Annotated in this window: 81 protein-coding genes and 3 tRNA genes (1 of these 84 only partly in view); 38 read left to right on the forward strand and 46 right to left on the reverse strand. The window is 61.6% G+C overall.

Going from position 1 to position 89,416, the window contains the following annotated elements:
• The 3 genes in view from HNQ65_RS07615 to HNQ65_RS07625 are tightly spaced (at most 60 nt apart) and all read left to right on the forward strand, a layout consistent with a single transcriptional unit that may run on beyond the window.
• Positions 1–489, forward strand: partial view of a glutamine amidotransferase-related protein gene (locus HNQ65_RS07615; protein ID WP_184338901.1) — the 3' portion only. It extends 81 nt beyond the left edge of the window; only the last 489 of its 570 coding nucleotides appear in the window; the start codon falls outside the window, past its left edge; it ends in the stop codon at positions 487–489.
• Positions 490–515: 26 nt separating this feature from the next.
• Positions 516–935: a hypothetical protein gene (locus HNQ65_RS07620; protein WP_184338902.1), complete on the forward strand. Its 420-nt coding sequence runs from the start codon at positions 516–518 to the stop codon at positions 933–935.
• A gap of 60 nt (positions 936–995) precedes the next feature.
• Positions 996–1,637 carry a GDSL-type esterase/lipase family protein gene (locus HNQ65_RS07625; protein ID WP_184338903.1) on the forward strand — a complete coding sequence of 214 codons (642 nt, stop codon included), beginning with the start codon at positions 996–998 and terminating at the stop codon, positions 1,635–1,637.
• 214 nt (positions 1,638–1,851) lie between these two features.
• Here HNQ65_RS07625 and HNQ65_RS07630 read toward each other — a convergent pair whose 3' ends face one another.
• From HNQ65_RS07630 to HNQ65_RS07645, 4 genes are all read right to left on the reverse strand, one after another.
• Positions 1,852–2,097 (reverse strand): hypothetical protein, encoded by a 246-nt coding sequence (locus tag HNQ65_RS07630; protein ID WP_184338904.1) that lies wholly within the window; start codon positions 2,095–2,097, stop codon positions 1,852–1,854.
• On the reverse strand, positions 2,094–2,834 hold the full coding sequence (locus HNQ65_RS07635) for a hypothetical protein (protein WP_184338905.1): 741 nt from the start codon (positions 2,832–2,834) through the stop codon (positions 2,094–2,096). The genes HNQ65_RS07630 and HNQ65_RS07635 overlap by 4 nt, the downstream gene beginning before the upstream one ends.
• Positions 2,835–2,859: 25 nt before the next feature.
• Positions 2,860–3,264, reverse strand: coding sequence for an ExbD/TolR family protein (locus HNQ65_RS07640; RefSeq protein WP_184338906.1), 405 nt, complete (start codon positions 3,262–3,264; stop codon positions 2,860–2,862).
• 69 nt (positions 3,265–3,333) lie between these two features.
• The gene (locus HNQ65_RS07645) at positions 3,334–4,023 is read right to left on the reverse strand and encodes a MotA/TolQ/ExbB proton channel family protein (RefSeq protein WP_184338907.1); all 690 of its coding nucleotides are present in this window, start codon (positions 4,021–4,023) and stop codon (positions 3,334–3,336) included.
• A gap of 291 nt (positions 4,024–4,314) precedes the next feature.
• On the opposite strand from HNQ65_RS07645, the gene HNQ65_RS07650 reads away from it, so the two are divergent.
• Positions 4,315–5,223, forward strand: a complete 909-nt coding sequence (locus HNQ65_RS07650) for an N-acetylglucosamine-6-phosphate deacetylase (protein ID WP_184338908.1) — start codon at positions 4,315–4,317, stop codon at positions 5,221–5,223.
• Positions 5,224–5,249: 26 nt separating this feature from the next.
• On the forward strand, positions 5,250–5,618 hold the full coding sequence (locus HNQ65_RS07655) for a hypothetical protein (protein WP_184338909.1): 369 nt from the start codon (positions 5,250–5,252) through the stop codon (positions 5,616–5,618).
• A gap of 120 nt (positions 5,619–5,738) precedes the next feature.
• Here HNQ65_RS07655 and HNQ65_RS07660 read toward each other — a convergent pair whose 3' ends face one another.
• The 5 genes from HNQ65_RS07660 to HNQ65_RS07680 all read right to left on the reverse strand — a co-directional run bounded on the left by HNQ65_RS07660 (position 5,739) and on the right by HNQ65_RS07680 (position 13,365).
• Complete coding sequence (locus HNQ65_RS07660) at positions 5,739–7,139, reverse strand: efflux transporter outer membrane subunit (protein WP_184338910.1); 1,401 nt, start codon at positions 7,137–7,139, stop codon at positions 5,739–5,741.
• 12 nt (positions 7,140–7,151) lie between these two features.
• Positions 7,152–10,322, reverse strand: coding sequence for an efflux RND transporter permease subunit (locus tag HNQ65_RS07665; protein WP_184338911.1), 3,171 nt, complete (start codon positions 10,320–10,322; stop codon positions 7,152–7,154).
• Between the two features lie 29 nt (positions 10,323–10,351).
• The gene (locus HNQ65_RS07670) at positions 10,352–11,500 is read right to left on the reverse strand and encodes an efflux RND transporter periplasmic adaptor subunit (RefSeq protein WP_184338912.1); all 1,149 of its coding nucleotides are present in this window, start codon (positions 11,498–11,500) and stop codon (positions 10,352–10,354) included.
• A 129-nt stretch (positions 11,501–11,629) separates the two neighbouring features.
• Positions 11,630–12,292, reverse strand: a complete 663-nt coding sequence (locus HNQ65_RS07675; RefSeq protein ID WP_184338913.1) for a response regulator — start codon at positions 12,290–12,292, stop codon at positions 11,630–11,632.
• 8 nt (positions 12,293–12,300) lie between these two features.
• On the reverse strand, positions 12,301–13,365 hold the full coding sequence (locus HNQ65_RS07680; protein WP_184338914.1) for a sensor histidine kinase: 1,065 nt from the start codon (positions 13,363–13,365) through the stop codon (positions 12,301–12,303).
• A gap of 213 nt (positions 13,366–13,578) precedes the next feature.
• On the opposite strand from HNQ65_RS07680, the gene HNQ65_RS07685 reads away from it, so the two are divergent.
• From HNQ65_RS07685 to HNQ65_RS07750, 16 genes are all read left to right on the forward strand, one after another.
• Positions 13,579–15,129 (forward strand): lipase maturation factor family protein, encoded by a 1,551-nt coding sequence (locus HNQ65_RS07685; RefSeq protein ID WP_184338915.1) that lies wholly within the window; start codon positions 13,579–13,581, stop codon positions 15,127–15,129.
• 111 nt (positions 15,130–15,240) lie between these two features.
• Positions 15,241–15,468, forward strand: a complete 228-nt coding sequence (locus tag HNQ65_RS07690; protein ID WP_184338916.1) for a hypothetical protein — start codon at positions 15,241–15,243, stop codon at positions 15,466–15,468.
• 3 nt (positions 15,469–15,471) lie between these two features.
• Entirely contained in the window at positions 15,472–15,765 is a 294-nt protein-coding gene (locus tag HNQ65_RS26530; RefSeq protein WP_221306073.1) for a hypothetical protein, read from the forward strand.
• The gene (locus HNQ65_RS26535; RefSeq protein ID WP_221306074.1) at positions 15,762–15,920 is read left to right on the forward strand and encodes a zeta toxin family protein; all 159 of its coding nucleotides are present in this window, start codon (positions 15,762–15,764) and stop codon (positions 15,918–15,920) included. The genes HNQ65_RS26530 and HNQ65_RS26535 overlap by 4 nt, the downstream gene beginning before the upstream one ends.
• 27 nt (positions 15,921–15,947) lie before the next feature.
• Entirely contained in the window at positions 15,948–16,214 is a 267-nt protein-coding gene (locus HNQ65_RS26540; protein ID WP_221306075.1) for a hypothetical protein, read from the forward strand.
• A gap of 170 nt (positions 16,215–16,384) precedes the next feature.
• A tRNA-Pro gene (locus HNQ65_RS07700) sits at positions 16,385–16,461 on the forward strand.
• A 36-nt stretch (positions 16,462–16,497) separates the two neighbouring features.
• Positions 16,498–16,992, forward strand: coding sequence for a YbjN domain-containing protein (locus HNQ65_RS07705; protein ID WP_184338917.1), 495 nt, complete (start codon positions 16,498–16,500; stop codon positions 16,990–16,992).
• A gap of 58 nt (positions 16,993–17,050) precedes the next feature.
• Positions 17,051–17,851, forward strand: coding sequence for a PH domain-containing protein (locus HNQ65_RS07710; protein WP_184338918.1), 801 nt, complete (start codon positions 17,051–17,053; stop codon positions 17,849–17,851).
• Positions 17,852–17,898: 47 nt separating this feature from the next.
• Positions 17,899–20,025, forward strand: a complete 2,127-nt coding sequence (locus tag HNQ65_RS07715) for a sensor histidine kinase (protein ID WP_184338919.1) — start codon at positions 17,899–17,901, stop codon at positions 20,023–20,025.
• Positions 20,026–20,054: 29 nt separating this feature from the next.
• Positions 20,055–20,669 (forward strand): response regulator, encoded by a 615-nt coding sequence (locus tag HNQ65_RS07720; RefSeq protein WP_184338920.1) that lies wholly within the window; start codon positions 20,055–20,057, stop codon positions 20,667–20,669.
• 69 nt (positions 20,670–20,738) lie between these two features.
• A complete protein-coding gene (locus HNQ65_RS07725; protein WP_184338921.1) occupies positions 20,739–23,342 on the forward strand; it encodes a DUF1800 domain-containing protein in 2,604 nt (867 codons plus the stop codon).
• Positions 23,343–23,370: 28 nt separating this feature from the next.
• Entirely contained in the window at positions 23,371–24,801 is a 1,431-nt protein-coding gene (locus tag HNQ65_RS07730; RefSeq protein WP_184338922.1) for a DUF1501 domain-containing protein, read from the forward strand.
• Between the two features lie 96 nt (positions 24,802–24,897).
• A complete protein-coding gene (locus tag HNQ65_RS07735) occupies positions 24,898–28,506 on the forward strand; it encodes a DUF1553 domain-containing protein (protein WP_184338923.1) in 3,609 nt (1,202 codons plus the stop codon).
• A gap of 57 nt (positions 28,507–28,563) precedes the next feature.
• Complete coding sequence (locus HNQ65_RS07740; protein WP_184338924.1) at positions 28,564–29,829, forward strand: DUF1501 domain-containing protein; 1,266 nt, start codon at positions 28,564–28,566, stop codon at positions 29,827–29,829.
• A 175-nt stretch (positions 29,830–30,004) separates the two neighbouring features.
• Entirely contained in the window at positions 30,005–31,201 is a 1,197-nt protein-coding gene (locus HNQ65_RS07745; RefSeq protein WP_184338925.1) for a hypothetical protein, read from the forward strand.
• Positions 31,202–31,286: 85 nt separating this feature from the next.
• On the forward strand, positions 31,287–32,483 hold the full coding sequence (locus tag HNQ65_RS07750; RefSeq protein ID WP_184338926.1) for a 3-keto-disaccharide hydrolase: 1,197 nt from the start codon (positions 31,287–31,289) through the stop codon (positions 32,481–32,483).
• A gap of 31 nt (positions 32,484–32,514) precedes the next feature.
• Here the strand turns inward: HNQ65_RS07750 and HNQ65_RS07755 are convergent, their stop codons facing one another.
• Positions 32,515–34,590, reverse strand: a complete 2,076-nt coding sequence (locus HNQ65_RS07755) for a prolyl oligopeptidase family serine peptidase (RefSeq protein WP_246437793.1) — start codon at positions 34,588–34,590, stop codon at positions 32,515–32,517.
• A 96-nt stretch (positions 34,591–34,686) separates the two neighbouring features.
• Here HNQ65_RS07755 and HNQ65_RS07760 point away from each other — a divergent pair, with 96 nt between their 5' ends.
• Entirely contained in the window at positions 34,687–37,104 is a 2,418-nt protein-coding gene (locus HNQ65_RS07760; RefSeq protein WP_184338927.1) for an ATP-binding protein, read from the forward strand.
• A 19-nt stretch (positions 37,105–37,123) separates the two neighbouring features.
• Positions 37,124–37,453: a hypothetical protein gene (locus tag HNQ65_RS07765; protein WP_184338928.1), complete on the forward strand. Its 330-nt coding sequence runs from the start codon at positions 37,124–37,126 to the stop codon at positions 37,451–37,453.
• Between the two features lie 24 nt (positions 37,454–37,477).
• Here the strand turns inward: HNQ65_RS07765 and HNQ65_RS07770 are convergent, their stop codons facing one another.
• The 12 genes from HNQ65_RS07770 to HNQ65_RS07825 form a co-directional block, all read right to left on the reverse strand.
• The gene (locus tag HNQ65_RS07770) at positions 37,478–38,641 is read right to left on the reverse strand and encodes a diflavin oxidoreductase (RefSeq protein ID WP_184338929.1); all 1,164 of its coding nucleotides are present in this window, start codon (positions 38,639–38,641) and stop codon (positions 37,478–37,480) included.
• Positions 38,642–38,687: 46 nt separating this feature from the next.
• On the reverse strand, positions 38,688–40,115 hold the full coding sequence (creC, locus tag HNQ65_RS07775) for a two-component system sensor histidine kinase CreC (RefSeq protein WP_184338930.1): 1,428 nt from the start codon (positions 40,113–40,115) through the stop codon (positions 38,688–38,690).
• A 3-nt stretch (positions 40,116–40,118) separates the two neighbouring features.
• Complete coding sequence (creB, locus tag HNQ65_RS07780) at positions 40,119–40,814, reverse strand: two-component system response regulator CreB (protein ID WP_184338931.1); 696 nt, start codon at positions 40,812–40,814, stop codon at positions 40,119–40,121.
• Positions 40,815–40,919: 105 nt separating this feature from the next.
• Positions 40,920–42,104: an inner membrane CreD family protein gene (locus HNQ65_RS07785; RefSeq protein ID WP_184338932.1), complete on the reverse strand. Its 1,185-nt coding sequence runs from the start codon at positions 42,102–42,104 to the stop codon at positions 40,920–40,922.
• A gap of 33 nt (positions 42,105–42,137) precedes the next feature.
• A complete protein-coding gene (locus tag HNQ65_RS07790; protein WP_184338933.1) occupies positions 42,138–43,289 on the reverse strand; it encodes a hypothetical protein in 1,152 nt (383 codons plus the stop codon).
• A gap of 83 nt (positions 43,290–43,372) precedes the next feature.
• The gene (locus HNQ65_RS07795; protein ID WP_184338934.1) at positions 43,373–44,071 is read right to left on the reverse strand and encodes a sulfite exporter TauE/SafE family protein; all 699 of its coding nucleotides are present in this window, start codon (positions 44,069–44,071) and stop codon (positions 43,373–43,375) included.
• Entirely contained in the window at positions 44,058–44,213 is a 156-nt protein-coding gene (locus HNQ65_RS07800; protein ID WP_184338935.1) for a hypothetical protein, read from the reverse strand. Before HNQ65_RS07800 ends, HNQ65_RS07795 begins: the two co-directional genes overlap by 14 nt.
• Positions 44,214–44,227: 14 nt before the next feature.
• On the reverse strand, positions 44,228–45,661 hold the full coding sequence (ccoG, locus tag HNQ65_RS07805; protein ID WP_184338936.1) for a cytochrome c oxidase accessory protein CcoG: 1,434 nt from the start codon (positions 45,659–45,661) through the stop codon (positions 44,228–44,230).
• Position 45,662: 1 nt separating this feature from the next.
• Positions 45,663–46,328 carry a cbb3-type cytochrome c oxidase N-terminal domain-containing protein gene (locus HNQ65_RS07810; RefSeq protein WP_184338937.1) on the reverse strand — a complete coding sequence of 222 codons (666 nt, stop codon included), beginning with the start codon at positions 46,326–46,328 and terminating at the stop codon, positions 45,663–45,665.
• Between the two features lie 33 nt (positions 46,329–46,361).
• Complete coding sequence (locus tag HNQ65_RS07815; RefSeq protein ID WP_184338938.1) at positions 46,362–46,517, reverse strand: hypothetical protein; 156 nt, start codon at positions 46,515–46,517, stop codon at positions 46,362–46,364.
• Between the two features lie 22 nt (positions 46,518–46,539).
• On the reverse strand, positions 46,540–48,927 hold the full coding sequence (ccoN, locus tag HNQ65_RS07820) for a cytochrome-c oxidase, cbb3-type subunit I (protein ID WP_184338939.1): 2,388 nt from the start codon (positions 48,925–48,927) through the stop codon (positions 46,540–46,542).
• Positions 48,928–48,948: 21 nt separating this feature from the next.
• A complete protein-coding gene (locus tag HNQ65_RS07825; protein ID WP_184338940.1) occupies positions 48,949–49,095 on the reverse strand; it encodes a hypothetical protein in 147 nt (48 codons plus the stop codon).
• Between the two features lie 187 nt (positions 49,096–49,282).
• Here HNQ65_RS07825 and HNQ65_RS07830 point away from each other — a divergent pair, with 187 nt between their 5' ends.
• Positions 49,283–51,760, forward strand: coding sequence for a PVC-type heme-binding CxxCH protein (locus HNQ65_RS07830; protein ID WP_184338941.1), 2,478 nt, complete (start codon positions 49,283–49,285; stop codon positions 51,758–51,760).
• Positions 51,761–51,793: 33 nt separating this feature from the next.
• On the opposite strand, the gene HNQ65_RS07835 is transcribed toward HNQ65_RS07830, so the two are convergent.
• Positions 51,794–51,867 (reverse strand) — tRNA-Gln (locus HNQ65_RS07835).
• Between the two features lie 419 nt (positions 51,868–52,286).
• Here HNQ65_RS07835 and HNQ65_RS07840 point away from each other — a divergent pair.
• Positions 52,287–53,039 (forward strand): hypothetical protein, encoded by a 753-nt coding sequence (locus HNQ65_RS07840; protein WP_184338942.1) that lies wholly within the window; start codon positions 52,287–52,289, stop codon positions 53,037–53,039.
• 77 nt (positions 53,040–53,116) lie between these two features.
• Here HNQ65_RS07840 and ptsP read toward each other — a convergent pair whose 3' ends face one another.
• The 3 genes from ptsP to HNQ65_RS07855 all read right to left on the reverse strand — a co-directional run bounded on the left by ptsP (position 53,117) and on the right by HNQ65_RS07855 (position 57,582).
• Positions 53,117–54,877, reverse strand: coding sequence for a phosphoenolpyruvate--protein phosphotransferase (gene ptsP / locus HNQ65_RS07845; RefSeq protein ID WP_184338943.1), 1,761 nt, complete (start codon positions 54,875–54,877; stop codon positions 53,117–53,119).
• A gap of 53 nt (positions 54,878–54,930) precedes the next feature.
• The gene (locus HNQ65_RS07850) at positions 54,931–55,779 is read right to left on the reverse strand and encodes a tetratricopeptide repeat protein (protein ID WP_184338944.1); all 849 of its coding nucleotides are present in this window, start codon (positions 55,777–55,779) and stop codon (positions 54,931–54,933) included.
• Positions 55,780–56,499: 720 nt separating this feature from the next.
• Complete coding sequence (locus tag HNQ65_RS07855; RefSeq protein ID WP_184338945.1) at positions 56,500–57,582, reverse strand: dienelactone hydrolase family protein; 1,083 nt, start codon at positions 57,580–57,582, stop codon at positions 56,500–56,502.
• Between the two features lie 136 nt (positions 57,583–57,718).
• Here HNQ65_RS07855 and HNQ65_RS07860 point away from each other — a divergent pair, with 136 nt between their 5' ends.
• Complete coding sequence (locus HNQ65_RS07860) at positions 57,719–58,987, forward strand: hypothetical protein (RefSeq protein ID WP_184338946.1); 1,269 nt, start codon at positions 57,719–57,721, stop codon at positions 58,985–58,987.
• Positions 58,988–59,036: 49 nt separating this feature from the next.
• Here HNQ65_RS07860 and HNQ65_RS07865 read toward each other — a convergent pair whose 3' ends face one another.
• Together HNQ65_RS07865 and HNQ65_RS07870 are read right to left on the reverse strand one after the other, a co-directional pair.
• Positions 59,037–60,692 (reverse strand): esterase/lipase family protein, encoded by a 1,656-nt coding sequence (locus HNQ65_RS07865; protein WP_184338947.1) that lies wholly within the window; start codon positions 60,690–60,692, stop codon positions 59,037–59,039.
• Between the two features lie 6 nt (positions 60,693–60,698).
• A complete protein-coding gene (locus tag HNQ65_RS07870) occupies positions 60,699–61,367 on the reverse strand; it encodes a family 16 glycoside hydrolase (RefSeq protein WP_184338948.1) in 669 nt (222 codons plus the stop codon).
• Positions 61,368–61,525: 158 nt separating this feature from the next.
• Between HNQ65_RS07870 and HNQ65_RS07875 the strand changes: the two genes are divergently transcribed.
• The 6 genes from HNQ65_RS07875 (at position 61,526) to HNQ65_RS07900 (ending at position 68,573) form a co-directional block, all read left to right on the forward strand.
• Complete coding sequence (locus HNQ65_RS07875) at positions 61,526–62,041, forward strand: gluconokinase (RefSeq protein WP_221306077.1); 516 nt, start codon at positions 61,526–61,528, stop codon at positions 62,039–62,041.
• A complete protein-coding gene (locus HNQ65_RS07880; protein ID WP_184338949.1) occupies positions 62,038–64,863 on the forward strand; it encodes a PD-(D/E)XK nuclease family protein in 2,826 nt (941 codons plus the stop codon). Before HNQ65_RS07875 ends, HNQ65_RS07880 begins: the two co-directional genes overlap by 4 nt.
• A gap of 70 nt (positions 64,864–64,933) precedes the next feature.
• Complete coding sequence (gene dapB, locus HNQ65_RS07885; protein ID WP_184338950.1) at positions 64,934–65,671, forward strand: 4-hydroxy-tetrahydrodipicolinate reductase; 738 nt, start codon at positions 64,934–64,936, stop codon at positions 65,669–65,671.
• An 83-nt stretch (positions 65,672–65,754) separates the two neighbouring features.
• A complete protein-coding gene (folK, locus tag HNQ65_RS07890; RefSeq protein ID WP_184338951.1) occupies positions 65,755–66,225 on the forward strand; it encodes a 2-amino-4-hydroxy-6-hydroxymethyldihydropteridine diphosphokinase in 471 nt (156 codons plus the stop codon).
• 87 nt (positions 66,226–66,312) lie between these two features.
• Positions 66,313–67,071: a hypothetical protein gene (locus HNQ65_RS07895; RefSeq protein WP_184338952.1), complete on the forward strand. Its 759-nt coding sequence runs from the start codon at positions 66,313–66,315 to the stop codon at positions 67,069–67,071.
• The gene (locus tag HNQ65_RS07900) at positions 67,068–68,573 is read left to right on the forward strand and encodes an NAD(P)H-hydrate dehydratase (RefSeq protein ID WP_184338953.1); all 1,506 of its coding nucleotides are present in this window, start codon (positions 67,068–67,070) and stop codon (positions 68,571–68,573) included. The genes HNQ65_RS07895 and HNQ65_RS07900 overlap by 4 nt, the downstream gene beginning before the upstream one ends.
• Positions 68,574–68,614: 41 nt before the next feature.
• Here HNQ65_RS07900 and HNQ65_RS07905 read toward each other — a convergent pair whose 3' ends face one another.
• Positions 68,615–69,289, reverse strand: a complete 675-nt coding sequence (locus tag HNQ65_RS07905) for a ubiquinone/menaquinone biosynthesis methyltransferase (protein ID WP_184338954.1) — start codon at positions 69,287–69,289, stop codon at positions 68,615–68,617.
• Positions 69,290–69,338: 49 nt separating this feature from the next.
• A tRNA-Leu gene (locus tag HNQ65_RS07910) sits at positions 69,339–69,423 on the reverse strand.
• A gap of 110 nt (positions 69,424–69,533) precedes the next feature.
• Here HNQ65_RS07910 and HNQ65_RS07915 point away from each other — a divergent pair.
• Positions 69,534–70,421 carry a prenyltransferase/squalene oxidase repeat-containing protein gene (locus tag HNQ65_RS07915; protein ID WP_184338955.1) on the forward strand — a complete coding sequence of 296 codons (888 nt, stop codon included), beginning with the start codon at positions 69,534–69,536 and terminating at the stop codon, positions 70,419–70,421.
• A gap of 202 nt (positions 70,422–70,623) precedes the next feature.
• Here HNQ65_RS07915 and HNQ65_RS07920 read toward each other — a convergent pair whose 3' ends face one another.
• From HNQ65_RS07920 to HNQ65_RS07930, 3 genes are all read right to left on the reverse strand, one after another.
• Positions 70,624–71,958 (reverse strand): DUF1501 domain-containing protein, encoded by a 1,335-nt coding sequence (locus tag HNQ65_RS07920; protein ID WP_184338956.1) that lies wholly within the window; start codon positions 71,956–71,958, stop codon positions 70,624–70,626.
• Between the two features lie 104 nt (positions 71,959–72,062).
• Positions 72,063–73,268, reverse strand: coding sequence for a hypothetical protein (locus HNQ65_RS07925; protein WP_184338957.1), 1,206 nt, complete (start codon positions 73,266–73,268; stop codon positions 72,063–72,065).
• A gap of 70 nt (positions 73,269–73,338) precedes the next feature.
• A complete protein-coding gene (locus HNQ65_RS07930; RefSeq protein ID WP_184338958.1) occupies positions 73,339–74,301 on the reverse strand; it encodes a D-alanyl-D-alanine carboxypeptidase family protein in 963 nt (320 codons plus the stop codon).
• A gap of 134 nt (positions 74,302–74,435) precedes the next feature.
• On the opposite strand from HNQ65_RS07930, the gene HNQ65_RS07935 reads away from it, so the two are divergent.
• Positions 74,436–75,338: a peptidylprolyl isomerase gene (locus tag HNQ65_RS07935; protein WP_184338959.1), complete on the forward strand. Its 903-nt coding sequence runs from the start codon at positions 74,436–74,438 to the stop codon at positions 75,336–75,338.
• A gap of 38 nt (positions 75,339–75,376) precedes the next feature.
• On the opposite strand, the gene HNQ65_RS07940 is transcribed toward HNQ65_RS07935, so the two are convergent.
• Positions 75,377–75,925, reverse strand: a complete 549-nt coding sequence (locus HNQ65_RS07940) for a hypothetical protein (RefSeq protein WP_184338960.1) — start codon at positions 75,923–75,925, stop codon at positions 75,377–75,379.
• 51 nt (positions 75,926–75,976) lie between these two features.
• Here HNQ65_RS07940 and HNQ65_RS07945 point away from each other — a divergent pair, with 51 nt between their 5' ends.
• Positions 75,977–77,110 (forward strand): outer membrane protein assembly factor BamB family protein, encoded by a 1,134-nt coding sequence (locus HNQ65_RS07945; protein WP_184338961.1) that lies wholly within the window; start codon positions 75,977–75,979, stop codon positions 77,108–77,110.
• A 24-nt stretch (positions 77,111–77,134) separates the two neighbouring features.
• Here the strand turns inward: HNQ65_RS07945 and HNQ65_RS07950 are convergent, their stop codons facing one another.
• Positions 77,135–77,701: a cupin domain-containing protein gene (locus HNQ65_RS07950; protein ID WP_184338962.1), complete on the reverse strand. Its 567-nt coding sequence runs from the start codon at positions 77,699–77,701 to the stop codon at positions 77,135–77,137.
• 213 nt (positions 77,702–77,914) lie between these two features.
• Positions 77,915–79,243, reverse strand: coding sequence for an acetylxylan esterase (locus tag HNQ65_RS07955; RefSeq protein ID WP_184338963.1), 1,329 nt, complete (start codon positions 79,241–79,243; stop codon positions 77,915–77,917).
• Positions 79,244–79,351: 108 nt separating this feature from the next.
• On the opposite strand from HNQ65_RS07955, the gene HNQ65_RS07960 reads away from it, so the two are divergent.
• On the forward strand, positions 79,352–80,353 hold the full coding sequence (locus HNQ65_RS07960) for a phosphodiester glycosidase family protein (RefSeq protein ID WP_184338964.1): 1,002 nt from the start codon (positions 79,352–79,354) through the stop codon (positions 80,351–80,353).
• Positions 80,354–80,376: 23 nt separating this feature from the next.
• Here HNQ65_RS07960 and HNQ65_RS07965 read toward each other — a convergent pair whose 3' ends face one another.
• The 10 genes from HNQ65_RS07965 to HNQ65_RS08010 form a co-directional block, all read right to left on the reverse strand.
• On the reverse strand, positions 80,377–82,209 hold the full coding sequence (locus HNQ65_RS07965) for an FAD-dependent oxidoreductase (protein WP_184338965.1): 1,833 nt from the start codon (positions 82,207–82,209) through the stop codon (positions 80,377–80,379).
• Positions 82,210–82,285: 76 nt separating this feature from the next.
• Entirely contained in the window at positions 82,286–82,747 is a 462-nt protein-coding gene (locus HNQ65_RS07970) for a DUF2726 domain-containing protein (RefSeq protein WP_184338966.1), read from the reverse strand.
• 461 nt (positions 82,748–83,208) lie between these two features.
• Positions 83,209–84,057: an SMP-30/gluconolactonase/LRE family protein gene (locus tag HNQ65_RS07975; RefSeq protein ID WP_184338967.1), complete on the reverse strand. Its 849-nt coding sequence runs from the start codon at positions 84,055–84,057 to the stop codon at positions 83,209–83,211.
• Positions 84,054–84,692: a tRNA (adenosine(37)-N6)-threonylcarbamoyltransferase complex dimerization subunit type 1 TsaB gene (tsaB, locus tag HNQ65_RS07980; RefSeq protein ID WP_184338968.1), complete on the reverse strand. Its 639-nt coding sequence runs from the start codon at positions 84,690–84,692 to the stop codon at positions 84,054–84,056. Before tsaB ends, HNQ65_RS07975 begins: the two co-directional genes overlap by 4 nt.
• A gap of 51 nt (positions 84,693–84,743) precedes the next feature.
• Positions 84,744–85,166, reverse strand: a complete 423-nt coding sequence (gene tsaE, locus HNQ65_RS07985; protein WP_184338969.1) for a tRNA (adenosine(37)-N6)-threonylcarbamoyltransferase complex ATPase subunit type 1 TsaE — start codon at positions 85,164–85,166, stop codon at positions 84,744–84,746.
• Positions 85,163–85,462 carry a hypothetical protein gene (locus tag HNQ65_RS07990; protein WP_184338970.1) on the reverse strand — a complete coding sequence of 100 codons (300 nt, stop codon included), beginning with the start codon at positions 85,460–85,462 and terminating at the stop codon, positions 85,163–85,165. Before HNQ65_RS07990 ends, tsaE begins: the two co-directional genes overlap by 4 nt.
• Positions 85,455–86,360, reverse strand: coding sequence for a thiamine-phosphate kinase (locus HNQ65_RS07995; protein WP_184338971.1), 906 nt, complete (start codon positions 86,358–86,360; stop codon positions 85,455–85,457). Before HNQ65_RS07995 ends, HNQ65_RS07990 begins: the two co-directional genes overlap by 8 nt.
• 45 nt (positions 86,361–86,405) lie before the next feature.
• The gene (locus HNQ65_RS08000; RefSeq protein ID WP_184338972.1) at positions 86,406–86,852 is read right to left on the reverse strand and encodes an SMI1/KNR4 family protein; all 447 of its coding nucleotides are present in this window, start codon (positions 86,850–86,852) and stop codon (positions 86,406–86,408) included.
• Between the two features lie 30 nt (positions 86,853–86,882).
• Complete coding sequence (locus HNQ65_RS08005; RefSeq protein WP_221306078.1) at positions 86,883–87,194, reverse strand: hypothetical protein; 312 nt, start codon at positions 87,192–87,194, stop codon at positions 86,883–86,885.
• Positions 87,195–87,280: 86 nt separating this feature from the next.
• Positions 87,281–87,895, reverse strand: a complete 615-nt coding sequence (locus tag HNQ65_RS08010) for a superoxide dismutase (protein ID WP_184338974.1) — start codon at positions 87,893–87,895, stop codon at positions 87,281–87,283.
• Between the two features lie 129 nt (positions 87,896–88,024).
• Between HNQ65_RS08010 and HNQ65_RS08015 the strand changes: the two genes are divergently transcribed.
• Together HNQ65_RS08015 and HNQ65_RS08020 are read left to right on the forward strand one after the other, a co-directional pair.
• Complete coding sequence (locus HNQ65_RS08015; protein ID WP_184338975.1) at positions 88,025–88,471, forward strand: hypothetical protein; 447 nt, start codon at positions 88,025–88,027, stop codon at positions 88,469–88,471.
• Positions 88,472–88,526: 55 nt separating this feature from the next.
• Positions 88,527–89,336, forward strand: a complete 810-nt coding sequence (locus HNQ65_RS08020) for a hypothetical protein (protein WP_184338976.1) — start codon at positions 88,527–88,529, stop codon at positions 89,334–89,336.
• Positions 89,337–89,416 lie beyond the last annotated feature (80 nt).

The following is an 89,416-nucleotide window of genomic DNA, read 5'->3' on the forward strand; positions in this document are numbered from 1 at the left end:
ATCCGCCGCAATGACCAGGTGACGCTGGATGAGATCGAAAAGCTCAAGCCCGACCACATCTGCATCTCCCCCGGCCCCTGCACGCCTAAGGAAGCCGGCATCAGCTGTGCGGTGATCGAGCGCTTTGGCAAGTCCACCCCGCTCCTCGGCGTGTGCCTGGGCCATCAGGCCATCGGCCACGTCTTCGGCGGCGATGTCGTCCGCGCAGGCCGCCTCATGCACGGCAAGACCTCGCTGATCAATCATCAGGGCGAATCCGTCTTCAAAGGCCTGCCGCAGCCCTTTGAGGCCACGCGTTACCACTCCCTCCTCGTCAAGCGCGACACCCTGCCCGACTGCCTAGCCATCACCGCCACCTGCAGCGATGACGAGTCCGAGATCATGGGCCTGCGCCACAAGGAGCTGCCCATCCACGGCGTGCAGTTCCACCCTGAGTCCATCCTGACCCAGGACGGCAAGAAGCTGCTGAGGAACTTCCTGGAGATGTGAGCCCGCTGCCTCACGGCGCGGATGCCATGACCGACGCAGAACATCTGCGCCGCTTTGAGGATCACAGCCTGCCACATGCGCAGTGGACGCACCGCGCCCACCTGAAGGTGGCCTACCTCTACCTGCTGCGCCTCCCCTACCCCGAGGCACTTGAGCGCCTGCGCAGCGGAATCAAAGCCTACAACATGGCCCACGGCATCCAGAACACGCCCACCGGCGGCTACCACGAGACGCTGACCCAAGTGTGGCTGCACCTCGTGCACACCACCCTGCGCCAGTTTGGCCCCGCTGAAACCGCCGATGCCTTCTTCGACGCCCAGACGCAGCTCAGCAGCACACGCACCCCGCTGCTTTTTTACTCACGCGAGCGGCTGATGTCAGCCGAGGCCCGGAGCACCTTCCTTCCGCCCGACGTGGCGCCGCTGCCAACGCCCCAGGAAGAATGATCCTTGGAATAAGCTCAGGTCCTGCGTGCAAAGGCAGCACGTCAGGCTATGTAGCCATCCATGTTTCTTCGCCTTCGCTTTGTCATTCTCTCTTGTGCCATGCTCGTGCTCAGCAAGGCAGGCAATGCAGCAGACCCCTTGCGCGTGGCGTGCGTAGGGGACAGCATCACGCAGGGGGTCGGCATTCTTCATCCGGAAAAGGATGGCTATCCGGCCAGGCTGCAGGAGATTCTGGGCACGAGCTGGAGTGTCAAAAACTTCGGCGTGGGCGGGCGCACCATGCTGAGAAAGGCGGACCCCTTCGACCACCGCCCGGCACTTGGCTCCAGCCCGGACATCGTCGTCATCGCCCTCGGCACCAATGACTCCAAGACTCCGATCTGGTCCGGACATAAAGGCGAGTTCGTGGCTGACTATGTGGCCATGATCAAAGAATTTCAGGCGCTGCCCAGCCACCCTCAGGTGCTGGCCTGCCTGCCACCACCCGCCTTCCCGGGAAATTGGGGCATCACCGAGGAGACCATCGTCGGTGAAGTGATCCCGGCCATCAAGCAAGCCGCCCAGCAGGCGGGCATAAGCGTGATCGACCTGCACACTCCGCTGCTGGAGAGCAAGCCCTGGTTTCCCGACACTGTGCACCCAAACGAAGCCGGAGCGCAGCGGATTGCTGAAGTCGTGGCTGCGGCCATCAAGGCGAAGTAATACCCTGATGCGATGAAGCAGGCCTGAAAACGCATTCCCGAGCCTACGTTGGAAATCATCTTGATCCACCTCCTGCAGCAAGTTCGCGGATGTGCGGTGGCGCTGGGCGATGCCAGAGGCTCGGCTTTGTGAAGACGCGAAAGCAGAGGGTATTGAGAGAGTGTGAGGGATCGGGACGATCCCTCTCCGCAAGAGCGCTGGCCCCCGCTCGCCCTCAAATCTGCTGCAGCTTGTTCCGCTCGTTGGGCGTGCGGCACACGGGGCAGGTCGTCACGGTGATTTTGCGCTTGGGCTCGCAGGCGTAGGCGGTGCCGCAGATGCGGCACTGGATGGCGATGCGGCGGCGATACACCTCGCGCTTGCGGTCGCGCCAGAAGCTGTAAAACCACAGCAGGCACACCGTCGTGACCCCCACGGCCATGAAGAGAATGATCAGTCCTCCGAGCGGGATGGGGATCATGGCTTGCGGGCGGCCTCCCACCGGAATGAAATCTCGCCCCACTCCACCTGCTTGACCTCAGCGGGGGTAAAGCGCAGCGCGGTCACTGCGGCATGCAGCTGCTGCATCACCCCGGGGTCTTCCACACTGCTGAGCGGCAGCGCCGTGATGATCTGCCCCGCACGACCTACGGCCACGCGGAACTGCACACGCGTGGGCTCCGTCAGCTTGATGCCCTCCAGCTCCACGCTGGCAGGGCCGCGCTGGGCCAGGCTGGGGCTCATCACCGCATGCAGCCGGGCCTCTGGCGCCACCGGCACATGGGAGATGCTGCGGGCAGGCACCGGCGGCAGCACATCCGCCGCCGCAGTAAAGAGACGCGGCTGCTGGATGGCGGCCGGAGCAGGATCGAGATCCTTGAGCTTGATCTCATGCCCGGCAAAGGTGGGCTGAAAGGCCAGCAGAGGGCTTTTCACCTGGAGGTCGCTGTCGTCATCGCTCAGCAGCGCAAAGCTGCGGTCCTGCGCCCGGTGGATGAGGGCCAGCTCGGCCGGATTTGCGGGGTTCAGGGAAATGACGTGCTGCGGAGTCACCGCAGGACGCTGCACCGTCGGGTGCACGATCCGAAAGACAAAGAAAAAGCCGGCCATGGCCAGCATGAGCGCCAGCAGCGCCAGCACCAGACGCCAGAGGGAGTAATCCCGCACCTCCCAGGCAAAGATGAGCCCGGGCTCGGATGGATGCGGCTTGGCGGACATCGGGGGGGGAAACGGGCTTGGTGGGTTAGGCCTTGGGCGGCACGGTGGAGTAGGCCACCTCATAGCCGAGCTCCAGGGCGATGTTTCCGACCTCGATCACACGGCCGTGCGGTGCCTGTCTGGCGGCATGAATGATGGCGCGGCGCTCGCCTTCGCGGCTGGCCTTCAGCTTGTCCCGCAGCTCCGCCGTGCTGGTGCGCACCCCGTCAAAGTAGAGCGCATTTTCCAGCCCGGCGGGGATGGTGATGATGTGCGCGCGGTCAAACCCGGTGAGCCTGGAGCTGGACTGCGGCTTGTCCACATGGATGCCGGACTGCACCACGAAGTTGCTGTTGAGAAGGAAAAAGACCAGCAGCAGCAGGATCGTGTTCATCAGCGGCACGATGTACAGCCACGGGCTTTGTCTGGGTAGATGACTCTCTAGCTTCATGCGGGTCGGGCTACGTGCTCAGTATTGGCGGCCAGGGTTGGTTCGGCCAGCCAAAAGTGCTCCTCAGGATTACCCCTTGAGCCCGCGTCCCCGCGCTTTGGTCATTGCAGGCGCCACCTCCGCCTGACGGAACTCCACGATGTTATCGGTGCTGTTCGCGTCCTCGATCAGATTCACGATCTCGATGCCCGCACGCTCCAGATCGTGCATGACCGCGCGTGCACGTGCGCTCAGGAAGGCAAAGGAGAGGTAGGAGGGAATGGCCACCACCAGACCGAGCGCGGAGGTGATGAGGCTTTGATACACACCACGCGCCACGTCTGCCTGTGTGGCCAGGCCGTTGGCGGAGGAGAGATTGGTAAAGCTGTCCAGCAGGCCGATCACTGTGCCCAGCAGGCCGATGAGGGGTGCGGCGTGGGCAATGGCATTCAGAATGCCCAGAAAGCGCTCAAGACGGGGCACCTCCAGCTGTCCGGCCTCCTGCACGATCTCCTTGAGCTGCTCCCGAGGGGCGTGATGGCGCAGCAGTGCGGCGTGGATGACGCGGCCGGCGGGCACCCGTGTGGCCACGCATTCCTGCAGAGCCTCGGCAAAGTTTTTGCGGCGGATCAGGCTGGCCAGCCCGGCCAGAAACTCGCCCACGTTCATGCTTGCCCGGTGGAAATAGGCCAGCCGCTCGATAAAGATCGCCCCAGCGAAGCACAGGCACCCAATTAGGAGCCATACGAGCGGTCCGCCTTTGGAGATCAGATCTATCATGTGCCGGGAGTCAGAGAGTAAAGGGTCAAGCCTGGCACCACACGCCAGCTCGGGAGAGGTCGTGTAGTACAAAGCATGTTTTATGCCGAGACTGATGTCTTGTAAACATTGGAAATAAACGGGATGAAGAAAGAGCGGTCAAGCGGGGAGAGAAGAAGAAATGCCTAAGAGGGCGCGGGGACATCGATTTAGCCCTATCCTCTTGGCCCTGCCACCCCGGTGTAACATTCATACCACTTCCCATCACGTCCCAGCCTTGATTCCCCGGCCCGGCCCCGCTCCTATGGCGGCATGAAACCTTTCGATCTTCAGGTCAATGGCTACGCGGGCACCGACTTCAATGGCGACGCCCTCACCGCCGAGTCCCTCCACCACGCCTGCGCGGCGCTGGAGGAAGACGGCTGCGACTCCATCCTGGCCACCTTCATCACCGACCACATCCCCACTCTGGAGCGCCGCATCAGCACCCTGGTGGCGCTGCGGGAAAAGGACGAGCTGGCCCGCCGCATGATCTCCGGCATCCACATCGAGGGGCCGTTTATCAATCCCATCAAAGGCTACGTGGGCGCCCACCCTCCCGCCGCCGTAAAGCCCGCCAATGTGGACGATGCCAAGCGCCTGCTGGACGCCTGCAGCGGTCTGGCCCGGCTGGTGACCCTGGCCCCGGAGCACGATGAGGGCAGCAAGACCACCGCCTTCCTGGCCTCCCAGGGCGTCACCGTCTCCGCCGGTCACTGCGATCCCTCGCTGGACCAGCTCAATGCTGCCTGCGATGCCGGACTGAGCATGTTCACCCATGTGGGGAATGGCTGCCCCATTCAGATGCACCGGCACGACAACATCATCCAGCGCGCCCTCAGCCTGCACGAGCGCCTTTGGCTCTGCTTCATCCCGGACGGCGTGCACATCCCCTTCTTTGTGCTGAAAAACTGGCTGGCCTGCGCCGGTCTGGACCGCACCATCTTTGTCACCGATGCCATCTCCGCCGCCCGACTCGGCCCCGGCCGCTACACCCTCGCCGGATGGGACATACTCATCGGTGAAGATCTCGTGGCCCGCTCCCCCGACGGCACCCACTTCGTCGGCAGCACCGTCACCGTGCCGCGCATCAAAGCGAATGCGTATGAGCAGCTCGGCATGACTGAACGTGATCTGACGCGGGTGCTGGATGTGAATCCGCGGAAGGCGATAGCCGCATAGCTCCACCACCTCAATCCCGCCCTCTCATGCACCCTCTGGCCGATCAAGCGTTCCAATGGTGGCTGGGCCGCCTCCCGAAATACAACCGGGGGCTGGTCATCGCAGGAGTCTCGGCATTCGTCGCCTATGTCTTGATCGGTTTCCTGCTGCTGCCGGCATCCGAGGGATTTGAGGTGACCCTTTTTACCCTTGTGATTCAGAGCGTCGGTTATCTTGTCATCATCGCCCTGGCCAACATCTGCTACCTCATCGGCCCTGTCTCCGAAAGCCTGCTGCGTCCTGATGATGTACACCGCTACCGCGAAAAGTGGCACACCCTCGGCTCCCGCCTGTCCTTCGCCCTGCCCTTCAGCGTGCCTGTGATGCTCCTGGTGGTGGCGCTGCTGAAGGGGTGATTGGATGACTCCCGACGAACTTGCCCTTCGAATGACATGAATCCACTCCTCAGGCTCGAATCCCAGCGTGGACATTACACCGTCGTCCGCTGGGTGTGAATTCTTGGAAGACAAATCAGATCACCCTCCACCCAGGGCCTTGTAGAGGGAGATCTGGAGCTGAAACTGGCGTTTGTTCACATCCACCAGCTCCAGTCTTCCCTCCAGCGTGGTTTGCTGGGCGTTGAGCACTTCCAAATACGTGGCACGGCGGGTGGCGAAGAGATCATTGGAGGTGGCCACGCTTTCGGCCAGCAGGCCGACCTGCTCGGATCTGACCGTATTCAGCTCATCCAAAAGACGTATCTTGGCCTGGCGGTTGTGGACTTCGACATAGGCATTGACGATGGACTGTTGATACTCCGCCAGGGCTTCCAGTTCTTCCGCGCTGGCTTTTCGAAACTGGGCTTTGATGGCGGCGCGGTTGATCAGCGGGGTAAGAAGTCCGCCTGCAACGTTGTAAGCGGCGGAATGGGAATTGAGCAGCAGATCGCCACGGAAGGCCTGGAATCCGATGACACCGTTGATGTTCAGGCTGGGCAGAAAGGCGGCGCGTGCGGCTTTCACGTCCGCCTTGGTGGCGGCGAGCTCATGCTCGGCCTGGCGCACATCGGGGCGCTGGGTCAGCAGGCTGGCAGGCACCTGCTGGGACAGGCGCGGCACCCGCAGGCTGGTGATGGACTGCTGCGTGCGCTGAATGTTTGCAGCGGCATTCCCGAGCAGCAAGCGGATCGCCGCTTCGAGGTCGATGATCTCCTCCCGCGCCTGGATCTTGAGACTGCGCAGGTTTCTGGCGCGGGCCTCAAACTGCTGAACGGCGAGCGCGTTTGCGGCGCCGACAGCTTTCTGCGCCTGCACGGTTTCGATGGCGTGCTGCTGCAGCAGGAGGTTGTCATCGAGAATGCGCAGCGTGGTGTCCAGCGCGAGGAGGTCGTAGTAATGCGTGGCGATGTCGCTGATGAGGCTGACGAGCACCAGGCGGCGGCCCGCCTCGCCGGCCAGGGTGCGCTGCAGGGCGGCGTTGCGCTGGCTGCGCAGCTTGCCCCACAGATCGACCTCCCAGGCTGTCTGCAGGCCCAGGCTGAAGTCTGGCAGCGTGTTGGGAATGATCTGATTTTTGTAGATGGTCGTGGTCCGGTTTCCGGCATCATCCATCGTGTAGTAGCCAAATTTCCGCAGTCCCACGGCGCTGGCGATTCCGGCACTGGGCGCCAGCGCACCCCGGCTGGCGGTGAGCTGCGCGCGCGCCATCTGCACCCTCTGGTAGGCCACCTTGAGATCGTTGTTGCCGGCAATGGCCTGATCAATGAGGCGGCTGAGATGCGGGTCCGTAAAGTGTTTGCGCCACAGCGTGGTCTGCGCGCGGGCTTCTTCGGGAGTGAGGGCCGCTTTGGGCGCGGTGATGGCGGTGGGGAGCAGCACGCCTGTGCAGCCGGAGGCCAGCAGGGAAAAGACGGCGCAGATGAGGGAGGAAAGTTTCATAAATAGCGCGGCTCAGAGGGTTTCGCTCAGCGGCAGTTCTTCCCGCCTGCGGCTGAACTTTTCCGCAAACGTGGCAACGATGACGTAGAGGCCGGGCGTGAGGATGACGCCGAAGACGGTGCCGAAAATCATGCCGCCCGTGGCCGCGGCGCCGATGGTGCGATTTCCCACGGCACCGACACCGGTGGCGAGCAGCAAAGGAATGAGGCCTGCTACAAAGACCATCGACGTCATTAGAATGGGGCGCAGGCGTGTGCGGACAGCCTCCACGGCGGCGAGCAGCGGTGTTTTGCCTTCGCGATGGCGCAGCGCCGCAAACTCCACAATGAGGATGGCGTTTTTCCCGAGCAGGCCAATGAGCATGATCATGGCGACCTGCGCGTAAATGTTGTTTTCCAGCCCCAGCAACAGCAGGAAAAGAAAGGCTCCCACCAGCCCTGTGGGCAGCGAGAGGATGACCGGCAGCGGCAGCAGCAGGCTCTCATACTGCGCCGCCAGCAGCAGATAGACAAAGACGATGCAGATGAGGAAGATGAAGGTGGCCTCGCCGCCCCCGTTCACCTCATCCCGGCTGATGCCCGCCCAGTCGATGCCATAGCCTTTGGGCAGCTTCTGCTTCACCGTTTCCTGAATGGCACGCAGCGCGTCTCCACTGCTGTAGCCGGGGGCCTGCTCGCCATTGATTTCAGCGGAGGGAAACATGTTGTAGCGTGTGATCTGATCGACGCCATAGACCTTCTCCAGCGTGACGAAGCTGGAGAGCGGCACCATCTGGTCGTTGCTGGCTTTGATGCTGAGCTTGAGGATGTCCTCCGGGCGGGCGCGGTACTGCGGCAGCGCCTGCACCATGACGCGGTACATCTGTCCGAAGCGAATGAAATTGGAGGCATACTCACTGCCGAGCAGGGTCTGCAGCTCGCCCATGGCGCGGCCCACGGTCACGCCCTTCTGCGCGGCTTTGTCCATGTCCACACGCAGCAGGTACTGCGGATAGCTGGCGTCAAAGATGGTGAAGACGCTGCCGATCTCCGGCCGCTGCCGCAGGTCGGCCATGAATTTTTTCAGCACGCCATCCATGCGCTTGAAGTCACCGCTGCCGGTCTTGTCCAGCAGACGCAGCTCGTAGCCGCTGGCATTTCCGTAGCCGGGCACGGCGGGCGGCGGGAAGATCTCGATCCGCGCATCCTTGATGTGGGAGATCTTCTGCCGCACCTCGTTCATCACCGTCTCCACGGTGGTGCTGCGCTTGTCCCAGGGGACCAGGTTCACCAGGCAGGTGCCATAGGTGGCGCCGGTGCCGTCGGAGAGGATGTTCGTGCCCGAAAGGCTGGAGATGGAGAGGATGGAGGGCATGTCCCGCGTGCTGCGCACGATCTCGTCCACCACATCCTTGGTGCGCTCCAGCGTGGCGCCGGCGGGCGTGGTGATGCTGACATAAAAGGTGCCCTGGTCCTCATTGGGAATGAAGCCGGTGGGCTGCCTCCGGCTGATCCAGACCGTGGCGCAGCAAAAGCCGAGCAGCATCAGCCAGGTGAGGGCACGACGCCCGGCGATGGCATGAATCATGGCCGCGTAGCTGGTGGCCAGGCGCTCGTAGGCGCTGTTGAAGCCATGGAAGAACCACGCCAGCGGGCCGCGCTTTTTAGGAGGTGCGGCGGCAGAGTGCGGCTGATGATGCGGGTTTTTCAGCAGCAGCGCACACAGCGCCGGCGTGAGCGTGAGCGCCACAAAGCCCGAGAGCGTGATGGCCGTGGCTATGGTGATGGCAAAGTTGCGGTACAAAATGCCGCTGGGTCCTGACATGAAGGCCACGGGCACAAAGACCGCCGCCATGACGAGTGTGATGGCCACCAGCGCGCCGCTGATCTCATGCATCGCACGCTCGGTGGCCTGCCGTGCTCCCCCCTTCCCCCGCTCCATCTGCGCATGCACCGCCTCCACGACGACGATGGCGTCGTCCACCACGATGCCGATGGCCAGCACCAGCGCGAAGAGCGTGACGAGATTCAGCGAGAAGCCGATCATCTGCATGAAGACAAAGGTGCCCACCAGAGACACCGGCACCGCCAGCACCGGCACCAGCGTGCTGCGCCAGTCCTGGAGGAAGACATAGGTGACGAGGGAGACGAGCACAAAAGCCTCCAGCAGCGTCCGCAGCACCTCGTGAAGGGAGGCATCCAAAAAGCGCGAGACGTCATAGCTGATCTCGTAATCCATGCCCGGCAGGAAGGTGGACTCCTTGATTTCTTCCAGCCGCTGCTTCACGGCGGAGATGACCTCGCTGGCGTTTGAGCCTGGCAGCTGCTTGAGCATAATGGCGGCAGCGGGCCTGCCGTTGAGCTTGGCCTCCACGTCAAAGTAGGTGGTGCCAAACTCGATGTCCGCCACGTCGCGGATGCGCAGGATCTGCCCCTCGGAGGTGGCACGCAGCGGGATGTTCCGGTACTCCTCCTCGGTGCTGAATTTGCCGGTGTAGCGCACCACATACTGGAGCTGCGGGCGGCCTTTGTCGGAGCTTTCCCCCACCTTGCCGGGGGCGGCCTCCACATTCTGCTCGTCCAGCGCTTTCATCACCTCATCGGCGGAGACGCCCAGGGCCAGCAGCTTGTCCGGCCGCAGCCACACGCGCATGGCGTACTCCTTGGTGCCGAGGATGTCGGCAAAGCCCACGCCTTTGATGCGCTTGAGCTCGGCGAGGATGTTGAGATCGGCGAAGTTGTAGAGAAACTTTTCGTCCACATCATCCTTGGTGCTGAAGAGGTTCAGGTACATCAGCATGGCGTTTTCCTCCTTGGCGATCTTCACGCCATTGCGCACCACCTCGGCGGGCAGCTCTCCCATGATGGCGGCCACGCGGTTCTGCACATTCACCGCCGCCACATCCGGACTGGTCCCCACTTCAAAGATGATCTGCACCACGCCCACGCCGTCATTGCCCACGTCGGTGGACATGTATTTCATGCCCGGCACGCCGTTGATGCTGCGCTCCAGCTTGACCATGGCCGCCTTGGTCAGCGTCTCGGCATTGGCCCCGGTGTACTCCACCGTCACGTTCACCTCCGGCGGGGCGATCGCCGGAAACTGGGAGACGGGCAGCTTCGTCAGCGACAGCAGCCCCAGCAGCGTGAGGATGACGGACATGACGACAGAAAGAATAGGTCGATGGATGAACCTCGAGGTCATACGCAGCTAAAAGATGGGAGATGGTGGTTTCAAAGCGGGGCGGATGCGGCCCACGCCTGCTCCCGTGGTTCGATGACCTGCCCTTCCTGCACGAGCTGAATGCCTTCAAAGATGACGCGATCCTGCGCGCTGAGCCCTCTGCCGATGACAAAATGATTGGGCAGCCTGAAGAGCGGCACCACCTCCTCCATCTGCACTTTGTTGTCCTGGCCCACACGGTAAACGCACAGCCGGTGCTGAAGCTCAAAGGTGCACTTCTGCGGGATCACCACCACCTGCTTCAGCAGATGGCGCACGGTGACCTTGCAGCTGGCCCCCTGCCGCAGCACATGGTCCGGATTGGGGAATCGCCCGCGGAAAGCGATGGTGCCCATGCTTTTGTCGATGACGGCATCCACCGTCTCGATGCGCCCCTGGTGCGGATAGGCGTTTCCATCCGCCAGCTCCAGAGACAGCCCGCCCGGCGCCGTGTAGTCGGTGCGGGCGATCAGCTCCAGATACTCCTGCTCGCTGACATTGAAATAGACGAATACATCGCCATCGCTCGAAAGGGTGGTAAGCACGTCCCCCACATTGACCAGACTGCCAGCCTTTTTGGGCAGGCGGTTGATGATGCCGTCAAAGGGTGCGCGCACTTCCGCCAGGCTGAGGTGCCGCTCGGCATCCGCCACGTCCGCACCAGCCTCCTCCACGGCGGCGGCTGCGGCATCTGTCTTGGCCTGCGCCAGTTCCATGTCCACCTTGGCGATGATCTTCTTCTCCAGCAGGATGGCTGTGTTTGCCTGCTCAATCTCAGCCATGCGAAAATCCGCCTGCGCGCTTTTGAGCTTGGCGCGTGCACGGTGGAGTTCCGTCTCAAAGGCCTGCCTGCCGATCGAAAAAATGAGCTGCCCCTTGGTCACACGCTGGCCTTCATCCACCACCACCTTTTCGATGAAGCCCTCCACCCGCGCGCACAGCTCGATATGGCTGGTGTTTTGCACGGAGGCCACGTACTGCCGGTCTGCCGGGACATCCATGACGACAGGCATGGTGACGCTGTACGCCTGCGGCGGCGCAGGCTCTGCGACCGGGGCTGAGCTCCGAGTGCAGGATGACAGGCCGGAGCCTGCCAAAACGAGGCCTGCGATGGTGAAAAAAGCGCGCTGAAACACGCAGCACTGGGGGGAAATTTGCATGTCCCCACTTTTCAGCACGATCCATGCGCGAGCATGTCAGCACGTCTCGCTGCATTCTGTCATCCGCGTCTTACAGGCCGGTGTAAGGCCGCGCCCTACACGCTGCGAACGATCCGTTTGGGACGCTTTTCAGGCTTCCGCTTTTCCTGCCTGCTGCTCCCACCAGCGGAAGGCCTCCCGCATCAGCTCATGGTGCCCGGCCAGCCCCAGCTTTTCACGCACACGTGTGCAGTACACCTGCACCGTCTTGATGCTGATGCTCAGCGAGTCGGCGATCTGCCGCGTGTCACTGCCCTGCCCCAGCATGCGAAAGACCTCCAGCTCGCGGTCGCTCAGCGTGCTGATGTCCGAGGAGCTGGTGCGGTTTCCCAGATAGCGCTCGGTGATCTGCGCCTGCACCTCCGGGCTGACAAACACACGCCCCGCCGACACTTCGCGGATGGCATTGACGATCTTCTTGGTGGTGTCGCGCTTGCTCACATAACCACGCGCACCGGCACGCAGCGCGCGGTCAGCGTAGGTCAGCTCATCGTGCATGCTCAGCACCAGGGAGATGCTCTCCGGTGACACGCGGCGGATGTCCTTGAGCAGCTCCAATCCTGAGCCGGCGGCCAGCATGATGTCCACCACCACCACATCCGGCTTCAGTGCCTCGATCTTGGACAGGGCCTCGGGCGCGGCCTCAGCTTCGCCGCAGATGGTCATGTCCGTCTGCTGGTTGATGAGATTGCCCAGCCACTCCCTCACGAGGGGGTGGTCATCGACAATGAAAATGCTCTGTCGTTCGCTCATGCAGAAAATCAGATGGAGGCGGCGCCGGCGGAGGTGGTGGTGCGCGTGGGAACGAGCACACTCACGCAGGTCCCGCGCTCAAGTCCAGTCACTTCGCACAGCGCCCCGATCATGTCGGCACGATGACGCATGATGTGCAGGCCCATGCCCGATTTCCGCGCAGCTTCAGGCGGCAGCCCGGCGCCATTATCAGTCACGCGCATCTGCACCCCCTGGGACGTGTTTTGCAGGGAGATGGTGATGCGGTCCCCACCGCTGTGGCGCACGGCGTTGTTCACCGCCTCCTGCGCGATGCGGTAGAGATGCACCACGGCCTCGGAGTCTTCCAGCAGCACCTCCTCCGGCATTTCCAGCGTGCAGTTCAGACGGGCGCGCATGCTGGTGGTGCGGGCCAGCTCACGCAGCGTGGCGGTGAGCCCCAGCATGTCCAGTTCCACCGGGGCAAGCCCGCGCGCGAGGCTGCGCGCCAGGTCGATGCCGGACTCGATCAGACCCACGAGCTGCTCGCTGTCTGCAGACTCCGCCACGGATTTCTGGTGCAGCTTTTCGCTCAGCACCTGCCCGGCCAGCGCAGCGCTGGTCAGGTGCTGGCAGAGGCTGTCGTGCAGATCATGGCCGATGCGGCGCTGCTCGCGCTCGCTGACCTCCAGCACCGCCTGTTCCAGTTTTTTACGCTCCTGGATCTCCTCGCGCAGGGCGGTGGTCCGCTCCCGCACGCGCACTTCAAGCTGTCGCTGAAACATGCGCAGCCGGTGCAGCACTGAAACCATGACAATATAGAAGCTGATGGCGATGGCGCAGTTCCACCATGGCACAAGCTCGTTTTTGTACACAGCACCGCTGGCCAGGTCTCCCGCCAGCGAGAGCACCACGCTGATCAGCGCCACGAGCACGCCGAGCCCCCAGCCGCCGAACCAGGTGGCCAGATAAACTGAGACGAGGTAGAAGATGGAAAACTGCAGCTCATAGCCCGCATAATAGTCCACCACCGCGACCACCGGCAGCAGCAGGAATGCCGCACGCAGCCATTTGCTGTGCAGGCGGACAGGCGCTGTGGGATGGGTGGAGTCCATGCTCATTTTATAGTCGTTGGCCGACATCAGTCTGGCATGCCAGAATCCGGGACGGCAACACTCAAATCATCCGAAACACCGCAGCTGCCGCAAATTTGCAAGCACGGTTCTGCCGGGCACCTAAATTGTGAAACTGATGGGATGAGGTTCATTGACGTAAATCCGGCAAACGCGATGTTCTGAAACCAGCCTTCACAAGCAGCCCTCGCTAGCATGTCCCCCCTCTTCTGGCTCGAATCCCATCGCGGACGCTACACCGTTGTCCGCTGGTTGTTTCCGCGTCTGCTGGCCGCCATCTACCTCATCGCTTTCGCGTCGTGGGGCGTGCAGTATGACGGGCTCGTCGGGGAGAACGGCATCCTGCCGACGAAGAGCCTGATGGAAAACATCCACGCCTATGAGGCGCGGGAGCACACCTCGCTCTTCTGGCAGATGCCCTCGGTGTTTCACTGGCATTACACCGATGCCTTTGCACACGGAGTCTTAACCGCCTGCTGCGTCTTGTGCGTGCTGGTGATGGCGGGTGTGGCGCAGGGGCCGCTGCTGGCGCTGCTGTGGTTTGGCTACCTGTCCTTTGCCACCACGGGAGACATCTTCATGGGCTACCAGTGGGATGCCCTGCTGCTGGAGGCCGGATTCCTCGCTCTCTTTCTCGCACCTTGGCGGCTGTGGGCCTGGCGCAGCCCTGCGGAGCCGCCGCGAGGCTCCATCTTCCTGCTGCACTGGCTGCTCTTCCGCCTCATGTTTCTCTCCGGCTACGTCAAGATCGGCGGCGGCGACCTGCCGTGGCATGACATGACCGCGCTGCTCTACCACTACGAGACGCAGCCGCTGCCGAATGGCCTTTCGTGGTTCATCCATCATGCGCCGCGCTGGTTTCACGTGGCGAGCTGCTGGATCATGTATGTCATCGAGCTCGCGCTGCCCTTCGCCATTTTCCTTGGGCGCTGGGGACGACTGGTGGCGGCGCTCGGCTTTCTGGGGCTGATGGTGATGATCTCCGCCACGGGGAACTATAACTTCTTCGATCTCCTCACCGGCTTGATGGCGATCACTCTGCTGGACGACCGCTGGTGGCCGCAGCGCCTGCGCACATGGCTGCGCATCTCTGCCGAATCCCCGCGCCCCACCTTCAAACACTGGACGCAGTGGCCCGCGCTCGCAGCCGTGCTGCCCGTGGTGCTGGTCACACTGCTGGCGGCAGATTCCTTCCTCGCAGGCCGCATCCGTGACTACAAGCCCCTGCTGCCCGCCGGGCTGCATGAAAAGCTCGACGCTCCCGCCGCCCGCACCCGCTCCTTCAATGCCTACGGTCTCTTTCAGGACATGACGGAGGAGCGCCCTGAGGTCATTCTGGAGGTGAGCGATGACGGCGCGCTCTTCCTGCCGCTGGAGTTTAAATACAAGCCCGGAGACCCCGCGCGCCGTCCGCCCTTCATCGCCCCGCATCAGCCGCGCCTGGACTGGCAGATGTGGTTTGCGGCGCTTTATCCCGGCTACGATCCCCAGCGCGATGCGAATCCAAACTCCCCCATGCACTGGTTTGGCCAGTTCTGCACCGCCCTGCTCCAGCACAAGCAGCCCGTGTGGGCCCTGCTGGAGCCCCCGCCCTTCCCCGTGGAAAAGATCACCCACATCCGCGCCCGCCTCTACCGCTACCACTTCACCCTGCCCGAGGTGCGAAAAGTCTCCGGCGACTGGTGGGAGCGCGAGCCGGTGGGCAGCTTCTGCGGCACGATGTCTCTGAGAGCAAGAGGGCGGTGAGGACAGAAGCTCCTTATGTTTCAGACCGCAACTGCCCATGCAAGCCCTGGGTAACCTTGGACGTTGAACCAAACCAAGAACGATCTACATTGCGCCACACGCCTTCACGACATGTCCACCCCTGAAACAGCACTGGATTATCTCGAGCAGCAGATTCCCAGCCTTTCGGCCGCTGCGGTGGACGTGGCCTACTGGCAGGCTCTGGCTTCAGGACAGACCGTCCTGATCAGCGAAGAAGGCGGCATCTATCAGGCATTTCCAGATGGCACACGCCAGCTGGTCAAGACCACGGAAAAGCCGCTCAGCGTGCCCGTGGGAACCCGTGTGCGTATTCCCTGAATCATGCACATACCTCGCCTGCGCATGTTCGCCGGGCCAAATGGTTCTGGCAAAAGCACCATCAAAAGCGTGGTTCCGGAAAGCCTGCTGGGCATTTACATCAACCCTGATGAAATCCAGAAAGAGGCCGCACACTCAGGGTATTTGGTGGTGCAAGATTACTCAGTAGAAACAAGCCCAGAGGAAATCCTGGAGTTTTTACGCGGTCTGTACTGCTGCAACGTGCGGGCCTTGCTGAAGCGGCTGGTCGCCTGCGATTTAACAACGGCAGCCTGGACTTCAGAGATGTGGAAATGAACGCTTACTTTGCCTCTGTGGCGGCGGATTTTTTGCGGCAGAAGCTGCTGGAGAAACAAGCTTCGTTCTCCTTCGAAACAGTCATGTCATCCCCAGACAAGGTGGCTCTGCTGGAAAAAGCCCGGCGGCTGGGATATCGCACCTACCTCTATTAGATTGCCACCGATGACCCTTCGATCAACGTGGCCCGTGTCAAGGCACGCTTCAGCCAGGGAGGTCACGATGTTCCTGAATCAAAGATCATTCAGCGTTACCATCGATCCCTCGAACTGCTCATGGATGCGGTCAAATTCACCAGCAGATGCTATATTTTTGACAACTCCCGCCATGGTGGCGAGCGACTCTGGGTGGCGGAGATCACAGAAGGACAGGACCTCGAATTGAAATGCGACCCCATGCCCCTGTGGTTTCAGAAAGCACTCTGGAGCAAGATCCAACCCGGTGTCTGAGCACCGCTCCCGGTTGCGCCATTTTGTCCTCCACTGCGGCGGGCGGACCATCTCAGGATTTTTCCCGCAGTTTCCGTTTTCGTCACTCCCCCATCCTTTCTCCTTGCGTCTGTCTCAGACTGCGGCACTATCGCGCCCCCTCATTCGATTACGGATGTGGGAAACACCTTCGGGGCGTAGCTCAGCCTGGTAGAGCGCTTGCTTTGGGAGCAAGAAGTCGTGAGTTCGAATCTCGCCGCCCCGACCATCTGAAATTTCAGATCTCAGATTCCCTTCCCGCCGCATGTCCGCCCTCTACGCCACTGTCCTGACGACCTTCAAGGAAATGGGCTGGCTCTACCGCGAGGTGGCCGAGCACTCCGTCGTCGAGGCCGACTTTGAGGCCCACCACACCAAGGTGCCGCTGCACGCGCAGGTCTTTGGAGACACCCACATCCTCTCCGTGGTCTCCACCTCCACCCTCCAGGTGCCCGCCAGCCACCGCCTCCAGGTGTGTGAGCTGCTCATGCGCACCAACAAGGAGCTGAACCTCGGCAACTTTGAGCTCGAGTGGGACGGCGGCCAGGTGATGTTCCGCGTGACGAATGTCTTCCCGCCCAACCGCCACGACTCCCGCATCATCGCCAGTCTGGTGCATTCCGCTGTGGCGGAGATGGACCGTCTGACCCCGTTCCTCGGCGAGATCATCCGCACACCCAAGGGCGAGCTGCTGCTGCTGAAGGTTTCTGACCTCATGCAGCGCGAGGATTTGCTGCCTCCGGCACCGGATGAGGAGTGATTGCGCGTGACACAGGCCGCCCGCCTGTGCTTCTGTGGCCTGAGAAACGGCCCACTCCATGCCCGCACGCTACACCCTCCAGCAGCACCCGGCTTTCAGCGCTCCTCTTTCCAGAGAGGATCTCTACACCCTGGTGGCGCGCGGCTCCCTGGCACGCGGGGAGATGTGCGTGGATGAGGCCACCGGCATGACCCACACCGTGGGGGAGCTGATCAGCGGCATGCGCCCTGCAGGCCATGCCAGCGGCACCCGCGCCCGCATCGCCCGTCCTGCCTATCGCGAGATCAGCCCGGACTTTGAGATCCCCATGGAGGTGGCCGAAACGCAGGCGGAAATGGAGGAAGAGGAAATCGAAGAAGAAGAGATCGAGGAGGAAGAACCCGAAGACAGCGCCGATCACGACTACTCCCCCAGTGGCGAGATCATCCTGCACCACGCGCACCCCTCATGGCTGGGCTACCCCAAGGCGCTCTTCCTCTTCCTGCTGCTCCTGGTGGCCAGCGGCCTGCTCTACGTCGTCCAGGCGGAGTATTCCATCATCTCCCTGCTCTGCGCTTCGTCCACGCTCATCGCCATCGGCATCTCGCGCTTCTCGCACGACTACATTGTCACCCGCGAGCGCGTGGAGCTCATCTGGGGCATCATTGGCAAGAGCTCCAAAGAGGCGCGCATCTGCGACATCCGCAGCATCGATGTGTACGAGTCCGGCCTCAAAGGCCTGCTCGGCCTCGGCACCATCGACTTCTCCACGGCGGCGAATGCCGGCATCGAAGTACAGTTCAAAGACCTCCGCCGCGCCCATGAGGTGAAGGATCTGGTGCGCAAGCTCCAGCGCGGCGTGGACCCGACCAATGACTGAGCACAAAGCGGGGGCATAGGACAGAAATGACGCATGTGTAAATCCGAATGACGAATGAAGCCCAAAGCCCGAATGCCAATGCTCGTGGCGCTGCGTGCCGCGTAGAGCGTGGCATTCAGGCTTTGATCTTCGTCATTATTTCGTCATTCGGATTTACACATTCGTCATTCGCCGCAGCCGCACTGACCCGCGCCATCGACATCCGCACGCTGCCCTACGAGCGCAGTCTGGAAAAGCTGCCCGTGGACCTCACGGCCACGATCGGCTTTGTGGAAAGCGGCGGTACCGCCTTCGTTCAGGACGACACCGCAGGCACGCACCTGCACTTCAAGCCCGCACGCAATGACCTGCGTGTGGGCGACCGCGTACGCATTCTGGGCACCACCACCGCCGGACTGTACTTTCCCGGCGTGGACGTGACCAGCCTGCAGATCCTGGGCCACGCCGAGCCACCCGCTGCTGCGCCCGCCAGCTACGATGATCTGGCCACCGGCCGCTACCACTACCAGCGCGTGATCGTGGAGGGGCTGGGCCGCACGCTCACGCCGCTGGATGAAAACCGCTCGCTGCTCCGCCTCGCCATCGGCAGCCGCGTGCTGGAGGTGCGCATCGACTCACCGCTGGAGACCGCGCCAGCGCTCATCGACGCACACCTGCGCATCACCGCTCTGGCCGCAGGCGGCATCAATGACCGCCGCCAGCTCGTCTTTCCCTACATCCGTGTCACCGACTGGAATGATGTGGCCATCACCCGGGCCGCGCCACCGCTTGAAGATCTGCCCGTCACCTCCGTCGTCACCCTGCTGCAGTTTGGTGCTGCGGACGAGCCCCACCACCGCGCACGCGTGCTGGGCACCGTGCTCGCATCCTTCCCGGACGGCCGTGTCTTTTTGCGAGATGCCACGCCACCGCCACCACCGCGAGAGCAGCCCAAGGATGCCGCACCTCCGCCGCAGCAGTCTCCCTCCATCGCCATCCGCCTCACTTCGCCAGCCACTCTCAGCACGGGGCAGAAGGCCGAGATCATCGGCTTTCCCATCATGGCCGGATTCAGCGCCTCTTTGGCCGATGCGCAGGTGATCACCAGCGATGAAGCAACCACCGCGCCCGCCGTTGCTGCCGCCGTGTCTCTCAGGGAATTTCTGGACGGCAGTCACGATGCCAACCTCATCCACCTCACTGCACCTGCCGTGCTCAATGATTTCTTCCGCACGGTGGATGGCTACGAACTGCGCCTCACCTCCGGCGGCACGCCGCTGCGCGCTTTTTTGCTGCAATCCACTGTGCCCGATCTGGAGATCGGCACCGTCGTTGGGCTCACGGGCATCTGTCTGGTGGAGTCGTCCAAAGACCGCGGCTTCCGCTCGCAGGCGGAGCGCGCATCCCTGCTGCTGCGCTCGGCGGAAGACATCGCCGTCATCAGCACCGCGCCCTTCTGGACCACCGGCCGCCTCATCATCGCCATCAGCATTCTGGCTGGCGTCGTGCTCCTTGCCATCGTCTGGATCGCAGCCCTGCGCCGTCAGATCAGCGCCCTGAGCAGCCGCATCGTGCAGCAGGCCACGCAGGATGAGCGCCAGCGCATCGCGCGCGAATTCCACGACACGCTGGAGCAGGAGCTCGCGGGCCTCTCCCTGCGTCTGGACGCCGCTACCACGCGCCCGCTGGAGGACAAGGCGCGCACCCTCATCGAGACCAGCCGCAGCCTCGTCTCCCGCATTCAAAGCGAAGCGCGAAACCTCGTCGCCGATCTGCGCGACACCGAGCAGTTGCACGATCTCCCCGCGGCGCTGCGCGAAATCCAAAACCGCATGCCGCCCAATGCACCCGCATTGCAGCTCGATCTCCATCCCCTCCCCGCCATCCCGGGAGCCGTCTCCCACCACCTGCGCATGATGGCGCAGGAGGCCATCACCAACACGATCAAACACGCCCAGGCCACCGAGATCTCCCTGCATCTCTCCGCCACCACAGACGCGCTCACGCTCCGCATCTCCGACAACGGCCGCGGCCTCGCCTCAGACACTGCCACCACCGGCCAGCCCGGCCACTTTGGCTGCATGGGCATCCGCGAGCGCGCGCGAAAAATCGGTGCTGACGTGAGCTGGAAAAGCGAGGCAGGAAAAGGAACGGTGGTCACGGTTTCCCTGCCGCTCCATCATTCGTCCTTTTGAGTTCGTCATTTGCCTGCTCTCTTCTTTCCATGATCTCCCTCCTTCTCATCGACGACCACTTCGTTGTCCGCAGCGGCCTCGTGGCCTCGTTGGAGCTGGAAGACGATCTTAAAGTGGTGGGAGAAACGGACCGTGGCGAAGAGGCCTCCGCGCTCTATGCCAAAAAGCAGCCGGATGTCGTGCTCATGGATCTGCAGCTCCCCGGCATCGGCGGCATCGAGGCCACTGCCGCGCTGCTACGGGATCACGCCAGCGCGCGTGTCCTCGTCTTCTCTACCTTCGCACGTGACGATGAAATCCAGGCCGCGCTCAAAGCAGGCGCGCTTGGCTACCTGCAAAAGTCATCTTCACGCGAGGCCCTGCTCACCGCCATCCGCACCGTGGCCAAAGGAGAGCGTAGCCTGCCGCCGGACATCGCCCAGCGTCTCAAAGACCGCCTCGCCGAACCCGAGATCACCCCCCGCGAGCGCGAGATCCTCGCCCTCGTCACCCAGGGCCGCGCCAACAAGGAAATCGCCGCCATCCTCGGCATCGGCGAAGACACCGTAAAGCAGCACGTCAGCCGCATTTTGATGAAGCTGAAAGTGAATGATCGTGCTCAAGCCACGGCGGAGGCGATCAGGCGCGGACTGGTGCGGGTGTGACCTCCGCCCGCAAAACCCCATTCCCAATTCCGCGCGTTTATGCTTAGCTAGGCGGCACCGTCCCTTCCCATGAACACGCGTACTCTCCTGGTTCTGGCCCTGCTCTGCACTTCGATGCCAGCCCCGGCGCTCGACTCCAACGCCAACCAGCAGAGCGACATCTGGGAAATCCTTTTCGGAGCGACGAGCCTGCCCGCACTCGGAGATGCCGACCACGACGGCTGGACGAACGCTCAGGAGAGCGGCGCTGGCACCAATCCTCTTGATCCCCACTCCTTTCCCTCCTCGGCACTCTCCTCAGGCGTGGCGGGCCAGGTGCATCTCAGCTGGCCCAGCGCCGCCGGCAAAAACTACGCCATCTACGGCAGCCCGGATCTCAATCCGGCCAACTACACACTGATGAGCACCGTCTCAGGAGATGGCAGCAACATCGCCACCCCGTTCGATGCCAGCACTCACAGCCGCTGGTTTTTCAAACTGGCCATCGCTGATGTGGACAGCGATCTCGACGGCCTGACCGACTGGGAGGAAATGCAGCTCGGCTTCAATCCCGCGCTCAACCACAGCGACCGCAACGACACCGCCGACCTCAGCCGCGTGCAGTCCACCCTCACCGCAGCCAGCACCATCACCGTCGGTTTGATCGACGGCGACATGCGCGAAGACTGGCCTGACAAAGGCGTCGTCGTCATCCGCCGCAGCGGCGGGCTGCGCCCCCTCACGGTGAATCTGACCCTCACCGGCACCGCCACGCGAAACACCGACTACACCACCAACATCGCCAGCACCCAGATCGTGCTGCCGATGGGCGCACGCGAGACGTGGGTGGAGCTGACTCCCGTGAACGACGCCAGCGCCGAGGGCGTGGAAACCATCGTGGTCACCGCCATCGCAGGCAGCGGCTACTCCCTTGGCAGCGTGAACAACGCCACCGTCACCCTCGGAGATGCCTCCTCCCTGCCCTGTGCCAAAGAGGCCGCGCGCTTCCTCATCCAGGCCGCCTTTGGCCCGGATCAGGATGACGCCGCCGATGCCGACATCATCCCCGAGAATGTAGAAGCGCTGATGGCGCAGGGGCTGGAAGCCTGGATCGACGACCAGTTCACCCGCCCCATCGGCTACATCCAGCCCTACACCAACTGGGCGCTGCAATACGCCAACGGCCTCGAACTCTACGGCAACTACAAGGAGCACGCATGGTGGGAGCGCGCCATGGGCGTGCCCAAGCTGCGCCCCGACTCCGCCACCACGCAGCTCCCCGATCCCCTGCGCCAGCGCGTGGCCTTTGCTCTCAGCGAGATCCTCGTCACCTCCGACCGCGCCGACACGCTGGCCGTGGACTACGAGGGCATGGCCAACTACTACGACATCTTTGAGGCCAACGCCTTCGGCAACTACCTCGACATCCTCAAGCAGGTGGCCATGCACCCCGTAATGGGCGTTTATCTCAGCCATCTGGGAAATCAAAAAGCCATCCCCGCGCTGAACATCCACCCGGATGAAAACTTTGCCCGCGAGGTCATGCAGCTCTTCAGCATCGGCCTCTGGCAGCTGAACACCGACGGCACGCGCAAAACCTACCCCGCTGGCGATCCGCAGGCCGGGCAGTTCATCCCCACCTACAGCAACTCCGACATCACCGAGCTCGCCCGCGTCTTCACCGGCCTGACGTGGTATGACAGCACCAGCTTTGATGCCAACAATCTCATCAACGGCGACCGCCTGCACCCGATGAAGATCTTTGACGCCTACCATGACTGCGGTGCCAAAACGCTGCTCAATGGTCTCAACCTCGCCGCCAGCACACCCAGCAGCGGCAGCACCGGCACGGCGGGCATGGCGGACATCAATGCAGCCATCACCAATCTCTTCAACCACCCCAACGTTGGCCCCTTCATCGGCCGTCTGCTCATCCAGCGCCTCGTCACCTCCAATCCCAGCGCCGCCTACATCGGGCGCGTGGCCGCCAAGTTTAACGACAACGGCAGCGGCGTGCGCGGAGACATGAAGGCCTTCATCAAGGCCATCCTCATGGACCCCGAGGCGCGGGATCCCGCCATGATGGACTCCCCCACCTTTGGCAAAATGCGCGAGCCCTTCCTCCGTGTGGTCAACCTGGCCCGCGCCTTCAATGCCGCCTCCACCTCCGGCCGCTATCCGCTGGATCAGTTCAATCTCGACCACCAGCAGGACCCGCAGAACTCCCCCAGCGTCTTCAATTTCTTCCTCCCCGGACACAGCCCGCCCGGCCCCGTCACGCAGATGGGGCTGGTGGCTCCGGAGTTTCAGATCGTCAATGCCAGCTCCGCCATCACCGGGGCCAACTACTTCTACAATGCCATCGGCAACAACAGCCTGCATCGCTGGGGCAGCGGCACCCCGGCCTACAATGTCGCGCTCAATCTCGATCCCGAGCTCGGCTTCATCATTCCCGCCGCCCACATCAACGAGGACACCCCCAGCGTCTCCAATCTCCTCGATCTCGATCTGCTGATCCGGCGCTACGATATGATGCTCCTCGGCGGCACCATGTCGCCTCAGCTCTTCCAGGCCATCCGCGAATCCGTCGATCGTGTAAAGCCGCCGGACACTTCCTGGCAGTGGCACCGCGAGCGCCTCCGCCAGCTCATCACCTCCATCGTCTCCTCCGCCGAGTACAATGTGATGCGCTGAAACATTCCCTGACGCACCCACCACAGCCATGATCGCCTTTCACCAGCCCCGACGTCAGTTCATCGGCAAGGCCAGCTGCGCCGCCGTCAGCTCCATCCCGGTGCTGAACACGCTGCTCAATCTCTCCTTTGCCGAAAAGATCTCCGCGCTCACCGCCCCCACCAGCGGCGAATACCGCGCCGTGGTCTGCCTCTTTCTCTCCGGCGGGTGTGACAGCTTCAATGTCCTCGTCCCACGGGAGACCTCCGCCTACGCGCAGTATCAGGCCACGCGCTCGGACCTCGCGCTGGCTCCCGGCTCCCTCATCGACATCCATCCCACTGGGCAAAACACCTTTGCCGTGCATGGCGGCATGCCGGAGGTCGCCGCGCTGTTTGAAGCCGGGCACGCCGCTTTCATCGCCAATGTGGGCACGCTCATCGAGCCTGTGCAAAACCGCAGCCAGATCACCGCGCTGACCAAGAAGCTGCCGCTCGGACTCTACTCGCACTCCGACCAGATCGAGCAGTGGCAGACCAGCCTGCCCAATCAGCGCTCCGGCATCGGCTGGGCCGGGCGCACCGCCGATCTCCTCCAGGGCCTGAATGCCAACCAGAAGGTGCCCATGAACATCTCGCTGGATGGCAGCAACGTGTGGCAGACCGGTCATTCCGTGGCCGAGTACGCCATCACCACCGACGGTGCCGTGGCCCTGGATAACTACAGCGCCGGATGGCAGCAGTACGACACCGTCACGCAGGCTTTCAGCCAGGGCATGGACAGCCAGCTGGCGCTGCAATATTCCAACATCCTCATGCAGACCTTCAACACCCGGAAGAAGGCCGCGCTGGATGCCTACAATGCCTTTACCACCGCTACCTCCGCCCCGCTGCCCGGCGGCATTGTCTTTCCATCCACCTATGTCGGCTCCCGCCTGCAGATGATCGCGCAGGCCATTCAGGGCCATGCCAACTCCGCCCTCGGTGCCGTGCGGCAGACCTTTTTCATCAATTTCGGCGGCTGGGACCACCACAGCGGCGTGCTTAGTCTGCAAGGCACCATGCTGCCGCAGATCAGCGCGGCCATCGGCGCCTTCTACAATCAGCTCGCCGCCATGAACCTGCAAAATCAGGTCGTGCTCTACACCGCCTCCGACTTTGGCCGCACGCTGACCAGCAACGGCCAGGGCAGCGACCACGCCTGGGGCAGCAATCAGCTCATCGTAGGCGGCGGCGTGAAGGGAAAGAAAATCTACGGCACCTTCCCCAGCCTGGCCATCAATCCTGACACTGGCCCTGAGCAGAACCCGCTCGACACCGGCAACGGCCGCCTCATCCCCACCACCAGCTGCGACCAGTTCTTTGCCGAGCTGGCTCTCTGGCTCGGCGTCTCTCCCACCGATCTGCCGCTGGTGCTACCCAACATCGGCAACTTCTACACCCCCAGCGCCAGCAACCCGCCTCTGGGGTTCATGGTGTGAGGTTGGCCTCAGCTCAAAAAAGGGACAAGTCTCCCCCTCACGAAAGTGGGGGGCCCAAGATGCTGAAAAAGGCGTCTATCTGGCGTTCATAGGAGCATGACGCGCTACGTCCCCGCCCTTTTTCTGCTCTCCGCCCTCGCCGCCTCCGCCCAGAATGACAGCGGTGGCAACGACACTGCGGACAAACCGCTCGCCACACCCGTCATGCAGTGGCGTTTTGACAACTCCAAGGAGCCCGGCCCACGCTCCCCAAACTATCCCGGCTTTTCCAAGGACAACACCGCCCAGCGTTTCGATGGCGACGGCAAGAAATCCGCCCTCACTATCAAGGACACCGAGGCTCTGCGCTTTGGCCTCAATGAAACGATCACCCTCGAAGCCTGGGTCAAGCCTGCCGGACAGAACGGCACCCCCTACATCATCGGCAAAGGCCGCCTCGGCACCAAGGAGTTTGGCAGCGAGAACCAAAACTACGCCCTGCGCCTGCAAAACACCAAGGGTGGCGCTCAGATCGGCTTCCTCTTCCGCAGCGCCAATGTGCCCGATAAAAAAGGCGACTGGCACCGCTGGTGGTCCAAGGACACCCTGCCCACCTCCGGCTGGCACCACATCGCCGTCACCTACACCTACGGCAAACCCAAGAGCATCAAAGGCTACATCGACGGCCGCGAAACCGACGGCGTGTGGGACATGGGCGGTGCCACCGACCGTGCCCCTGTGACCGATGGCGACTCCCTCGTGATCGGCAGCGGCTCCACGCTCGCGTCCTCTCATTCCCTCAATGGCTGGCTCGATGACGTAGCCATCTATCGCGGGCCCGTCGATGTCACCGCGCTGAAGGCCAAGTATCAGTTTGTGCCGCCGCCTCCGCCCATCGCCAAGAAGCAGGTGCCCGCAGGCCGTGTGCTGGTGCAGCTGGCAGAGGAAGGCATGCCCGACGCCAACGCCTGGCCCGCCGAACCGCCCAAGGTGGGCGAGACTTACACGGAAGATGTCTTCGGCTTCCTCGATGTGCCGCAGAAGTACGTGGACACCGGCGTACGTGGCGAGCGCCATGTGCCCTTCATGCTGCGTGCGGCAGCCGTGGTGACCTTTCCCAAAGGCAAGCACCGCCTGCTGCTGCGTGCCCGTGGCGCCACGAATCTCTATGTCGATAACAAGATCGTCCTCAACACCCCCTTCCCGCCGAATGACAGCGACGGCCATCATCTGGTAGCCGATCAGCAGGGTTATCTCGACCTGGGCCCCGACTTCCGCTTTGTCCCTCCCGGAAACCGCGAATCTTGGTGCGAGTTTGAAGGCACCGGCAAGCCGCAGTTCATCGTGCTGGAGACGCTGGTGGGCAGCTATGTGGGCAAGAGCATCCGCCGTCCTGAGCTGGGCGAAACCGTGGTTGCCTGGAGCCAGCAAGGCACCGAGACCTGGAAGCTCGTCACCCCCGGCAAGCGCACCGTGCCCTACACCGATGCCGGATGGGCTGCCTACGAGCAAGAGCGCAATGCCCACTACGCCGAGGTGAATGCCAAAAAACGCGCCGAACTGCGTGCCCTCTCCGCGCCCTACTGGGCCACGCGCCGCAAGGCTGCGGAAGAATGGCTGGCAAAAAATCCGGTGGGCAATGGCAGCATCGACGAATTCATTGCCGCCAAGATCGCCACCGTGAAGTCCCAGGACTCCCACAAAGGCAGCATCGACTACTTCAAGGACATCCAGCCCATCCTCGAAGCCAAGTGCACCGAGTGCCATCGCGGCTCCAAGGCCAAGGGCGGACTGCATCTCGACTCGCTGGCAGACGCCATCAAAGGCGGCAAATCCGATGGTGCCGCCGTCGAGCCCGGTAAGCCCGACCACAGCTCCCTCATCGCCCGCATTACCTCCACGGATGAAGACGAAATCATGCCGCCCAAGGGCAAGCCTTTGACGAAGGATGAGATCGCCCTGCTCACCACCTGGATCAAAGAAGGGGCCCACTGGCCGGAGATCCGCGCCGATCACCTCACGCTCACACCACTCACGGACGACCTCAGCTTCCTGCGCCGTGTGTACATCGACACCATCGGCGTGCCTCCATCCCTGGAAGAGATTGCCGCATTCCAGAAGAACCCGGACCGCAAGGCCGTCATCGACCAACTGCTGAAAGACCCGCGCTGGGCCGACAACTGGATGGGCTACTGGCAGGACGTGCTGGCGGAAAACCCAAACATCCTCAACCCCACGCTGAACAACACCGGCCCCTTCCGCTGGTGGCTCTATGAGTCCCTGCAGGACAACAAGCCCATGGACTTCTTTGTCACCGAACTCCTGCGCATGCGCGGCAGCGAGCGCCTCGGCGGCCCCGCCGGATTTGGCACCGCCTCGCAGAACGATGTGCCCATGGCTGCCAAGGGCACCATCGTCAGCACCGCCTTCCTCGGCGTGGAGATGAAGTGCGCCCGCTGCCACGACTCCCCCACCGGCAAGTCCATCCAGCAGGATCTCTTTGAACTCGCCGCCATGCTCGGCTCCAAAGAAATCGAAGTGCCCAAAACCAGCAGCGTGCCGATGGACAAGATCCACGCCGGTGGCCGCAAGCCCCTCATTCAAGTGACCCTGCAGCCCGGCACCAAGGTGCAGCCCAAGTGGCCCTTTGCGGAGTTCTGCGATGAAGCCGCCGCCAAGCTGGCCGAAGATCCCAAGGACAGCCGTGATGTGCTGGCCGCCATGATCACCGCGCCGCAGAACGAGCGCTTTGCCCAGGTCATCGCCAATCGCGTTTGGGCACGCTTCATGGGCCGCGGCATCGTGGAGCCCATCGAAGACTGGGAGAAGGGCAAGCCCTCGCATCCTGAGATGCTGAAATGGCTGGGCCGCGAATTCGTCAGCGGCGGTTATGACGTGAAGCACCTCGCCCGCCTCATCCTCAACAGCCAGGCCTACCAGCGTGCCACCGATCCCACGCTCAAGCAGACCAGCCCGCTCTTCACCAGCCCCGCACCGCGCAGGCTGCAGGCAGAGCAGATCGTGGACTCTCTTTTCTCCGCCACCGGCAAGCCCTTCCACACCGAGGAAGTCTGCCTGGACATCGACAACACCCGCGATCTCAAAAACGCCATCCACATGGGCAAGCCGCACCACAGCTGGATGCTCACCAGCACCAGCAATGAGCGCGACCGCCCCAGCCTGGCCCTGCCCCGCATCCAGGCCGTCACGGATGTGCTCAGCGCCTTCGGCTGGCGCGGCTCACGCCAGGACCCTGTGAGCAAGCGCGATGCCGACCCCAACGTGCTGCAGCCCGCCATTCTCAGCAACGGCACCGTGGGCGTCTGGCTCACTCGACTGAGTGATGACCATGGCATCACCGCCCTCGCTTTGAAAAACGAATCGCTCGATCAGTTCATTGACCAGCTTTTCCTCAAGCTGCTCACCCGTCATCCGACGGCGGAAGAGCACGCGCTGTACACCAAGCACCTTAGCGCCGGGTACGACAAACGAATCAATAGCCCAGAAGCGTGCATTAAGCACACCCCATCCAACCGCACCCGCGAAAAATACGTGAGCTGGTCCAACCACCTCGACGCCGAAGCCACCACCGTGCGCATGGCCCAGGAAACCGCCGCCCGCGCCGGAGATCCCCCCACCAACAAGCTCAACGCCGAATGGCGCGGCCGCATGGAGGATGTGCTGTGGGCTTTGCTCAACGCACCCGAGTGGGAGTTTAGCCCTTAAATGATCCGTGTGCCGTGACTTGAAACTTTAAACCTAAAACTTGAAACTGTTCCCATCATGAAACGCCGTTCCTTCCTCACCTCCGCCGCCGCTATGGGCGCAGCTCCGTTGTTTGCCAACAACACCCCGGTGCACACCCCCAAGGGCAAGGCGGAGCACTGCATCTTCATCTGGCTGGGCGGTGGCATGGCGCAGATCGACACCTTTGACCCCAAGAAGCTCGGCAACAACACGGACAAGACCAAGATCGCAGGCTCTCTCTACAAGGCTATCGACACCTCCGTCCCAGGTGTGCAGCTCACAGAGCATCTCAGCAAGACCGCCAAGGTCATGGAGCATGTGACCGTGATGCGCACGGTGAACCACCACGTGATCGACGAGCACGCCTTTGCCACCAACATCGTCCACACCGGGCGCATGATCTCCGGCAATGTCGTCTATCCCAGCGTCGGCTCAATCATCGCGCATGAGCGTGGTGCCGCTGGCGAGGGCATGCCGCCTTACATCCTGATCGGCTACCCGAACGTGAGCCGCGGCCCTGGCTTCCTGGGTGCCAAGGCGGGCTACGTCTATCTCACCGACACCAACACCGGCCCCGCAGGATTTACACGCCCGGACTTTGTGGATGAAAAGCGCGCCCTCACCCGCGAGCAGCTCCTGGCTCCGCTGATGTCCCGCGCACCCAAAGAGTCCAGCATCTCCGACTACAAGGCTGCCCAGGAGCAGGCGCTCAGCCTCTCCGGCCCGAAGTTCATGCGCCACTTCAATCTCAAGGAGGAGTCCGCCTCCCTGCGCAATGACTACGGTGGCGAGTTCGGCCAGCGCTGCCTGCTCTCACGCCGCCTGGTCCAAGCGGGCGTGCGCTTCATCGAGGTCTCCCACAACCTCAACTTCATGAACGGCACCGGCTGGGATATTCACAATGAGGGCTACAAAAACCAGCACCTCCTCATCCAGGAGCTGGACACCGCACTCTCCGCCCTCATCCGCGACCTGAAGAACCACAAGCTGCTCGACAAGACCCTCATCGTCGTCGGTACCGAATTCGGCCGCCCGCCTGAGTTTGACGGACGCGGTGGCCGCGGCCATCAGGGCACCACTTTCTCCATGGTCCTGGCCGGTGGCGGCCTGAACCACTGCGGTGCCTATGGCGTGACCGACGAGCTCTCCAAAAATCCCGTCGAAAATCCCGTCCCGCTCGTGGACTTCCACGCCACCATCCACGCAGCCATGGGCATTGATCCCAGCAAGGAACTCATGGACGGCACGCGCCCTGTGCCCGTCACGGACGGCGGCAAGGCGGTGGCGGCGCTGTTTGGTTAATGCAGACCTTCCAACTGACGCGACAGGCTCATAGAGCCTCGTGGCGGGCGCATGCCCGCAACTCCGGCTGCAGCCATTCGTTGCAAACATAAACGCGCATTCATCTGGACGCTCATCGTCCGTTTAGGTGCGCGGGATTTTCCCCCGCTGAAGGCAGTCATCCCTGCCATCAGCCATGAAAACTCCCCGCACCTCCCTGCGCTGCGCAGTGCTTGCCATTGCGCTTTCATTGACCGCCACCCGCTTTGTGCATGCCGATGGCATCGGCGTGGACCCGCCCTACACCGACTACGATCCCCACCGACTGCTGCTGGGCCGGACGCTGGCCGCGCAGGTATGGGACGACCTCCAGGCGCGCAAAAACGCCCTCGTCCCCATCACACTGGGAGCCTGGCACTGGTGGCGCATTCCCACCGGCGGCCCGGGCTTTGGCGGCTATGGCTCCCCCACGCTCCCAGGCACCTATTACTACTATGTGCAGATCGATCCCCTCTGGTACACTGGAGGGAAATGGGTGCAGAGCATGGGCCTGCATGCGGACATGCGTTTTCGTGAGGGGCGTGCCTTCCGCAGCACCATGTCCCCGGTCTTCTGGCCGTTCGAGGCGTACGCATGGGCTGAAACAACGGCGGGAGTTTTCAAGGCAGGCCAGCTCCGCCGCAGGCTGGGCATCGAGTGGGACGGCAGCTTCTATGGAAACGTGGCCTACTACGATGGCTTCAAGCTCAACTCAGACATCGGCGTCTCCTGGGAGCACACCTTCTGGCTGCGTCCCAAGTTCAGCATCGAATCCACCGCCCAGTTTTTCTTCCGCGAAGACGGCATCAGCTCCGGTCTCTCAGGCGCTGACACGGAGAGCACCTCTGCCTTCCGGCTGCAAAACAATGCGGTCTTTCGCGTGGTGCCCACATGGTGGATCAGCCGCACTTCCAGTCTGGCGCTGGGCCTCACCGGCTCCATCGCCCAGGCGAAAGCCCAGCTCCCCGGCTACCGCGACCATGCGCTCAGCCTCTGGGGCATCGACCTGACCTACACACGCGGCCGATTCAAGACCTTTGCCGAAGTGCTGCAGCGAAACGGCGCCGTGAATCCCACCCGCTATGTCTCCGGCGGCATGAGCACCCGCACCACGGACTTCATCGTCGGCACCAGCTACGCCACCGGGCCCGTCACCTGGCGCATGGCCTACTCGGCTGGCTATGATGCCCATCCCGGCGGCAGGCAGTTCATGTTTGTACCTGGCGTCACGATTGCCCTGACCCAGAACATCGATCTCTATCTCGAGTACGTGAAGTGGCGTGTGACGAATCCCATCGCTGGCTCCACGACGTATGAAAACGGCTTTCAGGTCGCACTGAACTGGCGCTTTTGATCGAGTGAAAGGATCACCAAGTAAAACAGCACTCTTCACACTTTGGCCGCGAAGCTGTGCCTTCCTGCACCGTATGGATCTGCACATGAAACCAACCTTGCTGCTCTCCATCCTCGCACTCGCAACGGCCCCTACCTTTACCAGCGCAGCTGAGGAAGAAGGCTTTGTCCCCATGTTTAATGGCAGAGACCTCAGCGGATGGGTGAACGCCAACTGCGCGCCGGAGACCTGGAGCATCAAGGACGGCGTGGTGAGCTGCACGGGCACTCCCACCGGAGCCATGCGCACAGAGAAGCAGTATGAAAACTTCATTTTGGAATGCGAGTGGCGGCACCTCAGCAGCGGCGGAAACTCCGGGGTCTTCATCTGGGGCAGCCCCATCTCCGCACCGGGTGTGCCCTTTCTGCGCGGCATCGAGGTGCAGGTGCTGGACCACGGTTACATGAAGCATGCCGATCCCAAGAAGCCGCGCTGGTTCACCACGCATGGCGATGTCTTCCCCATCCACGGCGCCACCATGGAGCCGCATGGCGAGCACAACGGCCAGCGCAGCTTTCCCAGCGAAGAACGCAGCAAACCCACCCCCGAATGGAACCACTACCGCATCACCGGCAACAACGGCACGCTCACTCTCGCGGTGAATGGCAAAGTGGTGAGCGGCGGCGACAAATGTTTCTGGCGCAAAGGCTACCTTGCCCTGGAATCCGAAGGCGCACCTGTTGAATTCCGCAACGTTCGCATCAAAGAACTGCCCAGCACCGGAGCCACAGCTGCTGACTCCGCACCGCTGGATCAAGGTTGGAAGCACCTGTACAACGGCATCGACCTGCGTGGCTGGAAAGTACCCGCCGGTGCTGAGGCTCGCTGGGTAGCCGCTAATTGGAACCTCAAGCTCATCTCCGGCCAGCCAACCGCTCCCCTCTGGAGCCAAATCGAGATCGCTGATGGCGAATACATCGCCGACTTTCAACTGCCGAAAGATGCCGACCTCACGCGAGCCTGTGCGGGCCTCTGCGTCCGTGGTCAGTCAGCGCCCGCTGTGCTTATCGGCAGCGGCACCGCCCCCATCGTCTTCGGTGCAGACAAGATAAAGCCCGGCAGATGGTACCGCGTGCGCCTCACACTCGAAGGCACCAAAGCCACCGCTACGCTGACCGAGCCTCAGGAGGCTAATCCGCAGGTAGTGGAGGGCAAGCTCGAAGGTGCTGCGAAAGGTCCAGTGGGTGTGGCGGATTTCGGCGGTGCTGTGAGCTTTGCGAACTTCTTTGTGAGGGAGCGCTAATCAACAAACGAAGAGCGTCCATCATCCCGCATCACATCCCCAGCGCCCGCACCAGAAACGCCCACTCGTCAGCTGTCTTCTCGATGGTCTTGTTAAGCGCTGTTCCCGCTCCATGCCCGGCACTGGTTTCGATGCGGATGAGCACGGGTGGACCTTCCTTGGCTTGACACTCCTGCAGGCGGGCGCCGAATTTGAAGCTGTGCGCGGGCACCACGCGGTCGTCGTGATCGCTGGTGAGCACCAGCGTGGCTGGGTAGCGGGTGCCAGTTTTAAGATTATGATAGGGCGAGTATTTGGCCAAGGCATTGAACTCCGCCTTGTTTTCCACGCTGCCGTAGTCGCTCTTCCAGCCCCAGCCGATGGTGAATTTTTCAAAGCGCAGCATGTCCAGCACGCCCACAGCAGGCAGTGCGGCGGCGTAGAGCTCCGGGCGCTGCGTCATGCACGCACCGACAAGAAGGCCACCATTGCTGCCGCCCTGGATCGCGAGCTTGTCTTTGCTGGTGTACTTGTGGGAGATCAGCCATTCTGCTGCGGCGATGAAGTCATCAAACACGTTCTGCTTTCCCAGCTTGATGCCTGCCTGATGCCACTCTCGGCCATACTCGCCACCGCCGCGCAGATTCGGCATGGCAAAGACGCCGCCCATCTCCAGCCAGACTGCACGCGAAATTGAAAAGCCGGGCATCATGTTGATGTTAAACCCGCCGTAGCCGTAGAGCAGCGTGGGGTTGGCACCGTCAAGCTTCAGCCCCTTTTTGTGCACGATGAACATGGGCACCCGAGTGCCGTCCTTGCTGTGGTAAAAGACCTGGTGCGTTTCGTAGGCGGTGCCGTCAAAGTCCACCTGCGGCTTTTTCCACAGACGGCTCTCTCCAGTTTTCAGATCCATGCGGTAGATGGCCCCGGGCTCGGTGAATCCGGTGAAGGTGTAGAAAGTCTCCGTATCGTGCCGATGACCACCAAAGCCACCCGCGCTGCCGATGCCTGGTAGCTTGACCTCACGAACAAGCTTGCCGTCGAGATCGAGACACTTCACCTCCGTCTTGGCATCGCGCAGGTATTCGCAGAACATGTAGCCACCAGCAGTGCTCACGCCTTCCAGCAGCACCTTGGGAACCTCAGGCACCACGATGCGCCAGCTGCCACGCTCCGGCTTGCGGATGTCGATGGCGATGACCTGATAGCATGGCGCATTCAGATCCGTGCGAAAATAGAAGATGGGACCTTCATTGTCGATGAACTCATAGCGTGCATCGTTGTCATTGAGCAGCTCCACCACCGGACCGCCTGCAATCTTCTGGTAAAAGACACGGTTCTTGGGCTCCGTGCCCAGCCACACCTGAATGACGAGATACTGCCCGTCCTCGGTGACACCGCCGCCAAAGCCCCATTTCGGCTGGTCTTTGCGCTCATAGATGAGCTGGTCCTCGCTCTGGGGCTTTCCCAGGGGATGAAAGTAAAGCTTGTGGAATTCGTTCTTCGCTGTCAGCGCCGCACCTGGCTTGGGCTCGTCGTAGCGCGAGTAGTAGAAGCCGCTGCCATCCTTGCGCCACGATACACCGCTGAACTTCACCCACCGCACCACGTCATCGAGATCCTGCCCAGTGGCGATGTCGCGCACGCGGATGGTATTCCAGTCACTGCCGGCCTCGGAGACGCCGTAGGCTATCAGTTTGCCGTCTTCACTGGGTGAATAGTCAGAGAGAGAAGTCGTGCCTTCCTTCGACATCGCATTCGGATCCAGCAGCACCTTGGCCTCTCCTTCTAGAGACTCGGCGGTCATGAGCACCGCCTGGTTTTGCAGTCCGGAATTGTAGGTGTAGAACCAGCGCCCGCCCTGCTCAAAGGGCCGCCCGACGCGCTCGTAGTTCCACAGCTTTTGCAGGCGTGTCTTGATCTCCTCGCGGCGCGGCAGCTTTTCAAGATATCCAAAGGTCACCGCATTCTGCGCCTTCACCCACGCCTTGGTCTCCTCAGAGTTGTCATCCTCCAGCCATCGATAGGGGTCGGAAACCGTCACGCCATGCAGCGTGTCTTTGACATCCTCCTTGCGCGTCTGTGGATAGGTCAGGGCTTCGGCGGCAAGAGAGGCGGTGGTCATCATGAACAGAAATGCGGCACGCATGTCTCACCCTGCCTGTCATTTTCTGCTTTGCAATCCAAGCGGCTTCCGCCACGCTTATTTCATTCTTCGCACTTCATGATCTCCCCTGACCAATACGAAAAGCTCGGCTCCTTCTACCTCGGCCGTGAGTATGACCTTAAAACCAAAAAGGTGCAGGATGACCTCATCCTCTACGACTCCAAGGACCTCGTGACGCACGGCGTCGTCCTCGGCATGACGGGCAGCGGCAAGACCGGCCTGTGCCTCGCGCTGCTCGAAGAAGCGGCGATGGATGGGGTGCCCGTCATCGCCATCGATCCCAAGGGAGACATCGGCAATGCGCTGCTCACCTTCCCCAACCTCACGCCGCAGGAATTCCGCCCGTGGATCAATGAGGACGAGGCACGCCGCAAAGGCCAGTCTCCAGACGACTACGCCGCCGCCCAATCTGCGCTCTGGCAAAAGGGCCTGGGTGAGTGGGGACAAAGCGCCGAGCGCATCCAGAAACTGCGCGCCACGGTGGACATGGCCATCTACACCCCCGGCAGCAATGCAGGCCTGCCCGTATCCATCCTCAGCTCTCTCAACTGCCCGCCTGCTGAAGTGATGGACGATGCCGAAGCGCTGGCCGACCGCATCGAGAGCACCGTATCCTCCCTGCTCGGCCTCATCGGCGTGGAGGCCGATCCCGTGCAGTCGCCTGAGCACATCCTGCTCAGCAACATCGTCTCCACCTGCTGGAAGAAAGGTCAAAACCTCAGTCTCGAAAATCTGGTGCGCCAGATCCAGCAGCCACCGCTGCGGAAGATCGGCGTGGTCGATCTTGAAAGCTTCTTCCCCGAGACCAAGCGCACCGCCCTGGCCATGAAGCTGAACAACCTGCTGGCCTCCCCCGGCTTCAGCACCTGGCTGGAGGGCGAGCCACTGGACATCCAGCGCATGTACTACACGCCCGAGGGCAAGCCGCGCATCACCATCTTCTGCATCGCTCATCTGAGCGATACCGAGCGCATGTTCTTCGTATCGCTGCTGATGAATCAGCTCCTGGGCTGGATGCGCGCACAGCAGGGCACCACCTCCCTGCGCTCCATCTTCTACATGGACGAGATCTACGGCTACCTGCCCCCCACGGCCATGCCGCCGTCCAAGAAGCCGCTGATGATCCTGCTCAAGCAGGCGCGCGCTTTTGGCCTTGGCATCCTGCTGGCCACACAAAACCCAGCCGACCTGGACTACAAGGCACTGGCCAACATCGGCACGTGGTGGCTCGGACGCCTGCAAACGGAACGCGACAAGATGCGCGTGCTCGATGGACTGGAAGGCGCGGCCAATACCGCCGGTGGAAAGTTTGACCGGCAGGAGATGGAGCAGACGCTCGCCGGGCTGGGCAACCGCGTCTTCCTCATGAACAATGTGCATGAAGACCACCCCGTGATCTTCACCGTGCGCTGGCTCATGAGTTATCTAAGCGGACCTCTCTCACGTCCGCAGATCAAAGCCCTCATGGACCCGCTGCGCCCGCGGGCCGGAGCCAATGCAGCCGCCGCTGCCGCAGCCGAGGACGATGGCTTCGCCCCTCCAGGCACGACCAGTGCCGCCGCCGGAGACCGCAACACGCTGCGCCCCAAGCTGCCCGAAACCGCCACCGAACTCTTCCAGCCGAGCGATGACGACGGCGAGCGCATCACTTACACACCCGCCATCCTGCGCAGCGCCACAGTGGTGTTTGACGATGCCAAGCGCAAGATCAGCGGCCGCGGCACAGTCACGCTCGTCAACGAGATCGACATCGAGAAGCAGAAGGTTCTTTGGGACAAGTTTGTCGATGTGCCCAAGGACGACGATCTCTCCAAATACGAGTCCGAGCCCAAAGAAAACGCCGCCTATGCCGACCTCCCCGGTCCAGCGCTGAAAAGCACCACCTACACCAGCATCAAGAAAGACTTCGCCGACTGGGTCTTTGCGAATCACAGCCTGGAGGTCTTTTACTCGCCGTTGCTGGAGGCCTACTCCAATCCCGGTGAGAAGCAGGACGAGTTCAAAGCCCGCATTACGCAGACCGCACGTGAGCAACGCGATGCCGCCATTGAGGAACTGCGCACCAAGACCGTCAAGGCCATGAAGTCCTTGCAGGACAAGGCGGAGAAAGCCGCCGGCAAGGTGGACGTGCAGCAGGCGCAGTCCAGCGGTGCCAAGCTAAGCGCCGCCGTTCAGATCGGCAGTACTCTGCTGGGCATGTTCATGGGCCGCAAAGGCAGCGCTGTAAAAGCCAGCACCATCACCAGCGCCTCCCACGCCTGGAAAGAAAGCCAGGACGTCAAAGCTGCACAAAACGAACTGGACGCCCTCAAGGCCGACATCGCCGAACTGGAAAAACAGATCGCCGACAACACTCAGAAAATCCGCGACCAGTACGATCCCGCCACGCTGACCTTTGAAACCTTCAAGCTCACCCCGATGAAGAAAAACATCCAGGTGACCGCGACGGGGATTTTGTGGCTGGCGAGGTCTTAGCTTCGACATTCACAACAACATGGCCTTTATCATCCAAGCATGGCGCGAATTTTGGCTCAGCCATCGTCTGCGCAGAGCCATTGAGAAGCAGGCCGCGCGACTCTTTGACATTACGGAGAGGAAGGTTGTTGTGGAAATACTGGCCTGTAGCACCTTTCCATTGCTGGAACAGCGCAGAGCCGAATCACTGCGCGTCAAACTGGCAATCCTCATTCTTTCCCAAGGAAAGCAGGAACGATTTCAAGAGATGCTGGCACTGGCCACGCGCGACTGGCGCGACGTGCTAATGGCTGCGGACATGGGTTGGCCCAACTGGCAAGAAATACTGCAGCGCAAAGGAGTATGGTGATTTAACCCACTCCTCGCACTCGGCTCAATACACATCCCGCCGGTACCTCTTCGCCTCCTTCATCGCATGCACGTACGCGGCGGCTTCATCCACTGTTTTGCGACCCTGCTGCTCCACGATGGTGTGCAGCGCCTTGTCCACATCACTCGCCATGCGTGCGGCATCGCCGCAAACATAGAAGATGGCGCCCTGCTCCAGCCAGGCCCAGAACTCCGCGCTGTTTTCCAGCATCTTGTGCTGCACGTAGATTTTCTCAGCCTGATCACGGCTCCAAGCCGTGCTGAACTTCGTCAACGTGCCGTCAGCAAGATAGCCTTCAAACTCATCCTTGTAGAAGAAGCAGGACTTGGAGCTGACCTCTCCAAAGAACAGCCAGGCCTTGCCCTTGGCATTCGTCGCCTTGCGCTCTTCCAAAAAAGCACGGAAGGGAGCGATGCCCGTTCCCGGCCCGCACATGATGATGGGCGTCTCATCCTGCGGCTCAGGCAGGCGGAAGCCCTTTCCATGATTCACAAAGCAAGGAATCAGCGTTTTATTCGGCGTCACACGCTCTGCGAGGAAGGTGGAGCACACACCACCGCGTGCACGATTGTGGCTGGTGTAGCGCACTGTGGCCACAGTCAGGTGCACCTCTTCCGGGTGCGCTTTCTGGCTGCTGCTAATGGAATACAAACGAATGTTCAGCTTCTTCTGCGTGGCCATGAACTCATCCGGCGTGAATTTCGCGATGGGATTCTCCAGCAGCAGGTCCACCACAAAGCGGCCCCAGAGGTACTCTTTGAGAGCCTCTTTCTTCTCCGGCACGCTGAGATCTGCCAGCAAGGTGTCACCATCCGTCTTTTCCACGATGGCCTTGATGAGCTTGTTGTCGATCTCGGTGATGAGCGCTCCTTCTGTCAGCGCCTGCCGGATCGGCACCTCAACACCCGTCTTGGGATGCTTCACGATCTCTGCACCGGAGAAGCCGAGCGCGTCCAGCGTGTCCTGGACCAGCGCCGGATCATTCGTAGGCTGCACAGCCAGCGAGTCCCCAGGCGTGTATTCCAGCCCTGAGCCAGCCAGATCGATCTCATAGTGAGCGGTGTGCTTGGGTGCATCCGGTCCGGAGAGATTGTACATCCGCTTCACCTTGGCGATGCAGGGATTTTTCACGTTATAGACAGGCTTTCCAGCTTCGGGTGTGCTCATGCACGGAGCCTATAAAGGCGGCCCGCCATTGTCAAACCTGCCCTCTTCAGCCTGGAAGGATCAGCATGGCCTTGGCACCTGCTGTGCCTTCGCGATTGGTTAGCTCCACGCTGCCACCATGCAGCTGCGCCACCTCTTTCACAAAGCAGAGCCCCAGGCCGGTGCTCTTCTTGCCGCTGTCCGGACGCGGCAGCGAGTAAAAGCGCTCAAACACACGCTCGCGCGCATAGTCAGGAATGCCCGGCCCGCAGTCCTCGATTTCAATCGTCACCTTGGAATCAAAGCGGTAGCCTCGTGCGATGATCACGCTGTCCTTGGGCGCAAAGTCGATGGCATTTTGCAGCAGATTGCCAACGGCCAGCTCCAGCAGCCAGGGGTCCCCTTTGATCATGAGGTCTGCAGCCATGTCACGTTCCAGCCGCACCTCCTTGGCCTGTGCGATCAGCGCTAGATGATCCCAGGCACAATCAAACACCGCAGCCAGATTCACCATCTCATGAGTCTCCAGCTTTTTCTGCTTCTCCAGCGCGGCCAGGTGTAGCAGGCGCTCCAGCAGATCGCGCAGACGGGCGGCCTCAGTGCGGATGTTTTGCAGAAAGCGCGCACGCTTGGGCTCCGGCACATCGCCCTGCAAAATCTCGCCCGCGCCCAGGATGGCTGCCACGGGGCTCTTCAGCTCATGCGTGAGGCTCTGAACATAGTGCTCCACATATTCACGCCCCTCCAGAGCATCACGCATGTCTTCCAGCGCACGGGCCAGCGTCTTCATTTGATGCCCCGGCATGTGCGGCAGCGATGAGCGCTCTCCCCGGCTCACCGCGAGCGCATGTTGCGTCAGCTGTTCCAGGGGCCGCGTGGCCCAGCGTGCCGCCAGGTAGATGCCCAGCAGCATCAGCAGCACCGTGGTGATCACTGACCACTTCAGCCAGCGCTCCGTTTCCCACACAAAGGCCAGCACTCCGCGCTGCGGCTTGGCCACGCTCAGCATGCCGATGATTTTGCCCTCATGTCTGATCGGCGCGCCCACATACATCACGATGGAAAGAGGATCGTAGTCACTCACACGGCTGGATCGTGCCCCATACTGCCCTGTCAGCGTCAGGTTCACATCGCGATGGTTCGAGATAGCACCCGGTTTTTCAATGCCTGCCGAATCAAATAGCACCCGCCCCTGCGCATCGGTCACATACACCTGCATGTCCACCTTGGCCTTGCGCAGATTGTAGATCTGCGCATTCAGCTGGCGCTGCTGTGCGGCGCGCACCGCCTTTTCCACCGCCTGCGGCTTCAGCACACCATCCTCCGCATCAGCAGCAATGATCTCGGCGAGGATGTTGGCCACATCCACCATCGGCTCCTCGATGGCCTCAAAGTACTGCCGCTCCACACGATGGATGAGCTGCGTGGAAAGCAGCAGCAGCCCCACCGTCGTCACCACGGCAAAGCCCAGCATAAAGCGCGCAGTCAGGCTCATGCGTCAGTCAGGCCAGGTTTCCAGCAATGAGTAGCCCATGCCACGATGGGTCACGATGGGCTCCAGCCCCGCACGCACGCCACGCATGCGGGCGCGCAGCGTCTTCACATGCGTGTCCACCGTGCGCTCCATGGAGGCGTCCGGCTCCTCGGAGGCATGGTCCATCAGCTGCTCGCGGCTGAAGACACGGCCCGGATGCGCCGCAAAGGCCTTGAGCATGCGAAACTCATAGCGCGAGAGATTCAGCGCTGTGCCGTAGTAGATGGCCTGGCAGCGTACGTCATCGATCACGAGCGGCACCGTCGTATCCGGCCGCTGCGCAGGCAGCGGCACGGCGGACACACGCCGCAGGATGGCGCGCACTCGGGCCACCAGTTCGCGCGGGCTGAAGGGCTTCACCACATAGTCATCTCCGCCGATCTCCAGCCCCACCACGCGGTCCACCTCGCTGGACCGTGCGGTGAGAAAGAGCACCGGCAGCGCCCTCGTCTTGCGGATCTCCCGGCACACCTCAAAGCCTGTCATGTCCGGCAGCCCCACATCCAGAATCACGAGGTTGAATTCCTGCGCCTTCATGAGGTCCAGCGCCGCACGCCCCGTGGCAGCAGTGCTCACGACAAAGCCATCGGCTTCGAGCGCATAGACGACATTTTCACAAATGGAGGGCTCGTCTTCGACAATGAGTATTTTGGCAGACATTTAGGCTGTGGGTGGATTGTTGAACCGCCGGACTCCTGCGGACAAGACGCATGTGCAAAATTTGCTCACCAGCACGTCCCATCAGCAGTCTTTCTTGGCAGGGACTCAGGCCAACTTCGGGGAGACTTCCCCCAGCCTCTGGCTCCAGTCCACCTTGGCCGTCAGCGCCATCAGCACAGCCAGCGTCACGACACCACCCAGCGTGAGCGTCAGACCCGTGAGTCCCTTGAAGAAAAAGCTGTAGCTGAAGAGCACCATGTAGGAGACCTGCGCCGCCACCCCCACACGAAAGAGAAACTCCCCAGCCGCCGCACGCAGATACCCGCACACCAGCAGCAGCGAAACAGTAGCCGCGAGCACAAAGCTCAGATGCACCGGCATCAGATCCAGCATGTAGGAAAACAGCAGAGGAAAGGCAAAGAAGCCTGCTGCGAGAAAGAAGTAGTTCACAGGATGCAGCGATACCCCGCGCGAGGTGGCCGTGATGATGACCACCACAAAAAACATCAGCAGCGAGAGCGGCGAATAACGGGAGATCTGCGCCGCCACCGGTCCGGCATTAAGTTCGCGCGGCATCTCCATGCCGATGCCAGGCGCGGAGATGGCGTCTTCATATTTCCACACCAGCTCCATGCCCTTCTCTGTCGGCCTGCGATCCGTTGGCGAGCTGACCGGAAAATTCACATCCGTGAAATCCGTGTTCATGGTCAGCGTAAAGTCACGGATGCGGCTGGCATCTGAAAAGGCATAATCCCAGACATCCATGCCACGGCATTCATAGCTCAGCTCCACCGGAATGCTCTCTCCCGGAGCCAGTTGCACGCTGTCGGTCATGGCCCCCTCCAGCGGTGCAGCCACAGACCGACGTGCGGCAGTCCCTTCCCCCAGGGTAAAGCGGATTTTGTCCAGCAGCGTCTTTCCAGAGGGCAGATCAAAGCCGATGTGCAGTGTCTGCGTGATGGCCGTGGTATTGGTAAAGGTGTAGGCCCCGGCAAACTTCACGCCGTAGGTGCGCTGCCATAGCAGGCCCATCTTCACCGGCTGATACGCCAGCTGCACTTTCACATCACTCTTAGCTGGCTGGAGCACCATGCTGGTGCCGCTGGATGAGGTGTATCTCGCCTGTGGATGTTTTTGCACCAGCCTCGGCCCCCAGCGTCCGCTCACGGTGTCTCCGGTTTCATAGCTCACATGCAAGGTGCGCTGGCTCACGACTGCTCCTAGCAGCCACCAGGCGATGGTGGTGCAGACAAAGATGACGGCGATGACGATAAGATGACTGTATTTCATGACGGTGTTTGAGTTTGAAGGGTAGAAATGAGATCAGTTGCTGCTGCGTTTGCGGTAGGTGATGCGGGCCTGTGGCTGTTGATCGCGGCAGAGCGATTTGCGCAGATGCAGTCCGGTAGCGGTGGTCTTCTCAGAGACAGGGTCCACGTTGCCGCTAAAGCTCAGCTCGTAGGCCGTGGGCAGTTGCACATTCCAGTCGATCTGCTTCGCAAAGAGAGGCGTCTGTGGCAGAGCCAGCTCCAGCTCTCCCTCCGCAGTCTGCAGCGGCGGCAGCATGGCGGTGAAGGAAAACTTCACCTCAGACTCCGCGCCATCCGTGGCCGGATCATCCAGCGGTATCTCCAGCCGCACGGCATCCTTCACCACCGGGCGCACAGGCTCGCCGTTCACATGGCATTGCAGCAGCTTCGCAGACTCGGGCAGCTTCAGTTCCAGCCGCGTGGTGTGATCATGCCGCACCAGCACCGCCCCCTCCGTCAGCACAGAGCCATCCCGCACCACCTCCGTGTTGTAGGTGGCTTCGGAGATGATCGCATCATCCGTGCCGCTCGCAGCAGCAGGTTGCACCGGCTTGCGGCTGTCCTCGATGCTCAGCGTCACTTCGCCTCCTTGGGATGGCAGCGCCACTTTTCCCGGAGCAGAGAGGCTCAGCGTGTTGGCCCCCTGCTGTAAGCGCATGTTTTTGCCATCCGGCAGCTCATTAAAAGTCAGCGCTGCTATCGGTGCAGGTGCCAGGTGCAGCACGGTCCCCTGCCCCGGTGCAGCCAGCGCAAAGGACAGCTTCACCTGCTGCGCCCCCGCCTTGTCCGTGATCAGGCAGATGTGTCCATCAGCCACCACCAGTCGCGCATCCTTTGGCTCCACCGCCGTCGCCCCCATCGTGGCACCCGCAAGGGGAATCGCATGCCAGCCACCGTCAAAGTTTTCCACCTGCATCTCAGCGGTCAGAGCTCCCGCCTTGGCATTGAGGTCATATAGCGCCGAGAGCAGTGCGGCCGTGATGGGTGGCGGCGGTGGCTTGGGCGGTTCTGGCGTCTCCTTGGGCAGCGTGGCCGCCACCAGACGCTTCAGCTCGCCGTAGGTGATGCGCACCTCGCTCTCATCGAGCGTGGCGCTGGTGACGGGCCGTGGGGTTTGCGCCAGCAGTGCGCCGGCGGACATCAGGAGGATGAGGAGTGCTTTCATCGCTCCTCATCTTCAAAAGCGGCGTGAAACCTTGATGAACCGGAGATGAAATGATGATGAAATAATCGTGGACTGCAATCAGCTCACAGCCCCGCATGGCAGCAGCTCGGAATCGCATCACTGCCAAAGTCCAGCGTGCCGCGCAGGCGCCAGGCCATGATCAGCGCGGCGGTGAAGGCGAGCGTGCGCTGCAGCTTGCGCAGCGTCTGCGGTTGGATCCTGCCGCTGATGGCATGCAGTTGTGTCTGCGCTATCCACAGCAGCGGCAGCGTGCCCAGACCAAAGGCAAAGGCAAACTCCGCGCCTTTGAAGGCAGAGCCATTCGCCATCGCCAGCGCAAACATCATATACAGCGGGCCGCAGGGCAGCAGCGGCGTGGCAAAGCCCAGCAGCCCCGCGCGCATGGCGCTGTGCATGCGAAAGGCCAGCGTCTGAATGCGGCGCACGCCCTCGCGCAAGAACTGCGGCTTGGGCAGGCAGGTCTCCAGCCCGAGGCCCACAATCGCAAAGGCGATCACCATCAGCCATGGCAGCACGATGCCTGCGCCATGCTGGAAAAACTTCAGCGGCATCACCCCCACCGTGCCAGCAATGGCCCCCACCAGCGCATACGCCACCAGCCTGCCGCCGTGGTAGAGCGCCGTGTCCCGCATAAAGCTGGACGCCCCCGGCTTGGACGACACCGCCCATGAGCATGAGAGCGGCCCGCACATGCCCACACAGTGCACACTCGTGACGAGCCCCGCCAGAAAGGCGGCTGCGCTGGTATCAATGGACTGCATGAGCGGAGCGGGTGACGAGCGGCACCTCCGGCGGCGCGTTTTTCACTGCCAGTGTGATGAAATAAACCCACCAGGCCACAAAGCCGGTGAAGACCACGGCCACGAGGATCCAAGGGCGCGATTTGAGGCTTTTGGGCATCATGGCTTTGTCAGGGGTTAGTGGATGAAATCTTTGGCGTTGAGCTTGGCGGCGGGCACGGCCTGTGGGTCGGGTCCCAGATACTCCATCACGCGAGTCTCGCTGGAGTCTCCACGCGTGGTGTCCACCACCTTGATGGTAAACTTGAAGCGCTTTTGATACTCCGCCTGCGGCATGGTCAGCACCAGTGTTTTCTGATCTTCCTGCATGGGCCCCAGCTCTATCGTCTGGTCCATGCCGATGACGCTCAGCGACTTTGGCACCTCGCCCATCAGCTCCATCTTGTAGGTGGAGGTGGCATTGCGCTTGTTGATGATGCGGAGCTGGAACTGATTGCGGATGACGCCGTTGTCCACATAGAAGGATGCGCCACCCATGCGCACCACACTGGCACGCAGCGGAGAAATGCGGGAGACCGCCGCGCCAAAACCTGAGATCCACACCAGCAGGATGAAAGTGTAGAAGATCGTGCGCGGACGGATGAACTTGGTCTTGCTGCCGTTCAGCCCCTTGTAGGAGTCGTAGCGCACCAGCCCGGTTGGACGCTTGAGCTTGTGCATGATGTCATCACACGCATCCACACAGGCAGCACAGCCGATGCACTCCAACTGCAGGCCATTGCGGATGTCGATGCCCGTCGGGCACACCTGCACGCAACGGCGGCAGTCCACGCAGTCTCCCGCAGGCTTTTCCACCGTGCCTTTGCCACGTGGTTCGCCACGCTTCTTGTCGTAGCCGATCACCACGGAGTTATCATCCGTCAGCGCTGACTGGAGACGACCGTAGGGGCAGAGGATGATGCAGAACTGCTCGCGGAACCAGCTGAAGGAGAAATAAAGCGCGCCAGTGAGAAAGACCACCACGCCAAAAGCCTTGGCATGATGCGTCGGCGATTCATGCATCATCTCATACAGCGCCCGGATCGAGACAAAATAGCTCAGAAAGATGTGAGCGATTGCCGCAGAGATCAGGATGAAGAGCGTGTGCTTCACCACCCGCTTGGTGATTTTGGAGGCGGTCCAAGGTGCGTCCTCCAACTGACGGCGGGCGGTTCCGTCTCCGTCGATCCAGCGCTCCACCCGTCGATAGAGCTGCTCCATGAAGACGGTGTAGGGACACGTCCACCCGCACCACACGCGGCCAAACAGAGAGGTGATGTAGAAGAGGCTGAACGCCAGCCCCGTCACCAAAAAGAATCCAATCCAGAGATCCTGCGTGGCCAGGATGAGCCCAAAGAAGTGAAAGCGCCGCTCCTGCACGTCCAAAAAGACGGCCGGAAACCCGTTTACCGGAATCCACGGCAGCGCGATATAGATGACCAGCAGCACCAAGGCCGCGACACGCCTCCACCGGGTGAATGGACCCTGAACATCAGACGGATGGACGAATTTTCGTGAACCGTCGGCATGAATGGTGGAGAGCGAGTCGAGAGTGGGCGCGTTGGTCTTCATCTTATTTGCCTGCTGCAGGCGGAGTGGCTGACACGGCGGCTGCGGCAGGTGCAGCGGCGGCGGCACCAGCTTTCAGCGGTGAATCGGCGGCAAGTGTCACGGGTTCACCTTTCTTGTGCTTGCTGAGCACGAATGCAACGACTTCCACCACACGATTGAGTCCGAGCTGCGGCTCCCATGCAGGCATTCCTTTAGTGATGTCTGGCGCACCCTTGCGCACGATGCCAAGGATCTGCAGCGGGTTGCCGCCATGCTTCCATTCAGTGTCATTGAGCGGCAGGCCGGGCAGCTTCACGGTGCCCAGATGTGCGGAAAGGTCAGGCGCATGGCAGGCCACGCAGGTGGTGCCAAAGGTGGCCGCACCGGCGCTCACCACTTTCTCATCCTGAGACATGGCCCAGAGCTTCTCATCGCTGAGCTGCTCCAGCTCCTTGAGCTGCGCTGCTTTGATGGCGGCCATCTGCTTGTCCACCTGTTCCGGGCCGGACTCGCCCAGGTGCAGCTGATAGTAGGCCACCCAGGCGATGACGAACCAGACGATGGTGATGTACCAGGTGAAGAGCCACCAGTTGGGCAGCTTCTGATCGTACTCCTGAATACCGTCGTAAACGTGGTCACGCAGGACGGGACCGTTGTCGGTGCTTTTGTTGGGAGATGATGGATTCATGACGAAAACGTGTGTGGAGAGTTAATTAGGCTTTCAGTCATCCAGCGGCAGATGGGAGAGCTGGTCGGCGCTCTCCTTGCGCAGCTTGATGGCGCGAATGACGAAGAGTAGGAACACGGCTGCGGTCACGCCAAAGGCGAGATAGGGTACCCAGTCGAGCGCAGAGTCGTAGATGATGCGTTTGTACATATGATGCTGCGGGTAGAGGGTTTTACTTGGTCACGGCGGAGGTGCGATAGCCGTCCGGAATGCCGGGTTTCAGCGGGAAGGGCACGCCTTCCGGCTTGGCCAGCGGCTTTTGCTCAGGATCAACGGCATCGTATTTTCCGAGCTTCTGCAGGTAGGCGATCAGGGCCACGATCTTGCTGTCAGGCATCGCTCCGGCACGGCTCTGTGCCTCCAGCTCCTGAACGATCTTGATGCCCTGCTCCACGGCCTTGGTCTTCACCTCGGTTTCGGTCATGGCAGGATAAGGCACCCCCAGCTGAGTCAGCACACCGACCTTCTTCCACAGCGTGCCTTGGTCAAACTTCTCCGTGAAGAGGTGCGGGTAGGCGGGCATGTTGGACCCCACTGAGATGGCGCGCGGATCTTTCATGTGGTCGTAGTGCCAGCTGTGCGGATATTTGCCACCTTCACGGGCCAGGTCCGGACCGGTGCGCTTGGAGCCCCACTGGTAGGGATGGTCATAAATGCTCTCTCCTAGGCGGCTGTAGTCGCCGTAGCGCAGCACGTCCGGCAGCATGGTGCGGATCATCTGGGAGTGGCAGTTGTAGCAGCCTTCGCTCACATAGATGTCACGACCGGCCAGTTCCAGCGGCGTATAGGGCTGCTGGATGCGGTCTTCCACATTCGTGGCACGGTTCACCAGCACGGTGGGCACGATCTGGATCAGACCACCCAGGGCCACGGCCACAAAGGTCAGCACCGTGAAGGGCAGCCAGTTGTTCAGCAGGCTGTCATACCAGGCGGACCAGCGATGGTGCCCTCCCTGAAAGCGCTTCACCGCCAGCACACCAAAGACAAGAGCGCAGCCCAAGGAGGCGATGTCCGCACCCGGAGGCAGGAAGAGCCAGCCCAGAATCAACACAAGCCCGGCAAAGGTGCAGGCGATCGGGTCATTGAAGAAGGTTTCCTTCAGACCCATGGTGTCGCGCTGATTGCGCTCGATCACGGCCACCTCACGCTTTTCATTCACAGGGCTGCCCTTGCGGATCGTGAGCCAGATGTTCACTGCCATGATGATCATGCCCACCAGGTAGAGGCTGCCGCCGATGATACGGAAGGCCATCATGGGACGGATCGCTGTCAGAGTTTCGATGAAGTTCGGATACACCAGCGCGTGGCCGTCCGGCGTAGTGGCATTGAGCATCAGCCCCTGCATGATGCCGGAGACCCACATCGCGCCCACATAAACGAGGATGCCGATGAGACCGATCCAGAAGTGGAAGTTGGCCATGCTCGTGGAGTAGAGCTTGGTGCCGTAAAGGCGGGGAGTCAGCCAGTAGAAGAGACCGGCGGCCATGAAGCCGTTCCAGCCCATGGCACCGGAGTGCACGTGACCGATGGTCCAGTCAGAATAATGCGAGAGCGCATTCACTGCACGAATGGAGAGAAGCGGCCCCTCAAAGGTGGACATGCCGTAGAAGGTCACGGCAGCGATGAAGAACTTCACCACCGGGTCAGTGCGCAGCTTGTCCCATGCACCGCGCAGAGTCAGCAGACCATTGAGCATGCCGCCCCAGCTGGGGGCCCAGAGCATGAGGCTGAAGAACATTCCCAGCATCTGCAGCCATTTCGGCAGTGCGGTATTCAGCAGGTGATGCGGGCCGGCCCAGATGTAGATGAAGACCAGGGACCAGAAGTGCACGATCGAAAGGCGGTAGGAATAAACCGGACGCTCCACCGCCTTCGGCAGGAAGTAGTACATGATGCCGAGGATCGGAGTGGTGAGGAAGAAGGCCACCGCATTGTGCCCGTACCACCACTGCACCAGACCGTTCTGCACGCCGGCAAAGATCGTGTAGCTGTGCGTCCAGCTCGTCGGAATGGAGAGATGGTTGACGATGTAGAGCAGCGCGATGGTGATGACCGTGGAGATGTAGAACCACAGCGCCACGTAGAGGGAGGGTTCGTTGCGCTTGGCCAGCGTCCAGAAAAAGTTCACCGCAAACACCACCCAGATCAACGCCACCGCGATGTTGATGGGCCAGATGAGCTCTGCGTACTCCTGCCCGCGAGTCAGCCCCAGCGGCAGGGTGATCGCCGCACTCACAATGATGAGCTGCCACCCCCAGAAGTGAATGTTTGAGAGCAGGTCAGACGCCATGCGCGCCTTGCACAGACGCTGCGTGGAGTAGTACACGCCTGCAAACATCATGTTGCCCACAAAGGCAAAGATCACCGCATTGGTGTGCAGCGGACGCAGGCGGCCAAAGCTCAGCCAGGAGGCGAGGTTCAGCTGGTGGAAGTTCAGCTGGGAGGCGACAAACACGCCCGCAAGCATCCCCACGATGCCCCAGATGATGGAAGCAATCATGAAGCGCCGCACGGTGCGATCATCGAATTCGATGGTTATTTTGGTGGCGTTGGTGGTCATAGAGAGAGTGGCGGTGAATGATCAGGAAATCGATTTTTTGCGGACATCGGCAGGCGGCGGACCATCATCCAGCGGCAGCAGGGCATCCTGCTCGATGCCGCGGTCCCTCCGCTGGGAGCGCTCGGCAAAAAACATCACTGCAAACAGCACCGCGAACGCGAGGCTCATGAAGATGGTTACAGCGAAGACTTCCATTGTGTGGTGAATAGAGCGCAGCCTTCTTTTTCATGCTCGGCATGCCTTGCTTGATGCTGCCCGGATTTTGCGGACAAAATTTGCATTCGGCACAAAGGAAGAGGCATGGCGCGCGCGTTGGTATCAAGACTCCCCTGCCATCATGCCTAAGCATAATCATTTGTCCTTACTTTTTACCTTTATTTTGACACCCCTGGCGGCAGTCGAGATTCCTAAAAAGCAGCAAAACCAGACGCTGCCGACTGGCGTCGCTCTCCAAGATACAAACGGGCATGACAACGGGGTGCGTTTTGCGGATCTCAATGGCGATGGCTATGATGACCTCGTGCTGTCAAACCCTCGCCAATACGGCGTGTTTCTCTTTGTGCCTGCGGAGAAGGCCAAAAAAGGCCTGCAGTGGGACGAGGGTTGGACGCAGGTGATGCGGGAGGGCAAGGCCGGAGACGCCCACAGCCTGCCGCTGATCGTTAACGCAGATGGAACAGACAACGGCGTCACCTTTCATGATGGTGCCATGTGGGTCGCTGCCACCAAGAAAAGCATCCCCTTCTCCGAACTGCTCAAAGTTCCCGGTCCTGCACCAAAGTCCCCGCAGGAATCTCTGCAGGCGCTGCATGTGAAGCCTGGTTACGAAGCCCGTCTCGTAGCTGCCGAGCCCTTGGTGCAGGACCCCGTCTTCATCGACTGGGATGCACGCGGCCGCATGTGGGTGGTGGAGATGGGCGACTACCCCTTTGCCCCCGGAGAAAAAACCAAGGACGGCGGCGTCGGTCAGGACAAGGTCTCCGACCTCCAGGCAGGACGCGTCAAGATCTTGGAAGATACTGACGCAGACGGTGTCTACGACAAATCCACCCTCTTTCTCGACGGCCTCAAGCACCCCACCGGATTGGCCTTCTGGAAAAACGGTGTCTTCATCGCGAACATACCCGACATTTTCTACGCCGAAGACACAAACGAGGACGGCAAATGCGACAAGCGCGAAACTTGGTACACCGGCTTCACCGCAGGCAATCCTCAGCATCTGGTGAACGGCTTTTGCTGGGGACTCGACGGCTGGCTCTATGGTGCCAATGGCGACAGCGGCGGAGACATCACCTGCGTACAGTCAGGCAAAAAAATCTCTTTAGGCACCAATGACTTCCGCTTTGCCCCCCGCACTGGAGAGTTTGCCTTGGAAGGCGGACGCAGCCAGTACGGCAAATGGCGGGATGACTACGGCAACTGGTATGGCAACAACAACAGCAACATCGGCTGGCACTACTGGCTGCCCTTCCGCCACCTGGAGCGCCACCCCGAGCTGGTGGTCAAAGCGGTGCGCACCGACCTGAATGCGGAAAAGCGCGTCTTCCCCGCCAGCCCCCCCGTGCGCCGCTTCAATCAAGGCAGCGCCATCAATACCCTCACCTCCGGCTGCTCTCCCATGCCCTTCCGCGACACCACCCTAGGCGCGGATGGTGAAAACGTGCTCTTCATCTGCGAGCCCGCCAACAACCTCGTCCACCGCGAAGTGCTAAGCTACGATGGCGGCACGATTACCAGCCACCGCCACCCTGGAGATGCAGAGAGCGAATTCATCGCCAGCGAGGACAACTGGTTCCGACCCAGCATGGCGCGCACCGGCCCGGATGGCGCGCTCTACGTGGTGGACATGTACCGTCTCGTGCTGGAGCACCCTGAGTGGATTCCCGCCCAAATCGCCCACGGGCTGGACCTGCGTGCCGGGGAGGATCGTGGCCGCATCTACGCCGTCCGTCCGCTCTCGCGCCCGGGAGAGCGCGCCGAGGCCCGCCATACAAAACTGGCCGCACTCTCTTCCGCAGAACTCGTCGCCGCGATGGCTTCCACCAACGGCTGGATGCGCGACACCGCCCAGCGTCTGCTAATTGAACGCAATGACAACTCTGCCGTCGCAGGACTGAAACAACTCGTCCAAAACGCCCCGCCCGTCGTGCGAATCCAAGCCGCATTCACTCTCATGCAGCTAGGGGGCATGCAGGCGCAGGAGGTGTTTGCCCTGCTCAAGCCGCTGTCTCCCCAAGTGCGCGCCGCAGCCCTCACCGCTACGGGCTTCGCATCCGATGATGTGTTTAACGAAACCGAAGCCGCCTTGCTCAAGCATGCACCGCAGAAAGCGCCCGCCAAAGCCGTGCCCCTGCCTGTCATCACCAGCAACAATCCCAACCGCCAGAAGGTCGTGGCACAGTATGTCGCCTCCGCCGCCAGTCTGGCAGGCGATGCCGTGCGCGGTAAGGCCGTTTTCCAAAAAACCTGCATGATTTGCCACAAGGTGCGCGATCTCGGCGTCGAAATGGGCCCTGACCTCACCACTGTTGCCACCAAACCGCGAGAACAGCTCATTGAGGCCATTTTCGATCCCAATCGCGCTGTGGAGCAGCGCAATGCAGCTACGCAGGTGACCAAGAAGGACCAGAGCCTTGTCGTGGGCCAGCTAGTCTCCGAGACTCCTGGGAACATCACGCTCCGCCTGCCCGGTGGCGCTGAGATTGTGGTGCTGCGCTCGGATATCCGGGAGCAGAAGACTCTCACCACCTCACTCATGCCTGAGGGCCTGGAAGCGGTGTTAAGTGCTCAGGATGTGGCGGATACACTTGCTTTTATTGGCAGCAAGCTCTGACGAGAGGGCAAATCGACTGCTCCGTTGTCAGAGTGGTTACCCCGCAAGGACTCGAACCTTGAACGAGAGAATCAAAATCTCCTGTGTTACCATTACACCACGGGGTAGCAGGTGCGTGTCCGTGCGATATTAGAGCCTCCTTTTCAGTGCGCAAGGACGGCTTCGGGCAGAATTTGCAGTGAGCAGCTCTGAACACGTCGTTTTTGGAAATTTGGTGAGCCTTAGTGCTTTTTCAGGCCGGATCCTCACTGCTGATGAGGGGGATTTTTTCAGATTTCCCCGTCATTATCCCCTCATTTAAGGCGCGAAAGTGTACACTATTTGGCAAGTTGGGCTGGGCGAATGACATTTTTTTTACAATTCGTTTCACCCCTAAAGTGACGCTGGAGCCCTTGATTTTGCAGGGCTGGAGTTGATTTCGCGCCTGTGTCTTCTTATTGAAATTACGGAAAGTTAAAATATTTATTCTTGCAATATATATTATAATTTACATAATAGTCTCGAAATTCAAGAAAACGACACGACTATGAAGAAGCTCATCCTCATCCAGAACGATTATCCTGGCACCGGCAAGAGCACTTTGGCTCTCTGCCTGCATCGTTACCTCCAACAGTATGGAGTCACCCATCAACTGCTCACCCTTTCGGAGGAAGACTGCGGCACTCAGATGGGGGCCACAGCCCTTGATGCCAGCAGCCTCACGCCCCGATCCTTCCTAGCGCATGTGGATGCCTCCCCCCTTACCATCCTGGATGTGAGCACAGGGCTTGGTGAGTTCTTCAACAAGTTCTATCAGGGCTGCGAGATGGACCAGATCTTCCAGTCCGCTGGCGTGGCGCTTTCCGTGGTGCTGCCTGTGACGGTGGACCGCGAGAGCTTTGACTCTGTGACTGACGCGGCCGAAGTTTTCTCTGACAATGCTGAGTACCTCATCGCCCATCTGGTGACGAGCTGCTATGACGAGGATGACAAGGTGTGGGACAGCAGCTATGCCGCCCGCGTGATGGACATGTTTGAGGCCGTGGAGCTTCACATCCCGGAAATCTCCTTCCAGAATGAGCTGAGCACCGAGCATCTGTCTTTGGACGAAGCTCTGCAAATCGAAGACGCCGAGGAGCGCCTGGGCAAGGAATACACCAAGTGGCACCGCCGCGTGATGGGCCAGGTGGACAGCGCCCGTCAGTATCTGTTTGGCGACGCCTTCCGCCCCACCATGGCTCCGAAGCCGCAGACGGCCGCGAAAGCGCCGCGCAAGGCCAGAGCGAAGCTGGCAGCCTAACCGGAGTTTGCAATGGTTTGCGGTTGTTTGCGGTTGTTGGCAATAGTTTGCCGATCACCGCTGACGATGCCGCAGGCTTACTCAAACAATTCCGGGTAACACCGGTCAGCGACTGCCCTGCTGAGTTTTCTGATCTCGGCGGGGCAGGTGCTTTTTTGGACGGATTGTGCCAGAGCCTCGCAGTCGGCCACAGAGAGGCGGCGCACGGCGTGTTTGACACGGGCGATCTGAGTGGTGGCCACGCTGAGTTCGTTCAAGCCGAGGCCGATCATCAGGGGCGTGAGGGTCAGATCTGAAGCCATCTCTCCGCACATGCCGACACGGATACCTGCGGAGCGCGCGGCCTGGACGGACATGCCGATGAGGCGCAAGACTGCGGGGTGGGTGGGCTGGTAGAGCTTGGCCACACGGTCATTCAGGCGATCCACCGCGATGGTGTACTGGATGAGGTCATTGGTGCCTAGGCTGAGGAAATCCACCTCTGCGGCGATGAGGTCGGCCGAGAGCGCCGCGCTGGGAATCTCGATCATGGCGCCGACTTCGATGCCTTCAGGGATGTCGATGCCTTCGGCCTTGAGCTCGTCTTCGCAAGTTTTGAGCACAGCCTTGGCCTCCAGGACCTCCTGCACACTGGACACCATGGGGAACATGATGCCGACGCGGCCGAAGGCTGCGGCGCGCAGCAGGGCACGGAGCTGACGTTTGAAAAGATCCAGCCTGCCAAGGGAGAGGCGGATGCCACGCCAGCCAAGGAATGGGTTGGGCTCCGGCTCCAGCGCGAGGCGCTCGTCCACCTTGTCGCCGCCGAGATCGAGGGTGCGGAAGACCACGCGCTTGGGCGATTGGGACTCCACCACGCGGCTGTAGGCGGTGGCCAGTTCGTCCTCGGTGGCGTCGGGGTTTTCGAGGTGAAGAAACTCCGTGCGGAAGAGGCCCACCTCCTCCGCGCCGCTGTCCTGAACGATCTTCATCTCCTCGATGAACTCCGCATTGGCACCCACGCAGATGGCGGTGCCGCAGAGGGTGAGGGAGGGATTATGGCGCTCCAGTTGGAATACGTCCTCGCGCCGCTCAGCCTGCTCCTCGCGCACGCGGTAGCGTGCCAGAGTCTCGGCAGAGGGGTTTTTGATCATGAGGCCGCCCTCGCCATCCAGCAGCACGGTATCGCCGCTGTGCAGTTCATCGCAGATGCCATGCAGGCGCACCACCGCCGGCAGAGCCAGGGAGCGGGCGATGATGGCAGCGTGGGACACGGCGCTGCCTGTCTCCAGGGCAAAGCCAAGGACCTTGCTGCGGTCAAGCTGCACGGTGTCCGAAGGCGTGAGGTCATGGGCTACGACGATGACGGGCTCGTCAAACATCGGGTGATCCAGCAGCTCGCCGCGCAGGTGGCGCATGACGCGCTGGGTGACGTCCTTCACGTCCAGGAAGCGCTCGCGCAGGTAGGAGTCTGAAAGACCGCGCAGAGCGTCCATGTGCTTGCACATAAGCTTGTAGTAGGCCCAGTCCACGCAGACGTGCTGCTCGCGCACGACTTTTTCCGTCTGCTTGAGGATGGTGGAGTCCTGCAAGATGAGGAGGTGGGTCTCAAAGATCTCGCTTTCGGCGCTGCCGTGCTCTCCGGCCATGACGCGCTGGAGTTCCTCGATCTCCCGGGCCGTGGCCGCGAGAGCGGCGTGCAGCCGCTCCATCTGGTGGGCCTCGGTGCCTGGCTCGATGCTGTCCTCGTCAGGCTCGTCAAAGTGATCCTTAAGCACATGCACCACTGCGTGAGCGACCCCATTCGACACAGCGGTGCCGGTCCAGGTCTTTTCTTGTAAAGCAGTGGATGAATTCATGCGCGCACCCCATCTTTCATGAGGACGAAGCGTTTGGCAAACGCCTGTGTGATTCAAACTGCGGCCAGAGCCTTTTCCATGCGTTTTTTCAGCGCCGTGGCCTTCCCTTCCTCGCCAATGATGTCCAGCATGGCCACGTAGTCGAGACCGATGGCCTCGTAGCTGCGAGCCTCCTCGGGGAGCTGTGCCTCCAGGATGCCGAGGCTTTTTTCAAAATGCTGCTGGGCGGCGGCGTTGTCCTTGAGCTCGTGGCAGGCGGTGGCCAGATTGCAGAGGGACTGGGCCACATCACGGTGGTTTTCTCCCAAGACTTCGGTGCGGATTTTGAGTCCGTCTTCAAACATCTCCTTGGCCTGATCCGGGAATCCGGCGGCGTAGTAGAGGCTGCCAAGATTGTTGAACACACAGGCCACAGACTCGGACCTGCGGCCGCGTTTGTTTTCCAGTGTCTCCAACGCACGGAGGTAGTGCTGCTCCGCGAGGGCAAACTTATCCATGCACTTGTAGGTCATGGCGAGGTTGTTGCGGAGCTGTGCGGCCACTTCCAAGTGTTCGCCGCCCAACGCCTCGTGATTGCTGATGGCCTCCTCGTAGTAGGGCAGAGACTCGGCTTCGCGCCCATTGAAGTCGAGCAGCGTGGCCAGGCTGGCGCGGGCGCTGGCCATGGCCTCGGCGGGCATCTCCAGTTCCTTGCCAGCTTCCAGGGCATCGAGGTAGGCGGCTTCGGCCCCAGCGACATCTCCGGCATCCCGCAGGGCATCTCCAAGGGTGAGCAGTGCGCGAACGAGGCCGGGGGCCTTGCCAGGAAACTCCTTCACCGCAGCTCGCTGGACCTCCACAGCCTGGCGTGCGGCTTGGATGGCGGATTCGGCGGAGGCGGCTGGGGTGGTGTTCGCAGGCATGATCTCGATACGAAGCTCTCGAAGGTTGCAGAATAAATACCTTCGTGGACAGAGCCACCCTACGTCAAGTACCGCCTTTGCCCCAAACCATAAAACTCTGAGCAGGAGATGGAAACGTGGAGGGGTGGATAAGCGCTGGATGTTGCGCGGGTGGGGATGTGGCTTGTGGATCAGGGGGCTGACGAGCCGCACAGAGGATTGCCTTCGGCTGGCTTCGCGTTGTGCGGAGCACTATGAGGGCGAGCCAGCCTTATGGCATGTCGGGGGGAGTAGCGCTGGGTGCTGCGTGGGTGGGAATGTGGTTTGTGGATCAGCAGGCTTGCGGGCCGCACAGAGGACTGTGCGGACCACGATGGGGAGCCGGCTTTGTGGCATGCGATGCGCTGGATGTCAGGAGGGCTTCCAGAGGCGGACAGGAGTGTCCGTGCTCCTCTCCTTCGACGTCGACGCAACGGTGCGGGGCCGACCTTGTGGCGTATCGGGGAAGGAGCGCTGGGTGCTGCGCGGGTGGGAATGTGGTTTGTGGATCAGCAGGCTTGCGAGCCGCACAGAGGATTGCCTTCGGCTGGCTTCGCGTTGTGCGGACCACTATCGGGAGCCGGCTTTGTGGCATGTCGGGGGGATGGAAGTCAGTAGAGTTTCCGGAGGCGGACAGGAGTGTCCGTGCTCCTCTCTTTCGACGTCGACGCAACGGAGGCTCTGCCAGCCTTGCGGAATGGGTCAGGGCTTGAGCCAGTATTCGAAGAAGTGGTAGATGGCGTCGTTGGATTCGGGGTTGGGCTCGTGCTTTTCGCGGTTGGTCATGGCGACGCGGCCAGTGACGCCGAGGAGTTGATTGACGGCGATGGTGTGATTGAGCACGGTCCAGCGTTTGGGCGGGTCCTCCGCGCCGCCGGAGACGAGGAAGGGACGCGGGGCCATGAGGGCTTCGAACTCCTGGAGATCGTGACCTTTCTCCACGAGCGCCTTGTAGGCTCCGGTGCGGGGGCTGTCTTCGCGGACGAGGCCGGGCTTGCGGGTGACAGAAGGATCGAGGCCGAGGTACCAGGGCTCCTGGTAGTTGATGCTCTGGCGTGTTTCGTCGAAGACGATGCCGGGGTCGCTCCAGACGGCGCAGGCGTATTTGTCCCACAGGCAGGAGCCGAACATGGACCACTTGCCGCCATAGGAGTGGCCGGCGATGCCGATGCGTGCGGCATCGACCTCCGGCAGAGCGGCGAGAAGGTGCCACATGTTGGCGCAGATGTAGCCGAGGTAACTGAGCGGCTGGCAGTGGGCGGCGGGACTGAGGACGGGCTTGCGTGCATCGCCGCCGGGAGAGCCGATGGCGAGGGCGACGAAGCCGCGCTGGGCGAGTTGCCAGGCGAAGTCGCGCATGGGTTTCTCATTGAGGCCCACGCTGGTCTCCGGATCGTAGAAAGGCACGAAAACGGCCGGACGCTTTCCGGTTTTGGCTGGCAGCAGCAGGTAGCCATCTCCCGTCTGGCCGGGAGCGATCTCGACGCGCACCTTGCGCTGGGTGATGCCCCCTTCCCTCTGGGTGGTGGCGAGCACCTCGACCTTGGGATTTTCGATGACCGCAGGCCAGGCGCCCATGAGAGCCTCCCACTCGGCGCGGATCTCCGCACGGCGGCGGGTCCAGTCGGCGGCTGTTTTGACGGGGGTGCCATCAGTGAAGGTGAGCGGCGACTTCCCCGGCGAGTACTGCCCCGCAAACTCCGCCGGCACCTGGGTGTAAGGAGGATCATCTGCACGGGCGGTGACAGCAGCAGCCAGTAGAATGGAAAGAAGCAGCGGTTTCATGAATGAGGAGTGAGATCAAACGCGCGCGGCCGGGGCTTCCATGCGTGCAAAGATGAATGCACGTCTGTTTGCACCGGCATCGAGTCACTGCTTCGGTACTCGCATGCGATTGGTCCCCGCCTGCCTCTTCCTCCTCATGTCAACACCTCTGGCCGCCTGCCTGTGGGACCGTGACACCATCGCCATGGAGGCCCAGGGCCGGCTGGAGGTGGTGGAGACCATGGTGGGATGGTTTGACCGCTTCCCGCCTGAGTACTACCAGATGCGCCTTGACCGTGTGACGCATGAACTGGCCACAGAGCCACAGAAGCTCGAACTCTACGACGATGCCGCCGTCTCAAGCGACCGCCTAGGCCGCCACGATGAAGCCGTGGTGTGGATGGAGAAAAAGAACACCCGCATGCAGCCACTGCCACCCGAACAGACCAAGGACCACCGCTACCGCATGCACGCCAACCTGGGCGTCTTCCGCACGCACCAGTGGCTGAAAACGGCGGAGCGCAACACCCACAGCGAAAAGCTGGAAAACGCCATCGCTGAAGTGCAGGCTGCACTGGAGATCAATCCTGACGCACACTTTGGCCGTGAGCGTGCACACCTCTCGCTCCTGCAGTGGTGGCAGGCCGGACTGAAGAATCCATCCAAAGCCACCGACTCAGAATTCAAGTACAACGCCTCCGCGCTGGGCTATGCCTCCTTCGGAGATTTCCCTGGCACCACCAGCATCAGCCGTGACGCACTCATCAAAGGCTTCTGCGGACTCATCCAGATGGGTTCCGCGCAGGACAGCGTGGACGTGCACAGCCTTGTGGCCTGGCATCTCATCGGCCTGAGCACCAACAGGCTCCGTGTTGAGTATTCCGAGGTGCGCTACACCCTCTGCTACCTGGCCTGCCTGCGCCTGGCGGAGCTCGTCTCTGAAGGCAGGCTGCCTGTTTACGCGTCAGACACCTTTCGCGCATGGCTGCTGCCTGAGACGCATTTCAAAGAGCGTCCAATGTGGAAGGAGGAATCCCAGACCGAGGCTTTTGCGGAGCGCTTGAGCCGCATGAACATGTGGGGTGGCAATGAACAGAGCAAGCTGCCGATTGCGCCTTGGTTTTATCAGGCGCGCGCAGCTGCCAAGCAGCGACTCGCGGCCAAGACACACTTCATGCAGACACGCTTTGCAGCGGGCATGCACCCGGACACGCATGCGGACTTCTGGCAGGGCTGGCAGGAACCAAAGATGCCGCCTGTGCCCGAGACCCAGTTGGAGCGCTGGTTCGGCCCCGAAACCGCGTCATGGTTGTCATCCACCCAATTTCTGTTTCTATGCTTGTTTTCTCTCTCCAGCCTATGCGTGGTGGCCATCTACATCATTCTCAAGCTGCGCAAGAGACGCCTGCCTCTGCCATCCGCCTGAATCCGAAGCGCCCTTGCGAAGAACGACAGCAGACGATCCTCCGCACTCATCACTTCTTCCCTTCCCGCAGGTGCTCCTTGAGGACTCTGACGACTTCCTCCACCACTTCAGGGCGCTCGGTGCAGCCGTGCCAGAAGGGGACGATTTTTTCGGATCTGGCACCGTCGAGATGGGCGCTCCAGTAAGGCACAGCGCCGTCGGAACTTTCCTGCAGCGGTGCCTTGCCGATGCGACCGATGATGGAGTGGTAGGGCACGCGGATGGGGACGGAATTGAGCCCCTGGTAAAACGGATGATCGTTGGAGAGCGTGCCCAGGCTTAGGAAGGCAAAGAAGCCCCAGTCGCGGATCTGGGGATTGAGCGCGTCGGTATTCCCCGTGAGGAGCTGCTCGGACATGATGAGGGTGTCCACCGGCAGGCGGATGAGGGAGGCGAGACGGCGCACGATATTCATGCTGGCGATATTGCTGCCACGGTGCGGCGTGGTGATGAAAATGGCGCGCTTCACCTCCGGCTGAGGCTTGAATTTGAGCGTGGTCATGAGCCGCTCGCGCACGGGCTCGGTGACGTTGAGTTTTTCCGGCGGCTTGCTGAACATGGCGTTCCACATCTTGTCCTGGGGATCGATGGCCTGCATGCGGCTGAGCAGGCCGCCCATGCTGTGACCCACCAGCACCATCTGGCTCATACCAGGATCGTTGTGATCAGGATCGAAGTAGTCACGCGCCTGCTGGAGAGAGGCTCTGAGGCGGGCTGAGGTCTGCGGCACGGCCATGCCGGTGGGGTAGAGAAAGTACCAGGGCTGGTAGCGTGCGCGCAGCTCGGGGTCTGAGGAGATGGCATTGACCGCATTGAGCCAGATGTGTGGGTCAGACATGAGGCCGTGCACAAAGACCACCGGGATGCGCTTCGGGTCATACACGTCCATGCAATAGAGGTGGCAGTCTCCCAGCGTGCGTTCGGGGTAAAACAGTCCCAGCCAGGAGAAGAGGCCGAGGGATTTTTTGGAAAGCGCGCGATCTTTCGCTGCGGTGAAGTTGGCCGCCAGCTGCTTCTCAGCAGAGGCCAGCTTTACGGTGTCCACATTCAACGCATTGATGAGTCGCAGGCGACAGCGGCGCGGGGTGGCGGGATCGTGGTCGTCCTCGGCCATTTCCATGATGGCCGTCAGCGTGAGGTTGCCACCGTTGGGCGGCAGAAAGGGCAGGTCTTTGCGCGTGGCATTGGTGCGGAAGATGTGTCCGACCATGGGCACACCGAGGCCGCCGCGCTCCGCGAGAGTGTCGTCTCCATGCGACTTCACACGGGAGGCCTTGATGAGCTGGTCGATCTGCGTAGGCGACACCTCTTCATGAGGATTGGTCTGCGTGGCCAGCTCAACCTCATAGGATCCATGCCGGGAAGCAAACACGGTGCCGCTCTGCCAGTAGCGAGGGCATTGTTTTGCATTCCATTCCTCTAAAAAGTCTGCAAATGCCTTATCGCCGCGTGCTGCGGCTTTGCCTCTGCTGTGCGCGAGACTGAACTGCTCGCCATCCCAGCCCTCAGCGACGGAGTCGAGCAGGGTGGCGAGGTGGCGCTTTTCGCGTGAGCTGAGCTTGGTCTCCACACGGGGGAGCTGCACGCGCAGGACGGAGTGGCAGGAGCACAGCGCCCCGCCGCAGAGGACGGCCAGCAGAGAGATCAGGGGCTTGAGTCGCGGCATCGCGGATTACTTTGGCTCCGCGATGGTGGTGAGCTTCACATTGCGGATGGCCGCCATGGTATTGTAGGTGGTGAAGGAGAGCGGCAGGTAGCTTTCGACAGGGCCGGGACGGACGCTGATTTTTTTGCCCTCGATGTCTTCATCGATGACCTGCTTGTCTCCGACCCAGGCGCTGAGGTTTTTGGCGGTGACGCGGAGCTTGATGGGGTACCACTGATTGTCGTTGTAACGCTGGTAGCTGGAGGTGTTGTTTTCAGAGGCATCGAGGCCGTCGATGCTGGAGATGCCGGTGACGCTGCCGCCCCAGCCGCCGCAGACGAGGGTGGCGCAGTGTTTCACATCTCCGACGGGAAAGGTGAGGCCGACAAAGAAGTCCACGCCCTGCATGCGCTTGGCCTCGAGGGTGATCTCGTAGTTGATCATCGGCAGCGCGGCCGCTTTTTTGTAAACAGCGCCGCTGATGTTTTCGCCTTGATTGATGAGCATGAGGCCGCCCTCGAGCTCGACCTGGCCGCTGCCGCCGACATCGACCATCTCCCAGTCGTCGAGGGACTTGCCATTGAAGAGGACGATTTCCCTGCCTGCCTCAGGTTTGGCGGCGACGGGCTTGTCGTCGGCGATGGCAAAGGCGGTGCCGAGCACCAGAAGAGCAGTCAGAGCAGCAGGGAATTTCATGGGTTCGGTTCGCATCCTCAGCGTGGCATGGCGCATGGTCAAGTTTCACCGAAGGGAGCTTGGGGGAGTGCGTGTCTCTTTTCATGCCGTCGAAAAAAGTGCGCATTGCCAGATGCCAGGCTTCCCTTCCTGCTCATCTTCGCCCACCTTTTTTCATCATGCTCCCCTCAGAACTCAAAACCATCGTCGTCATGGGCGTGTCTGGCAGCGGCAAGTCCGTGGTCGGCAGCCTGCTGGCGGAGAAGCTGGAAGGCGTCTTTGAAGACGGAGACGATTTCCACCCGCCTGCGAACAAAGCCAAGATGTCGTCTGGCACGCCGCTGAATGATGATGACCGCTGGCCGTGGTATGCGGTGCTGCGGCAGCGCATCGAGGACATGCGCCACCTGACGCCGTATTATGTGCTGGCATGCTCGGCGCTGAAGCCCATCTACCGCGACAAGTTGCGCGCGCATGATGCGGAGGGCACGCTGGAGTTTGTGCTGCTGGACGGCACAAAGGAGCTGATCGCGGAGAGGATCGGGGCGCGCAAAGGGCACTTTATGCCGCCAGCGCTGCTGGACAGCCAGCTGGCGACACTGGACCCGACGCCTGATGTGCTGCGGGTGTCGATCGATCAGACGCCGGAGGAGATCGTGGCGGACATTTTGAAAACACTCGAAGCCACTGCATGAGCCGTGGGGTACAGCGGCTCTTCTGGGGCTGGGAGGCCCCTGTGCTGGAGCAGGCCGTGGCGCTGCTGACGCGCGGGTGGGACAGCAGGCGTGCGCTGGACCTGAGCGACACGCTGCTGCTGGTGCCGAATGGCGAGGCGGGGCGCCGTCTGCGAGAGTCGCTGGCACTGGCCACGGATGCCACGGGGACTGCGGCGATCGTGCCGCACCTGTGGCTGCCGGAGCAGGCGCTGCTGCCGCAGAGCCGGCGCTTTGAGGCGGCGACGCAGCTGCAAACCCAGCTGGCGTGGCAGCGTGCGCTGGAGCAGGTGCCGATGGAGGCTCTGGGGGCGCTCTTTCCACGCCCGCCGCTGAATCCCGGCTGGGGCTGGCAGACGGAGACTGCGCGCATGCTGGCGGAGCTGAAGATGCTGCTGGGCACAGGAGGGCTGACCTTTGCGGCTACGGCTGTGCATCCTGCTGCGCAGCGTGATGCTGCGCGCTGGCAGGACCTGGCCAAGCTGGAGCGCGCCTACTTTGCGGAACTGGCGCAGGCCGGAGTGGCCGATGCGCAGGTGCTGAAGAGCCGCCATGCGCGCGAACCGGTGCTGCCGGAGGAGGTGAGGCGCATCATTGTACTGGCCTCCCCTGACCTGCCGCCGCTGCTGGATGCGTGGGTTTCCGCCTGTGCTGCACGCGGGCTGGAGGTGCTGATAGGCATCCATGCGCCGCCGTCGCTGGCGCATGCCTTTGACGCCTGCGGCCGAGCGCTGCCGGAATACTGGGGTGAAGATGTGAAGAACAGCCTGCCGATCCAGCACGAGCAGATCCATGTGACGCGGGATCCTGCGATGCAGGCGACGCGGGTGCTGGACCTGATGCGCGGGCTGATTCCCACAGGCCGAACCGCTGTGGGCGTGTGCGATGCGGAGGTGGGCAGCCTGATGCTGGAAAAACTGACGCTGGAGCAGGCGCGGAGCTTTGAGCCCGGCGGCACGCCCGTGCAGCATGAGGGGCTGTGGCATGTGCTGGAGTGCTTTCGCGAGCTGCTATCCACAGGGGCGTGGCGCGCCTTTGCGGCGCTGCTGCGGGTGGAGGAATTTCGCACGGCCATCGTGCCGGGCAATCCCAGCACCACGGCGCTGCTGCGACAGGCGGATGACTTTGCAGAAACGCATCTGCCGGTGACGGTGGATCACGCGCTGGAGCTGCCTCTGGATGAATACCTGGAGCTGGAGCAGGCGCTGCAAAACACGCAGGAGCTGGTGGATGCGCTGCGGCGCCTGCCGCCCACGCAGGCGGCACGCACGCTGATTTTAAAGCTGCTGGGTGAGAAGGAATTCAACCCCGAAGCGCCGGGTGACCGCGAGCGAACGGAGCTGGCCACGGAGTGGCTGCGGATCACGGAGGAGCTGGAGAACGAGGCGCGCCGATTTCAGCTCAAGCCCAAGGCGGGGGAGACTTTTGCGCTGTCGCTGGAATGCCTGTCGCAGAGCCGGCTGTCCGAGCCGCGTGGAGACATCGACCTGGTGCTGCAGGGCTGGCTGGAGCTGCTGTGGGAGAAAGCGCCCAACCTGATCGTGGCGGGGCTGAACGAGGAGCATGTGCCGGGCATCTTTATCAGCCACCCCTTTCTGCCGGACAGCCTGCGCCGTGCGCTGGGGCTGCCGTGCCAGAGCACGCGCTTTGCGCGAGATGCCTTTCTGCTGGCGGCGCTGGCGCATCAGCGGCATGGCACACGCGGCAGCCTGCAACTGCTGTGCGGCCAGTGGAGCAAGGACGGCGATGCGCTGCGCCCCTCGCGCCTGCTTTTTCTGTGCGATGATCAAGCGCTGCCGCAGCGCGTGGCGCACCTCTTTCCCCAGGAGGAGGAGCAGGCCAGCGCGCCCGAGCCGCCGCGCACGCTGGCGTGGAAGCTGCAGCCGGACTGGACCGCGCCGCCGCTGGAGAGCATCTCGCCCTCGCGCCTACGGGAGTATCTGGCCTGCCCCTTTCGCTACTATCTCAGCAGCGCCAAACGCATGCATGCGGTGGAAACTGGGAAGCGCGAGCTGGATGCGGCGGAGTTTGGCAACCTGATCCACCATGCTTTTCACCGGCTGCATCTGGACACTGCGATGCACGACAGCACGCACCCAGCGCGCATCGCGGAGTTTCTGGAAGCTGCTGCGCGTGACCGCGTGCGCGAGGTGTATGGCGCACGCCCTGCGCCGCTGATCACGCTGCAGCTGGAGAGCATTCTGCAACGCCTGCGCAAGGCTGCGGAGATTGAGGCCACCAACCGGCAGCAAGGGTGGCAGTGTGTGCATGCGGAGCTGCAGATCGGCAAGGAAGAGGACGAGAATCCTTTCGTCATCGCCGATGCACGGCTGAGCGGGCGGATTGACCGCGTGGAGAAGCATGTGAGCGGGGCGCTGCGCATCGTGGATTTCAAAAGCTCCGACAAAGCCCGCACGCCGGAGGAGGCGCACTTTAAGATCATCACCGCGCGCACGCGGCTGAAAGAGGAGGACGAGTGGAAGTGCTTTGACCTGCCGGACGGACGCCGCGCGCTGTGGCTGGACCTGCAGCTGCCGCTCTACGCGGCGGCGCTGAAACAGCGCGGGATGGATGTGCGGGAGGTGGCGTACTTTGCGCTGCCCAAAGGGATCCAGGACACCAAGATTCTGCCCTGGGAGGGCTTTGACGAAAGCTTTCTCGAAGCCGCCATCACCTGCGCGGCTGAAGCGGTGCAGCGCATCCGCAGCCATGTCTTCTGGCCGCCGGCGGAGCGCTCGCCGAATGCGAGCTTTGACGAGATGCTGCTGGGGGATCCGCTGCATAGCGTGGCGGCGCAGGCGTGAGGCCGGCTGGGGCGGGTGCTCACTTTCCGCTTTCCCGAAAGCCCTCTCCCGTTTATCAACACGGCCCGTCATGTCCGACATCAAACTTCTCATCACTGGCAGCAAAGGCCGCATGGGCCAGGCCATCATCCGCGCCGCAGAATCTCAGAACGTCGCCGTCGCATCCACCGTGGATGTGGGCGACGCCCTTGTACCTGCGCTGGAGAAAGCCGACATCGTGATCGACTTCTCCTCCCACCTGTTTACCAACGAACTACTGGATGAGTGCCTGAAGCAGAAGAAGAGCCTTGTGATCGGCACCACGGGCCACACGAATGAGGAACTGGCCCGCATCCGCGAAGCCGCCAAGACGCTGCCGGTCGTGTTTGCCTCGAATTACAGCATCGGCGTGAACACGCTTTTCTGGCTGACCCGCAAGGCCGCCGAGCTGCTGGGCCCCGCCTTTGACCTTGAAGTGGTGGAGATGCATCACCGCCTCAAGAAGGATTCCCCCAGCGGCACCGCACGCACGCTGGTCGAGATCCTCGCTGATGTGCGCGGCCTGGAATACGACAACGACTGCAAGCACGGCCGCTTTGGCGATGTGGGCGCACGCACTCCGAAAGAGATCGGCGTGCACGCCATCCGTGGCGGCGACGTGGTGGGAGATCATACCGTGATCTTTGCCAACGTGGGCGAGCGCGTGGAACTGACCCACAAGGCCAGCAGCCGCGACACCTTTGCCAATGGCTCCGTCCGTGCCGCCGTGTGGCTGGCCGACAAGCCTGCGGGCCTGTATGACATGCAGGATGTGCTGGGGCTGAAGTAAGAGTTTGCGATGGTTGGCAGTCGTTTGCCGTTGTTTGCAATGGTTTCCAAGCAACTGCAAACCATGACCAACAACTGCAAACCATGAACTTCGGCATCGCTCTCGGCTCCAATCTCGGTGATCGCGCCGGCAATCTTCAGCGTGGCATTGATCTGCTGATGGCGCGGGTGCCTGGCCTTGTTCTCACAGGCAGCGCGCGGGTGTATGAAACGGAGCCGGTGGACTGTGCGCCGGGGACGCAGGCGTTTTTGAACACGGTGATCGAAGTGAAGGCGGAATGCACACCGCAGGAGATGCATGCGCAGCTCAAGGCCATCGAGCAGGCGCTGGGGCGGCCGGAGCAGCGGGAGAGGAACTCGCCGCGCACGCTGGATCTGGACATGCTCTACGCGGATGATGTGGTGAGCGATGATCCCGTGCTGACGCTGCCGCATCCGCGCATGCACCTGCGGCGGTTTGTTTTGGAGCCGCTGGCGGACATCCGGCCGGAGCTGGTGCTGCCGGGGCAGAGCAAGACGGTGGCGGAGCTGCTGGCCCAGCTGCCGGCCGAGTGAGATGACGAGCCAGTGATGCCGTCTGGATTCATGCGTCATTCAACATTCTGGTTTTGTCATTTCACTTTCCCGGCTAACCCTACCCGCATGGCTGACCCTGAACCGACCCCTGCTGATCCTGGACGCTGGATTCGCTTTGCGCTGATGATGCTGCCGATCGGCACCATTTTTCTTGGCATTGCCTCGTTTGGAATCTGGCAGTGGAAGAAGGACCGGGCGGCGGACCGTTCGTTTAAGTATGCCATGGCCCTGCGCAAGCCGATCAGCCAGGAAGGCGTGGAGCGCCATGCGGGCATCATCCGAACGGAGCTGGCCAAGGCGGACCGTGATCTGAGCATTCCCGGCTATCTGGAGTCCACCATGGGTGCGGAAAACATGGGCTACACGGTGAGACGTCTGCGCTTTGGCAAGGATCTCTCGCTGATCGATGCGGAGCTGACTGGAAAGTCACGCCCGCGCGAGATCGTGCTGGCGCTGGTGCCTTACAAGGGAGATGCAGCGCGAGTGGAAAGCACGGCGCTGGCGGCCGCTGAAGTGCTGAGCGTGGCGCACGAGATCACGGGTGTGGAGGTTTTCCGCACGCTGCGCTTTGCCTTCATTCCGGACAATGCCGATGCGTGGAAACGCATGCAGGAAGCAATGCGTGATGATGGCGAGCGCCTGATGCATCTGCTGGTGCTCGGAGGCCCCGAGGTGGCTGAGATCGAGCGAATCTCCGAAGCATTGAGCACGAAGGCGCAGGGCACGCGAGTGCTGTCCATCCCCGCCACCCAATCGCCCGCAGACACTTTAGCCTCGGCACGCCAGCTCAAGGCGCTGCTGATGGAAGCCGCTGAAAGCCCATGATCACCACCTGCCAGCAAATGCAGCAGTGCGAGGAGGCCGCCTTTGCCCGCGGCATCAGCGCCGCCGAACTGATGGATGAAGCCGGGCGTGGCATAGCGGCCGTGGTGCGGCAGTTTGCCCCGCGCACCGGCTCCTTGGTACTCTTTCTTGGCAAGGGCAACAATGCTGGCGATGCGCTGGTGGCCGCACGCGAGCTGCTGACAGATGGCTGGAAGGTGCATGCGCGGCTCTGCTGCGAGCCTGCTGCCATGAAGGAGCTGCCGCGCCGACATCTGCAGGCGCTTAGCGGACATGTGCGAATCATCGAGGACGCCATCGAATTCGATTTCCCGCCCGGCCCCATCGTAAGTCTCGACGGACTGCTCGGCATCGGCGCCCAGGGGCCAATGAAGCTGGAACTGGAGCTGCTGGCCCGTGAAATGAATGCGCTGCGCAGCCTGCGCCATGCGGTGACGATTGCGATGGACATCCCCTCCGGCCTCAATGGTGACCGGGGCAAAGCCTGTGAAAACGCCGTCGTGGCAGACATCACCGCCGTGGTAGCGCAGATCAAAGCGGGCCTGCTGGCCGATGGCGCCGACCAGCATGTGGGCCGGATAGCGCTGGTGCCGCTGCGGGAACTTTCCAGCGTACAAGGCGATGCGCAGGCCGCCGTGCTGACCCCTCGACTGCTGCGCTCCTGGCTGCCGCGCCGTGCCAATGACATGCATAAGGGAGATGCCGGACGCGTGGGCATCCTGGCCGGGTCTCCGGGCTTTCTGGGTGCTGCGGAGCTCTGCTGCCGAGGAGCCATCCGCGCAGGTGCAGGACTGGTGACCCTGATCGTCAGGGAGGAGGTGTATCCGCTGATCGCCGCACGTCTGCCGGCGGAGGTCATGGTGCAGCCTGTGAAAGATTACCGCGAGGCACTGGACATGGACTTTGATGCTCTGGCCATTGGTCCGGGGCTGGGGTTTGCGCATGAGCCGCAGATCCTCGAAATCCTGAGCCGTCTGGACCTGCCTGTGATCGTGGATGCCGACGCACTGACCATGATCTCACGTCATCCTGAAGTGATGAATGAGGCGGCCAAACTGCCGCGCCTAATGACACCGCACCCCGGTGAGATGGCCCGTCTGCTGCGCCATTATCCGAGCTGGAACGGCATGAGCCGCCGCCTGCTGGTGGAGTCCTATATCTCCCGCTCTCCGGGCCTGACGCTGCTGCTGAAAGGCACACGCACCGTGATCGGCACGCATCGAGAGACCACGCTTTTCAACAGCACCGGCCATCCAGGCATGGCCAGCGGTGGCATGGGGGATGTGCTGACTGGTGTGTGCGCCGCCTTTGCTGCACAGCATGTGCCTCTGCACCAAACGGCCGGGCTGGGGGCCTGGCTCTGCGGCAGAGCGGCCGAGCGCCACCTGACCTTGTACCACAGTGCTGCCGAATCTCTGGGCGCGAGCGATGTGACCGCACACCTTGGCCACGCGCTTCAGGACCTGAAGGAAGGCGCTTTTTGACAGCTCCTGGCTGGCAGTCTAACTTTTAAAGCCGCGCCTCCTTACTTCACCGCCTCATAGAGCGATGCGATGCCAAAGGTGAGCTGGCGTGAAGAGGCGTGTGAAAAACCGTTTTCGGTGATGAGCTTCTCCATGTCGCGGCCGGAGGGGAAGCGCTCGATGGAGCCGCAGAGATAGACGTAGGCGTCCCGTTTGCCGGTGATCCAGCCAGCGATGCGCGGCATGATCTGCTTGAGGTAGAAAAGATAGAGCTGCCGGATGCCGGGCACGCATGGGATGGAGAAATCCAGCACGAAGAGACGCCCGCCGGGCCGGAGAACGCGGCTCATCTCCTGCAGCGCCCGAGGCCAGGAGGCCATGTTGCGAAGGCCGAAGGCCACGGTGAGCACGTCAAAGACGCCGTCCTGAAATGGCAGCGCCATGCCGTCTGCGGCCACGAGCTGGTTAAAGTTCCGCGCCTGCGCCTCCCGCATCATGGGCACGGAAAAGTCCGCCCCAAGCACGCGCGCCTGCGGGCAGGCAGACTGGATGGCCTGAGCCAGATCTCCGCTGCCGGTGGCGAGGTCCAGGACACGCTGGGGATTGAGCTCGGCGATGCGGCGTGCGGTGGTGCGGCGCCAGAGGCAGTCGATGCCCAGGCTGAGCACATGATTGGCCAGCACATACCGCGATGCGATTCCCGCAAATGCCTGCCTCACAAATCCTGCGTCTTGCATGTGGCTGTCTGGTGATCCGGTCACCCTTGGCGGCTTGAGGGCCGCTGGATGGTGCTCACGAGAGGACTCGAACCTCCACGATGTTACTCACTAGAACCTGAATCTAGCGCGTCTACCAATTCCGCCACGTGAGCAAAGGAGTCGGGTTGACCGGGCAAGCAGTCTTGACCATGCTGAGAAATACTCAAGCAGGAAATGTGAGTTTCTTCTGGCAGTATTGCAGGCTCCGGGTAAGGCGCATGGCATGTCTTTCCGTCTTGAAATGCTGCAGGTAGCGCGACTGGCCCCGAAGGTGCTGGGTGAGTCCGCAGAACTGGTGGAGCGCTTTCTGCGCTCACGCTTTTCCGCCGAGGGCGGCTTTCTGGACCGCAATGAGAAACCGGACCTGTATTACACGGTGTTTGGTCTGGAGGGATTACAGGCGCTCTCCGTCGATGCAACCACGCTGCCAGACATACGGCCTTGGTTGAAGCCCTTTGGCGATGGTGCCGGGCAGGACTTTGTGCATCTCTGCTGCCTGGCACGCTGCTGGGCGAATGCAGGCATGGATGACTTCCCTGCCGCCGCACGCGAAGCTTTGGCTGCACGCATTGAGGCTTATCGCTGTCCGGATGGCGGCTACCACCAGGCACCTAAGCGTGCCAAAGGCAGTGCGTATGGCTGCCTGCTGGCCTGGGGCGCGTATCAGGATCTCGGTGGCATGCCGCCCGAGCCCTGGCGGCTGGCGGAGTGCATGGGTGGCCTGCGCACGCCAGATGGTGCGTGGTCAAATGAGCCCGGCATTCCTGTGGGCTCCACCACGGCCACAGCGGCGATGGTGGCGCTGCACCGCCACATGGACATGCCGCCGCCTCCAGAGGCCGTGGACTGGCTGATGCGCCAGTGCCTGCCAGCCGGTGGCTTTCTGGCCCTGCCTGCGGCACCGCTGCCCGACCTGCTCTCCACTGCAGTGGCGCTGCATGCGCTGGATGCCGTACAGGCGGATTTCACGCGCCTGAAGGAGCCGTGCCTGGATTTTGTCGATTCACTCTGGGACGCCACGGGCGGTTTTCATGGCAACTGGACCGATGACATGCTGGACTGTGAGTACACGTACTACGGCCTGCTGGCGCTGGGGCATCTGTCTTTGTGAGCGGGATTGGGGATGCTGGCTTGATGGTGGTGCGCACAGGTTTCTGTGCTGCGCTAAGTGGCTCGTGAATCAGGGGGATGGCGTGCCGCACAGAGGACTGTGCGGACCCCTTTGCTGGTGCCTGTGTGAAGCGCATGGCTCAACAAAAAACCCGGATCTTGCGATCCGGGTTTTCTGAATGATTTCTGTGAGTGACGTCTGATTACGCCATGACTTCGGTGAGGATGCGGCCACCGTTGACGATGTCGATGGGACGAACGCCGTCGGCCATGATGCGCTTCTCGCCATTGATGCCGAGGAGGCGATACATGGTCTTGGCCAGATCTTCCGGACCCACAGCGTCGCGGTCGGGCTCGCCACCGAGAGGATCGGAGGCACCGTGGATGTAGCCTTCTTTCACACCACCACCGGCGAGGGCGACGGAGAAGACGCGAGGCCAGTGGTCACGGCCGTTGGTTCCGTTCACCTTCGGCGTGCGGCCGAATTCGGAGCTGACCATGACGAGCGTGCGCTTGAGCATGCCGCGGTCGGAGAGGTCGGTGATGAGGCGGGCAAAGGCCTGGTCAAAATTGACAGCCTGGCCTTCGAAAGCGCTCTTGATGTTGGAGTGGTGGTCCCAGCTGCCGTAGTTCACGGAGACCATGCGGACGCCGGCTTCCACCAAGCGGCGGGCCAGCAGGAAGCGCTGACCGGCGGTGTTGCGGCCGTATTCGTCGCGCAGCTTGTCGGATTCCTTGGTGAGATCGAAGGCTTCGCGGGCTTTGGCGCTGCTGATCAGGCCGTAGGCGGACTGGTAGAAGCTGTCCATGGCGCTGATGGAGTCGGCTTTTTCGACGGCCTTGAAGTGCTCGTCCACGGCACCCAGGAGGTTGCGGCGGCGGTCAAAACGCTTTTCGTCCACGTCTTTCGGCGTGAGGAGGTCGCGGACGGTAAAGCCCTTGTCTGCGGGATCGCTGCCGAGAGCGAAGGGGCCGAAGGCGCTGCTCATGTAGCCGGTGCCCTGGTCAGGAGCGACCATGTTTGGCACCACGACGTAGGGAGGCAGGTTGTTGCGGCTGCCCTGCTCATGGGAGATGATGGAGCCGAAGCTGGGGAACTTGATGGCCGGGCTGGGGCGGTAGCCGGTGAACATGTTGTGGGTGCCACGCTCATGGGCGGCCTCACCGTGCGTCATGGAGCGGATGACGGTGAGCTTGTTCATGATCTTGGCGATGTTGGCAAACTTCTCTCCCACATACTCTCCGGGAATGGAGGTTTTGATGGGGGTGAAGGGGCCGCGGTAGTCCGGGGAGGCAAAGGGCTTGGGATCCCAGGACTCGTGCTGGGCCATGCCGCCCGGCAGATAGATGTGAATGATGGAGTCCGCGATGGGCTTGAATGTCTCCACTTCGGGCATCACCGACGCCGCCTGCAGACGCATCATATCAGGCAGGGTAAGGCCGAGGCCACCGACCATGCCGACGTAGAGGAAGTCACGACGGCTGACACCGGAACGCAGATCAAGGTGATTGCCCTGGCAGAAGGGGTGCATTTTCATAGGAGTGAGGGGTGTTGTTGCTGAGAATCGGGAGGAGTTACGGGCTCTGCCGGGTATTCTTGCATATTTTGCGAAAAATGGCACGAATCGTGTCGTCCCAAGCTTCAGGGGTTTACCCAGCCGTATTGGACGAACTGATGGATCCAGACCTGAAAGTCCACCGGCGCGTCCGAAGGAAACTTGAGCAGCAAAGTCATGGGCACGGTGGCGTCTGTGCTCTGCTGCAGGCGATAGTCCAGCTCCTTGGCCAGCTGACTCTCTTTGTGCGCATAGCCATACACGACCTTGGCGCCAGGTTCGGAGATGTTGCGCAGGCTGTAGCAGCTCAGCACTTCAGGATCGCCAAAGGAGTTTTCATAATGACCCGCGGGAGAAACCAGCACACGGAAGAGCGTGGGGGAGGCCTGCTTCCGCTCCAGAAAGTCTGACCACGCCATCTCCCCTGCCCCCACAAAAGATTCCCAGTCCACGAGCGGTCCGGATGCGGTATGCTCAACCGTCGCCAAGCGCCGCCCGCCGCCTTCAAACACGACCACGTGCTCGCTGAATTTCGGTGAAATCTCAGTGGTCTCCACGATCGAATCAAAGGCGATGGGGCCGTCTGCGTTTTTCGAATAGTAGATGTTCATCAACGACGCCACCCGCAGTTTGTCCCGCACCATGGTAACGCGCTGTTTCCAAGTGGGGGCTTCAAGAAATTTGGTCAGCACATCCTGAGCCGCAGCCAGCTTGGCGAGGTTTTCATTGGAAACATTGGCCGCAGGCAGGGGAGAGGCGGTTTTGAGGTTGCTGCTGCCCGTGGGGCGGAAGACCAAGTTGCCTGAATTTACCGGCGGCAGCGTTTCGTCCGGCGCCAGCATGGGCATAGCAGGCTGCGCAGGCTTCTCTTTTTCTGCGGCGGGTGATGTGATGGCTTCACCTGTGCCCGGGGCTTTCTGAGGAGCCGCACCAGAGGGGAGCAGACTCCAGACGATGAGAACCAGCACAATGAAACCGACCACGCCAGCACCGATCATGAGACGCTTGCGGAACTGCCTGATCTCAGGGTCCATCCGCATGCGCTCGAAGGCATCTCCCGGCAGCGGCTGGGGCTCATAGGCGGGCTCGGAGCGTGGCTGGGGCGCAGCAGGGGCCGGGGGCTCGTTCTGCTGCATGAGAAGGGCGCGGCGCTTGGTCTTGGTGGTCTTTTCCGCCATCTGAAGCATCACTACCTGACCGCATTCGGGACAAGGACGCGAACGCGTCACTGAAGAGACCTGGATTTCGACGGTCTTTTCGCAGTGGGGACAGACAAGGGTGGTGGCCGGCATTCGATGCTAATCAGGAAAGAGGGGGAGGTGTACTGTGGTAGTTGAACGCCAAACCGCAACCAACGGTTGCTCAATTTCCGTGCCACGAAGCCATGGCCACGCCACCACTGGAGCGCAGCCTCTGCAGGCCCCAGCTCATCATGATACGAGCGTCTTCCCAGATGTATTTCGTCTTGGTGCCGAGCTGCACCAGAATCACCTCGCGCCCGCCGCTGATGGCGCTGGAAATGAGGCAGCGCCCGCTGGCCACGGTGTAGCCGGTCTTCATGCCATTGCACTCGGGCATGACGCCCAGGAGCTCATTGGTGTTTGTCAGCGTGACCACACGTCCGTCGGCGCGGCGGAAAGAGAAGTATTTCCGACGGACGATGTCGCGGATGGTGCTGTTGCGATAAGCCGCCATGGCCACACGGGCCATATCCCGGGCGGTGGAGTACTGGCCGCCAACGGTGAGGCCGTGGGGGTTTTTGAAATTCGAGTTTGCACAGCCCAGGGAGCGGGCCTTGGCGTTCATCTTGGAGGCAAAGGCGCTGATGCTGCCCGCATTGTCCCGAGCCAGCACATTGGCGACGTCGTTGGCACTCTTCACGAGAAAGGCGTAGAGCAGCTCACGGCGGGAGTACACCTCCCCGGGGCGGATCCCCAGGCGCGTGGGCTCCACAGCCACGTCCGAGGCCTGAACACGGACCATTTTATCTAAATTTCCCGCATCCAGCACCACCAGCGCGGTCACCAACTTTTGAGTGCTGGCAACGGCGCGGGCGGTTTCAAAGCTGCGCCCTGCGAGATGCTGGCCGCTGCGGGCGTCCAGCAGCAGATAGGAGGCGGCGCGGATGGAGGGGCCTGAAGTGGCCACCAGCATGGGCCGCTCCGGGAGCATGACGGGCATGACCTGGGCGTCGTCCCCCTGGGCATACATGTGCTGGGAATTAGGCGCCACAGGCAGGGCACGCACCACGCCCATGTCTGCACAACTGGCCAGCGAACATGCCGCCACGCCTGAAATCAAAAGCTGGATCAGTCTCATCATCATGGATTCGAAGAAGGAGGAGGAACGCCGGGCCGGCCCGCAAGTTTCGTGCCCGGGAGGGGGCCGGTCATGGCGCGCCTGCATCTAGGCCACCCCCTGTTTGTTGTCAAACCTTGCGCCCCGCCGCCCCGCGCTCCATGTTCGCGGCCCTTATGGCACTTATCATCAACGGCGAGCAGATCGACGACGAAATCATCGAGGCGGAGTTCCGCCACATCAAAAGCCATTTCGAGCGCACCCTCCAAGTGGCGTGCTGCGAGCGCGATCCCGAATTCCGCACGATGGCCAAGGACAACGTGGCCTCCCGCGTGCTGCTGAACCAGGAAAGCCGCCGCCGCCACCCCGAAGTCTCCGAGGAGGAAATCACTGCGCGGCTGAACAAGCTGATCGACGAAGCCGGGGGTGAAACGCAGTTCTATGTGAACATCGGCATGCCCATGAAGGATGCCTCCCTGGTGCGCGAAAACGTGGCTGGCGGTGTGCGCCTGGACAAGACGCTACAGGAGATCTACGCCCCCGAACCCGAGCCCACCGAGGCCGAACTGCGCGCCTGCTACGAGGCCAACCTGAAGCACTACATGACCGACGAAGAGATCCGTGCCTCCCACATCACCAAAGGACTGCAGGGTGCCACGAGCCGCCAGGAGATCTACATGGCCATGCGCGACATCCGCTCCCAGCTGCTGGCGGGGGCGGACTTTGCCAAGCTGGCCGAGGAGCACCGCAATGACGAGCAGCAGCAGATTGATCTGGGGTGGTTCAAGCGCGGTGAGTTCATGGAGGAGTTTGAGACCATCGCCTTTTCCATGGGCGAGGGCGAGATCAGCCCCGTCTTCACCACGCAGCTGGGCTTTCACGTCTGCACCCTGACCGGCCGCCGCCCCTCGGTGGCGCGCCCGTTTGACGAAGTGAAGGAGGACGTCCGCAACCGTTTCATCGAAGAATACCGCGACAAAAAATTCAACGCGTTCCTCGAAGAACTGAAAGCAAAGGCCAAGATCGAAGACACCGATCCCGAAGGCGAGAACTGCCAGCACTGATGAGGCGAGTGAGGCAGGCACTCCGGCCTGCCATCCTGCTACATCTTTGAGATCACCGGCACCGGTGGCTGAATGTCCCGCAGAGGCTCTGGGAGTTCGTCCATCGGTGGAGGGCCGGGGAAGTTGTCATCCACAAAGCGCCGCCAGGTATCCCGCGTCTTTTGGGAAATGAAGCCCTGCACGGTGTCGCCGCACTTGCCGCAGATCATCACGCTGTGCAGGAGAGAGAGGCCCTCGCATACTCCGGTGATGACAAAGTCGTCCATTCCTTCGGCATCGCGGCGGGCATCGCACACGGCGCAGGAGTCCAGACCGCGGTCCACGGACACCTGCTCGTGCTGAAACTGGGCCAGGCGCTTTTTCGACTCCTGGGAGAACTCTTCCATCATCTGGGTGCGGCAGTGGTCGCAGAGGGCGTACTCCATGACGCACTCGCCACGCTTGTAGGCCTTGGAAATCTGAAAGCCGCCGGGAAAATCTGGCAGCGACTCCCCGCAGCGCGTGCAGTTCTGAAACGGACGCTCCTCATACTCGCACCGCAGGTCTGGCGGGATGGGGGGCGGCTGCTGGAGATCGTGGTCAGACATCGGCTTGTTTGCAACAAAGCGCACAACATGCCAGTTTCACAGTGTAATCTCATGCGCGCCCCGCTTTTCCTCAGCCTCCTCCTCGCCGCCTCCCTGCAGGCCCAGAACACCGACTGGCCAGACTCACGTGGCAATGCCGCCATGACCGGCACCTCGCCGGTGGAGCTGAAATTTCCCCTGGAGCTGGCGTGGCAGTTCAAGCTGATGGACAAGCCGAAGGGGCAGGCGGAGATGCTCGTGTCCAGTGCGGTGGTGCGTGGCGGCAAGGTGTATCTCGGCTGCAAGGACGGGAAGTTTTTCTGCCTGGATCTGACCACGGGCAAGGAAGTCTGGCACACCGAGGCCAAGGGGGCCTTTGACGGAGCGGCCGCGTTTGCAGGAGACTTCGTCGTAGCGGGCTGCCAGGATGGATTTATCTATGCCTGGAACGCTGCCACCGGCAAAGAAGGCTGGAAATATGAAACGCAGGCGGAGATCCACGCCGCCGCCAATGTGTGGACCGATCCCGATACCAAGGCGCAGAAGATCATCATCGGCAGCTACGACTATTCCATCTACTGCCTGGATGCCAAATCAGGCGTCAAAGAATGGGCCGCTGAAACCGGCTACTACATCAACGGCGGCTCTGCGGTGGGGGATGGCAAGGTGGTCTTTGGCGGCTGCGACAGCGTGCTGCATGTGCATGATGTGAAGACCGGCAAGGAGGAGCGCCAGATCGAGGTGGGAGCGTACATCGGCAACAATGTGGCGATTGCAGACGGTGTCATCTACGTGAGCCACTACGGCAACCGAGTGGGGGCCTACAAGATTGCCGACGGCACCAAGCTCTGGGAATACGGTGAGCGTGAATTTGAATACTACGCCGCGCCGGCCATCTGGGAAAACGGCGTGTATGTCGGAGGCAGAGACAAACGCTTTCACGCGATCGACCGCAAGACCGGTGCGCAGCTTTGGGAATTCCGCGCACGGGATCGGATCGACAGCAGCGCCGTCATCTGCGCCGGCAAGGTGGCCCTGTTTGGCTGCGACGACGGGTATCTGTATGCACTGGATCTGAAGACCGGCAAAGAGGTGTGGCACAACGAGATCGGTGCGCCGGTGAAGACCTCAGCAGCCGTAGCGGGGAACTACGTGCTGTTTGGGGCGGATGATGGGGTGCTGTATGTGTTTCGGAACGGGAAGTGAAAGACGCCCGCATGTTTGCGGCTATCACGCCATCCCCAAGGCCGCAGCGGCAGTCTCCATCTGGGTCAAGGCACCGTAGCAGCCCATGCCGACCTTGGGGATGAGGCCGAAGAGATGGCGCAGCTTGCGCCGGGCACGCCAGGCGATGGAGCGGCGGATGTTGCGGTGGATGGCGAATTTCTTGACGTATTTCGTCACTGTCCAGTGGGTGGTCAGGCCATCGGGGAAGAAGGCGGTGTCGCCAGCACGCAGCGTGTGGACCTTGCGGCCTTCATTCTGTTCCTCGATCACCACCTCTCCTTCCAGAATCTGCACGATCTCATCCAGGCCGTATATCCACTTGAACCGGCCCGCGTGGCACTCCCAGACTGCGCATGAGAGCGTCTGGTCGGCCGCGATGGCCAGCGTGGAAGCCCGGGCGATCGGGTTGCCCTCCAGAATCCATTCGGGATTGATGGGGGCTGGATGGAGATCCTGCTGCTGGACGGAACCCGTCTGGATGACTGGAGAGTTGCTGGAAATTCGATGCGCAGCGGAGAGGAGCGAGCTGCCATCGCTAAAGCCGAAAGGTGAGTGGATTGTTTTTTCCATATTTTCGAATTTAACCATAATAGCTAAATTGCCTATGTCCAGAGCTAACCTGTAAAGGAAGCCTGACAGGAACCTCAAAGTATCCATTTAGAGGCACTAAAGACCGAAGACGGGAGCACCCCGGTGCAGCCGTGTTTGCCAGCCGGGCAGGGAGCTGGGACACAGGAGAGCGCGAGGGATCTGGACGATCCCCGCTCCTCCAAGAGCGCAGGCTTACTTTCCTTTGTTTTCCCGCACATGCTTCAGCGCTGCGGCCTGCATGAATTTGCTGGCGGCAGGAGTACTGGCATGGCCGGTGAGCACGTCGGTGTGCATTTCCTTGGGAATCGTCAGAGCATTGTAGGCGGCGTACACGCTGGTGGGCGGGCAGGTGGTGTCGATGAAGCCCACGGTGACGACGGCCCCTTTGCACTTGGCGCGGGTGGCAAAGTTCATGTTGTCAAAATAGCGCGAGGCCTGCAGCGCCTCGGGGTCTGGCTTGCCGCTGGCGTCATTGGGCACGATCTTGGGCCAGCCGCTGATGCGGTTGGCCTGGCTGCCGGTGTGGTCGCAGCCGGCAGGAACGCCCGCGCAGATGAAGGAAACGCGTGCATCCAGACCGGCGGCGGCAAAGGCCTGGAAGCCACCCTGACTGGCACCGTAAACGATGAGGGTCTTGCCATCCCACTCGGGCTGGGCTGTGAGGAAGTCGATGGCGCGGATCAGGCGCAGAAACATGCCTTTGAAGTAGATCTTCTCGCGGTCCTTCGCGCCTTCGATGCGGTAGTCCTTCAACTCACCGGCGGCGAGTGCGTCGTAATATTCCTTGGGTTTGCCGTTGGGCAGGCCATGGGCATTGATGTCCATGGAGAGCATGCCGCCTTCATTGAGAGCCCAGGAAACTGCGCCGAGATTGGCACTGCGCACCCCTGCCCCATGCACGTGCAGGATGGCGGGGAGAGATTTGGGCTTGGCCCCCTGCGGCCTGCCAAAGTAGCCGCTCACGGGTTTGCCGAGGCACTCGATCTGCACGTCAAAGGCTTCCACGCCTTTGGGAGCTTTTTCCACGGGGGTGAGCACGGGCTTGAGCGGCACCTGCGCAAGCGCGGCTTTTTGTGCCTGCCAGAAAGCATCGAAGTCATCTGGTACCGGCATGCTGGGCTTCAGCAGCAGGGGGTCATAGCCTGCGGCGGCCAGCGCGGTGGTCTTGCCGCTGGTCACGCGCAGCTGCAGAAAGCCGGGCTCATCCAGCTTGCCGGTGATGGTCGCCTTGCCTTCCTTCAGCTCCAAGGTTTGTGCAGGCTGGGGCTGCAGGCCGTCTTTGGAGAAGACGCAGGTCACTTTGCCCGAGATAGGCTTGCCATCCTGCTGTGCCTCGATGGTTAAGGTGGCCGCTTCACCTGTCTTATAGAGCGCGTCTGCGCGATCCGTCACCGCCTTGAGCGTCAGCACCGGAGCAGAGGGGGCTGCTGGAGCGACGGGTTCCTTGGCTGCGGCAGGTGCCTGGGCCTGGAGATTGAGCGCAGCGAGGAGCCAGATGGCAGAGACGAGCTTTAATTTCATGTGGCCGATGCTGGGACAAAGTGCGCCGCAGATCAATCTTCAATCAACATGAGATGACATCCTTCTTCTTGATCGAACCGGAGTTGTTCTCCATGCTCCGGCACCCCCATGTCCAGAAAACGCGGATGCCTCAAAATGCTTCTGCTGCTCGCCCTTGCCGGTGTGCTGCTGGCCTGGCTTGCAGGCGAGGTGTTTTTCAATCTAAACAGCAATCTGGTGGCGGTGAGCGTGTATGACTCCAAGCAGCCGCTGCAGATCCTGACCAAGCGCGCCGGGTGGAAGCCCGCCACCGCGCTGACGGCGGGAGATCTCGACGCCGCGCTGATCGAGCGCCACCGCGAGACCGGCATGCGCTGGGCGACGCTTAAGGTGCGCCGCCCTGGAGGAGCGCTTGCCACGATCTCCCAGCGCCTCTTTGGCGCGGAGGTGCAGGTGGTGTCTTTTTCGCCAGAGCGATTTGATTTCATGACCTCCTACCAGCCGAAGTTTGCGCTGACCACCGCGCGGGAGCGGATGGCGGAAGGGAACCTGTGGTTTGCCATCACTGCCAATTTCCGCGACCCCAAAGGCCGCCCGATGGGCTGGGTGTACCACGAAGGCCGCCAGGTGAATCCAGCCTTTGGTGACTGGAGCGGCTGCTTCTTTGTGAAAGACGGCCGCCCCTGGTGCGGGCCCAAGTCTCTCCTGACCGATGTGCCCGGCCTCATTCAGGAAGGCTGCCAGGTCTATCCCTCGGTGATGAAGAACCACACCACCTTCTCCTACGTGGATCTGAAGCCGGATGAGTTCTTTGACGGCTCCAAGGTCAGCTACCGATCTCTGGCCGGAATGCGGCGGGACGGCACCATCGTTTTTGTCCTCTCAGGCGACGGCGGTGTGATGACTGTGAGCGAGGTGACGGAGATCGCCCGCAAGCTGGACGTGCAGCATGCCACCCTACTGGATGGTGGCCGTGCGCTGCAGTACTCGATAAGGACCGACGATGGGCCGTGGCACTTTCATTCCTTCAACACCGAACTGCCCTTCAAGCACAAGTGGCTGGAGCGGCAGAGGTCGCCGGTGTACATCGGCATCCGGCGGAAGGCGCCGGCGATTGTGCAGGGGCCGTAGTCAACTGGAGTTGGAAGTTCGCTCTAGCGTCCTTGCTTGCTCTTCAGTTCCTTCACCCAATCGGGATGCTGCTTCTTGTATTCCTGAAAGGCCTCGTGTTCATCCCTGGAAATCTTGCCGTCCTTGCTGGTGTCGATGAAGGGAAAGAGCCAATCCCAGCCGGGCTTTTCTTCGCTCCAAGCCTCTTTGGACTCCCACTCGCCAGCAGCTACGGCACCGGGTTTGGGGCGCACGTTGGGGCCGGTCCATTGCAGAATCTGGCCGCGCTTGAGCAGGCTCTGTTGCAGCTTGGCCACGTTGATCTGCTGCACCGTCACACCTTCGTTAATGGCCTGCGCGGCGGCGACGCCAGCGGATTCTCCCATAACGCAGAAGACGGGCTCCATGCGGGCTGAAGCGTAGGCGATGTAGCTGGCCGAGAAGCAGACGGGCACCAGCAGATTGCCGCAGGCCTCGGCCTTGGGGGTGAGCGCACGATACGGGATGGGATAGGGATGCCCAGTGCCTTCCGAACCGCCGACGAACATGTTTCCCTCGGTGGCGACGCCCATCTTCCCGGTGGAGGGATCGGCCACGGCGTAGCGGCGCACAGGATAGATGTCCACGCCGTAAAGCGCCAGGCCCACGCTGTCTGTCACCTGCGTCTTGTTCCACACATCCGCGAGCGTGAGCACATAGGGGCCCTGCATGCGGCGGGAGATGCGGACGTAGAGCTGATGGGGCCAGCCGGCGGTGTCTTCATGCATGGTGCGGTTGAGCCCGAGCTCTGCTGTCTCCTGGCGGAACTTCTCTGGCACACGCGGGTCGGTGCTGAGGAACTCGTGCAGGCCGCTCAGGTAGTCCAGATGCTGCTGCCACACGCGCGTCTTGGCCTCGCGGCTGCCGTCCTGGTAATAACGGCTCACGCCCAGCGGCGCGATGGTCACGAGGGACTCGCGCTTGTAGTTGTACTCTCCGCTGTTGAGCCAGCCGGGGAAGATTTCCCGCAGGCGCTTGAGCAGCTTGGCCTCGCCGCCCTCGGTGGTGCGGACGAGATGCTCCACGTAGCGGCCGACCACTTCGAAGTCTTTGGCATCATAGCCTGCGGGTTTTTCAATCGGGATGCGTTTGGCGGGATCTCGCGTGACGTAGAAGCGGTAGTTGTAGGCCTGGGTGTAGTCATCCGCCGCGCCTTTGGGCAGGCCGTGGTCTTTGTCCACCAACGGCAGCAGTCCGCTCTGGGGATCGCCCGGCACCACATAGGGGTCGATGGGGGTCCAGTTGGTGGTCGGTCCGACGCCTGCGAGCTCCTCATTGAAGACCTCCTTTGATTCACGCCCCACGGCATAAGGGACGGCAGCCGCAGCCAGCACATCGCCCTCGTAGCTGGCGTCGATAAACACTTTGGCCTCCACGGTAGCGGCTTCCGTCTGTGTGGCCTTAGGCGCAGGAACGCCGTGGGCATCGGGTGGCGCGAGTTCCAGCACCAGCTTGGTGATCGACGTGCCCGTCTTTTCCGCTTTCTGCACGCGATGCTCGAAGAGCACGGGGATCTTCTCCTCTTCCAGCCAGGCGGCGAAGGCCTTGCGGATGACCTCGGGACTGTTGCCAAGCTTGAAGACGCGGCTCGTCGTCAGCCCGCCCACGGCAGCCGGGGCTGCGCAGTCCTGCATGGGCTTGATCCCCGCGCCGAGAATGCCGCCCACCCAGCGGCTGGGCTCTACAATGAGAACCGAGCAGCCTTCCTGATGCGCGGTGACTGCCGCCACGATGCCGCCGGGCGTGGCTCCATACACGCAGACGTCCACTTTGCGGGAAGAGGTTTCTGCATGGAGTGAGGCCAGCAGGGTTGAGAGGGCGAGGAAGGCGCGCATCATGCCCTGTAACAGGCCACGAGATGGGCGGCTGTCATGTGGGTTTCTTTGTGATGCGATGACAGAGTGTTCGTCGCACTTAATTTGTGCCACCCATCTCCAGCGTTTTCCAGCGATGGTTCCAGGCGCGGGTCAGCTCTTCGACGAGGAGTTCGAGTTGATCCAGCTCCTGCACGGGCAGGCGCAGCAGCGGCACGCCGGTGGAGGCAAAGAGCAGGTTTACAAACATGTCGCGCTCCCTGGCCTTGGCGGTGTTGTGGCTGGCATCGTCCAACTCGATGCCGAGCATGGGCATCCAGTCGTCGTTACGGCAGATAAGGAAATCCACGTGCTTCTGGCTGATCATCTGAAAAGCTCCGTTTTTGTTCTCATGCTGGAACACATCTGCGAGCCTGGGTTTGATTTGAATGCGGCAGCGCTCCTGAGTGATCTGCAAAAGGCATGCGTGAAACTTGGCCTCCGTCGGCGTCAGCAGTGGTTTGGCCGAGTATTCGTAAGGCATGGCCAGACGCATTTCGGGATCGGGAGCAATGAGCTTCATGGCAGGATTGTGATTATGGATTTTATAATCACATCTCTAGTCATGACAAGGCCTGTCCGTCTGAGACTTCACTCAAATGACTATCGTCACAGCCCAAGCCTGTTGAGAGGAAGTAAAAAATGCGATGGGGGCCATTGCCTCACGAACGGCGCTCTTGAAGTACATGGAGTGAATTTGGAGTGCGGCTGCGCAGCGAGGAACGAGTGAAGCTGCCGCTTTCGAGCGTCTCGTGGCCTGCGCAGTCTCGCTCAATCTACGAGTTCCGAATCTCTCGCGATAGCCCTAACCTTTCAGCGTCTTAGGACACTTCGCAAATCAACCGGCCTGCGGAAAGCGGTAGCTGCGTTCGTCCCTCACTTCGCAACCGCACTCCAAATACACGCCTCTGCAGCACCGAAAGCGATGCAGTTTGCGTGAGCGCTGATCGACGGTCAGGAGTGCCCCTCATACTTCAGGCTGCCTCACCCGCCGAACGCGTGGCTCGGCACGCCCTGGGCGCCGGTGTGGCAGACGAAGAGGCGTCCGGCAAGGGGCTCGATGAAGCCGGGCTTCTTGCCGGTGGTAATGTAGAGGTCTTTCAGGTCGGGGCCGCCAAAGGCGCAGGCGGTGGTCTCCACGCAGGGGAAATTGATCTGAGCCTCTACGGTCTGTGACTTCGGATCATAGCAGACCACTTTGGCTCCGTGGCAGAAGGCGATCCAGAGGCGGTCCTCGCTGTCGATCGTCATGCCATCAGGAGAGGAAGGATCAGCACTGGTATCCCATACCACGCGCTCGTTGGAGATGGCGCTGGTGTCTTTGTCGAAATCAAAGGCACGCACCTTTTTGCTCGGGGTGTCGATGTAGTACATCGTGCTGGCATCGCCGCTCCAGATGATGCCGTTGGAGTTGGTCACGGGGCCAAATTTCTTCTCCACACGCAGGTCGGTGTGCAGGCAGTAGAGAGAGCCTTCGGGACGCTTGGCCAGGCAGATGGTGCCGGCCCAGAAGCGGCCTGCGGGATCGCATTTGCCATCGTTGAAGCGGTTGTCAGGCATGCCCGGCTCTGGGTCAGCGATGGGTGTGCTGACGCCAGTTTCTTCATTGAGAAAATAGAAGCCGTCATCTCCGGCCCACACCAGCCCGCCGCTGGCGCGCGGCACCACCGTGCCCACCCGCTGGCCCACATCCCACACCTTCTCCTCGCCGTTGGAGGGCGTGAGCGCGATGATCTTGTGCGTTTCGATATCGACGTAGAGGAGGCGGTCGCCATGCCAGATGGGGCCTTCGCCCCATTCAGAGACGTGATTGGAAATGAGTTCGGGAATCATGAGGTGGGAGAAAGTGCAGGGCGCTTCGGCATCGTGATGAAGGCCTCGGCCAGATAATGCGGAATGAGCGGCTGGGCGGTGAGGGAGGCCAGTTCATCGGCGGGCAGAGCCTGCACGATTTGCGCCAGACGTGCCGCGTCCGGCCTGGCGCTGCGCAGGGTGCTCAGGCCCAGTGGTGGCTTGGGGTCAAAGGTGTACCACGTCTGCCCATCGGCAGTGCGGGCGCGTGCTTCATCCGCGGAGACGATGTCCAGCTCTGGCAGCAGCCGGCCGTTTTCCACCTGGGCCAAGTAAAAGCTCTGACGGCGGGCATCGCCGATGATGGGGTAGCTCTGCGGTGCCTCCACATCGGGAGCGGTGAGAGAGGACCAGCCCACGCACCATACACCACGCGAAACTGCGATGCCCTGCGCTGCCGCGATGGCGATGCGCACGCCGGTGTAGGAGCCGGGACCATTGCCAATCACGACGCCCTTCAGCTCATCTCCAGCTGCCGCCAGCGCCTCGCGCAGCGGGGCGAAGACCTGGGCATTGTGCGAGCGCTCTGACTGAAACGAGGCCCTAAACAGCACCTCCGCGCCACGAACCACGGCAATGCTGCCGTGAGCGGTGGAGAGATCGAGAGCGAGGAGCATTAGGTGAGAATGACGAATGAATGATGATCTGCCAATGACCAAGAAGTTTTGTCATGATTTGGAGGACTCCGTAACGACGCGCTCTCCACCCGTCTGCGGCTCAATGTGAAACCAACGCGTGTGCGGCGGGAGCAGCTCGGGAAACATGTCGGCCCATTCGACGATGACGACGCCGGGTTCGGTGAGAAACTCATCCCAGCCGATGCCGATGACTTCGGCGGCGGAGTCCATGCGGTAGAAGTCGAAATGGAATACTGGGAGGCGGCCATCCAGATACTCGTGCACCAGCGTGAAGGTGGGGCTGGTGACGGCGGCCTGGGAATTCATGCCGGCCACGATGCCGCGCGTGATCTGCGTCTTGCCAGCGCCCAGCGTACCGCACAGAGCCACCACATCTCCCGCAGCGAGAGTCAGAGCGAGCTGCATGCCCCAGGAGTGGGCGTCTTCAGCGGTGTGCAGGGTGATGGCGATCATGACTTGGACAGCAGTTCCAGGCATTTGGGCAGGTCGGCGGCGATCTTCAATCCTATGTAGGCCAATGGAAGCATGGCAAGCGCGGATGCCGCCAGCTTTTTGATCCAATCGCCCCGTCGTAAAGCGGCCAAGACCGGCAGCAAGCTTGAACCAAGGAACACATCTGCGAGCAAGTATTCATTGAATGGATAATAGTGACCGCGAATTGAAGACAACATCAGCACAACGACTACTTGCAGAATCAAACTCACCGAAAGCTGAGCTACATGATCCTCCCGCTTCATAGCATCAGCCATCTGCACTCAGCGCAAAGTGATCCCAGCCGGTGCTCTCAAAGTCCGGCGGGCGGCCTTCGCCGGGAGGGACGAGTTTGCCGATGATGGTGAGGGGGAGCTTGGGAAAGGCCTCGCGCCATTTCTGCAGCAGGGATTTCACGCTACGGGGATTGACGGCTAGAAGGAGCTCGTAGTCTTCGCCATCGCCCCAGGCTTGATCGAAGGAGCAGCCAGGATTGCAGGGGAGCGAGGCGACATTGACCTGATAGTGTGTGCCGCTGGCGAGAGCGAGACGCGGAAGGTCTTTGGCCAGGCCATCGCTGATGTCCATCATGGCATGCGGATGGGCGTTTTCAGAGAGCCAGCGGCCTTCCTCAAGGCGTGGCTGAAATTTGAGATGCTTGCCATGGATGGAGCCGCCGAGGCGACCGGTGACGAGGATGACGTCTCCAGCCTTGCCCTCGCTGCGGGAGAGCCAGCGCTTGGAGGGCACCGTGCCGCTCATGGAAATGGAAAGCATGAGCACCAGCCCGCGTGAGGTCTCGCCGCCGACGATGTTGATGCCGTACTCTTTGGCAATGGTGCGCATGCCACGATACACCTCGGAAAGAAACTCAACCTCCATGCTTGGCGGAGCCACCAGCGTGATCATGGCATGGCGTGGCGTGCCGCCCATGGCCGCGAAGTCGCTGACCACGCGCGCGATGGCCTTGCGCCCGATGAGCTTGGGCGGTGTTTCGAGCGTGAAGTGGACGTCCTGCACGAGGGCGTCGGTTTTGAGGAGGGTGTGCTCGTCCTTGGAGCCGCGCACCACGGCACAGTCGTCCCCTGCCCCGGCGATGACATCGCCGTCCAGCTTCACACCGCGCATGAGTTTGCGGATGAGATTGTCTTCTCCGATGTCGGCGAGCGTGGGCATGGGTTGGAAAGCTCAGGGGAAAGGTAAATAGTTGGCCCGTGAGGTTCAGTCCCCGCTGAATTCACCCTCTTTGGCCATAATTGCAAACTCAGAGAAGGAATCAGCCCTGTGTTCGGTTTCTCCCGTTTCGTGAGACCATTTGACCACAGGGGGCTCACCCTGGGGATTCACCCGGGAATAATCCAGGCAATAGTAGTCTCCAGAACCAAAGTCAGCAAAAGGCAGCAAATGGCTGAATGCACCCGAGTCTTCGTCAAAGTTTGAGATCCAATCTTTCCAGCCTGTGTTAACTCGCTTATCAATCGAATCCCAAGTGGTGCGTGGGTCCCTCTGATCTAAAACAGGAAAGATGGTAATGTCTTCAATGCCTAGCCCGTTGTTCTGGATCAACCAACTCCTTAGCGAAGGTGGCAACTTTCGATCAAGAGCAGCTTCAGCCTTGTCGATCGCTTCGTCGGTGGTTCCAATAATTCTTGGCCTCTTTTGACTCATATCCGAGCGAAGAAATCATTCATCTAATGTTCAACTCTTCACCACCACGTTCGTTCCATCAAAGTGCAGCAGGCGGTTTTTAAGCCCGCGCATGGCCTGCTTGTGGATGTAGACCTCGATGCCGCCGATCTGGTGGCGCTGCTCGGTTGGAGCCTGGGCACCGCTGACCCAGGAGAGCTGGCACCATTCCTGGCCGCTGAGCTCTCCCTGAGAGCAGCGGACGTAGTCGAGGTGGATGACCTCCCCGGGATGGCCGATGGCTTCTTCATTGCGCTTGAGTTCCAGATACTCAGCGAAGTCCTGCGAATAGATCAGGCCGCTGCGGAGGCGATGGAGGACCATGGACATGTTTTGAAAGCGACAAAGCGCGGGACGGGCAGGCCGTTCCGCGCTTTGTGAAAAGACGAGTGTGTCAGTGTAAGCGGGAATCAGCCCAGAGCGGCGGCGTAGTTGGCAGCCACGGCGGTCCAGTTCACGGCGTTCCACCAGGCGGCGATGTAGTCGGGGCGCTTGTTCTGGTACTTGAGGTAGTAGGCGTGCTCCCAAACGTCGCAGCCGAGGATGGGGGTGCCGCTGCCGTCCATGAGCGGGTTGTCCTGGTTCGGGGTGGAGGTGATGGCGAGCTTGCCATCCTTGACCACCAGCCAGGCCCAGCCTGAGCCGAAGCGGGTGACACCGGCCTTGCCAAAGGCTTCCTTGAAGGCGTCAAAGCTGCCGAAGGTGGCGGTGATGGCGTCTCCGAGGGCTCCGGTGGGAGCGCCGCCGGCATTGGGGCCCATGATGTTCCAGAAGAGGGTGTGGTTGAAGTGGCCGCCGCCGTTGTTGCGGATGGGGCCCTGCACGTCTGCGGGGAGCTTGGAGATGTTTTTGCAGAGGTCCTCGATGGACAGCGCCTCAAGGTCGGCCTTGCCGGCGATGGCGTTGTTCAGATTGGTCACGTAGGCGTTGTGATGGCGGCCATGATGGATCTCCATCGTCTGCTGGTCGATGTGGGGTTCCAGCGCGTTCGTCGGGTAGGGCAGCGGGGGGAGGGTGTGGGCCATGGTGTTGGGGTGGGTTGAGGTTCTCGGGGGTAAGTATCGCAGATACGTGCGTGGGCAAGAGGAAGGTTGTACCTGGAACGACGAAATAGCCCTCCCGGAAAGTGCGTTCTTACGCTACCCTCCAGCCCCATGAAAAGCGCCATCCTCCTCCGACTCGCCCTTGGCCTGATTTTCCTGACCACCCTGCCCTCCTGCGGATTTGCGTTCCGGAAGGCGTGGAAAGAAGCCCCCACAAGCACCGGCGTGGAGGGCAAATGGAGCGGCACCTGGCATAGCGATGCCACCGGGCATCAAGGAACGCTGCGCTGCGTCGTTTCAGCCCCGATTGATAAAAAAGGTGGCCACGAGTTCTTCTACCTCGCCACCTGGAAGAAGATCCTCAGTGGCAGCTACAAGGCTGTGCATACCGTGAAGAAGCAGAAGGACGGCACCTACACTTTTGAAGGCGAGCACAAAATGCCTGACTGGGCGGGCGGCCTCTACCACTACGAGGGCACGATCAAGGGTAATGACTTCAATGCCTGCTACCAGAGCTCCATGGACCGCGGCACCTACACGATGAAACGCGTGCCCTGAGCAACTACAGGCACGGGTGCGGGGTTCATCCCCTGTCACCACCGCGCCTTCCTCCATGAAGTGGATCCACAGCTTCCGTGCCCGTCTTATCCTCACGATGTTTCCCGTCGTGGCGGGCATCACCATTGCCACGCTGGTGCTGGCGGAGTGGAAGTTTATGGAGTCCTACCGGAGGCTCTTTGAGGAGCAGTTTGACTCCCAGATCAGCAGCTACTCCTCCGGCAAAAAGAAGCGCACCGAGGCGCTGTCCAAGGTGCTGGACAAGCTGGCGCGCGAGCAGGAGCTGATCACCGCCATCTCCAAAAAGGACCTCTCTGACGCCAGCCGCCTCCTGCGTGCGGAACTGGAGCACCTGACCAGCGACCGCATCTTGAGCGACATCCCAGGTGCGGGCATGGGGCGGCCGGGCAACCTGCCGCCGCCGAACCTGCCAGGACGCCCGAACGGCAGCGAAAAGGAGAAGGATAAGGACGCCAGAGAGCGACTCAAAGACAACCTGCTAAGTCGTCTGCCGCTTTCGCAGCTGCCCTACATCGCTCTCATCGACCCCGAGGGGAATTTCCTGCTGTCTCCCAAAAAGAACAGTCCTGGCGGGCGCGACAGCCTGCCTCCCGGCCGCGATATCCTGCCGCCGACACTGCCTGCTGCGCTGCCGCGCGAGACCTCCACGAGTGCGGAATTCCGCCGCAAGTCCGGCAAGCTGCAGTGGCTGGGCGACCGCAAGCTGGCGGACGTGCTCAAGGAGCAGGAGATCGGCTACCTGCGGGTGGAATTCGGAGAGGACAACCGCAACGAGCAGGTGCGGGAGGTTTACATCACGCCGGTGAGAGATCCCAAGTCCGGGCAGTTTCTAGGCCGTGTTTGAAAACCTGTCGATTGGCAAATTGGGGGCATCGAGGCAAGAAGACATGTCGATGAAAACCCAACGCTTTGCATGGTGGGAGC

This window comes from Prosthecobacter vanneervenii, from assembly GCF_014203095.1.
In the GTDB taxonomy this organism is placed as follows: Bacteria; Verrucomicrobiota; Verrucomicrobiia; order Verrucomicrobiales; family Verrucomicrobiaceae; genus Prosthecobacter; species Prosthecobacter vanneervenii.

What these genes read in the sequence shown, in the direction of transcription:
- HNQ65_RS07915 (WP_184338955.1), top strand. Translation starts at nt 69,534, where the DNA reads ATGTCTTTCCGTCTTGAAATGCTGCAGGTAGCGCGACTGGCCCCGAAG.
- HNQ65_RS07930 (WP_184338958.1), bottom strand. Translation starts at nt 74,301, where the DNA reads ATGATGATGAGACTGATCCAGCTTTTGATTTCAGGCGTGGCGGCATGT.
- HNQ65_RS07940 (WP_184338960.1), bottom strand. Translation starts at nt 75,925, where the DNA reads ATGTCTGACCACGATCTCCAGCAGCCGCCCCCCATCCCGCCAGACCTG.
- HNQ65_RS07895 (WP_184338952.1), top strand. Translation starts at nt 66,313, where the DNA reads ATGGCTGACCCTGAACCGACCCCTGCTGATCCTGGACGCTGGATTCGC.
- HNQ65_RS07740 (WP_184338924.1), top strand. Translation starts at nt 28,564, where the DNA reads ATGAAACGCCGTTCCTTCCTCACCTCCGCCGCCGCTATGGGCGCAGCT.
- HNQ65_RS07720 (WP_184338920.1), top strand. Translation starts at nt 20,055, where the DNA reads ATGATCTCCCTCCTTCTCATCGACGACCACTTCGTTGTCCGCAGCGGC.
- HNQ65_RS07750 (WP_184338926.1), top strand. Translation starts at nt 31,287, where the DNA reads ATGAAACCAACCTTGCTGCTCTCCATCCTCGCACTCGCAACGGCCCCT.
- HNQ65_RS07710 (WP_184338918.1), top strand. Translation starts at nt 17,051, where the DNA reads ATGCCCGCACGCTACACCCTCCAGCAGCACCCGGCTTTCAGCGCTCCT.
- HNQ65_RS07825 (WP_184338940.1), bottom strand. Translation starts at nt 49,095, where the DNA reads ATGAGCCTCGCGTTCGCGGTGCTGTTTGCAGTGATGTTTTTTGCCGAG.
- HNQ65_RS07945 (WP_184338961.1), top strand. Translation starts at nt 75,977, where the DNA reads ATGCGCGCCCCGCTTTTCCTCAGCCTCCTCCTCGCCGCCTCCCTGCAG.
- HNQ65_RS07670 (WP_184338912.1), bottom strand. Translation starts at nt 11,500, where the DNA reads ATGCAAATTTCCCCCCAGTGCTGCGTGTTTCAGCGCGCTTTTTTCACC.
- HNQ65_RS07990 (WP_184338970.1), bottom strand. Translation starts at nt 85,462, where the DNA reads ATGGCTGATGCTATGAAGCGGGAGGATCATGTAGCTCAGCTTTCGGTG.
- HNQ65_RS07810 (WP_184338937.1), bottom strand. Translation starts at nt 46,328, where the DNA reads ATGAATCCATCATCTCCCAACAAAAGCACCGACAACGGTCCCGTCCTG.
- HNQ65_RS07790 (WP_184338933.1), bottom strand. Translation starts at nt 43,289, where the DNA reads ATGAAAGCACTCCTCATCCTCCTGATGTCCGCCGGCGCACTGCTGGCG.
- HNQ65_RS07880 (WP_184338949.1), top strand. Translation starts at nt 62,038, where the DNA reads ATGAGCCGTGGGGTACAGCGGCTCTTCTGGGGCTGGGAGGCCCCTGTG.
- HNQ65_RS07815 (WP_184338938.1), bottom strand. Translation starts at nt 46,517, where the DNA reads ATGTACAAACGCATCATCTACGACTCTGCGCTCGACTGGGTACCCTAT.
- tsaE (WP_184338969.1), bottom strand. Translation starts at nt 85,166, where the DNA reads ATGATCGCCATCACCCTGCACACCGCTGAAGACGCCCACTCCTGGGGC.
- folK (WP_184338951.1), top strand. Translation starts at nt 65,755, where the DNA reads ATGAACTTCGGCATCGCTCTCGGCTCCAATCTCGGTGATCGCGCCGGC.
- HNQ65_RS07665 (WP_184338911.1), bottom strand. Translation starts at nt 10,322, where the DNA reads ATGACCTCGAGGTTCATCCATCGACCTATTCTTTCTGTCGTCATGTCC.
- HNQ65_RS07735 (WP_184338923.1), top strand. Translation starts at nt 24,898, where the DNA reads ATGACGCGCTACGTCCCCGCCCTTTTTCTGCTCTCCGCCCTCGCCGCC.
- HNQ65_RS07755 (WP_246437793.1), bottom strand. Translation starts at nt 34,590, where the DNA reads ATGATGACCACCGCCTCTCTTGCCGCCGAAGCCCTGACCTATCCACAG.
- HNQ65_RS07905 (WP_184338954.1), bottom strand. Translation starts at nt 69,289, where the DNA reads ATGCAAGACGCAGGATTTGTGAGGCAGGCATTTGCGGGAATCGCATCG.
- HNQ65_RS07625 (WP_184338903.1), top strand. Translation starts at nt 996, where the DNA reads ATGTTTCTTCGCCTTCGCTTTGTCATTCTCTCTTGTGCCATGCTCGTG.
- ccoN (WP_184338939.1), bottom strand. Translation starts at nt 48,927, where the DNA reads ATGACCACCAACGCCACCAAAATAACCATCGAATTCGATGATCGCACC.
- HNQ65_RS07765 (WP_184338928.1), top strand. Translation starts at nt 37,124, where the DNA reads ATGGCCTTTATCATCCAAGCATGGCGCGAATTTTGGCTCAGCCATCGT.
- HNQ65_RS07705 (WP_184338917.1), top strand. Translation starts at nt 16,498, where the DNA reads ATGTCCGCCCTCTACGCCACTGTCCTGACGACCTTCAAGGAAATGGGC.
- HNQ65_RS07655 (WP_184338909.1), top strand. Translation starts at nt 5,250, where the DNA reads ATGCACCCTCTGGCCGATCAAGCGTTCCAATGGTGGCTGGGCCGCCTC.
- HNQ65_RS07650 (WP_184338908.1), top strand. Translation starts at nt 4,315, where the DNA reads ATGAAACCTTTCGATCTTCAGGTCAATGGCTACGCGGGCACCGACTTC.
- HNQ65_RS07745 (WP_184338925.1), top strand. Translation starts at nt 30,005, where the DNA reads ATGAAAACTCCCCGCACCTCCCTGCGCTGCGCAGTGCTTGCCATTGCG.
- HNQ65_RS07785 (WP_184338932.1), bottom strand. Translation starts at nt 42,104, where the DNA reads ATGAAATACAGTCATCTTATCGTCATCGCCGTCATCTTTGTCTGCACC.
- HNQ65_RS07675 (WP_184338913.1), bottom strand. Translation starts at nt 12,292, where the DNA reads ATGAGCGAACGACAGAGCATTTTCATTGTCGATGACCACCCCCTCGTG.
- HNQ65_RS07860 (WP_184338946.1), top strand. Translation starts at nt 57,719, where the DNA reads ATGTCAACACCTCTGGCCGCCTGCCTGTGGGACCGTGACACCATCGCC.
- HNQ65_RS07950 (WP_184338962.1), bottom strand. Translation starts at nt 77,701, where the DNA reads ATGGAAAAAACAATCCACTCACCTTTCGGCTTTAGCGATGGCAGCTCG.
- HNQ65_RS07725 (WP_184338921.1), top strand. Translation starts at nt 20,739, where the DNA reads ATGAACACGCGTACTCTCCTGGTTCTGGCCCTGCTCTGCACTTCGATG.
- HNQ65_RS07870 (WP_184338948.1), bottom strand. Translation starts at nt 61,367, where the DNA reads ATGAAATTCCCTGCTGCTCTGACTGCTCTTCTGGTGCTCGGCACCGCC.
- HNQ65_RS07935 (WP_184338959.1), top strand. Translation starts at nt 74,436, where the DNA reads ATGTTCGCGGCCCTTATGGCACTTATCATCAACGGCGAGCAGATCGAC.
- HNQ65_RS07730 (WP_184338922.1), top strand. Translation starts at nt 23,371, where the DNA reads ATGATCGCCTTTCACCAGCCCCGACGTCAGTTCATCGGCAAGGCCAGC.
- dapB (WP_184338950.1), top strand. Translation starts at nt 64,934, where the DNA reads ATGTCCGACATCAAACTTCTCATCACTGGCAGCAAAGGCCGCATGGGC.
- HNQ65_RS07620 (WP_184338902.1), top strand. Translation starts at nt 516, where the DNA reads ATGACCGACGCAGAACATCTGCGCCGCTTTGAGGATCACAGCCTGCCA.
- HNQ65_RS07685 (WP_184338915.1), top strand. Translation starts at nt 13,579, where the DNA reads ATGTCCCCCCTCTTCTGGCTCGAATCCCATCGCGGACGCTACACCGTT.
- HNQ65_RS07855 (WP_184338945.1), bottom strand. Translation starts at nt 57,582, where the DNA reads ATGAAACCGCTGCTTCTTTCCATTCTACTGGCTGCTGCTGTCACCGCC.
- HNQ65_RS07920 (WP_184338956.1), bottom strand. Translation starts at nt 71,958, where the DNA reads ATGAAAATGCACCCCTTCTGCCAGGGCAATCACCTTGATCTGCGTTCC.
- HNQ65_RS07635 (WP_184338905.1), bottom strand. Translation starts at nt 2,834, where the DNA reads ATGTCCGCCAAGCCGCATCCATCCGAGCCCGGGCTCATCTTTGCCTGG.
- HNQ65_RS07995 (WP_184338971.1), bottom strand. Translation starts at nt 86,360, where the DNA reads ATGCCCACGCTCGCCGACATCGGAGAAGACAATCTCATCCGCAAACTC.
- creB (WP_184338931.1), bottom strand. Translation starts at nt 40,814, where the DNA reads ATGTCTGCCAAAATACTCATTGTCGAAGACGAGCCCTCCATTTGTGAA.
- HNQ65_RS07760 (WP_184338927.1), top strand. Translation starts at nt 34,687, where the DNA reads ATGATCTCCCCTGACCAATACGAAAAGCTCGGCTCCTTCTACCTCGGC.
- HNQ65_RS07680 (WP_184338914.1), bottom strand. Translation starts at nt 13,365, where the DNA reads ATGGACTCCACCCATCCCACAGCGCCTGTCCGCCTGCACAGCAAATGG.
- HNQ65_RS07875 (WP_221306077.1), top strand. Translation starts at nt 61,526, where the DNA reads ATGCTCCCCTCAGAACTCAAAACCATCGTCGTCATGGGCGTGTCTGGC.
- HNQ65_RS07690 (WP_184338916.1), top strand. Translation starts at nt 15,241, where the DNA reads ATGTCCACCCCTGAAACAGCACTGGATTATCTCGAGCAGCAGATTCCC.
- HNQ65_RS26535 (WP_221306074.1), top strand. Translation starts at nt 15,762, where the DNA reads ATGAACGCTTACTTTGCCTCTGTGGCGGCGGATTTTTTGCGGCAGAAG.
- ptsP (WP_184338943.1), bottom strand. Translation starts at nt 54,877, where the DNA reads ATGAATTCATCCACTGCTTTACAAGAAAAGACCTGGACCGGCACCGCT.
- HNQ65_RS07640 (WP_184338906.1), bottom strand. Translation starts at nt 3,264, where the DNA reads ATGAAGCTAGAGAGTCATCTACCCAGACAAAGCCCGTGGCTGTACATC.
- HNQ65_RS07715 (WP_184338919.1), top strand. Translation starts at nt 17,899, where the DNA reads ATGACGAATGAAGCCCAAAGCCCGAATGCCAATGCTCGTGGCGCTGCG.
- HNQ65_RS07770 (WP_184338929.1), bottom strand. Translation starts at nt 38,641, where the DNA reads ATGAGCACACCCGAAGCTGGAAAGCCTGTCTATAACGTGAAAAATCCC.
- HNQ65_RS07975 (WP_184338967.1), bottom strand. Translation starts at nt 84,057, where the DNA reads ATGATTCCCGAACTCATTTCCAATCACGTCTCTGAATGGGGCGAAGGC.
- tsaB (WP_184338968.1), bottom strand. Translation starts at nt 84,692, where the DNA reads ATGCTCCTCGCTCTCGATCTCTCCACCGCTCACGGCAGCATTGCCGTG.
- HNQ65_RS08010 (WP_184338974.1), bottom strand. Translation starts at nt 87,895, where the DNA reads ATGGCCCACACCCTCCCCCCGCTGCCCTACCCGACGAACGCGCTGGAA.
- HNQ65_RS07840 (WP_184338942.1), top strand. Translation starts at nt 52,287, where the DNA reads ATGAAGAAGCTCATCCTCATCCAGAACGATTATCCTGGCACCGGCAAG.
- HNQ65_RS07955 (WP_184338963.1), bottom strand. Translation starts at nt 79,243, where the DNA reads ATGAAATTAAAGCTCGTCTCTGCCATCTGGCTCCTCGCTGCGCTCAAT.
- HNQ65_RS07850 (WP_184338944.1), bottom strand. Translation starts at nt 55,779, where the DNA reads ATGCCTGCGAACACCACCCCAGCCGCCTCCGCCGAATCCGCCATCCAA.
- HNQ65_RS07645 (WP_184338907.1), bottom strand. Translation starts at nt 4,023, where the DNA reads ATGATAGATCTGATCTCCAAAGGCGGACCGCTCGTATGGCTCCTAATT.
- HNQ65_RS07900 (WP_184338953.1), top strand. Translation starts at nt 67,068, where the DNA reads ATGATCACCACCTGCCAGCAAATGCAGCAGTGCGAGGAGGCCGCCTTT.
- HNQ65_RS07795 (WP_184338934.1), bottom strand. Translation starts at nt 44,071, where the DNA reads ATGCAGTCCATTGATACCAGCGCAGCCGCCTTTCTGGCGGGGCTCGTC.
- HNQ65_RS08020 (WP_184338976.1), top strand. Translation starts at nt 88,527, where the DNA reads ATGAAGTGGATCCACAGCTTCCGTGCCCGTCTTATCCTCACGATGTTT.
- HNQ65_RS26530 (WP_221306073.1), top strand. Translation starts at nt 15,472, where the DNA reads ATGCACATACCTCGCCTGCGCATGTTCGCCGGGCCAAATGGTTCTGGC.
- creC (WP_184338930.1), bottom strand. Translation starts at nt 40,115, where the DNA reads ATGAGCCTGACTGCGCGCTTTATGCTGGGCTTTGCCGTGGTGACGACG.
- HNQ65_RS08005 (WP_221306078.1), bottom strand. Translation starts at nt 87,194, where the DNA reads ATGGTCCTCCATCGCCTCCGCAGCGGCCTGATCTATTCGCAGGACTTC.
- HNQ65_RS07970 (WP_184338966.1), bottom strand. Translation starts at nt 82,747, where the DNA reads ATGAAGCTCATTGCTCCCGATCCCGAAATGCGTCTGGCCATGCCTTAC.
- HNQ65_RS07965 (WP_184338965.1), bottom strand. Translation starts at nt 82,209, where the DNA reads ATGATGCGCGCCTTCCTCGCCCTCTCAACCCTGCTGGCCTCACTCCAT.
- HNQ65_RS07630 (WP_184338904.1), bottom strand. Translation starts at nt 2,097, where the DNA reads ATGATCCCCATCCCGCTCGGAGGACTGATCATTCTCTTCATGGCCGTG.
- HNQ65_RS07865 (WP_184338947.1), bottom strand. Translation starts at nt 60,692, where the DNA reads ATGCCGCGACTCAAGCCCCTGATCTCTCTGCTGGCCGTCCTCTGCGGC.
- HNQ65_RS07660 (WP_184338910.1), bottom strand. Translation starts at nt 7,139, where the DNA reads ATGAAACTTTCCTCCCTCATCTGCGCCGTCTTTTCCCTGCTGGCCTCC.
- HNQ65_RS07960 (WP_184338964.1), top strand. Translation starts at nt 79,352, where the DNA reads ATGTCCAGAAAACGCGGATGCCTCAAAATGCTTCTGCTGCTCGCCCTT.
- HNQ65_RS07925 (WP_184338957.1), bottom strand. Translation starts at nt 73,268, where the DNA reads ATGCCGGCCACCACCCTTGTCTGTCCCCACTGCGAAAAGACCGTCGAA.
- HNQ65_RS07800 (WP_184338935.1), bottom strand. Translation starts at nt 44,213, where the DNA reads ATGATGCCCAAAAGCCTCAAATCGCGCCCTTGGATCCTCGTGGCCGTG.
- ccoG (WP_184338936.1), bottom strand. Translation starts at nt 45,661, where the DNA reads ATGAAGACCAACGCGCCCACTCTCGACTCGCTCTCCACCATTCATGCC.
- HNQ65_RS08015 (WP_184338975.1), top strand. Translation starts at nt 88,025, where the DNA reads ATGAAAAGCGCCATCCTCCTCCGACTCGCCCTTGGCCTGATTTTCCTG.
- HNQ65_RS08000 (WP_184338972.1), bottom strand. Translation starts at nt 86,852, where the DNA reads ATGAGTCAAAAGAGGCCAAGAATTATTGGAACCACCGACGAAGCGATC.